Here is a 114,487-nt window from a genome sequence, read left to right as displayed (position 1 = left end):
GTCGTGTGGTGAGGCAGTCCGATCTTGGGGGTTCCCCCCAGGAGGAACTGCCGAAAGGGTTTCCCGACTTGAACGAACTGGCGTTGAGCAGAGGTTTCCTCCGATCAGAACTTTGTAAGAATAACCAATGACAAATGACAAACAGGAGAAATCACCATGATTGACCTTTATTATTGGGCAACCCCAAACGGTCATAAAATCACAATTTTCTTGGAAGAAGTTGGACTTACTTACAATATTATTCCTGTAAATATTGGCGCTGGCGATCAATTCAAGCCAGAGTTTCTTAAGATTTCACCTAACAATCGCATTCCAGCAATTGTTGACAATGAACCTGCAAATGGTGGTGCGCCGATTTCTGTTTTTGAATCTGGTGCAATTCTGCTGTATTTAGCAGAAAAAACTGGAAAGTTAATTCCGCAAGATGTGCGCGATCGCGTAGAAGTTTTACAATGGCTATTCTGGCAAATGGCAGGTTTAGGCCCAATGGCGGGACAGAACCATCACTTTAGCCAATATGCACCAGAAAAAATTGACTATGCTATTAATCGCTACGTCAAAGAAACAGGACGCTTGTATGCAGTGTTAGATAAGCGACTAGCAGATAGAGAATTTGTTGCTGGTGATTATTCTATTGCGGATATTGCCGCTTACCCCTGGATTGTCGCTTATGAAATTCAAAGTCAGAACCTAGAAGATTTTCCTAACCTCAAACGCTGGTTTGAGACAATTAAAGCCCGTCCAGCAACAATTCGCGCCTACGAAAAGGCGGAAGCTTTCAAAAATCAGGCATTAGATATTGAAAAGGCGCGGGATTTATTATTTAATCAATCTGCACAGACTGTTCAACGTTGAGCCTGATATCTTCAGCCAAATTATTCGGAATTGATACTTATGTAGGGTGGGCAATGCCTACCCTACAAATTTTTTATTCCTAACTAGAAGCATCAGCGTTAGGAATAAGAATTTGGATACCGTACTTATGGGCAGTTGCGAGCATTTCCTCAATAAGTTCAGGGGTAATAGGTAGAGGTGGAGCTAGCGGACCTGCTACTTTAGTACCCACTTCTGCAAAAAATTTTTCAATACCTGCTGGTGTTGTCCAACATAACAATTTACCTGATGTAGAACCAATATTTTTAAAATAGTGGAGTTGACCTTTGGGAGAGTGGAGAAAAGTGCCAACATTAGCAACAATTGTTTGTTCGTCTAGGTGAAACTCAAACGTACCTTCTTGAACGTAAAAAGCTTCATCTTCCTGAGTATGAATATGTGGCGGTGGTCCTATTTGTGGTTCTACAACAATTTCAAAAAAGGCATATTTTCCATCTGTATCTTCACTGACTGCTTTAAAAGTAATTACATCACAGCTACTACGTAAGTATCACCTTGACCAGGTTGCATTAATATACCGTTTTGATTGATCGTCATATTGATAATCCTGGTTTGATTGAATAGTCATAATATTGACTTGAATTAAGTTAATAAACAAGTAAAAATATTTATATATTATGGATATTTGAAAAATTTTTGTATAACTTATAACGTTGAAATAAAATTCCAAATTGCCGTTTTAGACTCATACAAACTTGCAATCATAGGTAGTATTTGTTCACAACAGACTATGCGGAGAAAAATAATCTGATTAATCTCAAGTCATTACAACAAACTGCAAATCATATATTTTTGATTTTAGATGGATTACAATCGCCTTCTGGGCATAACTCCTGTAAATCCATCTGTCGCCATCCTTTTTCAAGGTGGTATTAGTATCAGTTGGTTTTATATAATTGCACTGTAGCGCTACCATCATTGTCATTGTATTTAGTTTTAACATCATTCACTAAGAATGAAGCTCTTTCTGAAGGATCTAGAGAAAACGTACCTTCTGCACCTGAGGCAACGCACTGACGATTTTTCTTAACTACTACCAATGCTCCTATAGGTACCCCTGGACATGGCATATAAGAATTATTAGCCGGAAAATTTCTATCGCCATCTAATGAAATGTCTCCTTTTGGGAGATTATTGCCTGGATAATTATTAGGAACTACAACCCAAAAATCATTTTTCTTAGCTTTATACCTAATCTTTATAGGTTCATTTTCTTGATTTGAATAATAGTTCAAACCTTGTTCATCTTTTGCGTTCACAACAAAAGAAGCAATCGCATTTTGATTCGGTGCATCAGAGGCAGTAGGATTAGGAGAGCCTGTACCATCGGGGTGAAAAACTTTAATAATTGCTAGTACGCCTCCTAATACACCTGCAATTCCTGTAAGAATGCCAGGCGCTGTAGTCCAAAAGCCACCCTGCTTTGTATCGTCACTCATGGGTCATACCCTTTTGTTTTCAAAAAACTATTTTTCTAGTTAATCTGTAACTACCTGCTGGGAATATTCACTATTTATTTGCTGCTACTGTGATGTTGAAGAACTTTATTTCCAACTTCCTCTAACCAAATTCTGTTAAATTTCATTATCATCTCGTTCATGCTCATTCTTGCTAGGGCAAAAGCTGGTTTGATCAACGCTCTTAAAGAATTTAGCATCGACACATTAACACTTTTGTGTTGCTCTTTGGCTATTACTATTCTTTAATCTTTTGCAACTGAGTCATTTGAGGTAAAAGGAGAAAATAACCAAAATAGCCTACTGTGATACTTCAGGATGTGAGAAATAAATTTCGGAAAATAATTAATACTAATTCAAAAAATCTCCGCGTCATCAATACAATTACACGAAGTTCTACAAGCGACATCCATCAATATACAGATGTAGATATCAAAAATTGGCGTTGCTGAATAAGGGAATGATTGAGGCTGACGCAAAGACCGGAAGATGCGGTGACGCGGTGAGGCAGTCGCAGTCTTGGCGGTTCCCGTCGATTGCGGTAGCGACGCAGGAGCGTCACTGCCGAACCCGAAGGGTGATTATTTTAGATGCAAATTCCAAAATCATCCTGCAATTATGCAACGCCCAAAAATTAACTGACTGTAATTACCATCCCTAAACTCTCACTTGCTAACCTATTAACTGCTGACACTGCATAGGTTCCCGTCCCTACAGTGGCAAAGTTTGTACCAGCAGACAAAACTCGCTGAAGTACCCAACTATCGCCACTTTGCCGATAAATTGCCCAAGAACGAACTGGTTGATTATCGCCAGGTTGCCAACTAAGTTTGCCGTTAATATATTGCAGTGCTGTGGGGGGCGCTGGCGGTGTTGTATCGTGCCAAGGCAAAATTGGAGGTAGAGCAGGCTTGTTATAAAGCAGACTTTGGAATTTATCAGCAATGCTCTGACTATTGTCAATCAAAACACCTAAATTAAAGAAGATATTTCCCAATGACAACAGTCCAGCTTGGCTACGACTAATTATTACCTGCTTTTCAATCTCTTCACTCTCTCGACTTTTGTTGCTTGGTTCTGTGAGATTGTTACCAGCGTAAACGTGTCTTTGCTTTGTGTTTACTTGTGTCCACCACTTGAGTAAGGCAGAATAACTTTGTTGTGTTTGGTCGGTACGCCAGTAAAGTTGAGGAGCAATGTAATCAATCCAACCTTGTTCTAGCCATTTCTTCGAGTCAGCATAGAGTACATCATAGGCATCCAAGCCAGTAATACCTGCTGGTTGTCCGGGGCGATAAATACCAAAGGGACTAATGCCAAATTTAACATGGGACTTTGCGGCTTTAATTCCCTCAGCTAGACGCAGCACCATGAGATTGACATTTTCTCTACGCCAGTCACCCAAACTGAGTCCACCTCCAGCTTCTTTATAGGTTGCGTAGGTTTTGCTATCGGGAAAAGCCTGACCTGATATGGGATAGGGATAAAAATAGTCATCTAAGTGAACGCCATCTATGTCATAACGACGCACAACATCAAGAATAACGTTATAAGCCCTGTCTTGAACAATTTTCAACCCTGGGTCCATCCACAACTGATTACCCCATTGGTAAACAGCTTGGGGATTAGTCACCGCTATGTGGGGACTAACATTCGACCCTTGCTGAATAGAACTCTTAGCGCGGTAGGGGTTGAACCAAGCATGAAGTTCAATATTACGCTTGTGGCATTCTGCGATCGCAAACTCTAAGGGGTCATAAAATGGTTCTGGTGCTTTACCCTGAGTTCCTGTCAACCAAGCACTCCAAGGTTCTAATGATGAAGCATACAAGGCATCGCCTTCTGGTCGCACCTGGAAAATTAGAGCATTAAAGTTCAGCTGCTGTAATTTGGTGATAATCGCCAGTAGTTCAGATTTTTGTTGTGCAACAGGTAGTCCTGCTTTGGAAGGCCAATCACTATTCCAGACTGTTGCTACCCACGCCCCTCTAAACTCCCGTTGATGATTTACCCTAACCGTATTAGATGGGACTGGGGTAGGTGTTGGGGTGGGTGTTGGCGTTGGTATGGGAGTAGGTGTTGGTGTTGGCGTGGGTATTGGCGTTGGTATGGGAGTGGGTGTTGGTGTTGGCGTGGGTGTTGGCGTTGGCGTTGGAGTGGGTATCGGCGTTGGCGTTGGTGTTGGTGGGATTACTAAGTAGGCAGAGTTAATTTTGTCTGCTTGCCCCAGATAAACCAAAGCTTGATAAACAATCACTGCTACATCAGCACGAGTCGCCGCAATATTTGGGTTGAGTAATTTTATATTTGGATAGCTAGCTACTAAGCCTGCACTCGTAGCAATGGCTACTTGATTTTTGGCATAAGCTGCGATCGCTGTTGCATCTTTATAGATTTGTGGCAATGCACTTACCAAGTCAGGTTTTATCTTACTAGCAATATCTAAACCGTTGACTATAGCAACGAAAACATCGCCTCGAGCAATTCTATTGTTGGGGCGGAAAGTCCGATCGGGGTATCCACTAATAAATCCTGTCTCATAAGATTTTTGAATAGCACTTAAGGCCCAATTGTTAACAGGCACATCATTAAAAGGGACATATTGCCGCTTTGAAGGTACTGTAAACACTGCCGCAATGATGGCAGCAAATTCAGCGCGAGTCACTGAGTTATCCGGGCGAAAAGTCCCGTTAGGATACCCATTTAAAACGCGACGCGCTGATAAAGCTTCAATAAATAAGCGTGCCCAATGGTTATTAATATCTGAAAACGGTGTAGAAATAGATACCATTGTGGATTGCACCTAGTTGTGATTTTATCTCTTCTTTGTTAATTTAGCAACATACGCGCGATCGCTGCTCACATATCAGTCCACAGCTAGAAGCCACTGACTCAAACACACAGACGCTAAGTGTCTTTCTAGCATTTAGAGTTATGGTGGAGTGGTTGAATCAGACTGTAGAATAATGCAGCAGTTAGAAAATAAGTTTGCTATGACAACAATCGACCCAAACTAAATTTGCAAATAATCTTGGGAAACTCTGTTACAGTCAAAAATTATTGCGGAACTAGAGCATCTTGTATTTATAAATAATCACTTCATCCGCAAACAGGTAATCTATAACGCTAGGAAAAATATGCAGTTATGATAGCGTGCCTATTCTGCTCCAAGCATTTCATGAACTACGCGATCGCGACCCAAATTGAGAGTGAGTTGTAACCAGCACTAGCCAAGATTTTTTTGTCTGCACTAACAGCGATACAGTTAACTGCAAAAGGTTCTGTTAGGGTTGCGATGCACTGCCAATCTATAAGTATTAATTTAGCTTTGATTTTACTGAAGCAATGGTAAATGCACTATTTGGTTTTGATATTCATCATCAAAAGATGCTTCAGCAATTATAATTAATTCATTAATATTTTGACCAATAGTTAATTTATTATTCAAAATAAAAATACCCGGTACATTCTGACCTTGGGCGATGTGTTCAGCCAAATGTACAGGCATAGATTTACGATTATTTGTCACTAAAATAAACTTGTGTTCCTCACACCAACATAATATTTCCGGGTCGAGTGTACCTCTAGGTGGAGCGCCTGGATCTCCAACTACCCATATCATTAAGTTGGGGTTACGTTGTCGAAATTGTCGTTTGTATAGTTTATCGACATTTTCATCAAGAATATATTTGAGAGTCATCTGTTTTTTTCATGGCTTCTCTTTCAGCTTTGAATTTTATCAGCTTGGCAACAACTGGCGAGGGGTTACGTCGCTGTTCTTCTTGCATTCTATGACTCCACTCTAACCAATCAGTCATGTAAGCGCTGACAGCTTCTTTGTTATGCAGGTAATAAAGAATAGTTGCATATATCTGCTCTAAAGTTACCGAGGGATAGCTTTCGGCAATTTCCTCTGGAGTCCGACTCCTATGGATAAATTCATAAAGAATAGTTTCAATTCCTACTCTTGTACCTTTGAGCCGAATATCATCAGGACGCTGAAAATTAAAATAATCTTCAAGTAGCATAATTTACGTGATTATTTAATAGCTAATATAATTTTACAAAATTTCAAAATCTATGTATTTTAACAGTTGAAAGTAATTATATAAAATTTCATTGCTTGTAAAAATCATTTGTCAAACATGATATAAAGTAAGACTGCTATATTAGCGCTAGTACAAATGTTCAGGAAGAGCATCACAAGAGGATGCTTGAGGATTTTACTCACTCACTGAAATAGAAATGCTCAAATCTAGAGTAAAAATATACCAATTAATTAGCAGTGTTAATTAACTCTCCTGACTTTTATCTGGGTTCTTTGGGCCTGAAGTGGTTCAATAAATCCTAAATTCTCTCGCTGAACTAGTAGACAATCTATATTTCCTTGCTACACTTTTACTTCATTAGCCCAGCAAAAGAGCGCCTATGGTTCATGTAAAGCGCGTTGAACTTACTAATTTTAAGTCATTCGGTGGCACTACCCAAGTTCCTTTGCTGGGGGGATTTACTGTCATATCTGGGCCAAATGGTTCTGGTAAATCTAATATTCTTGATGCGCTGCTATTTTGTCTCGGACTCGCTAGTTCTAAGGGAATGCGAGCCGATCGCCTACCAGATTTGGTAAATAATGCTCAAACAGCGAAAAGTCGTGCCACTGTGGAAGCTAGTGTCACAGTGACGTTTGATATTACTGATGCAGTCTCCCTCAACGATACTAAGGCGCAAAGCAGCGAGGATAACTTCGAGGAAGTAGAAGTAGTAGAAGTAGTAGAAGTTGAGGAAGTTGAGGAAGACAAATCAAATTCAAAACTTCCCAATCCCGAATCGTCGGGAGAGTGGAGTGTCACCAGAAAGCTGCGAGTGACACACCAAGGAACTTATACATCGAATTATTATATTAACGGTGCATCTTGCACGCTCACAGAATTACACGAAGCATTAGAGACACTGCGGATTTATCCCGAAGGTTACAACGTTGTGCTGCAAGGGGATGTCACCAGTATCATCTCGATGAATGCCAGAGAACGGCGGGAAATTATTGATGAATTGGCAGGGGTAGCAGCGTTCGATCGCAAGATTCACCAAGCCAAGGATACTTTAGATGAGGTGAAGGAGAAGGAAGATAGTTGTCGGATTATTGAGACAGAATTAACTGTACAACGCGATCGCCTTTCTCAAGACCGAGCCAAAGCCGAAAAATACCAAAAACTCCGCGCCGAATATCTGGCTAAACAATCTTGGGAAGCAGTTCTATCATGGCGTTCTCTGCAAGCACAGCAAGAAAAATTAGCTAATCAAATTCAAAGTGGCGATCGCAAATCAGAAGAACTTTCTGCGGAACTGACAACTCTTAACACCACAATTGAGCAAAAAACTGTTGAACTAGATCAACTAAATGCTCATGTCAAAGCTTTGGGGGAAGAGGAACTTTTAGCCGTACAATCTACCCTCGCCACCCAAGAAGCTGAGTACAAACAACTCCAGCGTCAGCGCAGCGAATTAGAAACAGCAATTCAAGAAACTGCAAAACGTCAGGCGCAAAACCAGCAAGAAATTCAGCAGCACCAACGTTCCCTAGAACAAATTGCCCAAACTCAGGTTGTCGAAAAGCAATCGATTACCTATTGTCAGCAGCAAAGGGATGAGACACAACAAGCTTTAGAAACTTCTCGCCAAGCAGCAGCGGAAATTGCTTCGGCTTCGGAAGCCTGGGTACAGCAACAAACGGCCTTAAATCGTCAAATTGAAACTCTGCTGCAAACTCTCGAACCGCAACGCACTGAGCAAGCGCAGTTAACAGAGCGCAATAGCCAACTACAGCAGCAAATTCAAGAGCAAACCCAGCTAGTTGCTACTTTAGAGCCAGAATTAACCACAAAACAAGCTGATTGTAGTCGCTTAGAAACAGAATTTAACACCTCTAGCGAACCGATCCAAAACTTAGCGCAAAATCTCGCAGCCACCGAACAAGAACTGCAAATTCAACAAGATACTCAAAAGCGCTTACTGCAAGAACAGCGCGAAAAACAACGGCAATTAGATAAACTAGAAGCGCAGGCGCAAGCACAGCAGGAAGTCCAAGGGACGCAAGCTAGCAAAGTCATCATGCAATCGGGAATGCCCGGACTTTGTGGCTTAGTAGTACAGTTAGGCAGAGTAGAACCGCGCTATCAGCTGGCTTTGGAAATCTCTGCTGGTGGGCGTTTGGGTCATATAGTGGTGGAAGATGATGGTGTCGCCGCCGCCGGTATTGAACTGCTGAAACAGAAACGCGCTGGGAGAGCCACTTTTTTACCCTTAAATAAAATTAACGCTCCCAGATTTACCCAAGATGCCACACTACGTTTAGCCAGTGGCTTCGTCAACTATGCTGTGAACTTAGTTGAGTGCGATCGCCGTTATAAAGATGTATTTAGCTATGTTTTTGGCAACACCGTCGTATTTTCTACCCTAGAACAGGCGCGCAAAAACTTAGGTTTATACCGCATCGTCACCTTAGACGGGGAATTATTGGAAACTAGCGGCGCGATGACTGGTGGTAGCAACACCCAGCGTTCATCCTTGCGGTTTGGTAACGTGGAAGCCGCAGAACCAGAGGAAGTCGCCGCCTTAAGAAACCGTTTGGGGGAAATAGAGCGAGTTTTAGAGCGTTGTGGTGAAGCCATCAATACTCTCGTAAGTAAGACAAAACGCTTGGCGCAAGAGGTGACAGAAGCACGACAAGCGCGGCGAGAACAGCAGTTGCAACTAGAACAGTTACAAAAAGAAATTAAAACTTTAACATCACAGTTAGAAACAACGCGATCGCAATTAGCTCAAAACAGCGAAAAATTTGCTACTGCTCAATCTCGTTTGGAAGTTTTGGATCGGGAATTACCAGGGCAAGAAACGCAATTGCAACAATTGCGACAAACTTTAGCAGAGTTGGAAGCATCGCAAACCCCTAGTGAATGGCAACAAATCCAAGCAACTATTAAAAATCAAGAGCAACAATTACAACAAAGAGAAACATCATTACGCGAAGCCGAACAAAGATTAAAAAATCTCGAAAATCAGCAACAGCGCCTGCAAGAGAAAATCCAAGAAGCAGAGGAACGGATTACTCAATACCAGCAGGAGCAAGGAACACAGCAAAATCAAGTAACTGCACTCAGCACTCAGCACTCAGCACTCAGCACTCAAATCGCCGAAATGCGTGCGAGGTTGAGTCAGATGGAACAGAATTTAGGCGAAGAAAAGCAAAAACGCGATCGCACCGAACAAGAATTGCGATCGCATCTTCTGCGTCAGCAACAATTGGAATGGGAACTGCAAAAACTTCAAGAAACCCTTGTAGCAAGGCGTGAAGAATTAGTTAACGTCAAAGAGCAACTGCAAACCTTAGCGCCAGAATTGCCTAATCCCCTGCCAGAAGTACCCGATCAAGTAGACTTAGAAGAATTGCAGAAAGAATTGCGATCGCTTGCCAAACGCTTACAGGCAATGGAACCAGTAAATATGCTGGCTTTGGAAGAATACGAACGTACCCAAAACCGCCTGCAAGAACTGACGCAAAAGCTGGAAACCCTAGAAGCAGAGCGCACAGAATTACTTTTACGCATTGAAAACTTTACGACATTACGTCAACGTGCTTTTAAAGAAGCCTTCGACGCCGTTAACGAAAACTTTCAATCAATTTTTGCCATTCTTTCTGAAGGTGACGGCTACTTACAACTAGACGATCCTGAAGATCCTTTTAACAGTGGCTTAAATTTAGTTGCACACCCCAAAGGAAAACCAGTACAAAGATTAGCCTCCATGTCTGGTGGTGAAAAGTCTCTGACAGCCTTAAGCTTTATCTTTTCCCTGCAACGTTACCGTCCTTCCCCCTTCTATGCCTTTGACGAAGTAGATATGTTTTTGGATGGGGCAAACGTAGAGCGATTAGCTAGAATGATTAAACAACAGGCAAAACAAGCACAATTTATAGTTGTGAGTTTGCGCCGACCGATGATAGAATCAGCCGAACGCACAATTGGCGTTACTCAAGCACGGGGCGCTTACACCCAAGTTTTGGGAATCAAATTGCAAACCGACCATACATCTGCTTGAGTTTTTGTTAATAATAGTGTATAGATTAACCGGATTCGAGATCAGGACTCGGTATAGAATGACCTCTGAACAGATAATTAGGCGTTCCGACATATTAAATACCCAGGTGATTACCCGCGATAACGGCAAGCGAGTAGGCATCGTCAGTCAAGTCTGGGTGGATATTGACCAACGAGAGGTTGTGGCTCTTGGCTTGAGAGACAGCCTGATCTCTATTTCTGGTATACCGCGCAATATGTTCCTTAGCAGTATCAGCCAGATTGGTGATGTAATCCTGGTAGATAACGAGGACGTAATTGAAGATATTGAAGTTGAAACTTTAAGCAACCTGATTAACTGGGAAGTAATTACAGAAACAGGTGAAGTACTAGGCAGAGTGCGGGGTTTCAAATTCAATGGTGAAAATGGGAAACTTCATTCCATAGTCATCGCTTCTTTGGGATTGCCACAAATTCCTGAGCAAGTGCTGAGTACATACGAACTTTCAATTGATGAAATCGTCAGCACAGGCCCCAGCAGATTGATTGTATTTGAGGGAGCCGAAGAACGCGCCAACCAGTTGACAGTTGGCTTGCTAGAACGTTTGGGTATTGGCAAAGCACCTTGGGAGCGTGATGCTGATGAAGAATATGGCTATAGTGCTCCGCGTACTGTAGCACCCGCGAACCAACTACCCAGCGGTGTACCATTGCAGCCACCCAAGCCAAAAGTTCGCACCCCCGAACCCGTAGCACGGGAAGAATGGGATGAGGATTATGTGGAAGAAGAAAGACCACAGCGCCAAGTAATGCAGGCGCGTCAGTATGAATCGATTCAATACGAAGAAGACGACGAAGAAGACAACTGGAGTGAGGCAACGGATAAAGATAGGTATCAACAGCCTGCAAAATACGAAGCTCAACCCTACAAAAAGCCATACGTTGACGAATACGACAATTATGACGATGTAGATGGCGATGCTTGGGAAGATGCACCAAAGCCCGTCAACATTCCTAAGAAAGTCAAAGAGAAACAGCCAGAATACGAAGAAGAAGGCGGATATTAAACTTATCCCTAACTTCAAACCCCTCCTTGCTTATGTGTAAGGAGGGGTTTTATTTTGAGTTGATTTTAAAATTTGCCGACTAGACTACAAAAACCTGATTTCTCGGTCTTCCTAATCTTGATTAACTACAGGTAGGTGCTGAAGCCGAGTTCATCTTTGTTAAATCGCCAGTAAATACAGCTGTATATTGATAAGGTGATGAACCAGAACAATTCATTGCACTTGTATTAGTGCGGCGGGGAGTCCACCAGGAAGTTGCCCGCACAGTTAAATTTGCACCATTCCATGATAGACCGGTGACTAGTAAAGAATTTGTTTTACCATCATTTGGCTTTTTAGCAGTCAAAAATGTGGCATAGTTAACGTTACCATTGCTTGGATCGATGCGGGCGATAATTGCTACTTTAGGCCCGCCACCACTACCATAACTAGTTAGCCAACGACCATAAGCAAAGCGCCGGAAATCATTTCCTGTCTGGCTACCCGTGGAGGAGAAAACACCATATAAAACGCTTCCTCCATCCCAAAACAAGCCATAGCCTGAACCATCATCACCAGTCGTTTCATAATCGCTACGACACCATCTTTTAATACCATTATCAAAACGGACGATGCGCGGATCTTTGTTACTAGATGATACTTGCTGATAACCTATGTAGATTGTTGTCGATCCATTAGTTACTTTGGGGCCATTTTTAGCTTTGATTGTTGCCTCACTGTCATTACAAGTAAATGTCACCGCACTACCAATAGATGACTGTACAGTAGTAGTTTGAGCAACTGCTAAAGGAGCTATTCCCGCGATCGCTAAATCAGCTCCCAATATCACTGATAGAGATAGGAAAGCCAAATTTTTTGGCAATTTGTGATTATAACTCATTGAATTGAGTTGATTAGATTACTTGATGTTTAAAAAAACAAAATACCATAAAGTTTAAGAAATATTTTAATCAAGCTAAATTTTTGTTAGATTTTTTGATTGTATGTTGTTATTAAGCATCAAGTTGAATGTTAAAATCCTAGCTTATTTGTATTTTTCTGGATACAGATTTCTTACCACAAAGACACAAAGGATTTTCAAGCTAGTTCTTCACCGAAAAATCCTACAACTCTCCTCCCCGTTCCCTATTTTTAAGATAGAGATTTTGTTTCTTAGAAATTTAAAATGTCTAAAGATTGTTCAATTTCTAAATCTAGAATTCTTTCGCGTGCATCGTTGTGTTCTGCTATCTTGCCTTCTTTCCAGTAAAGATCGGCTGCTTTTTGAAAATCTTCAAGTGCGCCTTGCTTATCTCCTAAGCTGAAACGAGCATGACCGCGATTATAATAAGCATCTACATAATTAGTATTAATCTTAATTGCCTGACTATAATCTATGATTGCAGCCTGATAATTTCCTAAGTCAAAATGAGTGTTACCTCGGCTGTAATAAGCATCAGCATAAAGAGGATTAATTTTGATTGCCTGAGTATAATCGGCAATTGTGCCTTCGTAATCTCCTAAATCAGCACGCGCTTTACCACGGTTATAGTAAGCACCAGCATCATGAGGATCAATCTTAATTGTTTGAGTAAATTTCTGCTGTTCTAGTAGCAGATAACGCGAAATACTACTATTTTTGTCAGTAATGGCATAATGAGGATTAATTTTGATTGCCTGGGTGTAATCTTCAATTGCTCCTTGATGGTCTCCTAGATGCGAACGAGCGTCAGCACGGTTTCTATAAGTAACGGCAACATGGGGATTGATGCTGATAGCTTGCGTATAATCCTCAATCGCTGCTTGATAATTTCCTAGTTGATAATTAGCTAAACCACGCTGGTGATAAGCTTTGGTGTGATTGAGATTAATTTGAATAACCTGAGTATAATCTGCGATCGCACCTTCGTAATCTCCTAGGTGATAACGCACCATACCACGTTTGTAATAAACTTCGGCATTATGTGGGTTAAGTTGCAAGGCTTGGTTATAGTTGATAATTGCTGTATCAGACTCGCCTTGCTCAAAAGATTTATCACCCAAATTTGCATAAAAGAGATTTAAATCAGGCTCATGTTCCAAGAACACATCTTCTTTTTCGGCATATGCTAAAAGCTTGGTTAGCTGATGATGATTTTGATTACTTGGTATAATTTGTTGATGATTGTAATTATAAATTGAAGCTTCTTTTTGATTACTAGGTTTAGTAGCTTGTAACTGTTCTAAATAACACCATAAACCACCACCATAAAGCAACTGATTAATACCAAATGAGATTCTCCCAGTTTTTAGCTTAATCATTTGAGTAGGCAGAAATCCAGCCAAGAAAAGGTGATATTCGCTTTGAGCTTCATGCACCTCTTCTTGAATTAAAACACAGACTACAACTGCATTTTTCTCTACTTCTTCTGAACTAACAGACCATCTAACTTTATCAATACTGCCGTGACGGGATTTTACCTCAACGCCAATCGATGGGTCACAAGTGAGAGTAAAATCAATCTTCCCATCACCACCGAATCGTTTTTCATAATCCACTTCTGTAATAAAATCAGCTAAACGTTCTTTAACAACTTCTTCACCAAGTTTGCCTTTTAAGTTGTTGATAAAAACGTCACGGACTGGCGAAGTACGTTTATATTTTTCTGCCATCTGCCAGCAAAAGTCTCGGAGGGATTTTAACCTCTCTCCAGAGATTATAGTTAGTTCACTATATTGAGCTTCTGTTTCGCAATGAAGCAGACAACCAGTTGTTAACCTCTTAATAAAATCAGACTGTAGCGATCGCAGTAAAGTAATCCAGTCCATTTATATTTCTGCGAGTCTTTTGATGAGATTATTTTATTAAAATATCAAATCGGCGTAAACCGTTAAATGGAGTTAATAGTCATTTGTCATTTGTCATTTGTCATTTGTCATTTGTCATTTGTCATTTGTCATTTGTCATTTGTCATTTGCTCCCCTTGTCCCCCACACTCCCTCATCCCCCTGCACCCCTAATTGCAATTGATCCTCCCTTGCCAGCCTCAAACAGCTAAGCAAGGGAGGATCTAGGAGAGATGAAAAAATTATAACTGCGATCGCCAGAGCAATTCGCTAAAACAGGGTGTACTTACATCCCTCAAGAGTACGCCCAAATAGTAAATCTCGGATATCTTAACTATTGACTAATCAAAATACCTCATGTTCAACGCCACGCCACCATTCTCCTAAATTCATCAAATCTTGGTAAATATCTTGTAATTCGTTGGCATAGGCATCTTCTGAAAGCGTGGATTGACGTTCTTGTAGTTTCTTGAGACGCAGTTGCACCAACAGCCAAGGTTTTGAGATGCTATCGGTTGCTTCCAAGTATTGAGCTAAATCTTTGCTATCCATAATATTTATATTTTCAATGCGATTACTTTTTAAGATACATGAGGCAGCTATAAGTGGCCACTTTTCTTTAACGGAACTACTGCGCTATTAATCTGTGCAGCCAATCAAAAGCAGCCACGATAGTAGTCGTGACTGCTGGCAAGATGAATAATCTAACTAATACCATTTCGATATGAAAATGCATATTATTAGCTTGCGGGCGTTAATCTGCAACTTCACATAGAACAGGTATAAGTTTTTTCAGCTTGAAAAAATTGTCAAAAGCTATTCCTGTAGCCAGTTAAGCTTTGGCTAAATTTTCAGCAGCAAAGTCCCAGTTGACTAACTGATCGAGATAGTTCTTGATAAATGCAGGACGGGCATTTCTGTAGTCGATGTAGTAGGCGTGTTCCCAAACATCTAAGGTTAACAGTGCCTTCTGTCCATAAGCTAGAGGGTTCTCTGCATTCGGTGTCTTGATTACTTTCAAAGTACCACCATCATCAATCAACCAAGCCCATCCGCTGCCAAACTGAGTTGCAGCAGCGTTAGAGAACTCTTCCTTAAATTTATCGAAGCTACCAAAATCTTTATCGATCTTATCTGCCAGTGGGCCGGAGGGTTGACCACCACCTGCTGGCTTCAGCGAGTTCCAGAAGAAGGTGTGGTTCCAAACTTGAGCAGCGTTGTTAAAGATTCCCGCCTTAGAAGCATCTTTAAAAGAGACTTTGATTACCTCTTCCAGTGGCTTATCAGCCAGTTCTGTATTGTCGGTGAGCTTGTTAAGGTTGTCTACATAAGCTTTGTGATGCTTGCCATAGTGATACTCGAAAGTCTCACCTTTCATGCCATATGGCTCTAGAGCATTAAAGTCATAGGGTAGGGGGGCTTGTTGAAATGCCATTGTGTAAAATCCTCTCTTTACCGTTTTCCAGTTTAAAGCTATTTATAAGCTTAGGAATTACAGGTTTTGCTTTGAGAAGTTTTATGTCCTTCATGCTGGAACATAAAACTTAACATCGTCATTTTACTACCAAAGTGAAGATTCAAACACAGGACTGTTGCAATTAGTCAAATCCCTCCTAGTGCTGTGGGGAATTTCAAAATTCTTCAGAAAAAGTTTGCTAACTCAAAAAACCATCTCGACAGGTTTTTGTAAAATTCAAAAGTCTTTATATAGAACTATATTTTGGCTCTGATGCCTGGGTTAATGCCATTTAACCTACTCTTAACAATTAAGTGGTGAAAAGGCGCTAGAGCAAGGATTTTATTGATGTTGTAGTAGTGAGTACAGGCATAAGTTTATTAAATTTAGGCAATGGACATCGGATGATAGTTCTCATTACCTGGATTTTAAACTTTATTTTTCGCTAACTATTGAGCTAAATTCCCTAACTATAAAACTTCTAACCGTGGTAATAAGAATTTAATTATTTAAAATCAGTCTTTAGCTAGATGAATTAAATGCGCAATCCGCTAATATTCAAATACACAAAGCTGCAATTCAAAACAGATCTTTCGTAAAGTCTTTGATATCTAGAATTTCAGAATGGTGAGTGGGTGCTAAATCACTCACCTCTGTACATCAAGTCAGCAAGTAACACAAAATTACAGAGATTACCATTGAGATAACTGCTGTTGGCAATAGGTAACGATTTTGGCTGTAACTTCAGACGCGCTGAAACCATCAGTTTGAATTTCAATCGCATCTGCTGCTTTTTGTAAGGGTGAAACTTTACGCGTGCTATCTTTCCAGTCACGTTCAGCAATATCCCGTTCCAACTGCTCTAGACTAACTTCAGGCTGGTTTTGTGTTTTAAAGTCTTGCAGTCGGCGACGAGCACGTTCGCTGACAGAAGCAGTTAAGAAAATTTTTACTTCAGCATCCGGGAATACATGGGTGCCAATATCTCTACCTTCAGCGACTAAACCACCTCTTTTACCCCAGCTTTGCTGTTGTTTCACCAAGGCTTTACGTACAGCACTCTGTGCGGCGATCGCGGATACTTTCGATGTGACCTCAATAGTGCGAATTACTGGAGTAACATCCGTACCATTAATCCAAACCTGCACGGGAGATTCTAGATTCTGGCTGGGAGTCAGTTGGATTTCGCAGGAGTTGGCTAATTCAGCGATCGCACATTCATCGTCAATGGCAATGTTATTTTGCAGCACCAACCAAGTAACGGCGCGGTACATAGATCCGGTGTCTAAATACACCAGACCTAGCTTGTTCGCTACTTGACGCGCTACTGTAGATTTTCCAGCGCCGGCTGGGCCATCAATGGCGATGATTGGTAGGCGATCGCACAAGAGAATATTGTCAATCAAACGTGTAGAACCAAGACGAGCTGCGATCGCGAGCATTCCTTCCTCCTCAACTTTTACTAAAGACATTAATGTAGTCGGCTCAACCAATTCAATATATTCCACTAAAACAGTACTGACCATTGCTACTTCTTGCTGTACCGCCGCTATCAGCTGGCTGCTGTCGCGAACCCCTGCTTTGAAAATAGCCTCAGCTTGCTGCAAACCGCGATACAACACCGCGGCCTGCTCTTTTTCCGTTGCAGTCAAATATTGATTGCGAGAACTTAAGGCAAGACCAGACGCTTCCCGCACCGTTGGACAAGCAACAATCTCTACCGCAAAATTCAAATCAGCTACCAGCCGTTTAATAATTGCTAGTTGCTGAGCATCCTTTTGGCCAAAGTAGGCTCGGTCAGGCTGTACCAAGTTGAAAAGCTTGGTCACAATCGTGGTCACACCTTGGAAGTGTCCTTGCCGAGTCCCACCACACAAGCCTGTTATCATAGCAGATGGAGGGATTACTTGTGTAACCTTCGCTTCTTGTATACTCTTCTGCGGAACTCCCATTTGTTCCGGAGTGGGCGCAAAAATTAGATCTACCCCAGCTTGTTCGCACAGTTGCATGTCTAACTCTAAAGTCCGGGGGTAGCGTTGAAAATCCTCATTGGGCGAAAATTGCAGCGGATTAACGAAAATACTGACAATCACCGTAGAATTTTCTTGCCTAGCTCGTTCAATCAAGCTTAAATGACCTTCATGTAACCCTCCCATTGTCGGCACTAGACCGACAGCAGTTTGGTCCCAACTAGTCATCTCATCTAGAACCACATCTTCTAGAACCGCACACTTATTTTCCGAGCGGCGTTTAGTTAAATAGCAGCTTAAAGCTGCGACTGTTGTGAGCAGGCGCACAAAATACCCCTAGTTTTTCTTGATCCCTCCCCCGTTAGTTTATATCTGAAATAGGGGGAAGAGATGTTGAACTAGGGGAAATTAAGTGATAGCTATTGGAAACTAGAGCGTAGGGAGTTGAAAGCGGGTAAGAAATTGACAGTTGTCGGTTGAATATCAACTGTCAGCAGTGAAGATTCTCTTTATCTGCCTAAAACTTCAATCTTCACGGGTGCAACGCCACTGCCCATCATTCCTAAAATTCGGGCTGCACCAGCAGAAAGGTCAAGAATTCGACCTCGAATGTAGGGTCCTCGGTCGGTAATAGACACCACTACAGAACGACCATTGTGGGTGTTAGTCACACGAACTCGTGTACCAAAAGGTAAGCTCCGATGGGCGGCAGTCATTCCTTCTGGATGAAATCTCTTACCGCTAGCAGTACGGCTGCCAGAACCATCATATCCATACCAGGAAGCGATGCCACTCAGTGTAATTCGCACTGGACCAATGGCAATTTGTTGTGGCAACTTTGGCATTGATAATGGGGAACGAACTGGTAAATTAGCAATCTCGCTGATAGGAGATGCATTGCCGATGAGTCTGCGCATACGATTAGTCGCTTGCAATGCATCTTGCGCAAGATCGTTGGTGGAATTTGCTAGTCGGGTATTTTCGTTGATTTCCACCAATTCTTCGCCATTTACCTTGATCGTATAGCGATCGCCTTTTTGTTGGGAGGAAGCAGCTTTATTTTGGGCTTGATTGGCAACTTTCGATTCGCCGCCTCCTTTCCAACTGACTTTAATCTGGCTGGCGTCCACATTGTCCCGAAGCAACTGGTTGATTTTCGCTGCTATTACACCAGCTTTTTGCACCGGGTCATTTTGAGCCGCAGTAATTTGGTTACCCAAATCCGAGACATTCCCAATACTTGCCACCTTGGTTGAGTTGCTAGCAAGAGGGGCGTACATTTGTACGCCCCCAGAGTTTTCAATTGAGCCAACTTTACTACTAGTACTCCCAGCAGGTAAAGAACTCAAAAAGGTAAGAACAGGAATATTTCGGATGAAAAGGGTTGCCGCCTGATGTCCTCCAATGCTGTGAGGATGAATTTCTGCGATCGCAGCATCAGAGTTAGGTTTCCCTGCTGGGGATTGATACTCTCCTACCTTGACAACATCACCTGCTGGCGATGCTTGAGAAGCAAGCGCTGTTCCCTTGGTAGTTTGAGTGCGACCGACTGAGGGCATCCCTAAAACAGTCAGAAACAGGGCGACAATAGTCCACAAATGTCTTTGATTCATGCGTCCGATATTAAAGCGACTGTAGAACAGAAGTTTTACGGTTCGTGGGAATTTGACCACTGGAAAGTGAGTACCCCTACAACTCGAACTCGTTCCGCTTTCACTTTTTGTTCATAACTGCAACAGATTAACACGAACCCATGAGCTTGGGGATCAGGGTTTTAGCGTAAGTCTTGGTAACTTTAGCAAATTTAAATTCTGTTTTCAAGCCTCAAACCTTTTGCAAATGCGGATTTCAACTATGTAACGTTTTTATTGATAAGTAAAACTTTTCTTATGAAAAATTAACATTTTCGGGGCATGAAATTGAGCCAGCTACCTGCAAATATTGCCCCAAATATTGACCCTGTATGTATTTCTTTATCACCCGATATTAGACTAGATAAAAATTAGTAAATTAATAACTTCAGGTTTTAGATGTTGCGAATAAACACTTAAACATCTTTTCTTTAATAAATCTTTGTGTCTACTTTTAAGTATTTTGTAACAAGAGTTACAGCTTATTTATTCTAAAAGTAACCTATCCTTAACAATAATTCATAAAGTTATTGTTGCTACATATAAAATAGCTATGAAAACCTGATGACAGTTAAATTACAGTTATATAAGTTACTGAATTAACCGTATTACTAAGGAAATATTAAGAACTTATAGCCCAAAAATAGTATGTAATATTTTTTACAAATATATAAAATATATCAAAAGAAATATGACAAATGTCATAAGTACATGTATATTAATTTGCCAATTGAGGAAATAGAATCACATTTCTGCTTACAGTGGTTGATCAAGTATGATTTATAGAACAAGCTGTAAGCCTCATGGCAACTCAAGGTGATTTAGAAACAGTCCCATCGCTCTATTCAGATGTTCTTCAGGACTTGTATTCCAAGTACAAGTCACTCAAAGAAGGTGCAGTAACAAACTACATTCCAGAATTGGCAAAGGTAAATCCCGACTTGTTTAGCATCTGCATTGTTACGGTAGATGGCCAGATTTACAAAGTTGGGGATTTCGAGCAACTATTTACCATTCAGTCGATTTCCAAGGTATTTGCATACGGATTGGCCCTTGAGGATCATGGAAGAGATGATGTTTTGACCAAGGTTGGTGTGGAACCGACGGGAGATGCATTCAACGCCATTATCCTTGATGAACAATCAAATCGACCACTCAATCCAATGGTAAATGCCGGGGCGATCGCCACTACCAGTTTAATCAAAGGTTCTGGCCCCACTGAACGCCTCAACCGAATGCTGGAGATGTTCAAAAGATATATCGGTCATGATGTATTTGTTGATATTTCTGTATTCACCTCAGAACGCAGCACCGGACATCGCAACCGCGCTATGGCTCATCTCATGCTCAACTTTGGCATGATTGGCCAGAACATTGAAGAGTCTTTGGATCTGTACTTCCAGCAGTGTGCGGTAATAGTAAATTGTCGTGACTTGGCAGTAATGGCAGCGACTTTAGCTAACAAAGGTATCAACCCGATTACACACGAACAAGCGGTACAGAAAAATTATATTAAAGACATTTTGAGTGTTATGTACACTTGCGGAATGTATAATTTCGCTGGTGAATGGGCTTACAAAGTTGGTATTCCAGCGAAAAGCGGCGTTTGTGGCGGAATTATGGCTGTTGTCCCCGATAAGATGGGAATTGCAGTATTTTCGCCCCCCTTGGATAAGCGTGGTAACAGTGTGCGGGGGGTTAAGGTTTGTGAAGAACTTTCCCAGCAGCTAGGTTTACATCTATTTGAATGTTCTGGTAAAGGCTCACAGTTTGGTGAACCTTGCTTTAAGTCATCCCTGACAGAGTAACAGATGAATAGAACTTATGACGGTTAATTAAAAGCGATCGCCATTGTTCGACATTTGATCAAAGTAGCAGTTAGAACAAAGTAAGAATCTATACTTTTAAATTTTGTTTTAACGAGAAAATATCATGGCTGAGGAAAAGACCTACTTAGAGCTTTCAGAAGCTAGCGGCAGCTCCCATAAATTTTATGAAGTTATCGTCAATGATACGCAGCTAACCATCCGCTATGGTCGCATTGGTGACTCAGGGCAGACTCAGACTAAAACTTACCCCACCCCAGACAAAGCTAAAGCAGACGCGAACAAGAAGATCAAAGAAAAACTGGCAAAAGGTTATGAACACGCCGTTATAGGTGTACGCCAGAAGCGTCCCGTTACACGACGCGCAGTCACCAGTACCACATCTACTGCACAACAAGCCCCAATGCTTTGGAAATTTAACTCTAATTCCGCAGCCTTTGGAATTTTTGTTGACAGCGATCGTTGCTGGGTAGGTAATCAAGCAGGTCAAGTTTTTGCGCTGAATCACCAAGGTAAAGTTATCAATCAGTTTAAGCTGCCCGATGGGGTTAAATGTTTAGTTGCCGATGATATCTGGATTTCTGCTGGCTGCGATAACGGCAACGTCTATGATCTCACAGGCAAACTACCACGTATTGCCTACGAGATTGATGAAAATGTTGATATTTTCTGGCTTGATATACAAAAATGGTTTATTAGCAGTTTCGGATGCGAACGGTGGTGTCACCACCATCGATCATGATGATGAATCGCAGTGGACTCGTTTAAGCCAAGGTAATTCTGGTTGGATGGTACGTTGTGACGAAGTTGGTATCTATCACGGTCATAGTCAAGGCGTGACTTTGTATGATAACAAAGACGGTCGGATGCTCTGGCATCAAAAGACTGGCGGCGGTGTACTATTTGGTTGGCAAGAAGCATCAGCTGTTTATGCTGGTGCAAGCGACCAAAAGATTTACTGTTTTAGCAAGAAAGGTGAGGCTGGCCCAGTCTACAAGTGCGATGCAGCTGTGTACTCCTGCGCTACCGCTTTAGATGGGAAGTATGTGTTTGCTGGTGACAATAGTTCTTCTATTTACTGCTTCAACAACTCAGGAGAACGCCTTTGGAAACTTGGAACTGGTTGCGGTTCAGCCTTATCTATGCAGTTTTTTGAAAATCGCATTTATATTGTCACCACCGATGGATCGCTAGCTTGTATTGATACTAGTGAAGCCGCCATTCAATCTGCCCAACTGGGTACAATTCCGCAAGCAGCTATTATTAAAGCACCAGCAGGAGAAGGCGCAGCACCCTCCGCAGTTTTGGAAACCACAACAGATACAAGCCAAGGAGTAATTGTTGAGTGCTTTCGAGAGGGGAATAAACTCAGGGTGCGGGTTGTCTCCCCAGGATATAACCCCAACTGGAAAGTACAGTTTCCTAAAGATATTCGCCAAGAGGGTGAACGTTATCTTGTCGAAGAAATACGCGAGTCAGCTAGTGGTGGATTCTACCGCGCCTACGGTGATATTAAAAAATTAATTAATTGATTTAGCGCTCGGCAATAGTGTCATAACAGTCAAATGTGTCATAGCCATCATCACCGGAAACCTGCTCTATCGGTGCATCTATCTGCTCCAATATGTCTGTTAGCACCTCACAATCAGCTACATCATTAGTAGTGACAACTGCGCCAAGAATTTCTCCACTCTCTTCATCAACTCCTAGATGCAATTTGCGCCATGTCCGCCTTTTCCCAACCCCATGTGTACGCACTTTCCATTCGCCTTCGCCATAGACTTTCACCAAGCGTTGAATCTACGACTACATGGACTGCCTTCTTCTTTGGAATTACTGGCAGTTCTACCAACAGCTTGCTTAAACGACGAGATAGGGTCGAGTGATCCGGTACTGCTAACTCAATCCCCATGAGCATGAACAGCGACTCTAAAAACCCCTCTGCTTGTCGCCCAGCTAAATGAAACAACGATTGAATCGTTCCCATAGTGGCGTTCCCGCTTCGGGTTGCCGCTGGCATCGCCACATCGCTGTAATAATTCGATGCCCCCTTTTTCCCAGTTTTTTGTTGATTGCGCCACTGCTCGATGATCTCTTCGTTCACCCAGAAAGTTATACTGCCTCGTTGCTTGAGGGCAGCATCATAAGCGTTCCAATTCTTAACTTTGTACTGGGCTTTCGTCTTCATCTTTGGGCTAGGTGGCGAGCGAACATAGGCGATAGGTAAAAATTACCATTTTGCCTATTCACGCAACAACGCCGCTTACAATCAAAAAAGAAGGCTCCTGATGTGTCCAGCACCAGAAGCCCGTAAAAACTAGTTAAAAGAATGAACCTCTATGAAATTTATCATGGAGGTTTATTTTCCATTAGGGATTAAATACCCAATAAATGCACCTATAGTCACTTTTGCAACGTCTAGAAAAGCTGAACGACTATTAATATCAAAGATTGAAAAGCTTATCAAACCTACAAGAGAAAGAACTACCACAACAGCAAGAGTAAGCTCTTTAAAAGCTACATTCTTCATATAATATCCGCCTCCAAAAAGAGATGTATAGCTACTAAACTTAGTCCAGCTTAGAGTAGGAAGTTAGTCTTTTCCCGAAAGTGTGTACAAACTTCATCTAGCCTTTATAATTAGTTTGTCTTTTATTCATACAGTCATTACAATTTCTGTAAATATAACTTCTATTAATAGAAACTCTCTCAAAAATATTAAGCACAAATCTAAGAAACCAACATTAAGCTATGAGAAGTTAATTATTGATTTAGAAGACTAAATTACAAGACATAACAAGATATTCTTCTAGTTTTTTGATTAGAAGGTTAATTATTTAAAATTTATCTTGCCTAGAATAGTAAAAATAAGTCGTTCATCCAAGAGCATAACTTAGACCTCACAGAGCTTGTTTTGCGGAGTTTCTTCCACGCTAATTTATCCCATGATTCACTGTAGTTTTCTACGTGCCCAACCATACTCTACGCCGTTAATTATCTTCTGATTGCCTCAAACCAATTACGGTTTGTCCTACCTGATGTGGAGACTTACGTATCTCGTCTTACCTACTGGGGTTTCGACCTTTTCCCCGGACTCCACCATCATTTTTACTCGTTCCAATTCTGTGATTATTTTGATAGTTTAGGACAGACCATTTCGCCTATATTCTTCTCAAAGGAATGCAACTAACGAAACAATATTGTTGCGAGAAATCGAATATTAAGTCGGTATTTTTAATTCAGATTACCGCTTGGGATTCAGACGCTTTTTTAGGTCTTGTTTATCCATGCTATCTCCCCTTTAGCGCCAGTGTGCCATATCTGCTTCTGGCTCTGATTGCGCCCTTATTCCCAGCTTCGCTCTGTAGAATTCCGAGTCTACTCGGCGTGGGTAGATTGGGAGTCACTGTTTCCTTTCCAGGGTAGGGTTTGCACCTACATCTAAGAATTAGTTATGGAATTTTCAAGGTTTTTTTCATCCTTGTCGTTCTCACTTTGAGCTATATACAATTACTTGTATTTTTTTCTCAAAAACGAGTCGCACTGTTTCAATCCCTGATAGGGATTTTAATTAATTGGAACCTAATAGGCAATCCTCGCGCCTAGCAGCGCTCTCCGGTTTCAATCCCTGATAGGGATTTTAATTAATTGGAACCTATAAATAGAGAGGCGATCGCCATATGAATAACCGTTTCAATCCCTGATAGGGATTTTAATTAATTGGAACAATGCGATCGCCCTCGCGCCGAGCAAATGATTTTTGTTTCAATCCCTGATAGGGATTTTAATTAATTGGAACTTGGCAGTCGCACTTTGCAGAAGCCATTACTGGCGCTGAGATGTTTCAATCCCTGATAGGGATTTTAATTAATTGGAACGCAATTCAAGGTCGTCAAACCGAAACTTGTTGTTGCAGGTTTCAATCCCTGATAGGGATTTTAATTAATTGGAACTTCAGCAGAGTGAGGCTGTTAACAAGGTCTATGTTTCAATCCCTGATAGGGATTTTAATTAATTGGAACCTTGTTACGGAAAGCCATTATCATCCAATATTTCGTTTCAATCCCTGATAGGGATTTTAATTAATTGGAACTGCGAGCTTTAACTCATTTTGAGCCGAGGCGAGTTTCAATCCCTGATAGGGATTTTAATTAATTGGAACATCGTGAATTGCATCACGTCCGGCTCGTTGCGCCGTTTCAATCCCTGATAGGGATTTTAATTAATTGGAACGTATTTATCAGCTGCGGTATTGCGTAAAGATGTGTTTCAATCCCTGATAGGGATTTTAATTAATTGGAACTCAGTATCCTAGTAAGAGGAATCCTAGAAAGAGGTTTCAATCCCTGATAGGGATTTTAATTAATTGGAACGGGGATGATGGCAGCGTGATTTCTGCTGATGGTCGGTTTCAATCCCTGATAGGGATTTTAATTAATTGGAACCTTGGCTGCTTTTTTACCTGCTACATATTCACCAAGTTTCAATCCCTGATAGGGATTTTAATTAATTGGAACCGATCGCGTCTGTTTTTTCATCTTGGGAAAAGCTAGGTTTCAATCCCTGATAGGGATTTTAATTAATTGGAACCTATATTCTCCATACCACTGGGCGTACCACTCCATTAGTTTCAATCCCTGATAGGGATTTTAATTAATTGGAACCGTTCAGTTACTAAGGCGCATGATATTGCCTACAATGTTTCAATCCCTGATAGGGATTTTAATTAATTGGAACTTGCGGCGTAACTCGTACTGGCATAGGAGATGACAAGTTTCAATCCCTGATAGGGATTTTAATTAATTGGAACCGCCCAGAGTTGGAAGCATCGATGTATTCGGTTTTCAAGGTGCAGTTTCGTCAACCTCCAATCAAAGTAACTTTTGGGGCATTAAATTGTCAAGGGTGTCATGAGGAAAATAAGCTCAAAAGCTTGTCTAGTTAGGGTTAAGGAGTTTGCGTCAACCTCCAACTAGGTGCAAAAGGGATAAAAACCAGAGGCAGTAAGCTTTTGGGGCGCAAAATTTGACTCTTGTTTTCAAACACCTACTGGTTGACGCCAGACTCAAGCGAAAAACACTGTGGTCAAGTCTGCTCCGGATGTTAACCACAGGGCTGATTGGAACTGTATTGCTTTAACGAGTATATTTCAGACTTTCAACCTTACCTAAAAACTTGTCTGTAAAAATGCTCATGACAGTGCGTTTGCGGACATTAATATTAGCACTCAAAGACATGCCTGATTGTAGAGGTACTTCTGTGCCATTGATATTAATTGATTGCTTTCTTAAGCGAATTTCCGCCGGGAAACGATAGTATGGATGGGTTTGATCGGGCGGTAAAGCATCGGAACCTACACGGATTAAATCTCCTTGAATATCACTAAATTCAGTGTAGGGAAATGAATCAAGTCTAACATCAACAGGCATTCCGGCTTTGATAAAGCCTATATCGTTGTTGGTGATGAAAACTTGTGCAACTAGGTTTTCTGGCGGCACAATTTTGAGAATAGATTCACTACTGTTATAAACGTATCCAGGACTCCGAGGTTTTAAATCAAAAACAATACCATCATTTGAAGCTCGCAGTTCTTGGTATTTCATATTTAACTGGAGTTCGCTGATTTGACTGTTAAGTTCTTGGATTTTTTTGTTATTTTCGACAATGACTTTGGTGAGTTGACTATCAATGTCGGCGATGCGCTTTTCGTTATCGGTGATTTTGCTGAGTAAATCTTCTTTGGAAAGGGCGATCGCATTTTGTAATTTCTTTTGCCCTTGGGTGATGGCTAATCTTAAACGTTCTTCTTCCTGCACTAAGCGATTAACCTCAGCCCGGCTAGCATCTGCTGTTTGTCGTTTTTCTAGGTAAGGTAAGCGAGCAAATGCTCCCTTTTGCACCAGAGTGTCTAAGTTATTGGCAATCTCCAAATTTGTCGTCAGACTACTTCTCGCATTAATCAGTTGCACTTGCACTTGATTTAACTGCCGAGTTAACTGTTCTCTATCTAACCGCACTGACTCAATCCGAGTCTCTCTCTCTAATTGTCTATTGAGTAAGCGTTCTCGAAATCGCGGATTTAAGTCGCGTATTCCCAGTCCTTCGTTTAATTCTGCACGAAAAAGTTGATTTTCCTGCACCAAAGCTGCACGGTTTTCTGTCAGCGCTGCTAATTCTGGTAATTCCTGCAACTGCTTGGGACTAGAATTAGCTGAGAGCGATCGCATCTGGGTAAGGTAAAACTGATTTTCCGCTTTTAAGCTGGCGCGAACTGCTTGCAGAGAAGTTAATTTCGCCTGACTGGTGGTGCGATCGAAGCTTACTAATAAATCGCCTTTTTTGACTCTTTGTCCTTCTTGCACGTGAATTTTGGCAATTACCCCGCCCACTGGTGCTTGGATCTCTTTGACAAAACCTTTAGGTTCGAGTTTACCTTGCACAGGAACAGATTCATCTATCTTGGCATTACAAGCCCAGATGACTGCAAAACTGCTTACTCCTACTATGCTCCAGACAATAGCATGAGACCAAGCACGAGATTGTTTGAGGATGACAGGCTGATCGAACTCCTCTTTCTCCTGGGGTAAAGTCAGCCCTGAACCACCGAAAACACCTACATCCCCTTGTAGAAGCAGTTGCCATTGACGCTGGGCTTCAGGGAACCGCTTCCAGATTAAGAATATTCCCCCAACTGCAAACAAGAATAAAAAACCGCCCGTTGATAGGAGCATTTCGAGGTTTAAAGGGCGAGATTCAACAGCATCGATATAATTGTTGTGATAATCGCTCTTTTGCTGCAAAAATGGTTGATTTTCAGCTTGCCCTTGCACCTCTGTTAGCGAATCTTTTGGACTAGTCTCTTGATTAACAGGCGGTGAAAATGCTAACTCCATGCTTTCTGGTTGACTAACGCAATCACCAATATCAGATTTTGCTGGAGTTGTCTGAGCAACACGAATTTCTTGACAGTGCTTAGCAGGTGTTGAAACGTTGGAACATTGTTGTATGCAAGCTAGTAACAAAGATAAATCTGGCATGGTTATACATCTCTATAGGGCAGAAGGCAGGAGGGAAGGGGGGACAAGGAAGACAAGGAGGACAAGGGGGACTGGTGGGAGTTGGAAAACTAGCGGACAATGGTATCTAAAGAGACTGAGAAATACGGTGATCAAGAAGTGAACAAGGAATCATTTAAGAGCCATGAAGATTTAGCGATATTTAAATTGGCATTTAATACAGCCATGACAATCTTTGAACTGTCGAAAAAGTTTCCTATAGAAGAAAAATACGCTTTGATAGACCCTTCGGGTTCAGCAGTCGCTCATGGGGGGAACCCCCAAGACCGCGCTGCTTCACCAAATTCGCCGTTCATCACGTTCCGTATGCGCCAATTTAGCAGAAGCTTGGAGAAAACGTAGATATAAAGCTGCTTTCATAGCTAAATTAAATGATTGCGTTCGCGTAGCGTGTCGTAGACAGGCTGAGGCTAGTGAAACTCAAGTATGGATAAAGTTTGCTGTCAAATGTGGCTATTTAGATGTAGAACAAGGACGAGAACTATACAAGACATACAATCAAGTTTTAAGTGGTCTAGTAAACATGATTAACAATCCAAATAAATGGATTATCGATTAGTAAAGTCATTCCTCCTTGTCCTCCCTGTCTCCCTTGTCCCCCTTGTCCCTTCATAATTGCGATTCCTGTTGTTGAAAAAGACAGTAATAACGTCCCTTCATTGCCATGAGTTCGGCGTGTGTTCCTTGCTCGGCAATTACACCCTGATCCATGATGATGATTGTGTCGGCATTTTTAACGGTGTTAAGTCGGTGGGTAATAAATAAAACGGTACGCCCCCGAAAAAACTCCATCAGATTCCGACATACTTGTTGTTCAGATTCGTAATCTAAAGCACTGGTGGCTTCATCGAGAATCAACAATCTGGGATTTTGCAACACAGTACGCGCGATCGCAATTCGTTGGCGTTGTCCTCCAGAAAGAGCAGAACCTCGTTCGCCAACAATTGTGTTGTAGCCGTTGGGTAGGGCCATGATGAAATCATGCGCAGCTGCGGCTTTGGCAGCAGCAATGATTTCTTCGGTAGTTGCATCTGGGCGAATCAAAGCAATATTATCTTGAATTGTCCCTTCAAACAAAAGGGTATCTTGTAACACTATGCCAATCTGGCGGCGTAGAGAATTTAACTCTACTTTCCTTATATCATAACCGTCTATTTGAATTTGTCCTGCTAGAGGTTCGTAGAGTCGTGGTAATAATTTTGTCAAGGTACTTTTACCAGAACCGCTTTGTCCAACAATCCCAACAAAGGTTCCTGGGGCAATTTCCAAATTGATATTGATCAGTTTTAAACTATCTTCTGGGTTAAAACCAAAGGAAACGCCATTGTATTTAATTGCACCTTCAATTTCCGGTAGGGGAATATTATGGCGATCGCTTGGCTGGACTTCTGGCGCTGTATCTAAAATGTCACCGAGGCGTTCGATAGACAATGCTACTTCTTGGAAGTTTTGTGATAGCTGAATTAAACGCAGCAAAGGACTGGTAACATAACCAGCGATAATCCGAAAGGCAATCAATTGTCCTAAAGAAAGTTGATTAGAGATGACTAAATGCGCGCCTACCCACAACAACAAAAAACTCGAAAATTGATTTAAAAATCCACTGATGGAGTTGGCGGTACTAGAAGTGAGGACATTTTTAAAGCCAGCGCTGATGTAGCGGGTATAGCGATCGCGCCATTGCCAACGAGATTTCAATTCTATATTCTGTGCTTTGACTGTTTGAATGCCAGTCAGGATTTCAACTAAATACGATTGAGTATCGGCATAGCGTTCAGCTTTTTTCCGTAACTGTTGCTGGACAATTGGGACAACAAATGTTGTCAGGATGGCAAATAATGGCACGGTAGCTAATGCCACGAGTGTCAGCATCCAGCTGTAAAACAGCATAATGCCGATATAAATCACAGAAAACACGGCATCTAGCACTACTGTCAATGCTGTCCCTGTGAGAAAAGAACGGATATTCTCTAGTTCGTTAATCCGTCCGGCTAATTCTCCGACGCGGCGACGCTCAAAATAACTCAGGGGTAGTCGCAGTAAATGCTCGATGACTTCTGAACCCAAACGAATATCAATGCGGTTGGTAGTGTCGGCAAATAAATAAATCCGCAAACTCGTTAAAGCTGCCTCAAACACTCCAATCACCAACAAGAAAATGCCCAGAATATCCAGCGTATCGAGGCTTTTTTGGATTAATACGGTGTCGATGATGATTTGGGTGACGATGGGATTTGCCAATCCAAATATTTGCACAAAAAAAGAAGCCACAAGGACTTCAACCAATACCAGACGATATTTATAGATCGAAGGCAAAAACCAACGCAGACTAAATTTTTCGGGGCGATCGCCTTCTGCCTTTTCTATCGTCAAAACTTGTCCTGACTGCCCCCAAATTTGGGCAAACTCTGCGGGAGAATATTGACACACTCCTGTTTCTGGAGCCGCAACAACAACTTCTCGTTCTGTAATTTTGTATAGCAAAGCGAGATTTTCTTGCCAATAAATTAAGGCTGGTGCAGTCAAGCGGTTAATCACATGAGCCGGAACTGTGACTAACTGGGCCTGCAAACCCATCATTTCCACAACTGCGCCTGCTACTGGCAAGGAAATCTGCTGGTGCGATTTTAGTTGATTGGTCAAGACTTTGCGGATTAAATCGCGGCGAAAAGAACCTCCCAATATCTGATTCAACATCTGGAAACAGGCTAAAGGAGCGTCAATAATACCCTTTCCCGATACAAATATAGTTTGTGCTGGTGCAAGACTTGCGGCTATGGGGTCTGGGGGATATTCTGGAGCCGGAGCAATTTTTAAACTAGCGCCATATTCATTAGGAGACTGCCAGGGAATGCCGAGTAAACGGACTTCGGCTGTGTTTTCCCAAGTCTGTTGAGAGTCATCCAACGCTAATCGATAGCCAACAGTCATACCCTCAATACCGCCAGCACTGACTAGCCACAAATGCCGTTTGTTAAACTGCTGGGAATGAACTGGCCCAGGAGGTAAATTTAGCACCTGTGTTTGTTGCCAAACTTGGCGTGCTAAATCTTTGGTATCGGTGGTTGCATCTGCGTGACGCTGGGTTTCCAGACTTAAGAGTTCAAAAACTTCGCTGATGTGGGGACGCGATCGCACCGCTTGGGCAAACTCTGGTTCTGTGTCCATCAATTGCAGAAATTCTGCTGCTTCCAGAGTGATGGCAATGACTTCTGTAGAGGCCATTACTGCCTCGCAACTTACCCCACGCACCAATCCTAACCAACCCAGGAACTCTCCTTTTTCTACTACAGTCAAACTAATTTGAGAGTTCGTCCATTGGTCATCAGCCAATACCCGCGCCTGTCCTTGATAAATTATCATGACTTGTGCTGGCATTCTTTCTCTAACCAACATCCATTGTCCGGTGCGATATTGCAACAGTTGGCAGTTAAAGGCGATGCTCTTTAAGGTAGCAAATGGGAGTTTGTTAAACGGGGGAGTGTCGACAAGGAATGTTAAAATTTCGGTCTGGGTGATAACTGGCTTCATCCCATCAGATACTCCACACAATGGTTAGCAGATTGTAAATGGCTGTGAATTTGTGTTTGTATCCAGGCTTCAAACAGTTCGTCTAGCAAATACTGCTGCATATTTTCATCCAACTGGGCGGGCAGTAATTGCTCTAAGCGAATAATTACATACCAATCGGCTATTAAATGCGGTTTCCAGATTTGACCGGGTTGACTGACAAATAAAATTTGCTGAATTGTCGGATGTGGTTGAGATAGAGGAACTGGCCCAACAACTCCGCCTGTCTGCGCTTCGGCTCCTTGAGAATACTCCTGAGCTATGGTTGCGAAAGAATGCTCTCCCTCAACAATCCGAAAATACAGCTCTTGGGCTAAACCTTCATCTTGGGTACGAATCATGGAATAAACTACCCGGTCTAAATCTATTTTGCGTTGCAAGAAATAAGACTCTAGTTTATTGCCCCAGATTGCAAGCTGGAATTTCTGGATTAATACCGGACGGATTGCCAACTCCTCGACGATTGCTGCCGTTAGATTATGCTTTTGCAACCATGCTTGTTCTACCTCTGGTGAGGTGAGTTGGTGACGTTGGCGAAAATCGGCGATCGCGGCTTGATGTTCTGCTTGAGTGCAAGAGTAGGATGCGATCGCTTGGTCGATCACTTTGGCACGTAATACCTGTGGTAACAACTGGTAACGATTTAGCAAAGACAGTAATTTTTCTGCCTGAAGAATTTCGTTACTTACTGGTAATATTTGTGTCGTCATAATTTCTGACTAGCACGTTCCCCATTCTAAGATTTGGGCAGAAATCTGTACATTTCACGCCGTGAGCGTAGCTAAAGAGACTAAGGGTTTCAACAACCTATCTTTCATGTTCAGGAATTTTTGATTGCATCCGGAATTTTTTTTATAAGTCTTTGTAAATTTTTCAGATCTAATTTTCCCTTAACTTAGCGAAATCTTTACATTATATACGGCTTCGAGAGTAATTTGTTACCAGATAATATTAATTATACTAATTTTATATATATTTTTTAGTAAAAAATTATACTAAATATCAAAATACTCATTGCCTGTATTTGCTAATTTCATCTATATAAATGCCTTTTTTATCTAAAAATAAAAATTAAATATTTAGGTATAAAATGTAATTTAGCTGCTATGTGACGCTTTATTGTCCGTCACAAGGCAAGGATAAAAAAAGCTACTCTATCTTTTATTCTGATGGGAAGCGACTGGTGTATTAGTACATACATCATTTTCCGTTTAACCTGCGGGGTCGTTATTCCACTGCCAGCGCTAAGGCAGATAAACAAACCTCTGAATCTGAAAGTCGCACCAGAGGAAAACCTTCCTCTAACACGTAACTTTGATGTATCTAATCCCAGACTTCAAGATACATACAAGCTTGTGAAAGCTTTGCATTAACTACCCTTATTTACCCCTCTTCAGGTTTGCTTCTACCAAAAATTGCAGCGGAATTTTTCTGGCTGCTGAGTTCATATGAACAAATCTTTAGGAGGACAGATTGATGGCAACAAATAGCCCGACATTTGAACAACAGGTCTTAGATTTAACCAATCAAGAACGAGCGAAGAATGGTCTTGCACAACTCCAAGGAAATGCAGAACTCAACTATGCTGCTGACAAATATGCAGAATTGATGTCGCAGAAAAATTATTTTGCTCATACAGGGCCAGATGGTTCTACTCCCAGGAATAGAGTTAATACAGTTGGTTTTGACGCCCAAATCGTGGGAGAGAACATCGCTCGTGGCCAAACTACACCAAAACAGGTTGTGGATGGTTGGATGAAAAGCCCAGGACACCGAGCTAATATCCTCAATCCCCGATATACTCAAATCGGTGTGGGTTTTGACAAAAATTATTGGGTGCAAGACTTTGGTAGCAATGATACCAACCCCAAGAGCAATATACCAACCTCAGGTTCTCAACCAACACCGACACCAAAGCCAACACCAACACCAATACCAACACCCAGCCCCGAGGGTAATAACGCCACATTTGAACAACGAGTTCTGCAACTCACTAATCAAGAACGAGCCAAGAATGGGCTTGCACCACTCCAAGGAAATGCAGAACTTAAGTATGCGGCTGATAAATATGCAGAAGTGATGGCGCAACGCGGTGTTTTGAGCCATACAGGGCCAGATGGTTCTACTCCCAGGGATAGAGCCAAGTCAGTTGGCTTTGAAGCCCAAACAATCGGAGAAAACATCGCTGTTGGTCAAAAAACCCCAGAACAGGTGGTAGATGCTTGGATGAAAAGCCCAGGACATCGAGCTAATATCCTTAATCCCCGGTATACTCAAATCGGTGTGGGTTTTGAGAAAAACTTTTGGGTGCAAGACTTTGGTAGTAACGATACCAACCCCACCAGCAAAATACCAACCTCTGTATTAGATTCAGTCTCTGAACTTACACCTTTACCTACTTCTAATACTGGTAAAGAACTTAGAGGTGGAGAAGGAAAAGATGTCTTGACTGGTGGCCCAGGTGATGACAAGTTGTGGGGTGGTACAGGTAAAGATATCCTCAATGGAAGTGATGGAAACGATCGCATTATTGGTGGGTTAGGCAAAGATCGCTTAACTGGTGCTGCTGGCCGCGATACCTTCGTCTATGAAAAACTCCAAGACAAAGGAGATACCATTACTGATTTTGCTCCCAATCAAGATGCGATCGACTTGCGCCAGATTTTAGCTGGCCCATCTTACTCCAGTACAAATAAATTCGCTGATTACCTGAAATTTGAACAACTGGGTAGTGATACTGTTGTTCATCTTGATGTAGATGGAAATGCAAAATCTGGTGGCTTCGAGAAGCTTGTGCTTTTGGAAAATGTCAATGCGTCTAGCCTAAGCACTAAAAACTTTGTTGTCTAATTAATTCAGTTTTTCAACTCCGCTTTGCCATTAGGGCGCGATCGCCGCGCCCTTTCTTAAATATTACTGAGCAATGCTACCAATCTGATTCCAGGCTTGCACCACTTGCATTAAGTTGTTCGGCAACTTATTTTGCGAAATATCGTTATATCTCACCGTACCCTCTTTGCTGGTAAGGGTGTAGGTAATATAATCAGCCGAACCTTGCGGTGCTGGGTAACTCAAATTCTTGAATTCACCAAATCGCGATCGCTCTACTAACTTCTGAAATTGTCGCACCTGCTGGGGAGAAATGCGACGAACACTGCGTTCAGAATCATTCGCATCACCAATGCGCACCTTAATTAAGCGTCCGTCGTTAAGTAAAACAGTTTCGTAGGTTCTACCAGTAAAGCCACCACTAGAGATTTGCCGAAATACTATGTCTCTATCCAAAGGCGATGGCATTTCATTGGCTGGAATCGGTACTGCGCCACCTGTATTGCTGTCAGAAATTGGGCTATTACGCAGCCGATTCCAAGCTTTCACCACAGTCCGTAAATTGTTCGGTAGTTGATCTTGAGAAATATTGTTGTACCTGACGGTGCCTTCTGGGCTGGTGAGGGTATAGGTAATATAATCAGCTGCACCACTGGGTGCTGGGTAACTCAAGTTTTTAAATTGAGCAAATCTTGTGCTGGTTAACAATTGTTGAAACTGTTGCACTTGTTGCAGAGAAACCCGGCGAACTCTCCGTTCAGAATCGTTAGCATCACCAATTTTCACCCGAATCAAGCTGCCATCATCAAGTAAAACAGTTTCGTAGGTACTACCAGCCAAGCCGCCACTAGAGATTTGCCGAAATACGACATTTCGATCTAAGGGTTGTGGTAACTCATTGCTGGGGATTGGGACTGGTGTAAGGTTGTTCTTATTACCATTTGGCCTATCACGACCAGCAAGCTGGATTTGGGAACCACTTTCATCACTAAGAAACACCCAAGGCCTGATTCTGTTAGCTGATTTGACAAATACTTCCCACCCAGATACTAGTATTTGATCGCAAGCATTAGGATAAGTTGCCTGTTCGCAACCTCTAGCGAATTTTTTCTGTTTAGACGCAACGATGTTCAGTGCGCTGATTGGTAATCCTGACACCTGAGAAGCTTGACGCAAAACAGCATCCCTAACTTGTTGGGGTAATTTCTGACTTGAAGTTTGGCTAGCTTTTTCATTTAACCTGACTGCTGAACCTGTTTGATCTGTGTGATAAACCAAGGTTTGTCCAACAGCTGCTACAACTACCCGCCAACCTGGTACTACAGCTCGAATACAACTTTCATTAGCATTACCTAATCCTAAACAGCCATCACTCCAAGTTTGTTGTTGGGCTTGAATAATATTTAGCCGAGAAATTGGCTGTTGCAAACGTGTAGACGCAGCTTGTAAAACTTGATTTTTGACAGATTGTGGTAATTGGGTTGTGGTGTTATTAGTTGAAGTATTTGCTGAAGCTAGCCGGAAGGAACGCCCATTATTATTTGTGTGATAAACCCAATTTTGTCTACCATCAGATACAACAAATCGCCAACCAGGAACTATGGCTTGTGTACAATATTCATCTGGTTGAGGTAGTTCCAAGCAACCATTGCGCCAATTCTGTTGGCTGTAATTAATAATTTGCAGTTTGTTTCTGGAAATTTTCGTTCTTTGGGATAAATCTTGTAGCACCACGTTAACTATTGGACGTGGTAATTTGTTTTGTTTGAGATTGCCTTTGATGACTTCGTTTGTTGTCTCTGGCGAAGGACTAAGAGAAGCAGCAGTACTGCTTTTGATGAATGTTAAACCGCTACCAACAGATAAAATTCCCGTTAACACTAAGGCAGTGAAAATCCGTGCTTGATTGTTGGTAGAATAATTACCCAAAGACTCTTTCATAGTAATAGTAATAATTTTAGTTACTAGTCAAATAATTGCTACTCTGCAAATAAATACCAAAAAGTATAAAAACCTAAAACTAAACAGCTTGAAATTAAACAAGCGTCAATCTTCTGATGCAGATGTGAAGATAGACGCCTATATGTTGATTATTTGTTCCTGAATTGTTACAGCTAGATTTATACAAGGTGATCTGAAAGGCTTTAGGTATGCCTTAGCAATAGCCTCAGTAAATATAAAATGTAAAATCCAGAATAGTATTAAGCACTGAATGTTTATGAATTGTCGGCGCATTAAATCTAGCAATACTACTTCCCCAGCCTTTCACTGGTGCTAGCATGGCATCTACATCACTATAGGCAACATTATCAAGCACTGAGAGCCTGTTGTTCAACTGACTGATTGTTCGGCATATCAAATCTAATCGTACTAGCTGCCCAGTCTTTTAAATCAGGTGCTAGCCAAATTAGTTTACGGAGAATTTCATCATTTACCCATAACACCAAGGGGCAATGAAACTGTTTCCGGAACTCATCTCGCATCAGATTGGTACTAATGATGAGTTCGTTGATATCGATCACAGATTCTAAACCTCTGACCATCAAAACATCAGGTTGCTCAAAGCCTACTGTAGTTGAGATGGTTGTATACAGTGTTTCAGTCCCAGGTGGTAGCACAATCTCTTGGATATGCGCTGATGAGAATTCTGTTAACAGATTTAGTACCTGCTGTTGCCGATTAGCAGAGTTACAAGATGCCAAAATTAATGAAAATGCACCAGCAGAAACCATCATCGCTCTTGCGAGTCGTTTAGTGGCTGCGACGGTAGTCCCCATACCGTCCTGTGAATTGTTAAAGCTGCTGATCATTATAGAATCCTGCCTTTGGTCTTTAAAAGTACCTTAGCCTTTTCAGTTTAATTCGCTCATCAACTCGTTATCCAAAGTATTTTTCGGTAAAATTTGATAACAATTTATTTGATGACCTACAGTAATCCTACGCATTATTTAATAATTGAGGATGTAGTGTGTGACCCCGTATTTACGGGAAAACAGATAGTAGGGTTGTAATACAAATAACAAAAGAGCAAATTTTTTAAATTTCTTGAGTTGCGTATACCTGATAATTGGGGTTTGGCAGAGTAGCTGCTGATTGGCAGTTATGGGAAGTTTGGGAAGATTTAAAGGTCATATTTATAAATTTACATCATCTGCATAAACTAATAGCAACTTTTGGTATAAATGTTTAACCAGCAGGCAATAATGCAACTTCTGTCTGGCTATTTAAGTCATGGTTCATGTTTTACGACGCCTGTAGCAAATGATGAAAAAACTGGTGAAGAGGTTTGTGACTTTTTTGAGATGGAATGTTTACCAAAGTAGAAAACGGGCATTCTTTGCCATGATGGTGACCTTGAGCATGGTAGCTATTGTTATGCTCTCGTTACCCTTAAATGCGCAAAATCCTCCTATGCGATCGCCAGGATCGGAATTAAGAGGTGTCTGGTTAACAAATATTGATAGTGATGTGCTATTTGAAAAAAATCGCCTAAAAAAATCTTTACAACGTCTGAGTGAACTTAACTTTAATACTGTATACCCGACAGTGTGGAATTGGGGCTATACCTTGTATCCTAGCAAAGTGGCAGCCAACGCAATTGGGCGATCGCTCGACCCTACACCCGGACTTCAAGGGCGAGATATGCTCAAAGAAGTTGTCGAAGAGGGACATAAAAAAGGCTTAACTGTTATTCCCTGGTTTGAATTTGGCTTTATGGCTCCGGCTGATTCTCAATTAGCTAAACGTCATCCCCAATGGCTAACTAATCGCAGTAACGGGACGCGAATTGTCAAAGAAGGTACACACGATCGAGTTTGGCTAAGTCCCTTTCGCCCAGATGTACAGAAATTTATCCAAGATTTAATAGTTGAAATCGTTAAAAACTATAATATCGACGGGATTCAATTTGATGACCATTTTGGTTTACCCTCAGAATTAGGCTACGATCCTTACACAGTAGCGCTCTATAAAAAAGAACACGGTGGTCGTGCGCCTTCTTCTAACTTTAAAGATCCAGAGTGGGTGCGCTGGAGAGCGAATAAAATTACCGACTTCATGAAGCGGGTATTTACAGCTATCAAAGCTAATAAAAAAGACTGTATTGTATCTGTTGCACCAAATCCCCAACGTTTTTCTTATGAATTCTTTTTGGCAGACTGGGAGAAATGGGAACGGATGGGAATTGTAGAAGACTTAGTTTTACAGATCTATCGCAATGACCTAAATGTTTTTATCAGTGAATTAGAATATCCAGAAGTAAAAGCAGCAAAAAGTCATATTCCTGTAAGTATTGGGATTTTGTCTGGACTCAAAGACAGAACTGTACCCATGCAACAAATTCAAACACAAGTGCAAAAAGTACGCGATCGCAATTTTGCTGGGGTAGCTTTCTTTTTCTATGAAACCCTGTGGAACCTTAGCCAAGAAAAGCCCTTAGATCGTCAAACCAACTTCCAGCAAATTTTCCCCACACGCACCGCATACCCAAATCTACTAACAGGCTGGAAACCCTAAGGGAAGCCGGGGGAGATAAGGAAGCAAGTTAACAATTATTCCTCCTTCCCTTGTCCGATTTCTGCCCACACTCCCCACACTCCCTTGTCCCCCTCTTACCCTCCGATTCCCAAACGCCCAGCCAAGCCAGGAGTTAGCGGTAGGAGTGTACTAATCATTAAAAATAGTGCCAAAAGACCCAAAGCAGCTCTTGCATCATCTGGTTCACTAATTTCATTCAAGCTGGGGCGTTCTAAATCCCGTTGTAAAAACAGAATTACAATTGCCCAGTACATAGCCAAAGGATTAGCAAGGGATACTATACCCAGCAAAATTAAAGTTGCTAAGGTCGCTCTTCCTGCGGTTTTACGTCCATAAATCGCTTGGACAATGCGGCCGCCATCTAATTGTCCTGCCGGCATCAAATTCAAAGCGGTGATTACTAGCCCCAGCCAACCAATCACTACTAAAGGATGGACATTTACCAAAGGTGACTGTAAAGCCGAACCAAGAACAACTCGTGCCAAGCTACCCACCAAAATCGATCCTTGGAAAAACTGATTTGGCACCTGAAATAAACTGCCTTGGTGAGAAAGCAACAAGCCAGAAATCAGCATTAACAAAGACACTATACCGCCAACCGCCGGCCCTGCCAATGCAACATCAAATAATACCGTGCGGTTGGGCAATAGCGATTCAAAACGAGTAATTGCACCAAAAGAGCCAATTTGCACCGCAGGTAAAAAGAAGGGCCAGCTAAGACGAACTTGATGCCGTTTAGCAAGTACCCAATGACCGATTTCGTGAGCCACCAAAATCGTTAATATCCCAATCCCTATGGGCAAAGTTTCTGCTAACCGTTGTGGTTGCCCAAATAAATCAAAATTCAGCAGTAGCCCCGCAGCTTCCAAACTTGTAGCCATAGTCGCGATCAACAAGATACCCGCAAAAGCTTTTTGGGGTAACGACATCGGACGCGGGTCATTGCGACTGGGTAGGACAATCACCACAGGTCTGCCGTCTGTATTCTCTACTAAAAATAAGCGATAGCGATCGCCCAGACGCTCTTGCAAACTCGCACTCAAACGAGTGTGAATCTCTTGCGGTTCTCCCCGCAGGTTACCTTTAAAAATTGCTCCTTCCTGGTAGGCGATTGTTTCTGTGGCAAAAAATGTGTCAATTCCAAAAATGCTTTTAATTGTACTCAAATCATCCTCTGGAATTGGCATTACCTGAAGTTTCAGTTCCGCAACTCCTGTGGAAGGGTTGGAATCTGGTGTGGTATTTGGTTCAGGGGAAGCCTCAGCAGCCAGTCTTTGGGTTGCTCTTTGCTTAAGTAGTGCATCTTGTCCAGCTGAGCGCAACTGCTTCCCTAAGAAGATATACAACCCAGCGGAAGCTACTACCAAGAACAATATACCCACTATGTTGATGTAAATTCCGGCTGCAAACAAACCAAAGAACAACAGCCAAGGAGCCATCAACACCACCGACTGTAACCAGGCTAAGATTCCCAGTTTACCAAAAGGTCTGGCGCGATAAAAGCCCCAACCCAAAATGCCAAAAGCTACCAGCACAATTGCCGTAACGATAGAAGTTTCCGATAGAGTAAACATCTCCAAACCTTTGCTTTTGAGACCGAGCTAGTACAAGTCCGGTATTGCAGATACATTATTTAATCTATAACGCCGCCTGTGGCTTACCCAAATTTTAGAAGAGGAAAATGGGTAAGAATTTCTTTAGTTAGGGAATTATAATTTTAAATTTGTATTGGACAAAACTAGATTTCCTGTATTTGTACAGTACTATAGGTATATACTACTATAGTTTGATAAATAAAGCGTACTTTTTTAATTCTTCCAGAGAAGGCAACAAATAATGACGCGGGAACGTTTTGTCTGAATTTGCAGATTGAAGCTATTGTTGCGATCGCAACAGCGGAATATTGGTTATAAACCAATACGGTTCAGTTAAGAAAATTCCTCTGTGGAGACAAGGGAACAGGGAACGGGGAACAAGGGCAGAAAAAACAGGCTTATCTGAACTGTATTGGGTTATAAACTAGTTATTTTATTTTTCTAAAGGTGGGGCTAATGGTTAACTACCTCTTATTTTATTAACGTAGTCATGTCGATTATATTTTAATTTTTATTAACTAACTATTAAACCGTTAAAATACATGATTGTTGTTTGATAGGTACTTGAATTATAAATTCGGTCCCTTTACCAAGGGCAGAAAAACACTCTAATTTGCCACGATGTTTTTCAGTGATGATTTGATAGCTGATTGCCATGCCCATCCCTGTTCCTTTACCCACAGGTTTGGTAGTGAAGAAGGGATCGAATATTCGACTTTTAACCTGTTCTGGCATTCCCAATCCATTATCAGCGATCGCAATTTCTACCCACTGTGAATTACTAACTGAGGTACAGATAGTAATTTGGCTGGGATTTTCTTTGTTTTCTTCACAGGTGCGTCCTGCATTTACTTCGTCTAAGGCATCAATTGCATTCGCCAGAATATTCATCAAGACTTGATTGAGTTGTCCAGGGTAGCATTCTACTTGAGGCAATTTGCCATAATCTCGAATTATTTCAATTGCTGGACGATCTGGTTTGTCTTTGAGACGGTATTGCAAAATCAATAGCGTACTTTCAATTCCTTCATGAATATCAACTGCTTTAAATTCTGCTTCATCCATACGCGAAAAGTTTCGCAGTGATAGCACAATGTTACGAATCCGCTCAGTCCCCATTTTCATTGAAGACAGCATCTTCTGTAAATCCTCAATGAGGAATTCTAGATCAATTTCATCTGCTAATGCTTGAATTTCTGGGTCATAACTAGAATGGCGTTGCTGGTAGAGGTAAATCATCTGTAGCAAATCTTGAGTGTATTGGTTCAGGTGGGTAATATTGCCATGAATAAAGTTGACTGGGTTGTTGATTTCATGTGCTACTCCTGCTACTAGTTGACCGAGACTAGACATTTTTTCACTCTGAAGTACTTGTGCTTGGGTGCGCTGCAACTCACTTAATGTGCTTTTGAGTTCGGCTGTACGTGCTTCCACTCGGTGTTCTAGCTCCTCCTTACTATTTTCTAGAGCAGTAAAGGATTCACGCAATTGCCCTGCCATGTAATTAAAAGAGTGAGCAAGTGTGTCGAGTTCCTGAATATTGCTGACATCTACTACTTGGTCTAAATTACCAGATGCCATTGCCTGACTAGCTCGGTTTAATCGCACAATCGGGTGTGTAATCCAACGGGAGGTGAAATACCCCATCAAAGTTGCTACAGTTAATGCCCCTAAACAGAGCACAATTGTAGTGCTAGTGTTGGCATTGATTTGTGCCATAAAAGTGCGTTCTGGCACACTCACCACTACTAGCCAATCCAGTCCATATTGGTCACGCCAAGGAGAGACATACACAAAATTTGGCTCTCCTTGCGATTTCAGTTGCAGCTTTTTGGGTTCGGTAATCGACTTAAACCCATTGAATTTTTGCTCTAGCTGTTGAGCAATGCTTTGAACTACCGGATCTGGACTTTCTCTAGCTTTCAACCGCTGAATTTCGTCTTTGACTAGTTTAAAAGGTTGCTGAGTGCTAGAGTTGGCAATCAGCATACCACTGCGCTCCATAATAAAAACTTGTCCAGTGCGGCTAATGTCCAAACGCCTTAAAAACTCACTGAGTTTCAACAGGTGAATATCTGCTGCGACCATCCCCAGCAATCGATTCTGCGCATCATAAATGGGACGACCCGCCGAAGCAGCGATATATGGATGATTAGGATAATTGAGGCTGTAAATCCTTGACCAGATGGGTCTACCTGCTTTCACGGGTTCGATGTACCAAGGTTCTTTGAAATTGTCCCAATCAAGAGTATCAATGACACGGGTGCGATTGCCTTCAGTATCGGTGGCGTAGCTAAGAACATTTTTCGGCAGATTAGCATTTGGCCAATCATCAATCACTAAGGTTTTACCGTCGTACCGTCCGGCTCCTACTCCCGCACCCGTCGCCAGTCCAAAACCGATATAGCTCAAATCATAGGCTTGCATTTGTTTCCAAAAATATTTGCCGACGGTTTTGCGATCGCCTACATCTAATAATCCCAGTCCAATCGCATCCGCATTAATCTGGTTCACTTTGTGGGGAATTGACAGATAGGAGTTCAAGTGTTGCTCCACTGTACTGCTAGTTTTATCCATCAACTGATCTGCTAGTTGATTTACGGCTTTTTGCCCATTTTTGAATGATAGGTAGCCAACTAAACCCACTGCGCCAAATATTTGCAAAACAAACGGAACAATGAGAACTATCTGTAATGGGAAAGCCTTAATTGGGACGGAGATACGCTGTTTCATTTTTAGGCTCAAGTATTAAATTGCTTCACAAACTTGTTGTCAAATACGAACTGACTTATAAACTCAATTCTTTAGTAGGCAAAACATTTGTCCAGGATAAAAATGCAATTTTCGCAATTATTTATATAACTTTTGCATTCTCTAAAAGTTGTTTATTTGTATTAACTAAGCTTTGGCTGTAAACGTTGCCGAATGCATGAGTTTGCCTTGATTAGAACTTTGATGTTCAGAATATCTATAAAAACTGAGGAAATTATGAGGATTGTTTCAAGTTTTACTTATAAAAACCTGCTACAGTTACAGTCTAGTCAATTCATACCATCAGCTATTTGTACAGTGCGAAATTCCTAATTTATTTAGTGGTTAATACTCAAATACCAAAAAAAATCTGAATAATTACAGCAAATTTCAAGTTAGTGAAGTACAGATCCTCAGCCTCAAACCTAAGCATAAAGACTGTTTTACTTCTGAATTCTGCTGTAACTTATACAGTACATATTTATAGCTAAATTTAATAGGGGCAAAATAGCTGAAGCTAAAAAATATTTAATGGCTTAATTAACTATTTAATAAGTAGTTTATGCATTTCATAAAGACCTGATAGTATTTCTAATATTAATGATTTAATTAAATGTGTCAATTAAGTAATATAAATTTTACGTGATTAAATAAAAAATACAGTTTTTATAAAAGACTTTTATTTTTACAAACAATACCTATAAATGACTTCGGAAAATTTACTGAATTTTAGGCAGAGAGTAGAAAGCGGTCAATTGTCTTACTAGAATTTACTTAGTAATTAAATTTTTATACTTGATGCAGCAGGTTACTTAAGAGCTATTACAGAAAATCTTTCCACTGCGTTTGAGATGTTTGATGTTACTTATAGATAGCCCGCAAACGCCTTTTTATCTGCTGTAAGCAGAGATTCTTTAAATATTTATCAAAAGTATCTTAGCGCTTTAATAGGAAGCTGACGTTTGGGGACGCAGTAAGAAAAGGAAGCCTCGCGATCGCATTAGTCCAAGAGTACTCAAACGCTGACCAAAGTTATAACATCACATGACTAAATCACAACACGCTATTAAACTCCAGATTGCTGTATAAAAATCTTAAGTAAATAACATTCTTCCCTTAGATAATATTTAGTCTAAACTCCAGTTTGTATTAATTACCTTTAAATATTATTTTTACAAATTCAGCTTAATATTATATTATGAAAAAACAAGTTTCGCTGAAAATGAAAGAGGTATGAGCCAACACTAGTGAGTAATTATGTGTTGATAACTCAGCGTATATGTAGGGTGGGCATCGCCCACCAAAACCCTAATCTGGTGGGCAGTGCTCATCCTACGTATATTTCAGAAATCAAGTATGCATCCTATATGAGCCAACACTAGTCAGCAGCTATATGGTGGTAGTTCATTATTAATGAGCATGTCTCTTTTCCGAAATTTGCAATAACAATTGGCAAACTTTATTAAAAATTTTTAAAATATTATTGGTTGCAAGCAAGTGGAACAAAGATTTTATCAAGTAGAGCAAAAGTATCGCAACATAATAGAACAAATCCCAGGTATTATTTATATCTTGCCGATTAATAGTAGTGGTACTGCTGAAGCAGCTTATATCAGTCCGCAGATACAACAATTACTGGGCATTGCCCTTGAAGATTGGCAGCCTAGTGCTTTTAATAGTTGGTCGGATTATATTCATCCAAACGATCGTGAGCGTGTTTGGCAAGCTGTAAAAGCAACAATCTCCACTGGAGAACCTTTGAGCGTCGAGTATCGGATGATTACCCATAATGGCAGAACAATTTGGGTACGAGACCAAGCTAATCTCGTTATCTGCGTTGATGGACAAACGCAGGCACTTGAAGGTTTATTATTTGATATCAGCAATTATAAGGAGTTAGAAGAAGCACTAAGGCATAGTGAAGAACGCTATCGCTCAGTGGTAACGGCGATGGCAGAAGGCATTGTTTTACAAGATCGAAATGGTGCTATTTACGCCTTTAACCTAAGCGCTGAAAAAATTTTGGGTTTATCGCCAGAACAAATGATGGGACGAACTTCTCTTGACCCCGATTGGCAAGCAATTCGTGAAGACGGTTCGCCCTTCCCAGGCGAGGAACACCCAGCAATTGTGACGCTGTTAACTGGCAAACCTTGCTTTGACGTGGTTATGGGAGTCTATAAGCCCGATGGTAGTTTAAGCTGGATTTCAATTAACTGCCAACCTTTGTTTCAATCTGGTGAGCCTCTTCCCTATGCAGTTTTAGCTTCTTTTATTGATATTACTGCACGAAAACAAGCAGAAGCAGCATTGCAAGAAAGCGAAGCGCGTTATCGTGCCATTGTTGAAGATCAAACGGAATTGATTACTCGAACCTTGCCAGATGGGAGTATTACTTTTGTCAATGAAGCTTTCTGTCGATTTTTTGGACTGAAGCGTGAAGAAATTATTGCCCAGAACTACGAACCTGTTGTGTTTGAGGAAGACCGCAAGCGTGTAGTTAGCCTCATAAATTCTATCAACTCAGAAAATCCCGTTGTTACTAGTGAAAATCGGGTTATAGCTTGCGGACAAGTGCGTTGGACACAGTGGATTAACCGAGGAATATTTGACGATCGCCGTAAAATTCTAGAAATTCAATCGGTTGGACGAGATATTACCGAGCGCAAGGAAGTTGAAGAAGCATTGCGCTCAAGCCAAGAATTCTTGCAACAGGTTGCTAATACCGTACCGCATATTTTGTATCTATTTGACCTTTTAAAAGGAACAAGCATCTATCTTAATCAGCGAAGTGAAACAGTTTTAGGCTACTCTATGGAAGAAATTTGTGGGGCCGATCCGCAGTGGTTGATAAATTGCTTTCATCCAAACGACCAATACCTATGCTATGACGTACCAAGCCGCTTCACCAGGCTTGGCGACAATGAAGTTCTTTCCACTGAATACCAATTCCGGCACAAAAATGGCGAGTGGCGTTGGCTAAATACACGAGAAGTTATATTTGCCAGAGATGCTAACGGTGCTCCAATGCAGATACTTGGTTCAGTGGAAGATATTAGTACTCGCAAAACTGCCGAAGCTCTACTGCAACAACAGGCACAGCGCGAACGCCTAACTACTGAACTAACTCAACAGATCCACCAATCACTGAATTTAGACGAAGTTCTGAATACGACGGTAAACAGTATTCGGCAGTGCTTGCTTTCAGACTCCGTAGCTATTTACCAGTTACAATCTGACGGCAGTGGCAATTTTGTAGCCCAATCAGTAGGCGATCAATACCCCGAGATTTTAGAGCAGACAATGCACCCATTTTTGCTCAAAAGATATTTCAGCCATTATGTCCAAGGCTTACCTATAGTGCTGCATGATATTCAGGAGTCTGATTTTTCAACTGATGATGTTGAATTTTTACAACACTATCAGATCAAGGCTGCTATAGTAGTACCAATTTTGAATAGGGGTTATTTATGGGGTTTACTCATTGCTCACCAATGTGCTACACCTCGTCACTGGCAAACGTTTGAAATTAATTTGTTGCAGCAGTTGGCAAATCAGGTGGCGATCGCTATTCATCAATCAGTACTCTACCAACAGACACAAGTTGCTAATGAAGAACTACAAAGATTAGCTACTCTAGATGGCTTAACTCAAATAGCTAATCGTCGTCGATTTGATGAGTATCTCGAAGCTCAGTGGAAGCAACATCAACGAGAGCAATTGCCCTTGTCTTTGATTTTGTTTGATGTCGATTTTTTTAAAACCTACAACGATACCTACGGTCATTTAGCAGGGGATGATTGTTTGCGGCAAGTAGCAAATGTGCTTAAAACTGTTGTCCAGCGTCCAGCCGATTTAGTTGCTCGTTACGGTGGGGAAGAATTTGCTGTAATTCTGCCTATTACAGAGGTGCAAGGAGCAATCCATATCGCTCAAGTTATTCGCCAAGCATTACATAACTTGGCGATTCCTCATGCTCAGTCTTGTGTTTGTAACTGTGTGACTGTCAGTCTAGGCATTGTTAGTATTGTGCCAAATCCACAATTTTCTCCACTAGACCTAATTAATGCAGCGGATAAAGCACTTTATACAGCCAAAAAGCAGGGGCGCGATCGCTTAGTATCTTTTCGTCTGTGATAACTAAAGTTTAGACTGAACTAAATGGCTAAACTCAAAGGAAAAAAACGATTGAACACAGATGGACTTGTTAGCAAAACATGAGAGAAATTATATCTAAACCTCGTCCAAGTTGAGAACTAGAGTTTTTCAAAAGGGAACAGGGAACAGGGAACGGGGAACAGGGAAGAGTATAGGATTTGGGAGCAAAACCCGATCTAGAAAAACTATGGTTTTCAAAGTAGACGCGGTTTATCTCTCACCTGCCAATAAAAAATTTGATCCGTTGGACAGGTTGGCTCTGTGTACTATTTAGACCCAACAAGCGAAAGAATTAAAAATAAAAAAAGGTAAAAATAAAAATCAAATTTTTACTTTTACCTTTTAAGTGTAGATATATTAGTTAATCTAAAAGTATTCTTTATGCAATTCTAGAGGGGTAATCCAGGTAATCCTTTTAAATTGCGATAAGCACTAACGCAAGCAGGGCAATCACAACCAAATAAGGCTATAGCTCCATTACTCTCTGCTTCACTAAATTCTAGTTTGGCAGCATCGCTAGTTGTTGCTTGGTTTGATGCCACAACTTGTGTTGATTGAGCAGCAACAGCGTTATTATTTTTACTCCGGCGAATACAGACTAAAGGTGTGGGATAAGCACCGTGCGGAGAATGTACACATGCACGCCCATCAGCAGTATAAATGACTTCGGTTGAACGAAGAGCTGCATGAGCAGGGTGACCCATCATCACCATAGACAGCATAGATGTAAATACTGTAGGAGTGGAGAGCAAATGCAACAGAAATTTTTTGTTCATATCATCACTAACCTTTCTCAAGTAAGGAACACTAAACTAGTAAAGTTGTAGCATCTTTTTTAATGAATCTTTTACGTTTTTATCCAAGACTTGTACACATGGCTGTAAAACTTAAAAGATTAAGAAGAATTTTACCAGAAGCAATTTATCAAATATATATCTGTGGAAGTATACTCTATATGACATTCATATGTCATTTATGTGTCATGAGTGACACATCTTGAAAAACATGAATTCAGGTAGAGTTATAGGCATTGGAAAAAGATAAGTTTTCATCAAATAATGGCTTTAATAGTTGAAATTTAAAGTATGAGAAGCTTATCCACCTCTAATCTCTAGCCGCTAGGCAGTATGAGTTGGAGGTGGGTTGGGCTTGATGGATAGTTAATTAGATGGACTTAATATTACAGCCAAGCTCGGTCATATTGAACCGGCCAGAGTTTTTCGTGTCCTAACTGTTTAGCAGCCAAGTGCGGCCAGTAAGGATTGCGAAGTAATTCACGTCCCAACAATACTATGTCAGCGCTTCCTGTACTAATAATTTGGTCGGCTTGTTCAGGAGATGTAATTAAACCTACGGCTCCTGTATCAATATTGGCTTCACGGCGGATGCGTTCGGCAAACTGAGTCTGATAACCTGGTTTGAGTGGGATGTTAATACCCGGTATAATTCCACCAGAAGAGCAGTCAATCAAATCTACACCTAAAGACTTGAGTTTGTCACTTAAAGTAACACTTTGCTCGATGTCCCAACCCTTGTCTACCCAATCTGTAGAAGAGATTCGTACAAATAATGGATGCGTTTCCGGCCAAACTTCTCGCACTCCTTGAACGACTTCCCTAAGCAGTCGAGTACGGTTTTCAAAGCTACCACCATAATCATCTGTGCGAGTATTAGCAAGTGGCGAGAGAAACTGGTGCAGCAGGTAACCGTGAGCAGCATGGATTTCAATTACTTTGAACCCAGCTTTTAAAGAACGTTTGGCAGCTTGGACAAAAGCATCAGTAACTTGTCTAATGCCTTCAACACTTAAGGCTTCTGGTATGGGAGCATCTTTGCTGAAAGCGATCGCACTACTGGAAACTAAAGGACGCCAACCCTCCTGCGATTCATCTAAGAATTTTCCTCCTTTGCTGGGTTTGGCAGTGCTTGCTTTTCTACCTGCGTGAGCGAGTTGAATACCAGCAACAGCACCAAAGTTATGAATTAATTCCACAATCTGGGCTAAATTCTCGATATGTTCATCTAACCAAATTCCCAAATCTTGGGGGCTAATGCGTCCTCGCGGCTCTACGGCTGCTGCTTCTGTTAGTACTAAACCAGAACCCCCAACTGCACGAGAAGCTAAATGAACCTTGTGCCAGTCATTAGCATAACCGTTGGTGCTGGAATATTGACACATCGGTGAAACGGCAATGCGGTTGCGAAAGCTGACTTCACGAATACTGAATGGTTCAAACAGGTGTGCCATTGGTATTGATTCCTTCTCTTGCTAAGTAAAAGAAATTGGTGATGGACTTACGCAGTAGACTTAGATTGCTGAAACATCTGGAGATGTTTTTCTAAACATTCAGTGGGCGACCAAAGCAATATCAACTGAGAGCATAAATACGATCGCACCGCTATACTCCGTATCTGTAACTACCAACAAAAGAGCCAAGTACGCCACAGATAAAGTTAGTAATTATGTACGCCGTACTCAAACTGCTTTCGATATTTGATACTAAGCTGGAGATGCAGATTTAGTTTGAGAGGTCAGAGGTGTACATCCCTAAATCAAGGATCGGCATCCCTAATACTAAACTCATTAAATGAGTTCTATATATTCAAAGTATGACAAAAGCTGAGAGAGCCAGACCAATAGATAGAGCAAATAAAATTGCTGAATATTGTAGAACTGCTAACCTGGCGACGGTGGGGAGAGAAATTGCCTAAATATTATTGAAAAATCGCCAGCGATCGCTAAATTAAAAACGCGGGGTTCTGCTATTGATATCACAATTCATCGCTTGGAAGCAGAAGATTTAACACTTTCTTTTTGTTGACGATATTGCTAGAGGAGACGCTTCACTCAAACGACTGCGTATTAAACAATTAACTTTACCTGCGTTACTCCGTGGCGCAACTGGATCTGCCGATGCAGCCAAGACTGTCGAACAGGTTTACGAAGCAGAAAAGCTAGCTTGCTTACTACCGACACTAGCAGTCGGCTTTTACCCAATAGTTCAGCCTGAGCCGCTTCCTGACTTTGAAGCTGCTGCACCCGAAAAATCTCTGGCTCTCTTTCAGCTTGAATCTGCGGCAACACCGCATCAATCTCCGCGTGTCCTGCTTTAGAACGCAACAGCGGCACCAGATAATTTGCGGCAACAATCACATCCCGCAAAGCCATATTAATTCCTTGGGCGCGGATAGGTGACATCGGATGAGCAGAATCACCCAGAAGCAATAACCCCGGTACATACCAGCGCGGACACCGCCCAACCACAACTGTCAACAGTACGGGTCGCTCAATCGTTTCTGCATTTTGCCGGAAATGCTCTGCTAACCAAGGAGGTGATACCGACGCCAACATTTCCGGCCAATCGACTTGCTTCCAGTCCAAAGCAGAAGCTTCCGGGAGTGACCAGCCTAATTGGAGATTACCCTCTGAGCCTTGAAACACAGCAAATGCATGACTACCATTAACAATTGAATAAAATACATTCTCAGAGTCAAAAAGCGGACTATTCGCTAATTTAAACCAAAGAATGTTAAAGCTTTGAGACTGTTGTTCTAAAGGTAAATTGGCTCGTAGACGAACAATTGAATTACGTCCATCTGCCCCAATAACTAAATCAGCAGAAATAGAGCGTTCTTCACCCAGCTTCACGCCAGAAATACGCTGATTAGTCCACAACAAATCTTGTACAGGTTCGCTCTGCACAAACTCGAAATTAGGATAAGTGCTTGCTTCTTCGAGCAGCGCTTGCAGAAGGGCTGGCTGTGAAACGAGTGTAGTAGGACAACCACCATCTTCTATTGGTTCATCAACTCGAAAAAGTGAGCGGTTGTTAATTAAAATCTCCCAGGCATCCAAAGCGCGATGGGGTATACGTTCTAAGATAGGTAATAATCCCATTTGTTCTAAGGCATTTATTCCACTGGGCATCAACCCCTCACCGCGAAAAACTCGCCGAAAGTTACGGGATGCTTCAATTAATTTGACTTCAATGCCGCGTTTCACAAGCAGGAGTGCAAGTGTTGCACCAGTTGGTCCAGCCCCAACAATTACAACCTGAGCCATCACTTTCTTACTCCTGTTGAATTATTTCTGAATATCAATCTTGTCTGCGGTTAATCTAGGGAGCATTCTAACACTACCAATACTGTATTTATGTCTAAGTTCCGTTAACCTTTGCTAGGTTTGATAGAGATGTAATACACTACTTTAGCCTCTGGCTTTTACCAAACTATATTACATAGAACCAAGCAGCCATATGTTCTCATATAAAGAGACATTTATGATTCGTAGGAAAATTCTTGTAGTTGATGATGACCCAGCAGTTCGGAACTTAATCCAGCGTTTTTTAACTAAACTAAACTATCAAGTAGAAACTGCCGCAGATGTTGAGACAGCAAGATCTGTATTCCAGAGCTTTCACCCAGATCTAGTGATTTTAGATGTGACTTTACCAGATGTGAATATTCACGATCTCTGCAAAGAGATGCAAAATCATAGAGAAGTATTTGTACTTATGCTGACTAGGCATTTAGATGAAAGTATAGGCGCTGATGGCTATCTCACCAAGCCATTTAATTTAGGACAACTGGAAGCTAGAGTAGCAGAGGTTTTGAATGGATAACTAAGGGGATATGATGGCTTCTCCTAAGGGATACCTGCGCCAACGCCAAGGGCGATCGCATGTCATGACAAGTTCAGCTAAAGCTCTACCGAGCGCTGTCTGACTGCTACGGATCTACGCTGTATTTTGTTAAACAAAGAGAAAGATTTTGCCACTAAATGCGGAAAAGGCAATGTATTTACTCAATTCTTGTCAGTAAGTATGAGTTGCTTTGTTGAACTCAGTGCCGAATGTAGTTTAAAATTGGGCGCTGATGATTGTGCAATATAAAATGCCTCACGTTTTACTCGTGGATGATGAAGCTCCTTTGCGTGAAAGCCTTACTTACACACTACAAAAAGAAGGCTATCAGGTAACAACAGCTGCTGATGGGCATACTGCTATCAAACAGTTCCACAAGCAAGTACCAGATGTGATTGTGCTCGACTTGATGCTACCAGAGGTTGGTGGTATGGAAGTCTGTTGGCGAATTCGAGCATTTTCAGATGTTCCCATCATTATGCTCACAGCAAAAGACCAAGATGTTGATAAGATTTGGGGCTTAGAAGCAGGCGCAGATGACTATATTACTAAGCCATTTAAAACTAATGAACTGCTAGCTAGTATAAAAACAGTATTGCAGCGTCGTTCTGGAGAGCAGTCCTCATGATGGACTGGCTACGGCGCATCCATTTCAATTCTATATATGCCAGGTTATTAGCTACTTACCTGCTGCTCACAGCTTTAGGAACCTCCTTCATGGCAGGTTACATTCTCTGGTCATTTCATACCTACTTCATGCGGACACGACAAGCTGATTTAGAGAATTGGACAACAGCCCTCAGCGAGAGTGCAGCTGATGCTTTAGAAAAACAAGATATTCAAAAGCTAGAGGAGTTAGTGCAACGCTATGGCGCACCACAAACAGTAACACTCCGCATTTTTGATCAACAAGCTCGTTTACTAGCTAGTTCTGATTCCAGAATCGACAAACAAGTTAGAGACTGGTACAAAGTTCCGGGAATCCGCGAAGCCCTAGAAAATCATCAGGCACAGGGGATTGCAAAAGGAGTTTTATCAAATGAAGATCGCCTCTACATCGTTAAATCAATCTCGCGTCGTGGTCAATTGCTGGGTTTGCTACGCATGTCCATCACTCTGGAGCAGTATCAGCGTCAGTTTGCTAGGGTGATTTGGAGTGTTTTAGGAGCATTGACGTTGGTAATTTTGCTGTGTGCGCTGATTAGCGCTCGTCTTGCGCGCAGCCTTTCTAAACCGATTGAAACAATGCGAAACTTCGCTATTCACCTAGGTAGAGGTCATTTTGGTGACAAGCTCTTAATTAACCAGAACAATGAGTTGGATCAGTTAGCAGCAGAGTTAAACCGGATGAGCGCGCGACTAGCTTCACTCGATCAAGAACGTCGCTCGTTTTTGGCAAATGTTTCTCACGAGCTGCGCACACCGATTAGCAACGTTCAAGTAACTGTAGAAGCACTCAAAAGTGGAGCCTACGAAGAACCAGAATTACGCGATCGCTTTTTTCAAACAATCGAAAATGAAATTAAACGCTTATCCCAACTAATTCATGATTTGCTCGATTTAGGACGTTTGGAAGCCGGAGTTACCCAAATAAAACAGCAAACTTGCTCATTGTGCAGTCTGATTAACCGTACTGTTAGCGCAATGGAACCGCGTATGCAAACTGTTGGCGTATCTGTGCAAGTCAACGTTGTTAACTTATCACTACAAGGCGATCCTGAGCGACTATTGCAAGTTTTTTTGAATGTGTTGGATAACGCTATCAAACACTCATTACCCAATTCTCAGATCTTAATTTCTGGGTATAAAGAGGGGAAGCAAGCTGTTGTGAAAATTCAAGATCAAGGTTTGGGTATCAGCGAGCGCGATTTACCAAGGATTTTTGAACAATTTTATACAACAGATCCCTCGCGGAAAGGTAGTGGTAGTGGTTTGGGTTTAGCCTTGGCGAAGCGGATTGTAGAAGCCCATCATGGTAGCATCACTGCTAGCAGCGTAGTCGGTCAAGGAGCAACTTTTACAATTTGCTTACCGTTAACAACCGAGTAGTAGTACAACAAGTTAACGATGTAGTTGAATTTTGGCTCATTGCTATAAAGACCAAAAAGGCATCTAAGCTAATTTGAGTGGGCACTTAAGCAAAGTCTAATTCGTCACCATTACACATCTAGGATAAATCTGGGTTAACAGTAGTGTAAAACCAGTGGTACTCTGACAAAACAATTAAAATGTGGCAAGTAATTTAGGAGAATAACGTGAAAAAAGCAGTAATTGCCAAAACTCTAATTGCATCACTAGGTTTTTTAACTTTGTTTACCCCAAATCAGGCCTCTGCTCAACTAATACCACAACCTTGGGTGTCAGTAGGTGGAAATGATGGCGATGTCACCTATGCAGTGGGTGCTAGAGCTTTAAATTTGGGCGTTGAACTAGGAACTGGTCCTGATGGTGCTACGGGAGTAGATGTTTTGAAATTTATCAATTTACCAGTAATTTCACCTTATGTAGGGCTGGGATATTATTCAGAAGATAAAGGTGTTGCTGTTTCTGGCGGTGTTCAGGTAGGCGCTACAGATCACATTTTTGTAGGTGCAGGTTACAACTCTGTTCGTGGCTTCAATGGGCAACTAGGAGTAAGATTCTAATTTTCTCTACAGCAACTAACATAGAGGAATAAAAATAAACACCTCTCGCAGGTGTTAGTAATTTAGTATTTATAGATATTGAGTAGCCTTTAATTTCGATGTAGTTTAGGCTCAAGGCGATCGCCAGTTATACTGACTATGATTTATCTACCATTAAGGCATAGATAAAGTAATCCAACATTCCTAAATCATCATTTTAGTTTATTGTCTGAATTGAGACTATGAGTTTCAGAAGCAGATTTTAGAAACCCTGGGTAGGTAATTCCTGTTTGTATAGCTGACGATTAAAAATCGCCAGCTATTTATTTTTATTGATAAATTGGAGCCAGAAGACAGAATTCAGAATTCAGAATACTCTACCCATAAAGGGATAGAGTTTTAATTAGGAAGAATATTGAATACTAGTTTCGCCTACAAGGGGCAAGGTTTTAAACCAATATTCATTACCCAGTCGTACAAAATTCATACTGAATTCCGACTCCTGAGTTCTGAATTATTCTTGATAAATGGCAGAAATAGTGAAAGAATCGAGCTACTCTTTACTATGATTTATTTAACAGGAATCTCCTTATGGAGCAAGGAATAAGACTACTCATACAGTTAGTAATAGAGTTTGCACCTGTGATTGCATCTTTCATCCAAAAACGGATGGAGGAAAGCTTAAATGCAACTAAGTACGAAATTCCCCTAACAATTGCCGAATCAGATCAATCTTTAAGTATTGCTACTTCAAATTTTAACTATGAAGTAGGATTGACACAAGAAAAACGCCTACAACATCAATTAGCTGTTTATCAACATCAGACTTTATTAGAAATAACTCAAAAAGAGAGAGAAACAGCACTCAAGTTACCAGAAGTTCACAAAATTCTAGAAAACTGGCCGTTAAGATTATATCCTTCCCAAATTTTAGAGTCTTACATTAATTATGGACGTATCCCACTAAAAATTTTTATCGCCCCTCCACAACTGGAATATGACAGATTTGTTAATAAAAATCAAGTAAATCCAGAAATTGAGTTAATGTTATCTGAAGGGTTACGAGAGTTTATTAACAAGCACTACTCGCTCCACAATTCAGTCAGACCAACAGAATTTTTAGCAGGCGCATGGGATAGCAAACGTTTTCATAGCGAATCTAGCATTAAGGCTCTGTTTAGTATGTTAAAAACAGAGCCTATTTTAATTTTAGAATCAGAGCATGATGGAGATTATCTAAATTTCCGTATTGCTTATTGGGGATTGGGGCAAGGAAATTATTACTATCAAACTATATCGAGATTACCTTACAAAGCGATATTAGAAAATTCTGCTAAAAGTCGAGCTTTAGAATGGAGAAAAATTAGAGATGAATTGTTATCGCTAGGAGAAGATTTAGACGAAGTTAATAGTATAGGTAAAGATAATGTGAGAAATTTAGCAATCTTAGAAAAAGCAGAAAAATGGCAAAATCAAGGTATTGATATTAATAAGTTATCCCTAGAATATGAAATTAATCATCAGGATTTTGAAAGACTTTGCCAAGTCTTGATTAACTGTCACCGTCTGATTACTAGCTGGGTGGCGGATATTTATCACCTAATTCATCATGATGTTCCTCCACTATTACCGGAGTTACTGATGAGTTTGCTTGACGATAATTTAGATTTACAATCAGTACAAGTAATAGTTACAGGTTATCAACAAGTTTATCAAGCCCTAGAACAGGAGCGACGTTACTGGATTCCAGAGTTAGCTTTGCAATTAGCTGTGAGTTTATCTTATTTAAGCGATCGCTCTTGGGCAAAGGAACAGGTTGACTATTCTATCAATACATGGTTGCAACTGCACCAAGTCTCACTACAAGAGGTAAATAATCCTTTAAAGGCAATGCAATCTGCACTCAGAATAGAAGATCGGGAATATCTTACCAAGTTAAAGGAGTATTTCACAGTTGTTGACGATCGCCAAAGTATTCTTGAGGTTGAAACTATGTTACAGGCGATCGCCAATCTCAACCAACAACCTAGCCCAGAATCTGCAACTCTCTGTCATACCCTCACCGGACATTTAGGCAATGTATCATCTGTAGCTATTGCACCGGATGGAGAAATGTTAGTTAGCGGTAGTGCAGACAAAACTATCAAAGTATGGAATCTGCATACAGGCAAACTTATCCGTACACTCACAGAGAATTTAGGAGAAATTTCTTCTGTAGCTGTGAGTCCTGATGGTAATTACCTCGCCGTCGGTAGCTATCAACATCCTAAAAGTAATGTCAAGGTCTGGCATTTAAAAACAGGTAAACTACTGCATACACTGTTGGGGCATCAAAAACCTGTTAACTTTGTAGTCATCAGCCCAGATGGCCAACTTCTCGCCAGTGGCAGTCATAAAATCAAGATTTGGCATTTGCATAAAGGCGATCGCATTTGTACCCTTTGGCATTCATCCGCAGTCGATACTGCTGCTATCAGTCCCGATGGCACAATGCTCGCCAGTGGAAGTTCTGATAGTAAAATCAGGCTGTGGAATCCACGCACTGGCGATCCATTACGCACACTCATCGGTCATAGTAGCGGGATCAAATCTCTGGCCATAAGTCCTGATGGCAAAATTCTCTTTAGCGGTAGCGCTGATACAACCATCAAAATTTGGCATCTGATCACAGGTAAACTGCTAGATACCCTGGCTGGACATTCAGATGAGGTGAAATCCATCGCAGTTAACCCAGATGGAGAAATACTTTGGAGTGGTAGTGCTGACAAAACCATCAAGATGTGGCGTATTTCTACAGGCGAACTGCTGCATACACTTACGGGGCATTCAGAGCAAGTTAATTCTATTGCTTTAAGTGCAGATGGTAAATTCCTTGCCACTGGTAGTTCCGATCAAACAATTAAAATATGGCGGATAGTTGTGTGAAACAATAAATTAATCTGTCACATTCTTGTTTAAAATTGTCATTATTGATCATGCCATACAGTCAATTCAGCATCGATAAAGTCAAACAAGATTTTCACCTAAAAACTGTAGAGGGAGTGCGTTTTTTCCCCGAATCGATAGAAAAAATTGTTCCCAGTCAAAGATTACAAGGTATTTTAGAAGATTTACCTTGGGCTATAGCTGTAGATACAGAAAAAGCACGTTCTGAGGTAATTATAAATCCTGTACTTCTAGAAGTACGACGCATCTTAAATTCCACAATCAGCGTATTTTCAGGTGAAGAATTTAACGTTGATGCCAGTGTCGGACTCAACGGGGTATGCGATTTTCTCATAAGTCGTTCTTCGGAACAATTAACAGTGGAAGCACCTGCAATTGTGATTGTTGAAGCGAAAAAATCTGATCTTAAATCTGGGCTAGGACAATGTATTGCAGAAATGGTAGCTGCACAGCGATTTAATCAAGCCAGAGAACAGCCTCTCACAACAATTTACGGAACAGTAAGTAGCGGTACACAGTGGCGGTTTCTCAAATTAGAAGGACAAATAATCACAATTGATTTAATGGATTATTTTCTTCCTCCTATTGAGCAAATTCTCAGCTTCTTTGTATGGATGGTAAAAGCAGGTTGATTCTAGTCATAAATTTCGTTTTATATATGGTCAAATTTTGGCAAATTAATACTATCGTTCCATCTGCTCAATACCAATAATTTCTCGATTGCCTGCAATCTCTTGTTGAGTGTGAAATGTGAAATGTCTTTGCTGTCCTAATTGCTGCCACTCTCGTTGCAATTCCGCGTGAGGATACGTTCCAGTGTTGAGCATCTCCAGTATTGGAGGCCATACTAGTTTAACAGTGTTGACATCGCCAACGAAGACTTTAAAACGACCAATATTAGCGATCGCATAAATTCCAGAAGCCATAACCAATGAAAAATTAATAAATATCTTTTTGAATTAAAAATACTCATAAATTAGAATGTTTTGTTTTTTTGCAACAAAACTCAGTACTGAATTGCATACATCCATATCAAAATTATTTAGTAGGATGGGCTTTGCCCAACCCTACTGTTTACTATGCTTACCCTTCCAGCGATCGCGTATATACTGGTTTGCCTTGAGAATCATAAATAGACAAAGACAGTTGAGCATTGTCGCTAATTACTCCCAGCGCTTGCTGTAACATTTGCAAGTGTTGATTTCCATCAGCAATTACATTTGATTTTGGAGGATTAGCATTAGCTGAAGTACTTGTACTTTGCCGTGCTAGGTCATATTCACGGGTTAACTGCACAGTAATTCCGCGATTATCTATAGTAAAACTACAAATCCGCATTCCATTAGTACAAAGTTTATTTAGATCAGTGCGGGTTTGTTGCAAACTATTAGCCATTTCTAGCTTTGCTTGTGCTTGTTTCAGGGCAGCAGAGTAGGGTTCAATCAGAGTTTGAGCCAGGCGATATTGAAAGCTATCATCAGAAATTTGTTTAGCAGACTGCAAAGCCCGTTCCCATTGAAGTACGGCTGGCTGCCATTGTTGCTTTTGCTCAAATGCCTTGGCTTGGTTGGCTGTGCTAATAGCCTGTTGGTAAGTTTTGGCAGCTAATTGTTCTTTAGTAGCGCGATCGCGTGCTGCTGCTAGTTTTGGTTTATATTCTCCTAAGAGTGTTTGTGCTTGTTGGTATACTGAGCTAGTCTGGGGAATGATATTTAATGCATTAACTGCCACCTGCCAAGTAGACTGCACCTTTTGTAAGTCACGCAAGGATTGAATCATTGTCTCTTGCTGGACGGCTGCATTAGCTACAGCCTGAGCAGCGTTGAGTTTTTTCAACCATTTTTCTGCCCCTAGCAATTGCTGATTAACAGTTTTCAAGCCGACACGATAACTCAGTAATTTCACTTGCGCCAGATTGTACAATTCGCTATTGGAACCGATCGCTTCTAATGGTGCGATCGCCCTTCGCCAAAGTTTCTGTCTAGCTTGCAATTCCTCTAGGCTATTAGTGGGCGTTTTAGTTTTACTCATCGCCAAGGATGCTGCTTGCAAAGCTTTTACCACCTGAGCGATTTTTTCTGACGACCCAGATAAACTTGCTTGTAGTTCCTCAGCTTTTTGGTATTGGGGAGACCAAGAGGGAATCTTTTCTAAGTCTGAGCTTGATGCTTCTAGTTGCTGTTGTACCGCTGCTAATTCTTTTTCAGATTTGGCATGGCGCATTAATCGTCTAGATTCCGTTTTTAATTGCTCGGCAGTTTGTATTTCTTTACACTGCGAAATTACGCAAGGACTAGTCAGCAAGTAAGCTCCGCCAGCTAACACGACAATTCCTACACAAGCTGCACCTAACAAAATTGGTTTGATTGGTTTTGCTCGCTTAGAAATTAATAAATCTGGTGTGCCAGCAAAAGGATCGAATGGTGCTTCGTGCCCAGTCTCATCGATTGATGAAGCAGCTGAGGTAGGACGCGCGAATGATGAATCAGCCTCATCTATGAATGAAGTTGCTGAGACGTTCTGTGCGAATGGTGAATCAGTCTCATCGAATGAAGCTGCTGAGAAAGAACGCGCGAATGGTGAATCAGCTTCATCAAACGATGAGGCTTCTGGGGTGCTCTGTGCGAATGGTGAATCAGCCTCATCGAATGAAGCGGCTGAGAAAGGGCGCGCAAATGGTGAATCAGTCTCATCAAACGATGAAGCTGCTGGGATGCTCTGTGCAGATGGTGAATCAGTCTCATCAAGCGATGAAGCTGCTGAAATGGGCAGAGAGAATGGCGGGAAGATTAACCTATTACTAGAGGAATTATCTGTAGACTCTTCCAAGGCAGTTGCTTGTAGAGTAGGGTAGAGATTAATTTCATCCATTTCTACCCTCTGATTGATATAGAGGGAACGCTTGGTATAAGGACGTTTTTCACCAAATACTCTCAGAAAGCATTGCACATTTTGCTCTCCTTGGGTTGGTACCGACCGGATTGTATCCTCAAGTACTTGAAAGAGTAATTGGGTGTCAACTGTCAAACCCATTGGATGTTGAATTAGAATCATTAGTCCGTCATTATTGACGGCACACTTCACTTGGAAGACTCCGCCAGATGGAACTTCAGCAAGGAATAGTTCCTGCAAAGTTTTGGTTAACAGCTGTAAGTCTTCCTGCTGAACTGCTACTGTCATAGAGCGTTCCCGCTGTTCTTCTATATTGTTTTTCTTATCTTCGAGGGTAGGAAAGGTAGAACTTTCGTTTGTTGATTGCAGATGCACAGTTTAACCAACCAAAGCCAGATAATCAGATTGACCAACTTTCTAACACAAATTCTGACTTTTCAGCAAAAATAAAGAGAGCAGAGATTATTCACGTCTCTCAACTTGATAACTTCTACAAGTCTTATTTGACAAACCTGCTTAAAGTAGAAATCACACCTAAAAAATGGGAATAATAAAATTTTTAGGCATTTTCACTGCTTTACATCTACCGTAAAATGCATAAGCGCTACTGTCCTTCTCTTCAGTATTTGCAGTACAGTAGTGACAAAATTATCTCCAAATAAACCAAATAAGATTTATGTTAAGAATGTAGCTAAAATCGCAAATTTGAATTTTGCCAGATGCCCGATCGCCAGCCAAACCTACCAATAATTGAGAGTGATGCGTTACGCGATCGCGCTTCACACTCTACACTAGGAATTGTAGAAAAATAAATCTACATTACTGAGGTTTTTTATAAGTATGGTCTTTTCTTGACATCCTGGGAAATTTACTGAGGAGATTAATAACGTCTTGTTGCAATGCAGCCAATTATTTCTGGAACATTTAATTTACCTGATTTACTGAGTTCGATAAAATTGATCGTTGAAAAATAAATTTTGATAGATGTCTAAAGCTGGATTGTTTAATTAGGATGCTACGAAAGATTGAAGACAATATTCAAAGAAATACTTTATAAGTAAGTGTCACTACCAGGTGCGGATCAATGGATTTATTGGAGTACCAAGTTAAAGAATGGTTTGGAGAAATAGGCATTCCTGTATTGCCCTCCCAACGAATTGACCATCCCACGGATTTGAAGCGGTTAAAAATTCGCTACCCAGTTGTACTGAAATCTCAAGTACATGCAGCGGAACGGGCAAAAGCTGGTGGGGTTAGGATTGTCGAAACAACAATCGATGCGATCGCCTCCGCGCAAATGATCTTCAATTTGCCGATTTGGGGCGAGTTACCTGAAGTTTTACTGGCAGAATCAAAATATGATGCCAAGCAGGAATTATATTTAGCAGTGGTTTTAGATACCGCTGTCTGCCGACCAGTACTTTTAGGTTGCAAGGAAGCAGATATTGATTGGGAATCGGCAGGAGAAAAAATGCAGTATGTTGTTGTGGAACAGGAATTTTCTCCATTTTATGCCCGACGGCTGGCTTTAAAACTGGGTTTAGAGGGTGTGCTGATGCAATCGATTAGCAATGTTATCGAGAAGATGTATCAGCTGTTTATCCAAAAAGACTTAGACTTAGTAGAAATTAATCCGCTTGCAGTTAATGCCTCCGGTCAAGTGATGGCCCTCAATGGTAAAGTTAGGGTTAATGAACGGGCAATTGGACGTCATTTAGAAATCGCCGAAATGGCAGCAAAACTAGTCAAGACTCATAGTCATAGTGAAACAAACGGCCATTTGTCTAAATGGGATGGCTTAGAAATGCACGGTAAAATCGGTATTCTCGGTAATGGTACTGGTTCGGTATTGGCAACTTTAGATTTAGTTGTCAATGGTGGTGGTAAGCCTGGTCTTTGCTTAAATCTGCGCCATGCTTTCTTGAGTGACACTTCTGAGACTACATTCTGCGATCGCCTAGATACGAGTTTAAAAATTCTGGCTGCTGACAAAAGTATTCAAGTAATATTAGTGAACCTCCTAGGTAGCATTCCTGAATGTGCCGAATTTGCTGAAATCCTGAGCAAATTTCTGCAACAAGATAAAAGTGACGTTAAATCACAAGCTGTACGTACTAATGGCAGCAAACATCGGCGTGAAAGCAGTTTTCCCCGCTTGGTTGTTCGGCTTGCAGGTTCTGAGTTTAATACAGCTAGAAAATATTTAGCTACGCTTCCGACCCAAGGCGATACGCTGATATTAGTAGAAAATTTAGATGAGGCGGTGGCGGAATCAGTCCGTCTTGCCAAATCAACTGCTTATAAAAGGTAATAACAGTTCACCCTGAATGTAAAAATAGCTGCAATGAATACAGCAAATAGGATGTTTAAAAAGTATTTGTCTAAACATATTAACTTTATAGATCCCCGTCTTAGCCTTGTCTGAAAAAGAGACATACATTCCTCCAATTCATTAAGTAATTCCGGGATAGCATCAATAAGTTGATGTGTTATGTAATACTTATTCAACATCCTCTCAGGATGAGCTAGATTTAATCAGTTTTTAAAGACAATAGTTGTGAATTATAGTCAAAATGGCATTATGTGACACCATTTATGTGTCAATCTCTTCCCTGTAACTTCTGGTGCTGGGATGTCAAATTTACCGTAATTTTTTATGAACTTAACGCCAGACAGTAAAGTGTTAATCCAAGGGTTCAGTGAATTTATCTCAGGAACTCATATTACCCAAATGAAAGCTTATGGTACTAATTTGGTTGCTGGTGTAAATCCCGGATTTGGTGGACAACAACTATATGATCTTCCAGTATTCGATCTGGTTGAGGAGGTAGTAAGACAATTTGGGCCAATTGACACGACAATTATTTGTGTCAACCCTTACCATGTACTAGATGCAGCATTGGAAGCGATCGCCTCTAATATTCGCCAGATTATTATCATCTCTGCTGGTGTACCTCCTTTGGACATGGTGCAATTACTGCGTAAAGCCGAGTCCGTTGAAACCCTAGTGGTGGGGCCCAACAGTCCGGGAATCATTGTACCTGGCAAAATTCTCTTAGGCACCCACCCTAGTGAATTTTATACCCCTGGTTCAGTAGGAATTGTCAGTCGCAGTAGCACACTCACCTACGAAGTTGCTTGGGAATTAACCAAAGCTGGTTTAGGACAGTCGATTAGTGTCAGTATTGGCAGTGATGCGATCGTTGGATCGTCATTTCTGCAATGGTTGCAAATTCTCGATGAAGATGAAACTACACAAGCGATCGTCTTAGTAGGTCAACCTGGTGGTGGTAGTGAAGAAGCTGCGGCGCGCTACATAGCTGAAGCAATTGATAAACCAGTAATTGCCTACATTGCAGGTAGACAAGCGCCACCAGGAAAACATTGGCGTCAAACGGGTACTTTAGCAACGATTATCGGACGCGATCCTAACTTTGGTACAGCACAACATAAATTAGCTGCTTTCCAAGAAGCGCAAGTTCCAGTAGCCGAACGTCCTTCTCAAATTCCAGAATTGGTACGAAAGGGAATTAATTAACTCAATATTTTGTAATTAATAAACTTGTTGCTAAACCTAGATAAAGAGGGAAAGGTCGAAAACCGGACTCTCCCTATCATATATATGAGTGATACCGTAAGTAAAAATTCCAGAGTTAAGCATAAGTTACCTGAAAGCAATGCTTCATTCCAAGCTGCTTTGCATCCATAGTTAACACCAATTCTCTTCAAGTTAACTACAAGGTATAACGTGGTAAACATTGTAGCAGGAGAGTTAGCTCAGTTAAGCAAGTTTATCTATTGCGGTGAGAGAAAAGAAAAAAAGCTTATCTCAACTGTATAGGACTCATATTTGATTTCTGAAATACACGTAGGGGAGCCACTGCGTTGGACGGGTTTCCCGGCTTAAAGCAAGTGGCGTTGGGCAATGCCCACCCTACACTTAAGATTAAAGTGTACGTAATTTTTTCAACAATTAAACCGGATTCCTATATCTGATTTGAAACATAGAGGACTGAGCTACTCAACAAACCTTGCAAATTTTCTGTGATCGCTTTTTTAATCTGCCTGTGGTAAGATGCGACAACGCACATTCTCATCAATATGACAGCTTTGTCAACACTTCCGGCTTCCACATCTTGACTTTTAAATAATTACAAAATTTCTTAAATTGTCAACCACTTCTAGAAGTATATTTTACTGAGCTTGATATCAATAATAAGCAAGATGTTTAATTTTCTATTTAAAAAAAGAATGCTCTCATAGAAGCTTATATTAGCTATCAAGTAGCTTGATTTATGCTTGATGCAAAAAGCTAAAGCTTTAGTACAATCCTGCCAAATGCTGCGCTTTATAAAATCTATATATATTTACCGATCCCAAGTAGAGCAGTTCATCAAATCTATATAAATTAGCCCAGCAAAAGGTGATAGAAGATTAAATACAAGCGTAAAATTGCCAGATATTGCATTTTATAAACTGATATATACATTCAGTGAAATAAAGTGATAATAATTTTAGGGAAATAAAAACAGTTTTATTTCTGTGCTCTCAATGTTATCTATCTGTAGGAGGATAGTTACTAGTCTGGCAAGTAAAACTAAGAAATGGAAGCTAAGCTTTCATAGACTAAGTTAGAACAAACTAGTTTGACATTTCATTGTTTATCGCGTAAGTAACTCAGAAGGTTAGGGCAACTTACATACCTAACGCAATCATAAATAATAGGCAACTAAAGTTTAAATGTAAGCAGCGATAAACAAGGTGTGCCTCGATTTGGAAAATTTCCTTACGAATGGAAGTCAATACTGCAAAAAACATAGATGCAAAAAGGCTTTCCACAGAATAGCCTGTTAACATAGGCTGAAAATAAGTTTGCTTTAGACGTACTCAGTTGTTTAATTTATTTTAACGGCGAAATAAATTTCGTCATATGTTTCTTCCAAATTTAGGATGCACCGGATAAGTAGGTTCAATATCCACATCCATACTTTGAACAAAATTATGTAGTTATCATGAGCAATTAAAACTAGCTTATATCAACTATCTATAAGCTTGTCTTTGTTGTCTCACTACATCAGTCAGTAGGAAAAATAATTATAAATTATTGATTCCTGCTATAAAAAGATTGTAATCGCAATTATTTTGGCGATGATTATAATCCATCCTTTGCTGTCATTAATATCACAATATTATTGAATTCCTTTAGCAGACAAAGGTCAGTATTTAATACCTAATGTATTAGTAAAAATCTAGAACTATTTGGGTAAAACCTTCCAGGGCAAGGCTTTTTATGTCTATTACAAATACAATTTTTCCACTGCTTGTATAAATAAAGCTTTAAAGCTTTATCAACAAATATAAGCAAGTTAGCAGGGTTTAAAAGCTTTACGAGCATGAACTACCTACTCCTGACTTTTTACGCAGCAGTGCAGAAAGTTGCTAATACTTTTCTGTGTGGATTGCTACATCTGAGAAATAAACATTTGTTTGTGTGTGATATAGGTTTATTTGCCATCACACCATTATTAGCTCTGATTATTCGTTTAGACGGCGATTTTTCTTTAAACGCATACATAAAAGAGCTAGGAACTGTAACAACACTTTTTTTAGCAGTCAAGCTAATTTTATTTTGGAGCCTTGGTTTTTATAGACGTTACTGGCGCTATGCCAGTATTGAGGAACTAACGTATATAGCAATGCTAATGTTGGCTGCGGTAGTCATCCAAAGCCTTTTGTTTGACGTGCTTCAATATATACCGCATTTGGCTAGAGAGAAACTGCCACAATCGCTACCATTTATTGACGGATTGCTTTCCTTTATTTTTATTGGTGGACTCCGTTTCAGCGTTCGAGCTCTAGAAAGAACTAGCCAAAAACAAGCATTTTTTTTCAAAAACGAGCGGGTGTTGGTAGTTGGTGCTGGTAGTGCAGGGGTTTCTCTTGTACAAGAGATGCAAAGAAATCCTCAACTAGGGTTTTATCCTGTAGCCTATATTGACGACGATCTTCAAAAATTGAACGTACACATTCGGGGGATTCCTGTTGTAGGCGATCGCTTCCAAATTCCTGAGGTTGTACAATCTCTCCAGATCCAAAAAGTGATCATTGCGATGCCGACAGTTGCAGGACGAGTGATTAGGGAAATTGTCGATATTTGCAAAGCCACTGGAGTTCACACCTGCACTTTACCTGGTATACATGAAATCCTCAATGGTCGTGTAAGAGTAGATAGCATTCGCGATGTCCGTATTGAGGACTTGCTCAGACGTGAATCTGTGCAGACAGATATTGAAAGAGTTGCCCAATTTATTGCAGGGAAGAAAGTCATCATTACCGGTGCAGGTGGTTCAATTGGTAGCGAACTTTGCCGTCAAATTTTTAACTATCGCCCTGCCGAAATGATACTCATAGGACATGGAGAAAATTCTGTCTTCAATATCCAACAGGAATTAGAACAACTTGTCCAAGTACTCAAATACGATAGCCAAGTACAATTCAATAGCCCACGTATTTCCGCCTTCATTGCTGATATTCGCTTTCGGTCTAGATTAGAAAATGCTTTTGAGCGATTCAAACCCGATGTGATTTTTCATGCCGCAGCTCATAAGCATGTCCCTCTAATGGAATTAAATCCAGCAGAAGCAATCACTAACAATGTATTAGGGACAAAAAATTTGCTGGAACTGGCAAAGCAATACGATATCAAACATTTCGTGATGATATCTACAGACAAGGCAGTTAACCCTACCAATGTCATGGGGGCTAGTAAAAGAGTTGCTGAAATGTTAGTTTTGCAAGCTGCAAGAGAAAGTGGGAAGCTTTATGTAGCCGTGCGTTTTGGCAATGTTTTAGGCAGTCGCGGAAGCGTTGTTCCCACTTTCAAAAAACAAATTGCCGCAGGTGGGCCGATAACAGTTACCCACCCTGATATCTGTCGTTATTTCATGACCATACCGGAAGCAGTACAACTTGTTTTGCAAGCAGCGGTGCTTGGTCGTGCTGGTGAAGTGTTAATGCTGAATATGGGACAGCCGGTGAAAATTGTTGACTTAGCCAAAGAATTAATTCGCCTTTCTGGATATGAAGTACACAAAGACATTGCCATTGTATTCACAGGTTTACGGCCGGGTGAGAAGTTATTTGAGGAACTGTTTATTGAAGGAGAAGAATACGAACCGACTGAACACAAAAAATTATTAGTTGTGAAAAATGCCAGTGGAATAATTTCCGAAAATCTGGGAATTACTGTGGAGGCTTTGTGTCAAGCAGCAACCAACAATGACGTGCATTCTATTCGGTTGTTGCTCAAACAAATAGTGGCTGGATATAAAGCTGAAGATTTAGAGAGAAATCTGAAAGCAGATGCTTTAACAAATAGTACTATTCGAGGTAATTTCAACGGCAATATGTCGACGAAAGTAAAACCACGATGTTCATAAATTCTCAGAAATAGCATTAAAACCTTCTTAGTTAAAAGGACTGGAGCTAGAAACACAAATAGTTGCTTTTTCAGGCAAATAAATTCAAACAAACAAAGGTATATGCAAGAAATTAAGCCACTAACACTACGCCGTAATTTTTCTTGGACATTCATTGGTAATACTGTCTATGTAGCTTGCCAGTGGGGAATGTTGGTGGTTTTAGCTAAACTTGGTAGACCGGAAATGGTAGGGCAGTTTACTTTGGGATTGGCAGTAACAGCCCCTGTAGTCATGTTGACAAATTTGCAATTACGAGTTGTGCAAGCAACAGATGCGAAAAAAGAATATCTTTTTGGAGATTATTTAGCACTAAGAATAATTGGGGCAGCTTTAGCCCTTTTAGTGATTTCAATAATTCTTCTAACATCTCAATATAGATGGGAAACCTGTGTTGTTATTTTCCTGGTTGGGTTAGCTAAGATTTGTGAATCTATTAGTGACATATTTCATGGATTAATCCAGCAGCACGAACGAATGGATCGCATTGCAATATCACTAATAATTAAAGGACCTTTATCACTGCTACTTTTAGGCATAGGAGTATTTATAACAGGCAACCTTTTATGGGGCGTAATCGGGTTAGTTTTTGCTTGGTTAGTAGTTCTAATTAGCTACGACATTCCTAGCGGTGCCGAAATACTCAATCGAATGTCAAAAGTTGAAGATAGAGCATTTACATTCCAACCTCGATGGCATTTGGCAACAGTAAAGAAGCTAGCATGGCTCTGTTTTCCTTTGGGATTTGTGATGATGCTGGTTTCGCTCAACACTAATATTCCTCGATACTTTATCGCCCAGTATTTAGACGAACGGAGTCTAGGCATCTTTGCCGCACTGGCTTACTTGATGGTAGGAGGAAAAATAGTGGTGAATGCGTTAGCAGAGTCAAGCAGTCCAAGACTGGCAAAATACTATGCCCAAGGAAATGGTATAGCGTTCCGCAAACTTCTTTTAAAATTGGTAGGGATCGCTGCTGTGCAAGGTGTCATCGTTATCTTAGTAGCTGTTGTTGGGGGCAAGGAAATTTTAACTATCCTCTACAAACCTGAGTATGCCCAACATGCAGATTTATTTGTGTTGCTCATGATTGCGGCAACGATTGACTATATATCAACCTTCTTGAGTTATGGAATGACCGCAGCTAGGTACTTCCGTATCCAAATGCCTTTGTTGGCTGCGGTTTCGACTATCTCTGCTATAGCCTGCCTATTTTTGATCCCAATAAGAGGATTGCATGGGGCAGCGATCGCCCTGATTATAGCAACACTTTTCAGTGCAGGAGGTAGTTTAGGCGTGATTTTGTATGCACTGCACAAACTTAAAAGCAGGCCTTATAAGGAGCAGGAATATGACATCATCTAAGCGATATTCAATCACAGTCCTGCACGTTGCGCCGATTGTAGATCATCGGATTTCCGGGCTAACATTTGCTATTCCTCCATCGGTTGCAGCCCTACAGTGCTTAGGAGTACAAACTGGGCTAGTGACTACTTCTACAATTGGACGATACGAAAAGTCTGAACCCTATCCAGTTGTTTATATCCGGGATTTACCGCGCTATCGGGCGATCGCATCAATGCCCGAACCTTTGAACAAGCCAGATCTGATTGTTTTTCATAGTACCTATATCTTGGAGCATATTCTCCTCGCCTATGAAGCTGTTCAAAGGAAAATTTCCTATGTAATTAAGCCTCACGGTGGTATGACGCAAGGGGCACAGCAGGTTAAGCAGATGAAGAAAAAGGTAGGTAACTTTTTATTTTTTAACTGGATGGTGCAGAATTCAACTGCAATACACTGTTTAAGCGAAGAGGAAGCAGTTGATGTCAAAAACCTTTGGAATCATCCAGCATTTGTAGTTGGAAATGGTGTCAATATCCCGGCACATGAAATGTTGGCAAACCCTGGTACTCAGCCAGAATTAAAGTTTGTCTTTTTGGGCAGACTTGATATTCATCATAAAGGCTTAGATTTATTATTGGAAGCCTGTGCAATTATCCAAGATAATTTAAGAAAATATAATGTTCAGATACTTTTATATGGGTCTGATATAGCGGGAAGTAAGGCCAAACTTGAAGAATTGATAATTAATTATCAAATTCAGGATCTTATTCATTTAAAAGAACCAGTTTGGGGAGATAAAAAACAAGCTGTTTTCCAAAGCGCCGACTTATTTATCCATACCTCGCGCTTTGAGGGACATCCAATGGCAGTCTTAGAGGCGATGTCTTATGGAATTCCTTGCCTATTAACGCCTGGTACCAATATGGCCAAAGAGGTGACGGTGAATAAGGCTGGATGGGCAGTTGAACCAAACCCAGTTGCGATCGCTAAAGGTATGCAAAATCTCCTAGTAGCGCGCTCGGAACTTTCTATCAGAGGATCTGCTGCCAGAAATCTAGTTGAAAAAAAATATTCCTGGGAGCAGATTAGCAAGCAATCACTTCAAGAATATGTAAGCTTGCTGCGTCTGAGTACAACTAGTCATTAATGGAGGTTGGAAGCAAAAACATAATTTATCTACATCATGGGGAAAATAAATGAATAAAACTCATTATGAACAAAAGTTTACACAGGAAAAAAATCTAATTTTTATAGCTCTTGACTTAGCTCTAATTTTTTGTGCAACATTTTCTGGAGAACAGAAAATCTCGGGAATTCCTTTATTTTTTATTTTTTGGACAATTGTTTTTGTTATTAGAAGAAATTTTAGGATTTGGAAATCAGAAATTTTAGCTCAATTATTTACAATATTTGCTTTGTCGCCACTCTTAATTCAATTTTATCAATACAATTTTGAATATTATTGTGGAGCTATATTTGTAGTTTTATATGTTAACGTTATTGTCTTTGGGAATAATATAATTGACCGTTTGCTGAACGATATTCCTGGTTCTAAGTTAGCTCGATGGTTACCAGCAATATCATTAGTTTTTCTGGGAGTATTAACTCAATTTTTATCTGGTCATTCTACAAGGCAATCCTTTGTATTTGGACCTAATGTGTATTACCGCATTATTGGCACTATTTTTATGCTGCATCTCGTGTTGTTTCACGAAAATTATACTAAAGAAAAAAATAAAATTTCCATTTTCAGTATATTAGCAACTATAACTTGCTTACTGATTGCATTATTAATCATGATAAAAACAGGTTCTCGCGGTGCAATTATCGTGGGAGTTACTATGCTATTAGCCTTTTTATATTCAATGTTATCTATCAAAGTAAAATGGCTAAAAATATCCGTTATTACCATAATATCTTCCCTTTCAATATACATTCTCCAATCAGGCTTATCAGCTTCTGTGTTGGATTCTCGAGCTTTTTGGTTTTATGACCGTGGCGCATCTTCTGGTTCCATAGCCACAAGAGGTGAATTTTTGAATAACTTTTCAACTTTCTTTGCTAAAGATAATTACTTGTTGGGAGAAGGTAGTAACTATATATATTCTTACCCACACAATCTTTATCTAGATTTGCTATATAACGCTGGCATTTTTCCATTTTTAGCCCTGTTAGTATCTACTGTTATTTATGCACTAATTTTATGGAAAGGTAATCTCCATCGCAATTGGAAGATTCTATCTCTACTTTTTCTACCGATTTATATAGGTTCTCTATTCTCTGGAACAACATATAATAACTATCCAATTTTAAGCTTATTGTTGATGTTACCGTTTTGGATGAAAAACCAAATTAAAAGTAGTAATTATATAAATTTCAAAAGTTTAACAATTTAAAGATTTAGGATTGCTTAAGGAGGAAATTACTTGTGATATTACAAATTTATAATGCTGCGCAGAATTTAATTTATCGCTTGTCAAATTCTTTAGAGCATTAAAGCTGATGAATACACAAAAGCTAATTTATCTACACCAATATTTTGTTGTTCCCTCAGTAGCAGGAGGTACAAGATCCTGGGAATTCTGCACTCGTCTGGTTCGCGATCAGTGGCAGGTTAATATGATTTGTGGAGACTCAGAAATTCATGAGATACCCAAAGATGAGATTTTTAAATTTTTCGATAAAGAAATTGGTCAATTTAAGTTAAATGCAATTTCTGTAAAATACAGTAACAACATGAGTTACTCAAGGAGAATTTTAGCATTTCTCAATTTTGCCTTAAAATCTTCCTTAGAAGTACTCCGAGAACCAGAAGCCGATCTAGCTTTTGCTACTAGTACTCCGCTAACTATTGCTATACCTGCTCTATTACGAAAATGGTTACGTGGTACTCCTTATGTTTTTGAAGTTAGAGACTTATGGCCAGAAATGCCAATAGCAGTAAAAGCTATACGCTCCCCACTAGCTATATTTTTGGCACGTCAATTAGAGCGGATTTCTTATCGAAATGCTGCTCATATAGTGGCGCTTTCTCCCGGCATGAAAGAAGGCATTGTCAAGCAGGGTATTGCACCTGAGAAAGTGGAAGTAATTCCTAATGCTTGCGATAATGACCGTTTTAACGTTCCAGAGTCAGTTGGATGGGATTTTCTATCTCAACATCCCGAACTATCTGGTGGCCCGTTGATCATCTATACCGGCACTTTAGGCTATATCAATGGAGTGAGCTACTTTGCCCATTTAGCTAGCCAAATGAAAAATCTGATACCTCAAGCAAGATTTTTGGTTGTTGGCTCAGGTGCTTGTGAAAATGAAATCAAAGAAATTAGTCATCAGTTAGGGATTCTGGAGAAGAATTTCTGGATGTGGCCGTCTATACCCAAAGCCCAAATGCCAGGTCTTCTTTCTGCATGTACTGTTGCTACATCTCTATTTCTGCCAATTCCAGAAATGGAGCATAACTCTGCCAATAAGTTCTTTGATGCCCTAGCCGCAGGCCGCCCAATTGCCATTAACTATGGAGGTTGGCAGAAAGAGATTCTAGAAAGTTCTGGTGCTGGTATCAGCATTTCTGGTAACGACCCACAAGCAGGTGCAATCCAACTCGCACAATTTTTAAATAGCCCTGAACGTTTGCAAAGCGCTGGGGCTGCTTCCAGAAAACTCGCAGACACGGAATTTGACCGCGACTTGCTTTACAAGAAACTGGCAAGTATTTTTCAGAAGGTATTAAATGAAAGCCGTTCTAACTTTCAACGGGCGGAATACTTGGTTTCAGAAAAAAGCCGTCTACCAAGTTAAAAATTTATTAATAGCTACGGTGATTGTCATGGTGCTCGTCGCTTGTATATCGAAAGCCGCACCATTAACTACAGAAGATATTTATCCTCAAGGGAAACAGTTTCCACTTGGCCTGTATTCAATACACTCTGTACAAGAGATGAACGCGACGCGACCATCTGGATGGAACATCGCTCATACTTACCAATTTACCCCCTCTTTTGTTCAGACAGCAAAAGAGGGTAAGATGTATGCTCTCGCTAATCTGCCAGGTGAATCGGAGCCAATCCCAGAAAATCAAGCGGCAGCTACAATAGCTGCTCTCGCCAAGAGCGAGCCAGTGGTATGGTGGAATTTTCCTGAGGAAAGACGCTATTGGAGAGCAGGCGAAAGGGCGCTCATTGCCAACTATGCGAAGTGGACACGCAAGTATGACCCAAAAAAGCGACCGAATTATATGTACATTCCCGGACACTACGATACTGACGATGTTCAGCAGTATGTAGCTGACTTGGATGTCATTCCCGCGAGCATTTACACAACCTATGCAGGTCAGCCTCATGCATGGGTGCGGTGGCGCATGGAATCTACGATGAATGCCATCAAGGTTGCCCAAGCCAAAATAGGCTCTAATTATCTAAATGGAGAAAAAATTCCTGTAGCGATCTTGCAGCTATTTTACGAACAAGGCAAAAAAGTGATTACACCTGAAGGAGCGTATCACGACTTTTGGCAATCTATTGTCTCCGGTGCTAGGGGTATTCTCATCTTTTCTTACTGGCACAAGCGAGACCATCCGAATTTGGAAAGTGTTTGGCAAATGTACAATAAAGCCGCCAAAGAAATTACGGGTTCTGAGCAACTTGGTGCAGCAATCTTGTTTGGCGATCGCTCGAAAAAGGTGAGCTTTCAGATTACCAGTGGGCCAAATAGGACAAATCAATTCTCTGTCGACCAGAGCAAAGAGTTAATCAGTTTTCCTGCCATCGATATTCTGACACTAGTTTGGAATCAAATTACATATGTGATTGCCGTTAACTCAGCAGAGCAAAATGTTGCTGCTAGGCTGACTGGTCTTCCCCAAAATGCCGTCCTAGCAACTGTTCTATTTGAAAACAGCACGCTTGCAGTTAGCAACGGATCTTTGAATACCAGCTTTAAACCTCTCGGTGTGCATATCTTCAAGATAGCTAGCCGACAGTAGCAAAGCCTGGAAAGCAAAAGTTGTTAATCAAAAAACCGGAAAGCTAAAGAGATTGGATATTTGTTTTCCTATTCATACCCAATATCTTCTTGCATATTGTTTTTGCAATTTCTTAAAACCAAGGATGTATCTATGAATGCGAAAAATTTTCAGGGTGCTAATTTCAAAAACTCTAGCAGATTCATCAAATCTGTATTAGATAGATTAATTGCCGCGATCGCTTTAATTATTGTTTTACCAGTGTTGTTGTTAGTGGCGATCGCTATTTACATCTATATGGGTAATCCGATCGTTTTCTCTCAACCTCGTCCAGGTAAAGACGGCCGGATTTTCACCTTCTATAAGTTTCGTACTATGACCGATGAACTGGATAAAGAGGGTAATTTACTCCCCGATGAACAACGCCTGACAGCTTTTGGTCAATTCCTGCGTGAAACCAGTTTAGATGAACTACCACAGCTTTGGAATGTCCTTAAAGGTGACATGAGTTTGGTGGGCCCTCGTCCTTTACTAGTACAGTATCTCGATCGCTATACTCCTGAACAAGCACGTCGCCACCATGTTCAACCCGGTATTACAGGTTGGGCACAAATCAATGGTCGTCGATTATTAGATGGATGTTGGGAAGAAAAATTTAGATTAGATATTTGGTACGTTGACAACTGGAGTTTATGGCTAGACTTAAAAATTCTAGTTTTAACTGTGTTCAAAGTTTTGAAAAAAGAGAATATTAGTCAAGAAGGTTATGCGACTGGTGAAGAATTTCAAGGTAGTACTGGAAAAGTATGAAATTTTATTTCTTTATGGTGAGAGTGATTTATGGACCTCTATTTTTAAAATAGGTAGTTCATAGTAGGAAACCAAAATTTCTCTAGAAAGCTTTAGAAAAATTTTAAAGGTAGCTTTTCCAACAATATCGTATTGGTTTTAGGTCAATATCTATGAACAAACGATGGGAAGTAGGGTCTGAATTTGATTGGTCAAATGAATTAGTAACTGTATCAGCATCGAATAGTTTATTACCTGAACCATACGAATTGTTTTCTACTGGTACAGCTTGTTTAATATTGCTCGAAAGTCTGTTAAATCCAAGCAAAATAAATCGTTTACGGCTGCATATCCCATCATTTTTATGTATGCATTTTGTTGGCAAGCTGAAAAAGATTTTCGACATATGTTGGTATCGAGATTTACCAACTCAAGAATCTCCTGATTTTCAATCCCTCAATCCTTTAGCTGGTGATTTAGTTTTAGCAGTTAATTTATTTGGAATTAGGCAAGGAAAACTTTGGCAAGATTGGCAATCTCAGCATCAGGATATTATCTTAATTGAAGACCACAGCCACGACCCTTTTTCTGCTTGGGCACAGGAAAGTAAAGCTCACTATGCTATAGCTTCTCTACGTAAAACTTTACCAATTCCTAATGGAGGCATGATCTGGTCTCCCCAAAAGATGTCCTTGCCACAAGCTATTTGTGCAGAATCATCGGCTAGTTATAAAAAACTGACAGCTATGCTATTAAAGCAAGCTTATCTTGGCGGTGCAAACATCTCGAAACATATCTATCGGCAACTAGAAATTGAAAGTGAAATAGAACTCGAAACTGACTTTAATTATGCAGTTTCTATCTTCACATCTCAGATTCTACGAAGCTTGAATATTTCGGAATTTCGACAAAAGAGGGAAATAAATGTCAAATATTTTTTGAATTCAAGTTTAATTAAAAATAGTCCATATTGGCAGCCACTTTTTACTTCATGGCCATCTGGTTCGGTAGCTTTTAATAGTATAATAGTATGTCAAAGCCAAGAAATTCGCGATGCTTTACGTAACTATCTGATAGCCCAAAATATTTTTCCAGCGATTCATTGGCAGCAAACACCAGAACATTCATCCAAAGATCCCTTAGCCATAGATTTATCAAATCGAATTTTAACAATACCTACAGACCAGCGTTATTGTTTGGATGATATTGCCTACATCAGCGAAAAAATTACTGATTTTTCCCAAAAATATGGCAAGTTTTCTCTTTCTTTAGTTGGAAGATGAGCATTAGAGAAAACTCACATTTAAGCAACATAATTGTGAGCAGGAAGATTTAAACAAATTCAACAAGGAATAGCTTGCTAGGAATCTAATCTCGTCAGCGATCGCACAATTTATTGTCAGCTTGGAACGCAAGAGGATATATCTGACATGAAAACTCTGACTCAGAAATTATCAAAAGAGCAGCTAGCTCTTTTACCAACTGAAGAAGATGTTGCTTTTTATGAAGAACACGGCTGGTTTATCAGTAAAAAAGTCATACCCGATGCAGTTATAGACGAAGCGATCGCGGGTAGTGAAAAATTCTATCGTGGAGAGCGAGACGCAACACTTCCCTATAGTACTGGCTACAGCGATTGGAAACCTGGAGATGGGGATGCTGTACGCAATAATCAACACGTTTCTTATCGCAAAAGAGAACTACGCCATCTCGCACTTCAGCCAATAATTGGCGCGATCGCTGCTAAGTTAGCTAGAACTAAAGAAATTCGCTTATTTGAAGATACATTGGTCTACAAAGCACCAGTCACCACTGATGCTCAAGGGATAGTTGGCTGGCATACCGATTACTCTTATTCTTCTAACTGCACCTCTAGGAAAATGCTTTCCGCATGGATTCCCTTATACGATATTGATCGCGATCGCGCACCTCTAGTTGTGCTCGATGGTAGTCATAAGTGGTCGGGTACTGAACATTTGCGCTGCTTCAATAACAAAAATCTCAAAGAAATAGAACAGAAATTCACTCAAAAAGACCGAGAGATTGTAGAAGTACCGATAATCATCAAAAAAGGTCAAATCAGCTTTCATCACTGTTGTACTATTCACGGCAGCTATCCCAATTACAGCAATTCAGTCCGCTTGGCGTTTGCTTTATATCTACAGGATTATGCCAACCGTTATCAACCTTTTTGGAATAACGGTGAAGAAATTCATCATTTTCTTGAGCGTGTATGTCGGCAATTGCCTAACGGCGATCCCGATTACAGCGATCCGGCAGTATTTCCTGCTTTGTGGTCAGAGGAAGATATTGATTAAAGGAACTGTACTTTAACCAAGTTTTCAGAACTGGAGAAATCTATGGATCTTCAAGTTGTTAGTTCGTCAGATCTGTTGTGGTCTAAAGCTTTAGAGAAGCTTAGGCATGATATTTATCAATTACCTGAATACCTGCGTTTAGAAGCAAACAGACTACGAGCAATTCCTGAGGCTATTTTGATCGCCGATGGAGAGAAAATGCTCTTTGTACCTTACTTGATACGCAATTGTGGGGATGTAGTATCGGCAGATGCTATGGAAATTTTTGATGTTGTGTCACCCTACGGCTATCCAGGAATATTATTGAGTGAAGCAGCTATAAACACACCAGGATTTGCAGACGCTGCTCTTGATGCGATCGAGCAGGAATTTCGCACTCGCGGTATATGCTCTGCTTTCTTTCGTTTACATCCCATCCTCAATGAAAACTTTAGTGAAGTTTTTCAAGAAAAAAAATTGGCAGTCAAAGGCAAAACTGTCTCAGTTGATTTGCGACAGCCTAATTTGTGGAACCATACCAGAAAAGGACATCGCAGCACAATTAATAAGTGTAAGCGTTTGGGAATGATTGCAAAGATGGTGCCATTCTCAGATTATCTGGAAGAATTTGTTGCCATCTACGAAGAAACGATGGGACGTGTCAATGCAACGACAGGATATTACTCCTTTAATTGTGAATATTTCTCTCAGATGAACGATTTGTTAGGAGAAAGTTTGCATCTATGTATTGTTGAATACGAAAATCAGATAGTTTGTGGTGGTTTGTATACAGAATGTTGTGGAATTGTTCAAAGCACACTAGGTGGAACAAGAAATCAATTCGTTCATCTCTCGCCAGGTAGCTTAGAAACTGACTATGCACGATATTGGGCACAGGAACGTGGCAATGAATTTTTACACTTAGGTGGTGGAGTTGGAGGATCGACAGAAGATAGTTTATATACTTTCAAATCCGGATTCTCTCAACTAACTCACAGTTTTTCGACGTTAAGTTTGATAGTTGATGAGAAAAACTATTATGAATTGGTAGATTTAAGAGCCAAAGCTCTGGCGATCTCAGCCTCAGAACTACTAAATTCAGACTTTTTTCCCGCTTATCGTTCACGCTAAATAATGTAACTTAGATAATTTTACTTTCTATTTCCCATATTAAGCGGAACGTTAATTAGACCTTGAACACTTTTATTGTACTAAATTGTTTGCGATCGTAGTAAATGAAAATTAATCAACCATCTGTTTTAATTCCCGATCAGTGCAACAATCCTCTTGCTTACTATACTATTCGCTGTTTAAAAGAGGCTAACAAGAATTTTCAAATCAACGTAATCGTACCTTTAGGGGTAAACGATGATAACTATTGGCTGTCTTTTTATCAGCATTCATCCTATGTTGATAACTTATTTTATTCGCAAAACGAGATAAGTTCAGTAGCTTATTTAGAAGAGGTAATTGACATAATAAAAAATCTAGCAATAGATATAGTATTTCCTGCTTCAGAAGGCAGCTTTAAGTTTGTTTCTCAATATAGAAACCAGTTATCCAATTTTTGTAAAGTAGTAGTCTTACCCAGCTATGACGCTTTAGATACAGCTTTTGATAAGTGGAGATTATATTTATTTTTAAAGCAGCATAATATTCCAATACCGGACACAGTATTACTGAGAGAAACTGATAATCTTAGCGAGTTTAATTATCCTGTACTCATCAAACCAATTGATGGTAGCGGTGGAAAAAATATCCAAAAATTTGACTCTTTAGCGAAAGCAGAAAGTCTTGAGGTTATCCTCAACTATCCTAGGGATGAATATATTATTCAGAAATATATACATGGTTATGATATGGGTTGTAGTGTTCTCTGTAGAAAAGGAGAAATTGTTGCTTACACAATACAGCAGCAATTAGGAGCAACTAGAGGATTTACTCCCAAAATTGACAAATTAAAGTTCATCCATGACTCAGTTATTCTTGATGTAGTCAGAAGAACTATGAAGGCTCTCCAATGGAATGGAATCGCTAATCTTGACCTGAGATATAATTCTCAAACTGGAGAGATTTTGCTGCTAGAAATAAATCCGAGATTTTGGCAATCTATGATGGGGTCTCTTTCTATTGGGGTAAATTTTCCCTATCTTTTATATTTATTATCTAACGAAATTAGTTTTGAGCCTGTTTGCTATGAAGATAAATATTATGCTAAATTCTCCAGATTTATCAAAGATATTTTTGACGGGTCTTTAAATTACAGTTTATCTGATACAAATACGAAATATTTTTTATCAGATTTGAATGGCTTAATTCATTTTGTATTAAATCGTTTTATGAAGAAAAATGCCATAAAAGTATAAAGTTTGTCCCAACATTTTTAATGTATAGTTTCATTAAATATTGCGTAGATGCTGAAATCTCTCAAAGGTAAATCTAGGATTGTTTTTAGGATTTGAAGGTGAAAAGTTCTAAATTATTGCGTTCTTCTCAGCAAACAGCAAATCTGAATTACTGAAAATTATTATGTCTAAACCTATTTTGCTCTCGACTCCACACATGGGCGATCGCGAACTAGAATTCGTCAAAGAAGCTTTTGACACTAACTGGATCGCTCCTGTTGGTCCCCATGTAGACGCTTTTGAGCAAGAATTCTGTCAATTTACTGGTGCTGGTTATGCTGCTGCTGTCAGTTCTGGAACAGCAGCTATTCATTTAGCTTTGCGATTAATTGGGGTTGAGTCTGGGGATGAAGTTTTTTGTTCGACTCTAACGTTTGCTGCTACCGCCAATCCGATAGTTTATCAGGGAGCTAAACCAGTATTTATTGATAGCGATCGCACTTCTTGGAACATGAATCCAGATTTGTTGTTAGAAGCGCTAGAACACCGCGCCCGGATTGGCAAATTACCCAAAGCAGTTGTGCTTGTACATCTATATGGGCAAAGTGCAGATATCGATCCGATTCTTAAAGCTTGCGATCGCTATGAAATTCCCTTGATTGAAGATGCAGCCGAATCTTTAGGCGCTACTTACAAAGAACGACACCCTGGAACCTTCGGTAAAATTGGTATTTACTCCTTCAACGGCAATAAAATCATCACCACATCTGGCGGCGGGATGCTAGTGTCAGATGACTCATATTTAGTGAAAAAAGCCCGATTTCTAGCGACCCAAGCCCGCGATCCTGCACCGCATTACCAACACTCAGAAATAGGCTACAACTACCGCCTCAGCAATGTTTTGGCGGGGATTGGTCGCGGTCAATTACAAGTTCTCAGCGATCGCGTAGCAGCTAGACGACGTAACTTTGAGATCTACCAACAGGCTTTAGCACATCTCCCAGGAATAGCATTTATGCCAGAAGCTAGTTTTGGAAGTGCTACTCGCTGGTTAACCTGCTTGACGATAGATCCTCATAGGTTTGGTGCAAATCGAGAACAAATCCGTTTAGCACTTGTCGAAAGACAAATTGAAACTCGTCCTGTGTGGAAGCCATTGCACCTACAGCCTGCATTTGCTGACTGTGAATGTATTGGCGGTTCCGTAGCGGAAAATTTATTTGCACATGGTCTTTGTTTGCCTTCTGGTTCTAATCTTACAACTGAAGATTTAGAGCGAGTTATTGGTGCGATTTCCGCAGTGTACTATAATACTCAAAAAAGTTTAAGTTCTTTGTTTAGTGTTTAATAGTAACTTGATTTAATGATTCATTTACTATTTTTAGTTAATAAAATTTAATAATAACAATTAACATAACACACGAGTAAATATATGCAAATAAAATGTGGGTTAAAGGTTAAAACAATCTATTAATTAGAATAAAGTGGAAATAAATTATGGAAACACAGAATGAGGTTTTAAGCTTTGATACATATTGGCAAGTATTAAAGCGCCGTTGGCTGGGAATTTGTGGAATGTTTTTGGCATTTTTTCTAATTTCTACTTTGCCTTTATCTTTAAAAAAACCTGATTATTTAGCGGAAGGAAAACTCCTATTTGAAAAAACAAATAAGATATCTTCCTTAACAGGAGTTGGAACAGAATTAGGTAAGCTAGAATCGGTAGCTCAAGATCAAAGTAATCCTCTCAATACAGAAGCAGAAGTTATACGTTCTTTGCCTGTCGTGCAAAAGACTATAGACAGACTTCAACTCAAAGATGATAAAGGCTTACCCTTAACCCCAAAAAAATTTATTGAAAAATTGACAGTCAAGGATATTGAAAAAACCGACATTCTACAAGTTTCTTATAAAGATATGAACCCTGAAACAGCCGCACATGTTGTTAATACACTAATGGCTGTATATTTAGAACACAACGTATCTTCTCAAAGAACTGAAACAGCTGCTGCTCGTAAGTTTATTGAAAAACAAGTACCAAAAGCAGAATCAATTGTCCGCATAGCCGAAGCTCAACTTGCAGAGTTTAAAGAAAAAAATAAAGTAGTTGCTCTACAAGAGGAAGCAACTAGGTCACTCGAAGTGCTCGCCGAGTTGCAAAAGCAAATAAGCCAAACTAAATCTCAAATGGCTAATACCAATTCACAGTCACAAGAGATTCGCAAGCAATTGGGAATGAACTCTCAACATGCAATAGCGATGACTTCTGTTAACCAGTCTACAGGGGTACAAGATATCCTTAAAGAAGTTCAGCAGGGAGAGTCTCAACTTGCAGCTAGGCGTACTGTTTTACATGATACCCATCCAGAAATTATTAATCTAGAAAATAAGTTAGAAGCTTTAAAGAAAATACTTCAACAACGTGTAAAACAGGCTGTTGGTAATAATAATACAGATGTAAAAGATAAGTTGCAGGCGGGAGCACTACAACAACAACTCACAGCAGAACTAGTTAGATTAGAGTCAACTCGTTTAGGTTTAATTAGCCAAGCTGATGCTTTATCGAATTTACAATTTGAGTATAGGCAAAGACTGAATACTTTGCCCAGATTGGAGCAACAACAGCGCCAGTTAGAACGTAAAGTACAAGCTGCTCAATCTACCTATTCACTACTTCTACAAAAGTTGCAAGAGAGCCGAATAGCGGAAAGCCAGACTGTAGGTAATGCCAGCCAGTTAGCTAAAGCTCAAGTTCCCGATGAGCCCCTTTCTTCTTCCTGGATGACCGTGAGTGCTGGCTTACTGTCTATCCTGGCTACTTTGGTGATTATCTTTATTTTGGAAGCTAAAGATAAATCAATCAAGACTGTTGATGAAGCGAAAGAATTAATAGGATTTACTTTATTAGGGGTAATTCCTTCCTTTGGCAAGTCCAAAAAATATACTCGTGGTTATGAAGAGCTAGAATTATATAGATCAAGACTGATTGTTAGAGACACCCCTCGTTCGCCGATTAGCGAAGCTTACCGGATGCTGCGAGCAAACTTGAAGTTTATGAGCGCTGATAAAGAGTTAAAAGTTATTGTGATCACCAGTTCTGTCCCAGGTGAAGGTAAGTCAACAGTAGCTGCTAATTTAGCTTTAGCAATGGCGCAGATGGAGCGTAAAGTCTTACTCGTAGATGGGGATTTACACCGTCCAGTTCAGCATAAAATTTGGGATTTAACAAATACTCAAGGTCTAAGCAATGTGATTGTTGGACAAGCTGAAATCAAGACAGCCATCAACAAAGTTATGGATAATATGGATAATTTGGATGTTTTGACTGCTGGAGTCGTACCTCCCTCGCCAGCATCTCTGCTTGATTCTAAACGCATGGCTTCTTTAATGCAGAGTTTTGCTGTTAACTACGATTTTGTAATTATTGATGCTCCCTCATTAAACGTTGCAGCTGATGCAGCTACATTAGGTCAAATGGCTGATGGTGTTTTATTCGTAGTTCGTCCTGGGGTAGTTGATTCTGTTCACGCCGCTATTGCTTGTGATATTTTAGAAAAATCTGGTCAGAATGTTCTTGGACAAGTTGTTAACGCAGTTATTCCCCAAAATGAAAGTCATAGTTACTACTATTTCACCAAAGAGAGTGACTTTCAAGAATCTTTTGTTGCGACAACTCGCAAATGAAGGAATTCGGAAAATTGAAGTTGAGCCAGTAGCGATCGCGATTCAGTATTGTATTATCGATGACAGCCTACAGCACATTGGCTAGTTTGATGGCTGTAGACTGTTGATATATTTGTAACTAGCTATACAACGGCTTAATCCATTGCCATTCTTTGGTTAAACCTTCCCTCAGGGATACTTCTGGCTGATATCCGAGAATTTCTCGTGCCTTAGATACATCAGCAGCGGTGTGACGCGCATCTCCCATTGCCTTTTCTATGTGGTTTCTTTTGATTGGTTTGCCAACTATCTCTGCCATCGTATCTAGAACTTCTGCTAACACCACTCTGCTACCACCACCAATATTAAATATTTCTCCAACAGCCTGAGGTACGGTGGCGGCGGCTAAGTTTGCTGCGACAGCATCACTCACAAAGGTAAAGTCTCGCGTTTGCTGTCCGTCGCCATAAACGGGAATTGCTTCATCGTACAAAACAGCTTTGAAAAACTTATGAAATGCCATATCTGGGCGCTGTCTAGGCCCATAAACTGTAAAATAACGCAGAGATACAAAAGGTACACCAAAGTTTTTGTGATACAACCCACATAAACGCTCAGCTGCTAGCTTAGTAATGCCATAAGGAGAGACAGGACGGGGGGGAATCCCCTCGTGGGTGGGTAAAGTCTCGGCATCACCATATATGCTAGATGTCGAGGCATACACCAGCCTTTTCAGGTTTTTCGCATCTTTGGCTGCTTCCAATAAAACTTGCGTTGCATTGATATTGCGTTCAGTGTAAGCACGGAAACCTTTTCCCCAACTAGCTCTGACTCCTGCTTGCGCTGCTTGATGGTAAACTACCTCTACATCCTGGAGTAGTATCTGCCAATCCAAAAACTGAATATCTCCTTCAACTAGTGTAAAGTTAGGAAACACTTGTAAGTTGGCAACATTCTTTTGCTTGAATGCCGGGTCGTAGTAATCGTTAAATTCATCGATGCCAATTACTTCTTCACCTTGTCGCAGCAGTGCTTCTGCAAGATGAGAACCAATAAATCCTGCTGCTCCTGTAACGATGATTTTAGCCATATTCCCTATTGTTGCCGATCTGTATATTCACAGGGTAATACTTAGAGTCAGTAAAAGTTATGACTTCGCAAATATTTTAGATTCAATCTTTTGAAGAATCCTTGCCGCTACATCTGTTCCTTGTATGCTGCTAACAACTGCGGAATGTGGTCGTATCCATCTACACCGATAATTGCAATGATTTTAGAACGATGTTGTTGCAAGAAATTTTGGAAAGCTTCTGTTCCTATTTGTCCTTGTAAAATTGTGAGTAGTCCTGCTGGTTGTCGCCATTCACGAGAAGCAATTTGCTCCAACAAATACATACCTAAGCTGCCAGTGTAAATCGCTTTTTCAGAGTTTTGGAGATGATAATAAGCTTCAGCTAAGTAAGCTAAATTGCGACCTTGGAGATATAAATCACCGGAAACCTGTGATGTTTTAAAACCCTCTTCTAGATATTTAATTGCATCTTGCGGTTGCCCAATAACCAAATAAGCAATTCCTAAGCTACTAAAACACAAAGCTTTACTTTGAATATCACCTAATTGTTCAGATAACTTTAAGCCTTGTTGCAGATAATTAATTGCCATTTCATAAGTTTCTGGTTCTAATTGCTCTAATTCTTGAGCGTGCATGACTTCGCTGTAGCCTAAATTGATCAGAGCATTGGTTTCACCTGTGCGATCGCCTACTTGTCGGCTAAGTATCAATGCTCGTTGACTATTGTTAATCGCCTCGACATAATCTTGCTCTTGGACGTAAGTACGGCTGAGGTGGTTGAGATTGGCAATTTCACAAGGGCGATCGCCTGCATTCCTGGCTATCTCTAATGCTTGCTGATGGAAGTAGATGGAGCGTTGATATTGCCCTAAAGCACGCTGGGAATAGCCTAAAATTGTCAAAATTCTCGCTTTTTCTTGAGTTCCTTCGACTCGCTGCAACGGTTCGTCTAGATAATCTAAGGTATCACGTAAATAGTTACCAGCAAAAGAGGCAAAAATGCCCCCATAGAGGGGAAAATATGGGCGCAGGGAAAAGTTGCGCAGAATCTGGAGCATGATTTGAGCAGCGCCATTGCTGTACACTGCGGCAATGCTTTGAAAACCACTTGCCAACTGACTCCACAGCACTGCAAAGGTTAAGTAGGTTGAGATAGATAACTTTGAACCTGCTTGCACATTGTAAGCTTGTTGGTCAAACCAGTTGACTAATCCCCTTTGCAAGTATTGCAGAATTAATGCCAGTTCTACCCAATCACTCAGGGTAATACTGCGCTGCTGTGCGGCAAATTCAATTGCAGATTGCTCCATTGCCAAGGTACGCAGTAATGCTTGAGGTACTTGGCTATTGATCTGCTTTGCCCAAGTTGCCCACGGGCCGCTTTCTCCGGGTACACCCCCAAATCCCAGCGCTTGATTTTGCTCGTACATCCAGCTAACTAAATGGTCTTGCAATCGCTGCCATGAAGCCAAACCCCGATTAATTCCTATTGATATCTGCTGTAAATCAGAATCTGCTTGGGCAAATTGCTGTAAAGATTTTGCTAACTGCTGTAGCTGTTGCGAATTGAGCGGATACTTTTGATTGGGGTCGGTAAAACGGAGGAATGTTGCCAGACGTTCTTCATCTGAAGCTGTGGTAATTTCTTTCACACCAGAGACGATCGCCTCTGTAGCTTTGTTATGTTCTTGCCACCTTTGCCATTGGCTCTGAATTGTCTTAATTGCTCTTAAACTCCGGGTAGCCTTGGCTTTCTTGAGTTCATCCTTTTCACTATCTACTTGGTTTTGGATCGTACTGAGGCGATCGCTCAAAACTAGCTCAAATACTTCTCCTGTGCCAGGATTCACTCCTTTTAGCAACATTTGATACACCTGCTCTACAGAGCTAATTTTGCCCTTGAGGGTGGTGTCCACAATTTCGTCGATTAAAGCAAGGTAGCGATCGCGCAATGGCAGAGAGTCTGACACTTTAGCTACTGGGGAATTTACGTCATCTTCATTCTAATTCTAGTCTGAGCAGAAGAAGCGAAGGTGGAAGAATTTGGAGGTGTATACATTAGCTCAAATTCTATTGCCCAAGGATTATAATGCAACATTTTTATAGTACAATAATACTATTAAAGAAAAATTATTACGCCCATTCACCCCATGACCGAATTAAACTGATATTAAATGCAGAATTCACTGCATTTAATTTGGGGGCGGCTTTGCGTTTTCAGTTCACAAGCAAGAAACTCGAAGCACTGTACACAGAAGAAAAAAATGCTCATAAGTATCCAGGTGTGGTAGATGACTTTTTTGAAGTCATGGCAATTATTGACGCTGCTGTAGATCAGCGTGACTTGTATGCTCAGAAAGGATTGAGATTTGAGAAACTCCAAGGAAAACGGGGAAAAAAAGGACAGCGTTCTCTACGTTTAAATGACCAGTGGCGTCTGATTGTCGTATTAGATGAGGACGATCTGGGACAGTACCTCAACATTATCGATATCGAAGACTATCACTAGCTTAGGCAACAGGAGAAAGCAACATTATGAGCCAGAAACTAACACCAGCAAGAGTTCCAGCACCAGGAAAAATTTTGCATCGAGAAATAGAAGCCCGTGGTTGGACACAAAAGGATCTTGCAGAAATTATGGGTCGTCCTATTCAAACTATCAATGAAATTATCAGAGGTACTAAGCAAATTACTCCTGAAACAGCTATCGAATTATCGCAAGCTTTGGGTACTTCTCCTGAGTTCTGGACAAATCTAGAAGCTAAGTATCGGCTTCATTTAGCTGGAAAAGAAACTAAGGAACTAGATATTGCTCGTAAAAGTCGTTTGTATAGTATTGTCCCTATTTCTGAACTAATTAAACATCAATGGATTCAACAAACTGAATCCATTGATGACTTAGAACAACAAGTCTGTAAATTTCTGGGAATATCCACATTGGATGAATCACCTCAACTAGTAGTTAACTTCCGTTACTCCCAACATCAACAACCAGAAATAGCGTCTCAGTTAGCTTGGATAAAACGAGTTGAGAATCTAGCCAAACAACAAACTATTACCATATTTGACCGCAAAAAACTAGAAGATGCTATTCCTAAAATTCTTGCTTGTGCTGAACAAGTAGAAGCTGTGGTGCAAATTCCTAAATTACTAACAGATTTAGGTGTACATTTTGTCGTTGTGCCTCATTTAAGCAAAACTTACCTCGATGGAGCAGCTTTTTATTTAAATGAAAATCCTGTTGTTGCCTTGACCTTAAGATATGACCGGATTGACTCTTTTTGGTTCACTCTCATGCATGAGTTAGCACATATTGTCGCAGGACACCAAGGTGTTTATTTAGATAATTTAGATGTTTTAGAAGACAATGATGAGGAGAGAGAAGCTAATGAAAAAGCTGCTGACTGGTTGATAGAATCTCAAGCATTCGACAACTTTGTTTCCAAAACTCAAAAATATTTTTCTCGCCAAGCAATTGAAGAATTCGCCCGTACTCACCGCAGATATGCTGGTATAATTCTTGGTCGCCTACAGCACGACAAATTAGTTCCCCATAAAAACTTGAGAACGTTACTGGTTAAAGTCAGCCCTTTGTTGAAAAATTGGATTGATATATAGTAGTTCAAGTCCGTCCGGCGAGATTGGCGACTACTGCGGCTAATTCAGCAGGATTCACAGGTTTGGGGACGTGGAGTTGAAAGCCTGCTAACAGAGCTTGTGTACGTTCTTCTGCTCTAGCATAAGCTGTGAGTGCTACTGCGGGAATTCTTCCGCCTTGCTCTGAGGGCAGGGATCTGAGTTGACGAATCAGTGCATAGCCATCTGCTTCTGGCATACCAATATCACTTACCAGTACATCAGGGTGGAATTGTTGCACAGTAACTAGGGCCTCAGCAGCAGATGCAACTGCGATCGCTTGAGCACCATACTGTGACAAAACTGTGGTAATTAATTGCCGAGCGTCTTGCTCATCATCAACAACTAGCACGCGCACGCCATCAAGTGATAACGGGTTTTGTTGGGAAATTTCGCTGTCAATGGGGAGTTGACTCGACGCTGATTTTGTATCTTCTACATAAACAGCTCTCATCGGGAAATTCACAATAAAGGTTGCCCCCTGTCCAATTCCTGGGCTTTCCGCAGAGACTGTACCTCCGTGCAATTCTACCAGATGACGCACGATCGCCAGCCCTAAACCCAATCCGCCATGCGATCGCGTGCTAGAGCTATCGGCTTGGCGAAAGCGCTCAAATACGTATGGTAGAAAGTCAGGGCTAATTCCTCCCCCTGTATCGCTCACCCGAAGTTGAATGTGAGAATGGATGCGTTCTAGTTGCACATCGACTCTGCCGCCTTTGGGTGTAAACTTAACAGCATTGGAGAGTAAATTCCAAACAATTTGTTGCAAACGGTTGACATCGCCTACCACCACTCCTACTGTCGGATCAAATCTGCACTCAATGCGAATTTCTTTAGCATCGGCGGCTGGATGTACAGTTTCAATTGCCGCTTCTACAACTGGTATAAGTTCTAGTTGCTGGAGATTCAAGGAGAGTTTGCCTTGAATGATCCGAGCCACATCCAAGACATCTTCAATCAGTTGTGCTAGAGCCTTGGTATTGCGGTTAATGGTCTCTAAGCCACGGGCTGTAGTACTTTCATCAAACTTGCGGTTTCTGAGTAACTGTGTCCAGCCCAGCATGGCGTTGAGAGGAGTACGCAGTTCGTGGGAAAGGGTGCCTAAAAACTCATCTTTCATGCGGTTGGCAGCTTCGGCTTCGGCTAGTAGTCGTTCGCGTTCTTGCTCTGAGAGTTTTCGCTCGGTAATATCAAGCATGAATCCATGTAGTAGCTGCGGCTTACCTTGGCTCCGCAAAACATTCACAATGTCATATAGCCAGACTACTCTGCCATCTGCTGTCAACATTCTGTATTCAAATTCATAATTATCCAGTGAGAGCGAAGATTCTATACAATACTTAACTGCCCAGTCTCGATCCTCTGGATGAATGTGTTCTTCCCAAAAATTGTCGGCGTACCAGTCTGTTGATGGATAACCGAGAATCTCCATAGTTTGCGGACCCACATAAGTAAAATTTCCTGTGGTAGCATCCACCTCCCAAGGAATTACACGGACTTTTTCTGTAAGTTTCCTAAAGCGTTCCTCACTCTGTTGAAGAGCTTTTTGAGCTTGCTTAGTCTCTGTAATATCATTGAGTAGGGCAACAAATCCTTCTACTCTTCCCTGTTGATTAAACTGGGGAACATAGGAGATATTAACGTCATGGCTGTTGCCATCTAGAGAATAAATTTGGCTTTCATAAGTTACTGTTTCTCCTGATAATACTCTTTCTATATAAGGACGAACTGCTTTATAAACTGACTCACCGACAATTTCTTTGATGTGTTTGCCATAAACTTCAGAAGCTTTGATTCCATACCATTCTTCGTATTTTTTATTGTTAAAGCGGTAACGTTGCTGGGCATCGACATAGGAAATAAAAACGGGTACAGCATTTGTAATTAACCGTAACTGCTCTTCGCTTTGGCGCAGTGCTGCTTCTACTTTTTTGCGTGCAGTTAAGTCTAAACAAAATGCGATAATTTCTTCTTGCTCACCCTCAGAATCCTGCAATAATGCAGCACCAAATAAAATCGGAACGCGACTACCATCTTTGCGGATGTATTCTTTTTCAAAAGGAGTCGCAACTCCATTTTTTCTGAGTTCTTCTGCGGCATATGCAGCTAAAGTTAGGTATTCTGCTGGTGTCATGACGTTCCAATGCAACTCACCTGCAACTACATCTGCAAAAGTGTAGCCAGCCATATTCAGAAAATATTCATTGGCATAGTGGATCCCACCGTTGAAGTTAGCAAAAGCAACACCAAAAATATTAGATTCTACCAGCCTACGAAATCGTTTTTCACTCTTTATAATTGCTGCTTCTGCTTGCTTACGTTCTGTAATATTACGCCATGCACAAACTCTGACATGATGACCTTGATAAACAGAGTTTTTGCTAAACACTTCTAAACTGAAAGTAGTTTTATCTTTTCTTAACCCAGTTACCTCATAAGCTTTTTCATAGCCAGAATGTATATTTTCCAAGAAAAGCTTTTGTGATTCTGGTATTAATAAATCTGTTGCCAACATGCCAATAACTTCATCAATTTCATAGCCAAACATTTTGGCGAAAGCTGGGTTGACGTCTAGAATTTTCCCATTGTCGTGAATCACAACACCTTCAATAGTGGCATCAGCCAAGGCAAAAAATCTACTTTGGCTTTCACGCAAAGCATTTTCTGTTTGTTTGATAGTGCTTAAGTCAAGAACAAAACTGATTATTTCTTCTGACTCATTTTCCAACAAGGCAGAACCGAGGAGAATGGGAACACGGTTACCATCTTTGCGGATATATTCTTTCTCAAAAGGCTGAATTACGCCTTGATTTCTCAATTCTACAATGGCGCGATCGCTAATTTCTTGATATTCTGGCGGTGTCATATCACGCGATCGCACTCGCCCAGATAAAAGTTCCTCCCGCGTGTAACCTACCATTGTTAAGAATGCATCGTTAGCCTCAATAATCGCCTCATTCATGTCGGCTACAACTACCCCAATAATGTTAGACTCTGCCAACCGTCTAAATCTGGCCTCGCTTGCTTGTAGCTTCTGCATACTCTTTTCTAGACAATGCTTGGCATTACGTAACTGCGAGTTCAGCCAGCTGATGAGCGTTGTTACTAGCACAAACAAGCCTAAGCGCAAGATGCTATCTACAGGGTAAATTAAAGGTGAAGATACAGAAGGGATAAAAAAATATGTGGCAGCGATAGTAGCCAAAGCAGTAGCCAATAATCCTGGTTTCATACCGCCATACCAAGCACTCACCGCCACAGCAGCAAAAAACAGTAAGAAAATGGTTTGACTGAGCAGTGGCTGTAACAATATTGTCAGTAGTAATGCAGTACCAACTGCCAATACTGCTACAGCATAAGGCACAAGTCGGAGGATGATTCCTTTCAAAGTGGCGTCTCCTGATGATGCAGCTAACTGAAGGGAATTTTGCCACAATTAGCTAAACAAAGCGATTGCTTAACACCTATTTTGCTTTGAATAAATAGGTAAGTAAATAACAACTTTTGGCAAATCTATCCAAGGTAGTAAAAACTAATACAAATTTTTAATAAGATTATTGTATCTCCCCAGAAATTATGAAATTTTCTTTATCTTCTCCAGATTTGTTTTCTACATTGCGGTAATTCTTTCACTTGTAGAGTTACTTCGATCGGGTAAAGCTACCAAGAGCACTGTTTCACTGCTTTGATTCTACAGGGAACAAGTAATTTTTACAACTTAGATAAAATTGCGATCGCCGTCATTGAATTTAGTCTAATTTATTATGATGCAATAATAGTATACACATGTTTAAATAATTAACTTTTAGTAATTACTGAGTATAGATTTAGGCTAATTCACACTTTTTAAAACCTATGTTTTTGCAAAATATTTTAGTAATCAGCTAAGAATAATTATGGTTATGTAATAGGAAATCAATAGGTATAAATTGTCAGAAACATATTTTTGACTATGGCTCACAGCTAAATTTCCTGATTGAGATTCAATCTTGCCCAGCTATTGATTCATAATCAAAAGACTATATGCGTACATTTTGCGCTATTAGTAATTAAATGTGAAAACGTCGGGAGAAAGCTCTCAATGGCTCGCACCCCTACATTAACTTTTGATCGCGGTACACTCATACTGCATCCACCACCACGCGGTAAAGCCTGGATGGACTATGCCACCTGGGATGATAGGGTGGAGAAATTTCGTATGCCGGCAATTCAATATCGTTCTCTGGTGGAAGCACTCCAAGCGGAAGAGGCTAACTTTATCGATGAGGCGAAGGAATTTTATCCTTTAGATTTGGTTGCAACTCTGGAAATGGAACCTTATCCCCACCAGAGTGAGGCATTAGCGGCGTGGAAACTAGCGGGAAGACAAGGGGTAGTAGTGCTTCCTACCGCAGCGGGAAAGACTTATTTGGCACAAATGGCGATGCAAGCCACACCGCGCACGACGCTAATTGTCGTCCCAACTTTAGATTTGATGCATCAGTGGTATGCACATTTGGTAGCGGCGTTTCCTGATGCTGAGGTGGGTTTGTTGGGGGGTGGTTCTAGAGATAAGACACCCATCCTAATTGCAACTTATGACAGCGCAGCCATTCATGCTGAAAGCTTGGGAAATCAATACGGTTTGTTGATTTTTGATGAATGCCATCATTTACCGACGGATTTTAATCGGGTAATTGCAGAATATGCGATCGCACCCTATCGTCTTGGACTCTCAGCTACCCCAGAACGTACCGATGGTAAACACGCTGACTTAAATATCCTCATTGGTAGAGAAGTATATCGCAAACGCGCTGAAGATTTAGCAGGGAAGGCGTTAGCGGAACATGAAATTGTCCAAATTAAGGTGAAATTATCCCAACACGAACGGGAAAAATACAACGAGTTAATTCAACTCCGCAACGATTTTTTACGAGAATCGCGGATTTCCTTAGGGAGTATTCAAGGTTGGCAAATGTTTGTGCAAATGAGTGCGCGATCGCAAAATGGTCGTAGAGCGATGTTAGCACACCGTGAAGCCAAAGAAATCGCCTTGGGTACGGATGGTAAATTGCGAATTTTAGCTAATTTATTGGCTAAACATCATCCCGAAAGAATCATCATTTTTACTGCTGATAATGCTACCGTTTACCGCATTTCTCAAGAGTTGTTAATTCCCGCAATTACTCATCAAACACCTGTAAAAGAACGGCATGAAATATTAACCAAGTTTCGCGAGGGTGAATATAATACTTTGATCGCTTCTCATGTGTTGAATGAAGGAGTTGATGTCCCAGCAGCTTCTATAGCGATTATTTTATCTGGTACTGGTTCGACTAGAGAATATATTCAACGTTTGGGGAGGGTGTTGCGCAAGGGAAATGTTGCCAATAAGCAGGCGATATTATACGAAGTAGTGGCTGAAGATACGAGTGAGGAGAGAACTTCGGCGCGGCGTCGGGGGATGGAGAAAAGTAACGTAGACGCGCAAGCGGCTTCCCGTTCGACGAAGTCGTTCCCGGAGGGTAGGGTACCGCCAAAGCGCAAAGGACACGAAGAAAAGAAGGAAAATAAAGGACATTTGCAAGTTGTGTATGGAACTGGAAAAGAAAAAAGTGCTAAGGCTGCGGAACAGTTAGAGATCAATTATTCAACAAAGCGCAACGAAGACTCCTCAGATTTAACATAGTTAACAATTCACAATTGTTTTCTTCTTTGCGCCTTTGCGCCTTTGCGTGAGATAAAAACCCAATGTTACCCACAGACTTACTAATGCACCGCCACAACGGTGAAGAAATCATCCCCAAGCGATTGAAAATTGATGATAAACATTTAAATTTAGCTAATGAGTTAATTACTTATTTTCAAGCAGCAGTTGGCAAAACTCAGGGGATGCTAGAACGCCAACTGACAGATTTTGAAGGAGACAATACAGATTATCGCGTCAAACGAGGTTTGGCTTATATTCTTAAAAGCAGTTTTTGCACATTTGAGGTGGTGAGTCCCCTGGAACCACCAATGTTGAGAGAAAGGGTATTTGCGCTATCTGCTAAATCTGTTCCTAGTCGGGAAGCGACACAACTGACTCTGAGTAAAATAGCTGATGAATTAACTCATGAACTTGAGCGAGAAGTTTTACCACAACAGGTTCATGATGGTTTATATGCGGATTTAAATGAAAATAAGATTTTGACGGTTTTTGATACACCCACAGCGCAAGATTTATTGCATCGATATAATTTATCACAAGTGCAGGGAGTATTTTATAAAGCCAGTCAATTGGTGTTAAATGCTCATCGCAATGTACCTGGAGAATATAAGCTGTTATTTCGCTATCTTAAGTTATTTCAATTGATGGCTTATATTGAGGGCGATGCTGACCACGGCTTTACAATTACCATTGATGGGCCGACGAGTTTATTTAATCCAAGTACGCGTTATGGGTTGGCGATCGCTAAACTTATCCCAGCCTTACTCCACGTGACTCGATGGAGTTTGGCTTCTACCTTACAAACCCGCGACGCTTACACCAATACCTGGAGAACTGGACGTTTTACCCTCAACTCCGAATGTGGTTTAGTCTCCCACTACTCCCCAGGTAAACCCTACGATAGTATGCTAGAAGCATCCTTTGCTGATAAATGGGATGCGCTCAAAAGTGAATGGGCATTAGAGCGAGAAGTAGATTTAATTCCTATTCCTGGGAGTGTAATGATTCCCGATTTTCGCTTAGTCCATCCTGATGGCCGTACCTTTCTATTAGAAATAGTCGGTTATTGGCGACCAGAATATCTACAAAAAAAGTTTTCTCAAGTGCGACGTGCTGGAAGAGATGATTTAATTTTGGCAATTTCTGAACGGCTGAATTTAGAAAAAGCTGGCGTGAAATTAAATGATGTCCCAGCAAAAATTATTTGGTTTAAAGATAAATTATTACCAAAATCTGTGTTAGCTGTGATGGAGTAAGGTGGGCAATACGCACCTTAAAAATCCCAATACTTCTTGCGTCTCCAATACTCAGCAACTCTTGTTTCCCACTGCTCCCAATAATATTTAATCACATCTGGTTCCAACCAAAAAACCTCCGCCGCCATCTCTGGAATCGCCACAACCAACAGTGCATGATTTATCTCAATACCAAAATCACCATAATATTTATTAGCTGCTCCTAATATATGCTGCTAGTTGCAGAGGATGTTCATATAAACGCTCAATTGAACCTTTAGGTTTATCAGATGTTTTCCACTCACAAACACAAGGTATACCTTGATAGCTAGCAATACAATCAACCTTGCCAGAATACTTCAAATCATAATGAAAAACAGAGCCTTCAACGAGTCTAATTGTATTGATTTCTTGTAAAACAGGCTTGATACTTTCCCAATAAAGAAGACTGGCTTCCGAACAGACAGGATTTTCCCCAAGAAGATAGCGCTCAATTTGCTTGTGTGTCTTCGTTCCCCGACGACTTGCAGCAGTGGTAATGCGGCTTGCTTCTTCTGTACCAACACGCGCTTTCCAGTTTAGTAATCTATCACGATCTGCTTGAGGTTTGGTGGCATTAAGTATAGTCGTCACACTGGGGAGGCGATTTCCTTGAGCATCTATATAATATTGTTTGCCATTTTCTCTGAGAGATTTGGCATCAATGCGTGGTAATAGTTGGATATCAAATGGCATTGAGATCCTTGATCGAGCTAGGTAGATATTGGGTAATCACTTTTGTTGTAGTTGTGCTAATGCTTCATCAATATTCATTGGTAGTCATACTATGACTTTAGCCTGAGAAACGCCCGCAGGCTTCTAACCTGCGGGCGATAGGATTTGTGTGTACTCCGTAGGTAGGCTCAATATCATCCACGCAGGTGAATTTGGTTTTTAAGCCGTGATTTCTAATTCCCTGGTATTTCTGCCAAAAGTGGATGCTCCCTAATGCTGTAGCACCTATAAGAAAGCTATCGATCCATTAGGGTGCTGATGAGAAGAAACAAGCACCGGAACGATAGCTATATGGAACTTTTACAAAGGCTGCTGGAAAAAATAGGCGTTTTGGGCAAACCGGGTGTGAAGGTAATGACGATGCTGTTTGCAATGATATTGATTACGTGCGGCAAGGTAAATTTTACCAAGCCTCAACCTTTTAACGAATCTAAACTTTTTTACTCATCACCAATTTGTTCGCAGTCAAATCTACCTTTGATTTGTTGATTGAAAAAACTGCCTATTGAGTCAGAAGAATAAAAATCTTCCCAAGTTTCTTCATCTACTCCGAAATACTGATATACTGCTCCATTACGAAACTCAACCTGTAAAGTTTGCTCGTGACTATCGTAGGCGATCGCAGCGGCCATTGATGAGCTAACTGGTAATAGGGCAATAGGTTCTTCTTGGGGAGGAAGTGCCGCAGGTTCAGATACAATCTCGTTTAGTTCTCGCAATCCTTCATAAGCTTGGATTGGTGCGGGAATTTCTAAAAATTCTATCTCGTCGCCTCGATCGAGCAATAACTGCAAATATCCGTCAGAGTGAGCGATCGCAATCAAGCTACTCAAGTCCATTTTCGATAACTTCATTAATTTTGCTCTCCTGTTGGCGTAGAGATGATATTTTTCAGTTGAGAGTGTTAAATTCTTATGCAAAATCGCAACGCTTAATAGTATATTTGTACTATAAAAAGTAGTTTGTCGTCAAGCTTTGCAAAGAAAAACACATAACCATTGCAATACGGTTCAAAGAAGGCTTGCACAGTTGGCAATGAACTACCCATTTGGAGACGAATTTTTACAAGAATTGCCGCTGATTTTGGCGGGGCCATTGTTACAACATACAGAACCCGAAACAGTTACAGTTTGGGTAGCGCTTAAACGTCCTTGTGAAGTGCTACTCCGAGTTTACGAAACAGCCGACAACGGTACATTAATCACAAATTGTTTATTTGCAGGCAGACGTTCTACCTTTGCGTTAGGGAACTCGCTACATATTGTGGCAGTAACGGCTGAATCTGCGGGTAAGTATTTGTTGAGTAGTGATCGCATATATGCATACGATCTGCAATTTATTGAAGAATCTTCCCAGACTGAGCATACATTGTCGCAAGCTTTGTGGTCTCACCGCTTTCCCAATGTCAACATCAGCTATTTTGCACATCAAAAACCAACATTTGTCCTGCCACCAACTGATTTACAAGATTTGCAAATTGTACATGGTTCCTGTCGCAAACCCCACGGTGATGGGTTTGATGCCTTACCGATTCTCGATTGCTTGATTGAGAAAGCAGCAAACCAGCCGCGAAAACGACCCCATCAACTTTTCCTGACTGGCGACCAGATTTATGGTGATGATGTTGCCGATCCGCTGTTGTGGGTATCCAGTCAGTTGGGCGATGCACTGCTGGGTTGGGAAGAACGGCTACCTTTTGTACAGCAAACAGCTACAGATGCCAGTTATTACACACCAAAACAACTGCTTCCCGGACATCGGGCTGAGGTAGCAACTAACCAAGCTGGTTTCACCGCCGGATTACACAATAAAACCGCCAAGGTTAACAGTCACCTGCTGAGTTTGGGTGAGTATTACGCATCTTATTTATTGTCATGGTCTCCAGTCTGCTGGCCGACAACCTTACCTAAAGGACGGGAGGTTATGGATGGTCATCGAGTCAGCCGACGCTGGGACAAAGAAGTGCAAGATATGCGGCAATTTATCCACACCCTCTGGAAAGTGCGGCGTGCCTTGGCAAATATTCCCATGTACAGTATCTTCGATGACCATGATGTTAGCGATGACTGGAACCTCAATCAAGCTTGGTGTTTGCGAGTCCTAGGAAGACCTTTGGGGCGCAGAACTGTTCAAAATGCCCTGTTAGCCTATGCAGTTTTTCAAGCATGGGGCAATACACCCAAGCAATTTACAGGCGGTCAACCTGGAGAAAAATTATTGCAAGCGGCTGAGAAATGGTCGGCTTCTCAAGGGATGGATGCTGTAGCCTGGGATGCGATCGCTCGTTACTTAGGAATGCCACCTACCAACCCCAGCACAGGCTTACCAGAGTTTATTCGATATGGCTCAGTATTGGTGCTAGATCGAGATTCTGAAGCACTTACCTGGCATTATACAGTGCGGAGTTTTTGCCATGAAGTGATTGTTTTAGATACACGCACATGGCGCGGTTATCCTGCCGATCAAAAACCAATTGCGCCGCCAATGTTGCTATCTCCCCAAGCCTTTGGGCAGCAACTTTCTCAGCCTCTAGAACAAGCAACACATAAACCCAAAGCGCGATCGCAAATGCAAGCCACATTTGTGATTGCACCAACAAATCTATTTGGTCTCAAAGTAATTGATTGGATTCACCATTGGCATTTACAACGAGAAAAAGTTTATGGCGTAGATGTAGGAGATGCTTGGAATATTAATTACGAAGCATTGGCAAAGTTTCTCACAACTTTATTTGAGCAACGCCAACAAGTGATTGTGCTTTCTGGGGATATTCACTACAGTTCTGTTGTCCGTTTATCTTATACCAGAACTTCTGTAGGTTCTCACAGAAATTCGGTCTTAGTGCAGTTAACGGCTAGTGCCTTTAAAAATGAAGAGACTATTACTCAAATCATTCATACACGACTCAAACAATGGCTTTTACCAGAAAAAAGTCGACATTGGATAGGATGGTCAAATTCACCTTATATGGTAGAAATTTCTGGCAGAAAATCCCGCCACAATTATCTTTCACCCCGTCAGCCTGAATGGAATGCTGTAATGGAATGGATTTCACGAAAAAGTACTCAGACTGCTGACTTTGGTAATAACGTGGCATGGCTGATGACTTCCAAGCAACAAGCGAAAAATAGGAAATGGAGATGGTTGCAGTATTTAACGTTTTGGAAATTGCCCTGGTTTCAAGATGGGCGCGAAGTAATTGGATTAAATAATTTAGCTTTAGTTCAGTTTGAAATAGATAACAATAACTCTTACAAAGTTATTCAAGATATGTATTGGTTTTCTACTTGGTATCCTATTCAAATTGTTTATAGCCGTTTTGAAAGCCAGCTAAGTGATTCAAAATTAAAAATTAAAAACAAAACATAGTGTTGACAAGTATTTTATGCTAATGCCAAATCATCTATAGCAATCCGATTTGATTACTGAAATTATTTACGTAGGGAGGGAATAGGGAACAGGGAACGGGGAACAGGGAACGGGGAACAGGGAAGAAGGAATAAAACTGTCCTGAGTTTTTTTCAAAAATCAAATATGAGTCCTATATAAATAATTAATATTGTCAGCTAAAAGCTGGATATGGTGGGCATTGCCCACCCTACAAAGGCTTAGATAGAGTTGCGTTCTGCTAATTGCAATTTAGGGCACTTTTGCAGGAAGCCGGATGCTTTTTTATGAGCATCTGGGTTATAAGTATGCACAGGCGTAGTTCGGATAATGCCATTAAATAAATCATCCAACCCGTAAGGAGTAAAAAATTGCCATTGCCCTTGTGCATCTAGCCGAACTCCTACAGCAGTGGCAGTATGTAACCATTCCTTGATTGCGTCCTCTGTACTATTGTAGGGTATGCGACCAGGACGCCAACGGGCAAAACTAGCTTGATTTTTGACATCAAACTCATCGTCAGGAAACTGTTCTGTGAGGGTGGCTTTTGCTGCTAGTTCTTGGGAACGGTTTCCTTGGAGATCGAAGAATGCAATATCAAAGTCCTTGATAACTAACTCGCAGTCATTAGCAAAAATTGAACGCCAAACAGTATTTCGCACCGCACCACCTGCTAACCACCAGTCAGGTAGGTTAAGTTGAGCGATCGCAGGTAATATCATGCCAACAGGTGTGTCAGCTAGGATCATCTGGAGGCGAGTGTTACTGTTCATATCAAATTTATAGGATTTTCAACTTGCAAGCGAAAATATTACCATTCATCTTTGCTAAAGTTTGTGCATTTCTTGATTCGTAGTATAAAGAGCAAAGAATTACACACAAGGTTAAATTTAAATTGAATTTTTAATTTAATTTTAAATTATGGAAGACTTATTTGCGAAATTAGAACGTACGCTCAATCCTGAACTGCCTTCCTTAACAGAGTCACAGCAGCAACTCCTCAAAGAACTAAGCATTGATGAAAATCAACCAGGTACAATTCTGCGTGACTTTCAGACTCTCATCGATTTTCTGCAACCGAAAGGTGTGGAAGTCAGTAGCGTTAATAATCTTCTGCCTTTAAAAGTATTATCAGAGCTTAATTTACGGTTGAGTCACCCAATAGAAACTAAACTTAAACGTCCTGTACAAAAATCATATCCTTACATCAATGGACTTTATCTGTTATTACGCAGTTCGGGAATAGTTCAAATTAAATCTCAAAGTAAAAAACAAATTTTAGTATTAGATGAAGCGGTCTTAGAATCTTGGTCTAGCCTCAACTTCACCGAACGTTATTTCACTTTACTAGAAGCCTGGTTAATTTGGGGAAATAACGAGATTCTGGGTGAGCGTCAAGATGCATGGAATAATTTATTTAAGTGTATTCAATTTTGGGCGCGCGTTCCAGATAAAGGCTTAAAGTTTGCTAAATATGAACACCAACAGGATGTTAGTTATTATCCGGGATTGCATAATATCGCACTTTTAGAATTATTTGGATTTTTAGCTATCAAACAGGGAAAACCACCAGAAGGTAAGGGCTGGCGCATAGCTAATGTGGAGCGATTACCTCTAGGTGATGCCATATTTAGGTTACTCTTTCCCATTGGCATGTCAGGAGAGTTTGAGGATGAGGTAAATATAAATTTTGGCGAATTGCAGCCTACTTTTAAACCATACTTCCTAGAATGGGAGCATAATTTAGTTCTTCCCAAACAAGGCTTCACCGACGGTATTTATATTTTTAAAGTATCTGTCTCTAGGTCTTGGCGGCGTATTGCTATACCAGCTAAGAGACAATTAAGCTGGTTAGCTAGTACAATCCTTGATGCTTTTGATTTTGACTACGATCACCTATACGAATTTAGTTATAAAGACCGTTTTGGTCGCACTTGTAAAATTGGTCATCCCTACATGGAATCACCCCCATTTGCCGATCAAGTCCGCATTGGTGATTTACCGCTAGAACCGGGTGCAAACATGACCTATCTTTATGATTTTGGCGATCATTGGGAATTTGATGTGCAATTAGAAGCAATTAATCCACCTGATAACAAAATCAAAAAAGCCAAGATTTTAGAAATTCACGGCGATGCACCGCAACAGTATTGGAGTGAAGATGATGATTGGAATGACGAGGAGTAAAAAATTCAAAGTTCAAAAAGCATACCAAGAACCAATCAATTTACATTTGCCGCGCTCCAATCAATTATGCAAGGAATTGGTCAAGGAATAAAACCATGAAAGTTACCGTGCGGGATGCAGATATTCTCAAAACTATCGAACCACAACAACTAAAGCATTACTTGCAATCTCATGGATGGCATGAAGACCGTCCCTTTCTTGATAATGCTACAGTTTGGCTCAAACAAGAACCAGAACATGGTGAGTTTGAAATTTTGTTACCAAATAAGCAACATCTTGGTGATTATCCTACTCGCATTCAAGAAGCTCTCAAAATATTAGAAGAAGTCGAAAATCGCTCACAAATTGAAATTTTAAGCGAGCTAATAACCAATGCCTCTAATATTACAATTCAGGGAGTTGTGATGCAAATTGAAGCCCCTAATGCTGACCAATTAAGTGCTGAAATCACATTACTTGGTGTGGTTTTCGATAAATTGCGTTTAATTAAAACCGAACTAGCTGACCACGAATATATCCTCGCTATTAAAGCTTATCAAGAGCGCTTACCAGTGCTTTGCACGGGGGATTTAATCAAAGAAAATAACACGTTTATTCTCAAAAATTCTCGACAATTTATTCTTGATAATCCTTAAAAAAACTATCCAATACCCAGATAAACACTAATAAATAGGATGCCTATAACAAGTCTGTAATTGAAAATTGCCGTTGGCGGTCTAGTTCTTGAAGCCGTAGTTTTTCGGTATAAAAAGCTTGATAATATGATTGCCATCGCTCTGGTTCTGCTTCAGGATCGGTTTCTTGCCACATTTCCAAAAAGTGACGATAGCGCTTTTCTCGCAATACTCTTTCCATACAAGCGATCGCAGCTTGAACAACTTGAGGAGTACGCAATATTTCCTTCTGGCTTTTCTCATTAAGATGAAACAAATGAGATACTAAGCCCATCTCCTCAGGAAACTCTGGGTATTTGTCTTGCAGAGTTGAGACTAAATCTACTTCCATCCCCCTAGGTACTTCTACAATCTGTAGCCACAAAAAGCGGTGGTGAGAAAGGCTAAATTGTAAGTCTCTCTCTTCTAATGTGTCTAAAATAACTTGACGCTGTTCCGGACAGTGTAGATAAATCCGTAGCAATAGAGCTTCTGCTCGTTCCAATAAACCGCGTTCGCTCGCAGCAACAGTCGATTGCGGCCTGGCGACTGAAGTTGGAGAAGATCTGCTATTCTCCCATTTTCTCCTTCCTAGTAGGGGCTGAGAGTAGGTGTTACCAGGAGTAATTTGTGTCAGCAGATTTTCAACTCTTAGAGGAATCAGTCTACTATCTCCTAAGCTGAGAAGTTCAGCACAATAAGAAACATAATAGTTACGCGTATCATTGTTAACTATATTTTTCAGCAATTTCACTACTTGCTGAGTTACTTGCTGAAAATCTGTAGCCTGTTTTAAATCACGGTCTTTGGTGATTTGATTAATCTGCCAATTAAGCCACAGTGGGGCATTAGTTAATAGTTGGCGATAGTCCTCGGAGGTATGGCTGTGTAAGTATTCATCAGCATCTTTACCATCAGGAATGTTGAGAATCTTTAACTGGACTTCGCCCATATATGCCAGTTCGGCAATTTCCCCAATCGCTCTTTCTGCGGCATTAGTTCCAGCACTATCAGCATCAAAGTTGAGCACCAATTGTTTTGAGTCGGTATAGCGTAATACCAAACGTACTTGTTCTAAACTTAAGGCAGTACCCAGGGAAGCGACAACGTTATTAATCCCAGCAGCATGGAGAGCGATCGCATCAAAATATCCTTCAACCACCACAGCTTGATCGAGTTGGGAAATCCCAGATTTGGCTTGATCCAAGGCAAATAGAGTTTTACCTTTACTAAAAAGTTCGGTTTCTGGGGAATTGAGATACTTGGGCTGCTCATCGGAAAGGGTTCTCCCGCCAAACCCAATCACCCGCCCTTGAACGTCACGGATGGGAATCATCAGGCGATCGCGAAACACGTCATAATAACCGCCCCCTTCCTTGCGGGGTTTAATTAATCCGGCTTTTTCCACCAGTTGCACTGGATAGTGTTTACTATCTACCAAATAACGATAGAGTGTCTCCCAACCTGTGGGAGCATAACCTAAGCCAAACTGCTGAATTGTTTGCTCTTGGAGTAGGCGATCGCGTTGGAGATACTGTAGTGCTTTTTGTTCTGGAGATTGTCTCAGGGCGTGTTGATAAAAATGTGCTGTCGAAGCGAGAACTTCATATAGCTGCTCACGCAAAGAGATCTGTCGTTGTAATTCTTGCCTTTGCTCAGGTTCTAGGGTTTGCACAGGGATTTGGTAACGCCGCGCTAAATCTAGAGTCACTTCGGCAAAGGAACGCTTTCCTAAGTCCATTAAAAATTTAATGGCATTTCCCCCAGCTTGACAGCCAAAGCAGTAGTACATCTGCTTGGTCTGGCTCACAGTAAAGCTAGGAGTTTTCTCATCGTGGAAGGGGCATAGACCCACAAAATCTTTACCACGCTTGCGTAAAACTACGTACTCAGAGATGACATCTACAATGTCAGCACGTTGTTTAACTTCTTCAATCGTATCTGGGTGCAAGCGGGGAATTTGCATATTTACTCATGAGTCATTAGTCATTAGTCATTGATCATTAGTCATTGGTCATCAACTTGGGAGAAATAACAAAGGACAAATGATCAAGGACTCCTGATGGCTATTATATTGTTGTTGCTCAACCAAGAATGAATATAGGATTGCTTAGGCTGAGTCTTATAAGAGGAAATACTGAAGATGGGGCGTATATTTATTTCTGCTGCTCACGGAGGCAAAGAAGCTGGAGGAATTGATCCAGGGACGATCGCTGGTGGGACAACAGAAGCTAGAGAAATGATTCTGTTGCGGGATTTGATTGTGACAGAATTGCGGGCGCGGAGTTTTGAAGTTTTATCAGTTCCCGATGATCTCAGTGCTGCCAATACTATCGCTTGGATAAATTCCCGTGGTCGTTCTACTGATGTGGCGTTAGAAATTCACGCTGATGCAGCTAGCAGTCCCAATGTGCGGGGGGCTAGTGTCTTCTATATTGCCAACAACGAGCAGCGAAAAAGCAATGCTGAACTCCTATTGTTGGGACTGTTGCGCCGCGTACCTCAGTTGCCAAATCGAGGCGTTAAGCCAGATACAGATAGCGGATTAGGTCGGCTAATATTCTGTCGTCAAACAGCGATCCCTTCTTTGTTAATGCAGGTAGGTTTCCTTAGCAATCCTGATGACAGGTCTTTATTACAAAATCGTCGCCGCGATTTTGCTCTGGGAATTGCTGATGGATTGGCTTCTTGGAGTCGAGCGATCGATCCCAGTCAAGGAAATACTCCAGAACCAAATTATCCACCCATTAATATTAATATTAATGGACAGAAATATTCAGAGCAAGGAATATTGATCAATGGCAATGCTTATATCCCAATTGATTTAGTAGATCGTTTACGAATTGACCTATCAAAAATACCTGAAGTTCGCCGAATTACATATCATAAAGTAGTCTATGTCAAAGCGATTGAACTACGAGATTTTAATGTTTCTGTCAGCTGGGACGCGGCAACTCGTACTGTAAGTTTGCGTTCAATCTTAGTTGTCTGCCCTGGTCAATTCGACCGCATTATATCGAATGGTAATACTTCAGAAGTACAGTTACAGCTATTTCTCAGAAACAACAATGAAAACGCTTTGGTGCAATTTCCTGACATCCCAAAACTCTATCGAGAAGAAGCTAGTACAGAGGGTATAAACTACGATATTGCCTTTTGCCAAATGTGCGTTGAAACTGGATTTTTACGCTTTGGTGGTGATATTAGACCTCAGCAAAATAACTTTGCAGGTTTAGGTACGATTGGCGGTAGTTCACAGGCAGCATCTTTTGATAGTGCCAGAATTGGTGTGAGAGCGCACATCCAACATTTAAAAGCTTACGCCAGTTTAGAACCTTTGGTGAACGAAGTAGTAGATCCCAGGTTTCGTTTTGTTACGCGTGGTATTGCTCCATTAATTGATCAGTTATCAGGACGCTGGTCAGCAGATTTAGATTATGGTGCAAAGATCACCGCCATGCTCAAACGTTTGTATGAGTCAGCAGGATTGCAATGAGTTTTGGCTCAAGGGTTAAAAGGCAATAGGGTTAATTTTAAATTGTTTACCTCCCCTGCTTGCCATCTGTAGCGATCGCCATTTGGTTACCAGCACTGGTAATGGTACGGAAAGTCATTTGAGTCAGTGTCTAGTTGAGTAATTAGCAATTCTAGAGCATTTATTTCTTAAAAGTAAAGTTTAGTTGCAATATATTTACCCCTAGATATATAGTGTTAATTTATTAATTAAAGCTAGACACCTTTCCTGGCAGATTTAATAGCTCATATTCAATTTAATTAACAGGCAAGAACGCTGTTATCTCGCAATATAATATTGTCAAATAACAGCAATATTCTAGTTTTGTCCATGCTTTGTTTAGGATTTCGTTCCTCTAAGCTAAGTCTTCCCTCTGTTAATACCTATTACCTGAATTCTGACTAATCACATCAGCATTCAGGATTATTTTTTGGAAGGGTTATGGTTAAAAGTTTGCAAGTAGACCACATTAGTAAATATCACAGCCGAATGCAAAGTTCAGTTACAGACATAAAACTTTGATTTTTTCGGATATACTATATAAAGTATAATATTCAATTTTAAATCTTTTATTTTCGGTTTAATTTACTAGCATAGTGATAGCAAATTCGCTAAAAATAAGCAAAATATATTCTAGAGTAATTACATATCTGCTTTCTAAAATAACTAGAAACTTGTATTAATTTAAATGGCAAGTTACTAAGGTTTTTGTCTTTTGCAATTAAATGTAAATCTTAAGAATATCAAAATTGCAACAATTTTTTCTGCTGATAATTATTTAAAAACTTATGAAGAATTACTACAAATTTAAATACAATACACTATACTAAATATTATGTTTAACATAAGTAATTCAACCAAATATTAAAGATAAAACCTGAGTAGGGGAGGCAAAAAGCAAAGACACTTTGTTTACAAGGGTTGTTGGAGCAGCTTCCGCTGTAGACACCTGAAAAGTGGTTTGCCGTTAGCGCGGCGTCTCCGCAGGAGAAGAGAGTTCCCGCAGGATAGGGTAGAGAAGGCATCCAATCTTCGGAGAGTTCTCCCCATTCCCATAAGTGGCGTGCGATTGGCGTACCAAAATTTATTTCAGAGTATTTTTGAGGTTGGTGCAAGATCTAAACCTCCGGCTAGCGGCGATCGCTACTAGCAACACATAAACTAAACACTGGAATCCTTCATTTTGTAGACCCTTTGTTATCTCAGGATTCCAAATTTAACTTGCATACAGCCAGCAGCCAGGATAGCTATCAACAACTAGATTTGAATTAGAACTTACGCAACTGGCACACTCAATAAAAAGGTTGTCAAGAGTCAACAGTCCAAAGTCAAAAGTCTAAGAACTATTGACCATTGACAATTGACAGCCTCAACGCGAAATCTATGACACTTGCGTAAGTCCTATGAATTTTGAATTGCTTAGTGTCTCTCTTTATTTGGGGAACTCAGCTAAATCAAAAGGAGAACACCAATGAAGGTTGGTATTCCAAAGGAAGTCTATCCTGACGAACACCGTGTAGCAGCTACGCCAGACACAGCCAAACGGTTGCAAAAGCTTGGTTTTGATGTGCTGGTTGAGAGAAATGCTGGTTGTGCGGCAAACTTTGCTGATGATGCTTATACTCAAGCAAATTGCCAGATTGCTCCGGATGCTGCAACTTTATGGGCAGAGGCAGATATTGTACTTAAAGTGCGCCCACCCCAAATGCATCCTGATGAATGTAAACATGAGGCAGATTTCCTGCATCAGGGAAGCACGCTGATCAGTTTTATCTGGCCTGCCCAAAATCCTGAACTACTACAAAAACTGGTAGCACGCCAGGCTACAGTGTTGGCGATGGATGCCATCCCCCGTATCAGTCGGGCACAAAAGCTGGATGCCTTAAGTTCGATGGCAAATCTCGCTGGCTACCGTGCGGTGATTGAAGCTGCTAACCACTTTGGGCGTTTCTTTAACGGTCAGATTACGGCAGCGGGCAAAGTGCCACCTGCAAAGGTGATGATTATTGGGGTTGGTGTAGCGGGATTAGCAGCAATTGGTACTGCAAAGGGATTGGGTGCAATTGTACGAGCTTTTGATACCCGCTTGGTAGTGAAAGAGCAGGTAGAAAGCTTAGGTGCAGAGTTTCTCGAACTCAACTTTGCCGAAGACGGTACTGGTGAAGGCGGCTACGCCAAGGTGATGAGCGACGAATTTATCAAAGCTGAGATGGAATTGTTTGCTGCTCAAGCTCAAGAAGTTGACATCATCATTACCACAGCCCTCATCCCTGGTAGAAAAGCACCTGTGCTGATTACCCAAGAAATGGTTGAAAGCATGAAAGAGGGGTCAGTTATCGTTGATTTGGCAGCAGAGCAAGGTGGTAATTGCGCTTGTACTCATCCTGGGGAAATCTACCGTTACAAGGGAGTAACGATTGTAGGTTTGACAGATTTACCCAGCCGGATGGCGCAACAAGCCAGTCAACTTTACGGTAACAATCTTTGCCATCTGCTCGAAGACATGGGTGGAGCGAGTAATTTCCAAATCAATCTCGAAGATGAGGTAATTAGGAGTGCCTTAGTTGTTCATGCTGGCGAGATTACTTATCCCCCACCAAAGATTGAGAAAAAAGTAGAGGTAACAGAAAACAAAAGTAGCAAAAGTGAAGATAAAGTCAAAGAGCCTACCCCAGTCTTAACAACTGCCTCAATCTCCTCAACTCCCAGTTCTGCAAAAGGTGGAAGTAACTTTCTCTGGCTACTCTTAGTTGGTTTAGCCTTACTCGGTATTGGTATTAATGCGCCTCCAGAATTCCTTTCTCATTTCATAGTATTTGTCCTAGCTTGCTTTATTGGGTGGCAAGTGATTTGGAATGTGAAACCTGCTTTGCACACACCACTGATGAGCGTCACCAACGCTATTAGCGGCATCATCATTATTGGCGGGATGTTGCAAATCTCTGGAGGAGCAAGCTCATCTACTACTATTCTGGGAGCGATCGCAATTCTCGTAGGCACGATTAACATTTCCGGCGGTTTCCTAGTCACTCAACGAATGCTCAAGATGTTCCAAAGGTAGAACAAAAATATGTCAAATAACTTACTGACAGTGGCGTATATTGTGGCTAGCGCCTTATTCATTCTCAGCCTAGGGGGACTGTCTGACCAGGAAACTGCTCGCCAAGGCAATGTTTACGGCATTGTGGGAATGCTGATTGCCTTCGTGGCTACAGCGCTTTCCCTAGATATGAATGCTTACGGCATCTTGGGGTCAGTTGTTATCCCCGGAGCCGTGATTGGTGCAATTGTTGCTTCGCGGGTGGCGATGACTTCCATGCCAGAACTAGTGGCAATTCTGCATAGTTTTGTCGGTGCAGCCGCAGTTCTGGTAGGTATTGCCAATTATCTCCAAGAATCGCGATCGCTCACGCCTGTAGAATCCACAATTCACCAAATAGAAATATTTGTTGGTGTATTTATTGGTGCAGTCACCTTTACAGGTTCGATTATTGCCTTTGGTAAACTGCGGGGTATCATCAGCAGCAAACCGTTACTACTACCAGGACGGCACTTACTGAACTTGACTATGCTTGCGGCTGCAATCTGGCTTGGTAGCCAATTTATTGGTGCAGAGGCAATAACTGGACTGCAACCGCTATTGATCATGTCTGCAATTGCCTCAGTCTTAGGCATTCATCTCGTCATGGCCATTGGCGGTGCTGATATGCCGGTAGTGATTTCCATGCTCAACAGCTACTCAGGATGGGCTGCTGCTGCTGCTGGTTTCATGCTATCGAACGATTTGCTGATCATCACAGGTGCCTTGGTAGGTAGTAGTGGGGCGATCCTCAGCTACATCATGTGCAAAGCCATGAACCGTTCCTTCATCAGCGTCATTTTAGGAGGTTTTGGCGCTCAGACAAGTGCAAGTGCTGGAGATGGCGAACAGATAGAGGGTAAAGTTACTGTAACCACAGTTGAAGACACAGTTGAACTCCTATCTCGTGCCAAGAGTGTGATTATCGTCCCTGGCTACGGTATGGCAGTAGCGCAGGCACAACATGGAGTCTCAGAAATTGTCAAACGATTGCGCGATCGCGGCATTAAAGTTCGTTTTGGTATCCATCCTGTAGCCGGTCGTATGCCTGGACACATGAATGTGCTGTTAGCGGAAGCGAAAGTTCCCTACGACATCGTATTAGAGATGGATGAAATTAATGAGGATTTCACTGAGACAGATGTAGTGTTAGTCATTGGTGCTAATGACACTGTTAACCCTAGCGCCTTAGAAAACCCCAACAGCCCAATTGCGGGAATGCCAGTACTTGAGGTTTGGAAAGCTGGTACTGTGATTGTCATGAAGCGCAGTATGGCTAGTGGCTACGCCGGAGTGGAAAATCCACTATTTTACAAGCACAATACCTTGATGTTATTTGGTGATGCCAGGAAAAATATTGATGCTACTGTTGGCAAACTTGCCGAGTTGAGCGAGGAAAGGGTCAATCTTAAGCTAACCGCAAAACCAGCATTTTCTACTTAACCATTGTTGGTGAGAATACCTCTGGCTTATCCCGCAATCCCGCCGTCACCCTAGAAGGGTGCGGCTAATCGAACAAAGCCTGCGTTTGCAGGCTAATTTTTTTAGCCCACGAAGGTGGGCTTTGTACTGATAGCCCCAGGCTTACAGCCTGCGGGCGTTATGTCGGGTATGCGAGTGTATGGAATCTGTAGACGCGGGGTAGCTTGTCGTAGACATCGCATCGCCTTGTTATATTAATGCATCGCCCTGCAATTCAATTGCATCGCCTTGTTATATTAATGCATCGCCTCGTCATATTAATGCATCGGTCTGCAATTCAATTGCATCGCCTTGTTATATTAATGCGTCGCCCTGCAATTGAATTGCATCGCCTTGTTATATTAATGCGTCGCCCTGCAATTGAATTGCATCGGATAACAATGCGATTGTATCAGGTGATTATAGGTATAGTTACATAAGTTAGGATATCTTGAAAGCGTAAATGCTAGGGATAGCAATAGTTTTACCTTCTGCCATCTGCCTCACTTCGACTTCGCTCAGTGACCACCTGCCTTCTGCCTTTTGTATAATTTTTATCAATCTTCTTTCCTTTTACCCTTTTCCTTGGAATTATGACGCAGGATGAGTTATTGCTACTGATAGATCGCGCGGCGGCTGAGGGTTGGCGAGAGTTAGACTTGTCGGGGCAAGAGTTGACTGAGTTACCTAGGGAAATTGGTAAGTTGCAGCAGCTTGAGTCTTTGATTTTGGGAAAGAAGGTTGAAGGTTATGAAGTCGTAGGAAACCGCCATCTCCAAAAGATTTCAGGCAACAATTTAAAAACGCTTCCACTTGAACTATTGGGTTTGCCTAATTTGCGTAAGTTGGATATTAGTGGCAATCCTTTAGAGAGCATCACCAATGTGGTAACGCAAATACTACATTTAGAGAAACTTATCTTAATTCGAGTAAAGCTAACTGAAATACCTGATGCGATCGCAAAATTAACCAATCTGACGCAGCTTATCCTCAGTAACAACCAAATAACCGAGATACCTGATGCGATCGCAAAATTAACCAATCTGACGCAGCTTGACCTCAGTTACAACCAAATAACCCAGATTCCAGAAGCGATCACTAAATTAACCAATCTGAGGCTGCTTGACCTCAGTAACAACCAAATAACCGAGATACCAGAGGCAATCGCAAAATTAACCAATCTGACTGTGCTTGTCCTCCATAAAAACCAAATAACCGAGATACCAGAGGCGATCACAAAATTAACCAATCTGAGGCTGCTTGACCTCAGTAACAACCAAATAACCGAGATACCAGAGGCAATCGCAAAATTAACCAATCTGGCTAGGCTTGACCTCAGTGACAACCAAATAACCGAGATACCAGAGGCGATCGCAAAATTAACCAATCTGACTGTGCTTGACCTCTATAACAACCAAATAACCGAGATACCAGAGGCGATCGGTAATTTAAACAATCTAAGTGAACTTTACCTCTTTTCCAACGAAATAACCGAGATACCAGAGGCAATCGCAAAATTAACCAATCTGACAGAGCTTGGTCTCGGTATCAACCAAATTACCAAGCTTCCAGAGGCGCTGGCTAAATTAACCAATCTGACTAGGCTTGACCTCAATTACAACCAAATTGCCAAGCTTCCAGAGGCGATTGCTAAATTAACCAATCTGACTAGGCTTGACCTCTATAACAACCAAATTACCGAGATACCAGAGGCGCTCGAAAGTTTGCCGAAATTAGAACAACTAGATTTACGAAGAAATCCGCTTCCTATTTCACCAGAGATTTTAGGAGCTTCTGATGATGTTGGTTCAGTTGAAGACATTTTCAATTACTTGCGATTACTCCGTAGCGGTGAAGTGCGTCCACTCAACGAAGCCAAACTTTTACTAATTGGACAGGGTAGCGTCGGGAAAACATCCCTCATTGAGCGACTAATCCACAATCAATACGATCAAAATCAACCCCAAACCGACGGACTCAATGTAGAAACTTGGAACGTGCAGGTCAATAGCAAAGACATCCGCTTGAATGTTTGGGATTTTGGCGGACAGGAAATTTATCATGCCACCCATCAGTTTTTTCTGACTAAGCGCAGCCTCTATCTCCTAGTCTGTAATTGTCGCACCAGTGAAGAAGAAAACCGCATCGAATATTGGCTGAAACTAATCGAAAGCTTCGGTGGAAAGTCCCCCGTGATTATCGTTGGCAACAAAAAAGACGAACAACCCCTCGACATCAACCGCAAGGCATTACGCGAAAAATATCCTAACATCCAAGCCATTATCGAAACTTCCTGCCAAGAGAATATCGGCATTGATGAACTTCGCGCCGCCATTTTGCAGCAAATCGCCAACCTCAAAGAAGTCTACGACCTTCTACCCCTGACATGGTTTGAAGTTAAACAAAAACTCGAATCCATGAGTGAAGACTTTATCAGCTACAACTCCTATATCGGCATCTGCTACAAAAACAATATTCCCGAAGAACAAAACCAAGAGCAACTGATCGATCTGCTGCATCGACTCGGCTTAGTTCTCAACTTCCGCGATCACCCCATCCTCAAAGATACCAACGTCCTCAAACCCAACTGGGTGACAGAAGGTATTTACGCACTCCTAAGCGATGAAATTCTCAAAACTAAAAGCAAAGGCATTTTCACCTCCGCCGATCTCATCCGCATCCTCAATCCAGAGCGTTACCCCACCCAGCGTCACGGCTATCTAATCGGGCTGATGAAAGAATTTGAGCTTTGCTTTGCCCTAGAATGTCAGCCACCACAATTTCTGATTGCGGGACTTCTACCCAAAGACCAACCAGACGCAACAGAATTAGAAGGCGAAACCCTAGAATTTCAATACCATTACAAAGTTCTCCCCGAAAGCATCATTTCCCGCTTCATCGTCATCACCCACGAAAAAATTCATAACCAAATCTATTGGCGCAGTGGAGTAATGCTGCAATATCAAGAACACAACGAAATCTACAACATCGCTCGCATCAAAGCCGATCCCGAAGACAAAAAAATCTTCATCACCATTAGCCGACGCAAAGAAACCCGCCGCTTATTTCTCGGTATTCTCCGCGATGTCTTCAACAAAATCCACAAAAGTCTCCCCAATCTCGAAATCACCGAATGGGTTCCTGTCCCTGGCTATCCCAATCATCCCCCCCTCGACTACCAAGAACTTCTAGGACTTGAGGCAATGGGTGAAAGGACAGTCACCATCGGCAAACTAAAATTAAAACTCGATTTACGTCAACTTTTAGACGGCTACGAATCAATAGAATCGCGTCGAAAATCACAAAAAGGAGATAACGATGCAGATGATAGGACTGTATACGAAGATATGCGAGAGATTGCTAAACTAGCCGTAAGCAGACCAATTATTAATAAAGCTGAGGCAAAGGCTGTGTCAGAAAATCCTCAATTCACAAATAACCTTCAAGGCGCAAACATTGCCAATTTTGCCAACGAAGTCAAAGACAACGCCAGTCAGCAAGCCTCTAACTTCACCCAAACCAGCGGCGCAAACATCTCCGAAATTCTGCAACTAATCGGCAACCTGCGCCAAACTGCCGCCCAATTCCCGCCAGAAATCCGCGACGACATCATTATTGATATTGATGATGTAGAAGCAGAAATTCAAAAGCCAGAACAAGAACGCAATACACCCAAACTCAGAAAGCGTCTACTAGCTCTACTAACTGCTGCTAGTGTAGTCGCTGCCCCGATCGCAGGTATAACAGATTTTACAAATAATATTATGGAAATAGGAAGCAAATTAAACATCGAACTAAAGCTTCCCCCTGTTAAATAGCGGTATGCCGGAGATTTGAGCGTCTTGAATGCGTAGACGCAGAGCAGCTTGTAGTAGACATCGCATCGGCTTGTTATATTAAGTACTCATACAAAATTAAATATACATTTGTCATTGCGAATGGAGCGAAGCGACATGTAGGCGAAGCCTTCCCGCAGGGTAGCAATCGCAAGGGTTTGGAGATTGCTTCGCTACATTTCATTTCGCTCGCAATGACATAAATAATTTTGCGTAACCACTTAGTGCATCGCCCTGCAATCGAATTGCATCGCCTTGTTATATTAATGCATCGCCCTGCA

72 protein-coding genes, 5 pseudogenes and 1 CRISPR repeat array are annotated in these 114,487 nt (G+C 40.9%); of the genes and pseudogenes, 42 read left to right on the top strand and 35 right to left on the bottom strand.

Annotated elements, in window-relative coordinates; genetic code table 11:
• Positions 1-156: 156 nt before the first annotated feature.
• The gene (locus BV372_RS09040) at positions 157-855 is read left to right on the top strand and encodes a glutathione binding-like protein (RefSeq protein WP_086686005.1); all 699 of its coding nucleotides are present in this window, start codon (positions 157-159) and stop codon (positions 853-855) included.
• Positions 856-934: 79 nt separating this feature from the next.
• On the opposite strand, the gene BV372_RS37455 is transcribed toward BV372_RS09040, so the two are convergent.
• The 7 genes and pseudogenes from BV372_RS37455 to BV372_RS09010 all read right to left on the bottom strand — a co-directional run bounded on the left by BV372_RS37455 (position 935) and on the right by BV372_RS09010 (position 6,379).
• Positions 935-1,114 carry a hypothetical protein gene (locus BV372_RS37455; RefSeq protein ID WP_256973127.1) on the bottom strand — a complete coding sequence of 60 codons (180 nt, stop codon included), beginning with the start codon at positions 1,112-1,114 and terminating at the stop codon, positions 935-937.
• 48 nt (positions 1,115-1,162) lie between these two features.
• Positions 1,163-1,270 (bottom strand): annotated as a pseudogene (locus tag BV372_RS37450) (cupin domain-containing protein); the annotation flags it as partial.
• A gap of 502 nt (positions 1,271-1,772) precedes the next feature.
• Positions 1,773-2,333 carry a hypothetical protein gene (locus BV372_RS09030; protein WP_086686003.1) on the bottom strand — a complete coding sequence of 187 codons (561 nt, stop codon included), beginning with the start codon at positions 2,331-2,333 and terminating at the stop codon, positions 1,773-1,775.
• Positions 2,334-2,763: 430 nt separating this feature from the next.
• Entirely contained in the window at positions 2,764-2,913 is a 150-nt protein-coding gene (locus BV372_RS36110) for a hypothetical protein (protein WP_179198022.1), read from the bottom strand.
• Between the two features lie 72 nt (positions 2,914-2,985).
• Positions 2,986-5,142: a family 10 glycosylhydrolase gene (locus tag BV372_RS09025; protein ID WP_086686001.1), complete on the bottom strand. Its 2,157-nt coding sequence runs from the start codon at positions 5,140-5,142 to the stop codon at positions 2,986-2,988.
• 543 nt (positions 5,143-5,685) lie between these two features.
• Complete coding sequence (locus tag BV372_RS09015; RefSeq protein ID WP_086686000.1) at positions 5,686-6,051, bottom strand: DUF5615 family PIN-like protein; 366 nt, start codon at positions 6,049-6,051, stop codon at positions 5,686-5,688.
• Positions 6,029-6,379, bottom strand: coding sequence for a DUF433 domain-containing protein (locus tag BV372_RS09010; RefSeq protein WP_086685998.1), 351 nt, complete (start codon positions 6,377-6,379; stop codon positions 6,029-6,031). The genes BV372_RS09015 and BV372_RS09010 overlap by 23 nt, the downstream gene beginning before the upstream one ends.
• Before the next feature lie 400 nt (positions 6,380-6,779).
• Between BV372_RS09010 and smc the strand changes: the two genes are divergently transcribed.
• Together smc and BV372_RS09000 are read left to right on the top strand one after the other, a co-directional pair.
• Complete coding sequence (gene smc / locus BV372_RS09005) at positions 6,780-10,445, top strand: chromosome segregation protein SMC (RefSeq protein ID WP_086685996.1); 3,666 nt, start codon at positions 6,780-6,782, stop codon at positions 10,443-10,445.
• Positions 10,446-10,503: 58 nt separating this feature from the next.
• Positions 10,504-11,490, top strand: coding sequence for a PRC-barrel domain-containing protein (locus BV372_RS09000; RefSeq protein ID WP_086685994.1), 987 nt, complete (start codon positions 10,504-10,506; stop codon positions 11,488-11,490).
• A gap of 121 nt (positions 11,491-11,611) precedes the next feature.
• On the opposite strand, the gene BV372_RS08995 is transcribed toward BV372_RS09000, so the two are convergent.
• The 6 genes from BV372_RS08995 to BV372_RS08970 form a co-directional block, all read right to left on the bottom strand.
• Positions 11,612-12,370 (bottom strand): hypothetical protein, encoded by a 759-nt coding sequence (locus BV372_RS08995; protein ID WP_086685991.1) that lies wholly within the window; start codon positions 12,368-12,370, stop codon positions 11,612-11,614.
• Positions 12,371-12,642: 272 nt separating this feature from the next.
• Complete coding sequence (locus BV372_RS08990; protein WP_086685989.1) at positions 12,643-14,277, bottom strand: tetratricopeptide repeat protein; 1,635 nt, start codon at positions 14,275-14,277, stop codon at positions 12,643-12,645.
• 363 nt (positions 14,278-14,640) lie between these two features.
• The gene (locus BV372_RS08985) at positions 14,641-14,847 is read right to left on the bottom strand and encodes a hypothetical protein (RefSeq protein ID WP_086685987.1); all 207 of its coding nucleotides are present in this window, start codon (positions 14,845-14,847) and stop codon (positions 14,641-14,643) included.
• A 280-nt stretch (positions 14,848-15,127) separates the two neighbouring features.
• Positions 15,128-15,730 (bottom strand): superoxide dismutase, encoded by a 603-nt coding sequence (locus tag BV372_RS08980; protein ID WP_086685984.1) that lies wholly within the window; start codon positions 15,728-15,730, stop codon positions 15,128-15,130.
• 713 nt (positions 15,731-16,443) lie between these two features.
• Positions 16,444-18,048 (bottom strand): bifunctional pantoate--beta-alanine ligase/(d)CMP kinase, encoded by a 1,605-nt coding sequence (locus tag BV372_RS08975; RefSeq protein ID WP_086685983.1) that lies wholly within the window; start codon positions 18,046-18,048, stop codon positions 16,444-16,446.
• Positions 18,049-18,230: 182 nt separating this feature from the next.
• Positions 18,231-19,334 (bottom strand): septal ring lytic transglycosylase RlpA family protein, encoded by a 1,104-nt coding sequence (locus BV372_RS08970; protein WP_086685981.1) that lies wholly within the window; start codon positions 19,332-19,334, stop codon positions 18,231-18,233.
• Between the two features lie 821 nt (positions 19,335-20,155).
• Here BV372_RS08970 and glsA point away from each other — a divergent pair.
• Together glsA and BV372_RS08960 are read left to right on the top strand one after the other, a co-directional pair.
• A complete protein-coding gene (gene glsA, locus BV372_RS08965) occupies positions 20,156-21,160 on the top strand; it encodes a glutaminase A (protein ID WP_086685979.1) in 1,005 nt (334 codons plus the stop codon).
• A gap of 124 nt (positions 21,161-21,284) precedes the next feature.
• Positions 21,285-22,710: pseudogene (locus tag BV372_RS08960) on the top strand (WGR domain-containing protein).
• Between the two features lie 4 nt (positions 22,711-22,714).
• Here BV372_RS08960 and BV372_RS08950 read toward each other — a convergent pair.
• The 3 genes and pseudogenes from BV372_RS08950 to BV372_RS08945 form a co-directional block, all read right to left on the bottom strand.
• A pseudogene (locus BV372_RS08950) lies at positions 22,715-23,366 on the bottom strand (IS5 family transposase); the annotation flags it as partial.
• Between the two features lie 171 nt (positions 23,367-23,537).
• Positions 23,538-23,708, bottom strand: coding sequence for a hypothetical protein (locus BV372_RS36105; protein ID WP_179198020.1), 171 nt, complete (start codon positions 23,706-23,708; stop codon positions 23,538-23,540).
• A gap of 1,015 nt (positions 23,709-24,723) precedes the next feature.
• Positions 24,724-25,988: a CRISPR direct-repeat array (repeat unit 37 nt; unit sequence GTTTCAATCCCTGATAGGGATTTTAATTAATTGGAAC).
• 325 nt (positions 25,989-26,313) lie between these two features.
• On the bottom strand, positions 26,314-28,215 hold the full coding sequence (locus BV372_RS08945; RefSeq protein WP_086685973.1) for an HlyD family efflux transporter periplasmic adaptor subunit: 1,902 nt from the start codon (positions 28,213-28,215) through the stop codon (positions 26,314-26,316).
• Between the two features lie 138 nt (positions 28,216-28,353).
• Here BV372_RS08945 and BV372_RS08940 point away from each other — a divergent pair.
• A pseudogene (locus tag BV372_RS08940) lies at positions 28,354-28,813 on the top strand (four helix bundle protein).
• Positions 28,814-28,863: 50 nt separating this feature from the next.
• Here the strand turns inward: BV372_RS08940 and BV372_RS08935 are convergent.
• Both BV372_RS08935 and BV372_RS08930 read right to left on the bottom strand, forming a co-directional pair.
• Entirely contained in the window at positions 28,864-31,785 is a 2,922-nt protein-coding gene (locus BV372_RS08935) for a peptidase domain-containing ABC transporter (protein ID WP_086685971.1), read from the bottom strand.
• Positions 31,782-32,534, bottom strand: coding sequence for a peptidylprolyl isomerase (locus BV372_RS08930; RefSeq protein ID WP_086685969.1), 753 nt, complete (start codon positions 32,532-32,534; stop codon positions 31,782-31,784). The genes BV372_RS08935 and BV372_RS08930 overlap by 4 nt, the downstream gene beginning before the upstream one ends.
• Positions 32,535-33,300: 766 nt before the next feature.
• On the opposite strand from BV372_RS08930, the gene BV372_RS08920 reads away from it, so the two are divergent.
• Positions 33,301-34,674 (top strand): CAP domain-containing protein, encoded by a 1,374-nt coding sequence (locus BV372_RS08920; RefSeq protein WP_256973126.1) that lies wholly within the window; start codon positions 33,301-33,303, stop codon positions 34,672-34,674.
• Positions 34,675-34,737: 63 nt separating this feature from the next.
• On the opposite strand, the gene BV372_RS08915 is transcribed toward BV372_RS08920, so the two are convergent.
• Both BV372_RS08915 and BV372_RS08910 read right to left on the bottom strand, forming a co-directional pair.
• Entirely contained in the window at positions 34,738-36,594 is a 1,857-nt protein-coding gene (locus tag BV372_RS08915) for a hypothetical protein (RefSeq protein ID WP_086685967.1), read from the bottom strand.
• Positions 36,595-36,962: 368 nt separating this feature from the next.
• Positions 36,963-37,463, bottom strand: coding sequence for a hypothetical protein (locus BV372_RS08910; RefSeq protein ID WP_086685965.1), 501 nt, complete (start codon positions 37,461-37,463; stop codon positions 36,963-36,965).
• Between the two features lie 454 nt (positions 37,464-37,917).
• Between BV372_RS08910 and BV372_RS08905 the strand changes: the two genes are divergently transcribed.
• Complete coding sequence (locus BV372_RS08905) at positions 37,918-39,168, top strand: glycoside hydrolase family 10 protein (RefSeq protein ID WP_086685963.1); 1,251 nt, start codon at positions 37,918-37,920, stop codon at positions 39,166-39,168.
• 95 nt (positions 39,169-39,263) lie between these two features.
• Here the strand turns inward: BV372_RS08905 and BV372_RS08900 are convergent, their stop codons facing one another.
• Positions 39,264-40,763 (bottom strand): site-2 protease family protein, encoded by a 1,500-nt coding sequence (locus BV372_RS08900; RefSeq protein ID WP_086685961.1) that lies wholly within the window; start codon positions 40,761-40,763, stop codon positions 39,264-39,266.
• A 546-nt stretch (positions 40,764-41,309) separates the two neighbouring features.
• Positions 41,310-43,517, bottom strand: coding sequence for an ATP-binding protein (locus tag BV372_RS08895; RefSeq protein WP_086685959.1), 2,208 nt, complete (start codon positions 43,515-43,517; stop codon positions 41,310-41,312).
• Between the two features lie 1,515 nt (positions 43,518-45,032).
• Here BV372_RS08895 and BV372_RS08890 point away from each other — a divergent pair.
• On the top strand, positions 45,033-47,672 hold the full coding sequence (locus tag BV372_RS08890; protein WP_086685956.1) for a PAS domain S-box protein: 2,640 nt from the start codon (positions 45,033-45,035) through the stop codon (positions 47,670-47,672).
• 410 nt (positions 47,673-48,082) lie between these two features.
• On the opposite strand, the gene BV372_RS08885 is transcribed toward BV372_RS08890, so the two are convergent.
• The 3 genes from BV372_RS08885 to BV372_RS08875 all read right to left on the bottom strand — a co-directional run bounded on the left by BV372_RS08885 (position 48,083) and on the right by BV372_RS08875 (position 51,756).
• Positions 48,083-48,469: a hypothetical protein gene (locus BV372_RS08885; protein ID WP_086685954.1), complete on the bottom strand. Its 387-nt coding sequence runs from the start codon at positions 48,467-48,469 to the stop codon at positions 48,083-48,085.
• A gap of 404 nt (positions 48,470-48,873) precedes the next feature.
• Positions 48,874-49,941 carry an NADPH dehydrogenase NamA gene (gene namA / locus BV372_RS08880; RefSeq protein WP_086685952.1) on the bottom strand — a complete coding sequence of 356 codons (1,068 nt, stop codon included), beginning with the start codon at positions 49,939-49,941 and terminating at the stop codon, positions 48,874-48,876.
• A 615-nt stretch (positions 49,942-50,556) separates the two neighbouring features.
• Positions 50,557-51,756 (bottom strand): FAD-dependent monooxygenase, encoded by a 1,200-nt coding sequence (locus BV372_RS08875; RefSeq protein WP_086685951.1) that lies wholly within the window; start codon positions 51,754-51,756, stop codon positions 50,557-50,559.
• 217 nt (positions 51,757-51,973) lie between these two features.
• Between BV372_RS08875 and BV372_RS08870 the strand changes: the two are divergent.
• The 6 genes and pseudogenes from BV372_RS08870 to BV372_RS08845 form a co-directional block, all read left to right on the top strand.
• A pseudogene (locus BV372_RS08870) lies at positions 51,974-52,306 on the top strand (response regulator transcription factor); the annotation flags it as partial.
• A gap of 280 nt (positions 52,307-52,586) precedes the next feature.
• Positions 52,587-52,964: a response regulator transcription factor gene (locus tag BV372_RS08865; protein ID WP_086686008.1), complete on the top strand. Its 378-nt coding sequence runs from the start codon at positions 52,587-52,589 to the stop codon at positions 52,962-52,964.
• Complete coding sequence (locus tag BV372_RS08860) at positions 52,964-54,385, top strand: ATP-binding protein (RefSeq protein WP_086685947.1); 1,422 nt, start codon at positions 52,964-52,966, stop codon at positions 54,383-54,385. Before BV372_RS08865 ends, BV372_RS08860 begins: the two co-directional genes overlap by 1 nt.
• Positions 54,386-54,591: 206 nt before the next feature.
• On the top strand, positions 54,592-54,981 hold the full coding sequence (locus BV372_RS08855) for a hypothetical protein (protein WP_086685945.1): 390 nt from the start codon (positions 54,592-54,594) through the stop codon (positions 54,979-54,981).
• A gap of 570 nt (positions 54,982-55,551) precedes the next feature.
• Positions 55,552-57,885, top strand: a complete 2,334-nt coding sequence (locus BV372_RS08850; protein WP_086685943.1) for a WD40 repeat domain-containing protein — start codon at positions 55,552-55,554, stop codon at positions 57,883-57,885.
• A gap of 50 nt (positions 57,886-57,935) precedes the next feature.
• Positions 57,936-58,538 carry a hypothetical protein gene (locus tag BV372_RS08845; protein ID WP_086685941.1) on the top strand — a complete coding sequence of 201 codons (603 nt, stop codon included), beginning with the start codon at positions 57,936-57,938 and terminating at the stop codon, positions 58,536-58,538.
• A 51-nt stretch (positions 58,539-58,589) separates the two neighbouring features.
• Here BV372_RS08845 and BV372_RS08840 read toward each other — a convergent pair whose 3' ends face one another.
• Positions 58,590-58,832, bottom strand: a complete 243-nt coding sequence (locus BV372_RS08840; protein WP_086685940.1) for a hypothetical protein — start codon at positions 58,830-58,832, stop codon at positions 58,590-58,592.
• Positions 58,833-58,989: 157 nt separating this feature from the next.
• Positions 58,990-61,086 carry a hypothetical protein gene (locus BV372_RS08835; protein WP_086685938.1) on the bottom strand — a complete coding sequence of 699 codons (2,097 nt, stop codon included), beginning with the start codon at positions 61,084-61,086 and terminating at the stop codon, positions 58,990-58,992.
• Positions 61,087-61,154: 68 nt separating this feature from the next.
• On the opposite strand from BV372_RS08835, the gene BV372_RS37060 reads away from it, so the two are divergent.
• The 16 genes from BV372_RS37060 (at position 61,155) to BV372_RS08755 (ending at position 83,701) form a co-directional block, all read left to right on the top strand.
• Positions 61,155-61,349, top strand: a complete 195-nt coding sequence (locus BV372_RS37060) for a hypothetical protein (RefSeq protein WP_086685936.1) — start codon at positions 61,155-61,157, stop codon at positions 61,347-61,349.
• Positions 61,350-61,882: 533 nt separating this feature from the next.
• Positions 61,883-63,109 (top strand): succinate--CoA ligase subunit beta, encoded by a 1,227-nt coding sequence (locus BV372_RS08825; RefSeq protein WP_086685934.1) that lies wholly within the window; start codon positions 61,883-61,885, stop codon positions 63,107-63,109.
• 345 nt (positions 63,110-63,454) lie between these two features.
• A complete protein-coding gene (locus BV372_RS08820; protein ID WP_086685932.1) occupies positions 63,455-64,336 on the top strand; it encodes a CoA-binding protein in 882 nt (293 codons plus the stop codon).
• Between the two features lie 1,855 nt (positions 64,337-66,191).
• Positions 66,192-68,237 (top strand): nucleoside-diphosphate sugar epimerase/dehydratase, encoded by a 2,046-nt coding sequence (locus BV372_RS08815; RefSeq protein ID WP_086685930.1) that lies wholly within the window; start codon positions 66,192-66,194, stop codon positions 68,235-68,237.
• Between the two features lie 102 nt (positions 68,238-68,339).
• Positions 68,340-69,641, top strand: a complete 1,302-nt coding sequence (locus BV372_RS08810; RefSeq protein ID WP_086685929.1) for an oligosaccharide flippase family protein — start codon at positions 68,340-68,342, stop codon at positions 69,639-69,641.
• Positions 69,628-70,770 carry a glycosyltransferase gene (locus tag BV372_RS08805; protein ID WP_179198018.1) on the top strand — a complete coding sequence of 381 codons (1,143 nt, stop codon included), beginning with the start codon at positions 69,628-69,630 and terminating at the stop codon, positions 70,768-70,770. The genes BV372_RS08810 and BV372_RS08805 overlap by 14 nt, the downstream gene beginning before the upstream one ends.
• Positions 70,771-70,819: 49 nt before the next feature.
• Positions 70,820-72,019, top strand: coding sequence for an O-antigen ligase (locus BV372_RS08800; protein ID WP_086685925.1), 1,200 nt, complete (start codon positions 70,820-70,822; stop codon positions 72,017-72,019).
• A 106-nt stretch (positions 72,020-72,125) separates the two neighbouring features.
• Positions 72,126-73,424: a glycosyltransferase family 4 protein gene (locus BV372_RS08795; protein WP_086685923.1), complete on the top strand. Its 1,299-nt coding sequence runs from the start codon at positions 72,126-72,128 to the stop codon at positions 73,422-73,424.
• Positions 73,357-74,607 carry a hypothetical protein gene (locus BV372_RS08790; protein WP_086685921.1) on the top strand — a complete coding sequence of 417 codons (1,251 nt, stop codon included), beginning with the start codon at positions 73,357-73,359 and terminating at the stop codon, positions 74,605-74,607. The genes BV372_RS08795 and BV372_RS08790 overlap by 68 nt, the downstream gene beginning before the upstream one ends.
• Before the next feature lie 132 nt (positions 74,608-74,739).
• Positions 74,740-75,396 carry a sugar transferase gene (locus tag BV372_RS08785; protein WP_086685919.1) on the top strand — a complete coding sequence of 219 codons (657 nt, stop codon included), beginning with the start codon at positions 74,740-74,742 and terminating at the stop codon, positions 75,394-75,396.
• 152 nt (positions 75,397-75,548) lie between these two features.
• Positions 75,549-76,658: a hypothetical protein gene (locus tag BV372_RS08780; RefSeq protein ID WP_086685917.1), complete on the top strand. Its 1,110-nt coding sequence runs from the start codon at positions 75,549-75,551 to the stop codon at positions 76,656-76,658.
• Positions 76,659-76,805: 147 nt separating this feature from the next.
• Entirely contained in the window at positions 76,806-77,693 is an 888-nt protein-coding gene (locus BV372_RS08775; RefSeq protein ID WP_086685915.1) for a phytanoyl-CoA dioxygenase family protein, read from the top strand.
• Between the two features lie 42 nt (positions 77,694-77,735).
• Complete coding sequence (locus BV372_RS08770) at positions 77,736-78,803, top strand: GNAT family N-acetyltransferase (RefSeq protein WP_086685913.1); 1,068 nt, start codon at positions 77,736-77,738, stop codon at positions 78,801-78,803.
• Between the two features lie 104 nt (positions 78,804-78,907).
• On the top strand, positions 78,908-80,038 hold the full coding sequence (locus BV372_RS08765; protein WP_086685911.1) for an ATP-grasp domain-containing protein: 1,131 nt from the start codon (positions 78,908-78,910) through the stop codon (positions 80,036-80,038).
• Between the two features lie 163 nt (positions 80,039-80,201).
• Entirely contained in the window at positions 80,202-81,365 is a 1,164-nt protein-coding gene (locus BV372_RS08760; RefSeq protein WP_086685909.1) for an aminotransferase class I/II-fold pyridoxal phosphate-dependent enzyme, read from the top strand.
• Between the two features lie 149 nt (positions 81,366-81,514).
• Positions 81,515-83,701, top strand: a complete 2,187-nt coding sequence (locus tag BV372_RS08755; RefSeq protein ID WP_086685908.1) for a polysaccharide biosynthesis tyrosine autokinase — start codon at positions 81,515-81,517, stop codon at positions 83,699-83,701.
• Positions 83,702-83,819: 118 nt separating this feature from the next.
• On the opposite strand, the gene BV372_RS08750 is transcribed toward BV372_RS08755, so the two are convergent.
• Complete coding sequence (locus BV372_RS08750; protein WP_086685907.1) at positions 83,820-84,770, bottom strand: NAD-dependent epimerase/dehydratase family protein; 951 nt, start codon at positions 84,768-84,770, stop codon at positions 83,820-83,822.
• A 107-nt stretch (positions 84,771-84,877) separates the two neighbouring features.
• Positions 84,878-86,722 (bottom strand): tetratricopeptide repeat protein, encoded by a 1,845-nt coding sequence (locus BV372_RS08745; RefSeq protein ID WP_086685905.1) that lies wholly within the window; start codon positions 86,720-86,722, stop codon positions 84,878-84,880.
• 119 nt (positions 86,723-86,841) lie between these two features.
• Between BV372_RS08745 and BV372_RS08740 the strand changes: the two genes are divergently transcribed.
• On the top strand, positions 86,842-87,261 hold the full coding sequence (locus BV372_RS08740; RefSeq protein ID WP_256973125.1) for a type II toxin-antitoxin system RelE/ParE family toxin: 420 nt from the start codon (positions 86,842-86,844) through the stop codon (positions 87,259-87,261).
• Between the two features lie 26 nt (positions 87,262-87,287).
• Positions 87,288-88,370 carry a HigA family addiction module antitoxin gene (locus BV372_RS08735; RefSeq protein WP_086685903.1) on the top strand — a complete coding sequence of 361 codons (1,083 nt, stop codon included), beginning with the start codon at positions 87,288-87,290 and terminating at the stop codon, positions 88,368-88,370.
• A 4-nt stretch (positions 88,371-88,374) separates the two neighbouring features.
• Here the strand turns inward: BV372_RS08735 and BV372_RS08730 are convergent, their stop codons facing one another.
• The gene (locus BV372_RS08730) at positions 88,375-91,779 is read right to left on the bottom strand and encodes a PAS domain S-box protein (RefSeq protein WP_179198017.1); all 3,405 of its coding nucleotides are present in this window, start codon (positions 91,777-91,779) and stop codon (positions 88,375-88,377) included.
• A 693-nt stretch (positions 91,780-92,472) separates the two neighbouring features.
• Between BV372_RS08730 and BV372_RS08725 the strand changes: the two genes are divergently transcribed.
• Together BV372_RS08725 and BV372_RS08720 are read left to right on the top strand one after the other, a co-directional pair.
• On the top strand, positions 92,473-94,059 hold the full coding sequence (locus BV372_RS08725; protein ID WP_086685900.1) for a DEAD/DEAH box helicase family protein: 1,587 nt from the start codon (positions 92,473-92,475) through the stop codon (positions 94,057-94,059).
• A 62-nt stretch (positions 94,060-94,121) separates the two neighbouring features.
• Complete coding sequence (locus BV372_RS08720) at positions 94,122-95,336, top strand: DUF790 family protein (protein ID WP_086685897.1); 1,215 nt, start codon at positions 94,122-94,124, stop codon at positions 95,334-95,336.
• Between the two features lie 17 nt (positions 95,337-95,353).
• Here the strand turns inward: BV372_RS08720 and BV372_RS37445 are convergent, their stop codons facing one another.
• The 3 genes from BV372_RS37445 to BV372_RS08710 form a co-directional block, all read right to left on the bottom strand.
• Positions 95,354-95,479, bottom strand: coding sequence for a hypothetical protein (locus BV372_RS37445; RefSeq protein WP_256973124.1), 126 nt, complete (start codon positions 95,477-95,479; stop codon positions 95,354-95,356).
• A 49-nt stretch (positions 95,480-95,528) separates the two neighbouring features.
• Positions 95,529-96,050 (bottom strand): PD-(D/E)XK nuclease family protein, encoded by a 522-nt coding sequence (locus tag BV372_RS08715; protein WP_256973123.1) that lies wholly within the window; start codon positions 96,048-96,050, stop codon positions 95,529-95,531.
• Positions 96,051-96,529: 479 nt separating this feature from the next.
• Positions 96,530-96,943, bottom strand: coding sequence for a KTSC domain-containing protein (locus BV372_RS08710; protein WP_086685895.1), 414 nt, complete (start codon positions 96,941-96,943; stop codon positions 96,530-96,532).
• 181 nt (positions 96,944-97,124) lie between these two features.
• Between BV372_RS08710 and BV372_RS08705 the strand changes: the two genes are divergently transcribed.
• Entirely contained in the window at positions 97,125-99,458 is a 2,334-nt protein-coding gene (locus BV372_RS08705) for a PhoD-like phosphatase (protein ID WP_086685894.1), read from the top strand.
• Between the two features lie 239 nt (positions 99,459-99,697).
• On the opposite strand, the gene BV372_RS08700 is transcribed toward BV372_RS08705, so the two are convergent.
• Positions 99,698-100,249 carry a nucleotidyltransferase family protein gene (locus tag BV372_RS08700; RefSeq protein ID WP_086685892.1) on the bottom strand — a complete coding sequence of 184 codons (552 nt, stop codon included), beginning with the start codon at positions 100,247-100,249 and terminating at the stop codon, positions 99,698-99,700.
• A gap of 148 nt (positions 100,250-100,397) precedes the next feature.
• On the opposite strand from BV372_RS08700, the gene BV372_RS08695 reads away from it, so the two are divergent.
• Positions 100,398-101,663 (top strand): plasmid pRiA4b ORF-3 family protein, encoded by a 1,266-nt coding sequence (locus tag BV372_RS08695; RefSeq protein ID WP_086685890.1) that lies wholly within the window; start codon positions 100,398-100,400, stop codon positions 101,661-101,663.
• Positions 101,664-101,758: 95 nt separating this feature from the next.
• Positions 101,759-102,298: a hypothetical protein gene (locus BV372_RS08690; protein ID WP_086685888.1), complete on the top strand. Its 540-nt coding sequence runs from the start codon at positions 101,759-101,761 to the stop codon at positions 102,296-102,298.
• A gap of 43 nt (positions 102,299-102,341) precedes the next feature.
• Here the strand turns inward: BV372_RS08690 and dnaG are convergent, their stop codons facing one another.
• Positions 102,342-104,282 carry a DNA primase gene (dnaG, locus tag BV372_RS08685; RefSeq protein ID WP_086685887.1) on the bottom strand — a complete coding sequence of 647 codons (1,941 nt, stop codon included), beginning with the start codon at positions 104,280-104,282 and terminating at the stop codon, positions 102,342-102,344.
• Positions 104,283-104,459: 177 nt separating this feature from the next.
• Between dnaG and BV372_RS08680 the strand changes: the two genes are divergently transcribed.
• From BV372_RS08680 to BV372_RS08665, 4 genes are all read left to right on the top strand, one after another.
• On the top strand, positions 104,460-105,812 hold the full coding sequence (locus BV372_RS08680) for an N-acetylmuramoyl-L-alanine amidase (protein ID WP_086685885.1): 1,353 nt from the start codon (positions 104,460-104,462) through the stop codon (positions 105,810-105,812).
• Positions 105,813-107,301: 1,489 nt separating this feature from the next.
• Positions 107,302-108,891: a Re/Si-specific NAD(P)(+) transhydrogenase subunit alpha gene (gene pntA, locus BV372_RS08675; protein WP_086685883.1), complete on the top strand. Its 1,590-nt coding sequence runs from the start codon at positions 107,302-107,304 to the stop codon at positions 108,889-108,891.
• Positions 108,892-108,900: 9 nt separating this feature from the next.
• On the top strand, positions 108,901-110,352 hold the full coding sequence (pntB, locus tag BV372_RS08670; protein ID WP_086685882.1) for a Re/Si-specific NAD(P)(+) transhydrogenase subunit beta: 1,452 nt from the start codon (positions 108,901-108,903) through the stop codon (positions 110,350-110,352).
• Between the two features lie 611 nt (positions 110,353-110,963).
• Entirely contained in the window at positions 110,964-114,188 is a 3,225-nt protein-coding gene (locus BV372_RS08665) for a leucine-rich repeat domain-containing protein (protein WP_086685880.1), read from the top strand.
• The last annotated feature ends 299 nt before the right edge of the window (positions 114,189-114,487 follow it).

Origin of the sequence: Nostoc sp. T09, assembly GCF_002154695.1 — a bacterium.
In the GTDB taxonomy this organism is placed as follows: Bacteria; Cyanobacteriota; Cyanobacteriia; order Cyanobacteriales; family Nostocaceae; genus Aulosira.
This window is presented reverse-complemented; position numbering and strand designations above follow the sequence as displayed.

What these genes read in the sequence shown, in the direction of transcription:
- BV372_RS08985 (WP_086685987.1), bottom strand. Translation starts at nt 14,847, where the DNA reads ATGGATAGCAAAGATTTAGCTCAATACTTGGAAGCAACCGATAGCATC.
- BV372_RS09040 (WP_086686005.1), top strand. Translation starts at nt 157, where the DNA reads ATGATTGACCTTTATTATTGGGCAACCCCAAACGGTCATAAAATCACA.
- BV372_RS08910 (WP_086685965.1), bottom strand. Translation starts at nt 37,463, where the DNA reads ATGATCAGCAGCTTTAACAATTCACAGGACGGTATGGGGACTACCGTC.
- pntB (WP_086685882.1), top strand. Translation starts at nt 108,901, where the DNA reads ATGTCAAATAACTTACTGACAGTGGCGTATATTGTGGCTAGCGCCTTA.
- BV372_RS09000 (WP_086685994.1), top strand. Translation starts at nt 10,504, where the DNA reads ATGACCTCTGAACAGATAATTAGGCGTTCCGACATATTAAATACCCAG.
- BV372_RS08840 (WP_086685940.1), bottom strand. Translation starts at nt 58,832, where the DNA reads ATGGCTTCTGGAATTTATGCGATCGCTAATATTGGTCGTTTTAAAGTC.
- BV372_RS36105 (WP_179198020.1), bottom strand. Translation starts at nt 23,708, where the DNA reads ATGAAGAATGTAGCTTTTAAAGAGCTTACTCTTGCTGTTGTGGTAGTT.
- BV372_RS08915 (WP_086685967.1), bottom strand. Translation starts at nt 36,594, where the DNA reads ATGAAAGAGTCTTTGGGTAATTATTCTACCAACAATCAAGCACGGATT.
- BV372_RS08945 (WP_086685973.1), bottom strand. Translation starts at nt 28,215, where the DNA reads ATGCCAGATTTATCTTTGTTACTAGCTTGCATACAACAATGTTCCAAC.
- BV372_RS08680 (WP_086685885.1), top strand. Translation starts at nt 104,460, where the DNA reads ATGGGGCGTATATTTATTTCTGCTGCTCACGGAGGCAAAGAAGCTGGA.
- BV372_RS08990 (WP_086685989.1), bottom strand. Translation starts at nt 14,277, where the DNA reads ATGGACTGGATTACTTTACTGCGATCGCTACAGTCTGATTTTATTAAG.
- BV372_RS09010 (WP_086685998.1), bottom strand. Translation starts at nt 6,379, where the DNA reads ATGCTACTTGAAGATTATTTTAATTTTCAGCGTCCTGATGATATTCGG.
- BV372_RS08725 (WP_086685900.1), top strand. Translation starts at nt 92,473, where the DNA reads ATGGCTCGCACCCCTACATTAACTTTTGATCGCGGTACACTCATACTG.
- BV372_RS08750 (WP_086685907.1), bottom strand. Translation starts at nt 84,770, where the DNA reads ATGGCTAAAATCATCGTTACAGGAGCAGCAGGATTTATTGGTTCTCAT.
- BV372_RS08740 (WP_256973125.1), top strand. Translation starts at nt 86,842, where the DNA reads ATGCAACATTTTTATAGTACAATAATACTATTAAAGAAAAATTATTAC.
- BV372_RS08710 (WP_086685895.1), bottom strand. Translation starts at nt 96,943, where the DNA reads ATGAAGTTATCGAAAATGGACTTGAGTAGCTTGATTGCGATCGCTCAC.
- BV372_RS09030 (WP_086686003.1), bottom strand. Translation starts at nt 2,333, where the DNA reads ATGAGTGACGATACAAAGCAGGGTGGCTTTTGGACTACAGCGCCTGGC.
- dnaG (WP_086685887.1), bottom strand. Translation starts at nt 104,282, where the DNA reads ATGCAAATTCCCCGCTTGCACCCAGATACGATTGAAGAAGTTAAACAA.
- BV372_RS08815 (WP_086685930.1), top strand. Translation starts at nt 66,192, where the DNA reads ATGAACTACCTACTCCTGACTTTTTACGCAGCAGTGCAGAAAGTTGCT.
- BV372_RS08715 (WP_256973123.1), bottom strand. Translation starts at nt 96,050, where the DNA reads ATGCCATTTGATATCCAACTATTACCACGCATTGATGCCAAATCTCTC.
- BV372_RS08970 (WP_086685981.1), bottom strand. Translation starts at nt 19,334, where the DNA reads ATGAATCAAAGACATTTGTGGACTATTGTCGCCCTGTTTCTGACTGTT.
- BV372_RS08850 (WP_086685943.1), top strand. Translation starts at nt 55,552, where the DNA reads ATGGAGCAAGGAATAAGACTACTCATACAGTTAGTAATAGAGTTTGCA.
- BV372_RS08795 (WP_086685923.1), top strand. Translation starts at nt 72,126, where the DNA reads ATGAATACACAAAAGCTAATTTATCTACACCAATATTTTGTTGTTCCC.
- BV372_RS08885 (WP_086685954.1), bottom strand. Translation starts at nt 48,469, where the DNA reads ATGAACAAAAAATTTCTGTTGCATTTGCTCTCCACTCCTACAGTATTT.
- pntA (WP_086685883.1), top strand. Translation starts at nt 107,302, where the DNA reads ATGAAGGTTGGTATTCCAAAGGAAGTCTATCCTGACGAACACCGTGTA.
- BV372_RS08775 (WP_086685915.1), top strand. Translation starts at nt 76,806, where the DNA reads ATGAAAACTCTGACTCAGAAATTATCAAAAGAGCAGCTAGCTCTTTTA.
- BV372_RS08805 (WP_179198018.1), top strand. Translation starts at nt 69,628, where the DNA reads ATGACATCATCTAAGCGATATTCAATCACAGTCCTGCACGTTGCGCCG.
- BV372_RS08980 (WP_086685984.1), bottom strand. Translation starts at nt 15,730, where the DNA reads ATGGCATTTCAACAAGCCCCCCTACCCTATGACTTTAATGCTCTAGAG.
- BV372_RS08920 (WP_256973126.1), top strand. Translation starts at nt 33,301, where the DNA reads ATGGCAACAAATAGCCCGACATTTGAACAACAGGTCTTAGATTTAACC.
- BV372_RS08825 (WP_086685934.1), top strand. Translation starts at nt 61,883, where the DNA reads ATGGATTTATTGGAGTACCAAGTTAAAGAATGGTTTGGAGAAATAGGC.
- BV372_RS08800 (WP_086685925.1), top strand. Translation starts at nt 70,820, where the DNA reads ATGAATAAAACTCATTATGAACAAAAGTTTACACAGGAAAAAAATCTA.
- BV372_RS08895 (WP_086685959.1), bottom strand. Translation starts at nt 43,517, where the DNA reads ATGAAACAGCGTATCTCCGTCCCAATTAAGGCTTTCCCATTACAGATA.
- BV372_RS08765 (WP_086685911.1), top strand. Translation starts at nt 78,908, where the DNA reads ATGAAAATTAATCAACCATCTGTTTTAATTCCCGATCAGTGCAACAAT.
- BV372_RS08820 (WP_086685932.1), top strand. Translation starts at nt 63,455, where the DNA reads ATGAACTTAACGCCAGACAGTAAAGTGTTAATCCAAGGGTTCAGTGAA.
- BV372_RS08700 (WP_086685892.1), bottom strand. Translation starts at nt 100,249, where the DNA reads ATGAACAGTAACACTCGCCTCCAGATGATCCTAGCTGACACACCTGTT.
- BV372_RS08770 (WP_086685913.1), top strand. Translation starts at nt 77,736, where the DNA reads ATGGATCTTCAAGTTGTTAGTTCGTCAGATCTGTTGTGGTCTAAAGCT.
- BV372_RS08705 (WP_086685894.1), top strand. Translation starts at nt 97,125, where the DNA reads ATGAACTACCCATTTGGAGACGAATTTTTACAAGAATTGCCGCTGATT.
- BV372_RS08720 (WP_086685897.1), top strand. Translation starts at nt 94,122, where the DNA reads ATGTTACCCACAGACTTACTAATGCACCGCCACAACGGTGAAGAAATC.
- BV372_RS08995 (WP_086685991.1), bottom strand. Translation starts at nt 12,370, where the DNA reads ATGAGTTATAATCACAAATTGCCAAAAAATTTGGCTTTCCTATCTCTA.
- BV372_RS08785 (WP_086685919.1), top strand. Translation starts at nt 74,740, where the DNA reads ATGAATGCGAAAAATTTTCAGGGTGCTAATTTCAAAAACTCTAGCAGA.
- smc (WP_086685996.1), top strand. Translation starts at nt 6,780, where the DNA reads ATGGTTCATGTAAAGCGCGTTGAACTTACTAATTTTAAGTCATTCGGT.
- BV372_RS08695 (WP_086685890.1), top strand. Translation starts at nt 100,398, where the DNA reads ATGGAAGACTTATTTGCGAAATTAGAACGTACGCTCAATCCTGAACTG.
- BV372_RS08755 (WP_086685908.1), top strand. Translation starts at nt 81,515, where the DNA reads ATGGAAACACAGAATGAGGTTTTAAGCTTTGATACATATTGGCAAGTA.
- BV372_RS08860 (WP_086685947.1), top strand. Translation starts at nt 52,964, where the DNA reads ATGGACTGGCTACGGCGCATCCATTTCAATTCTATATATGCCAGGTTA.
- BV372_RS08905 (WP_086685963.1), top strand. Translation starts at nt 37,918, where the DNA reads ATGAAAAAACTGGTGAAGAGGTTTGTGACTTTTTTGAGATGGAATGTT.
- BV372_RS08835 (WP_086685938.1), bottom strand. Translation starts at nt 61,086, where the DNA reads ATGACAGTAGCAGTTCAGCAGGAAGACTTACAGCTGTTAACCAAAACT.
- BV372_RS09025 (WP_086686001.1), bottom strand. Translation starts at nt 5,142, where the DNA reads ATGGTATCTATTTCTACACCGTTTTCAGATATTAATAACCATTGGGCA.
- BV372_RS08935 (WP_086685971.1), bottom strand. Translation starts at nt 31,785, where the DNA reads ATGAAGCCAGTTATCACCCAGACCGAAATTTTAACATTCCTTGTCGAC.
- namA (WP_086685952.1), bottom strand. Translation starts at nt 49,941, where the DNA reads ATGGCACACCTGTTTGAACCATTCAGTATTCGTGAAGTCAGCTTTCGC.
- BV372_RS08760 (WP_086685909.1), top strand. Translation starts at nt 80,202, where the DNA reads ATGTCTAAACCTATTTTGCTCTCGACTCCACACATGGGCGATCGCGAA.
- BV372_RS08865 (WP_086686008.1), top strand. Translation starts at nt 52,587, where the DNA reads ATGCCTCACGTTTTACTCGTGGATGATGAAGCTCCTTTGCGTGAAAGC.
- BV372_RS08900 (WP_086685961.1), bottom strand. Translation starts at nt 40,763, where the DNA reads ATGTTTACTCTATCGGAAACTTCTATCGTTACGGCAATTGTGCTGGTA.
- BV372_RS08735 (WP_086685903.1), top strand. Translation starts at nt 87,288, where the DNA reads ATGAGCCAGAAACTAACACCAGCAAGAGTTCCAGCACCAGGAAAAATT.
- BV372_RS09015 (WP_086686000.1), bottom strand. Translation starts at nt 6,051, where the DNA reads ATGACTCTCAAATATATTCTTGATGAAAATGTCGATAAACTATACAAA.
- BV372_RS08810 (WP_086685929.1), top strand. Translation starts at nt 68,340, where the DNA reads ATGCAAGAAATTAAGCCACTAACACTACGCCGTAATTTTTCTTGGACA.
- BV372_RS08665 (WP_086685880.1), top strand. Translation starts at nt 110,964, where the DNA reads ATGACGCAGGATGAGTTATTGCTACTGATAGATCGCGCGGCGGCTGAG.
- BV372_RS08875 (WP_086685951.1), bottom strand. Translation starts at nt 51,756, where the DNA reads ATGGCTCAGGTTGTAATTGTTGGGGCTGGACCAACTGGTGCAACACTT.
- BV372_RS08845 (WP_086685941.1), top strand. Translation starts at nt 57,936, where the DNA reads ATGCCATACAGTCAATTCAGCATCGATAAAGTCAAACAAGATTTTCAC.
- BV372_RS08780 (WP_086685917.1), top strand. Translation starts at nt 75,549, where the DNA reads ATGAACAAACGATGGGAAGTAGGGTCTGAATTTGATTGGTCAAATGAA.
- BV372_RS08690 (WP_086685888.1), top strand. Translation starts at nt 101,759, where the DNA reads ATGAAAGTTACCGTGCGGGATGCAGATATTCTCAAAACTATCGAACCA.
- BV372_RS08930 (WP_086685969.1), bottom strand. Translation starts at nt 32,534, where the DNA reads ATGACGACACAAATATTACCAGTAAGTAACGAAATTCTTCAGGCAGAA.
- BV372_RS08790 (WP_086685921.1), top strand. Translation starts at nt 73,357, where the DNA reads ATGAAAGCCGTTCTAACTTTCAACGGGCGGAATACTTGGTTTCAGAAA.
- glsA (WP_086685979.1), top strand. Translation starts at nt 20,156, where the DNA reads ATGGCAACTCAAGGTGATTTAGAAACAGTCCCATCGCTCTATTCAGAT.